Annotated in this window: 100 protein-coding genes and 2 tRNA genes (2 of these 102 cut by a window edge); 41 read left to right on the top strand and 61 right to left on the bottom strand. The window is 62.4% G+C overall.

The window, feature by feature from the left end; genetic code table 11:
- The 4 genes from gyrA to mtnA form a co-directional block, all read right to left on the bottom strand.
- On the bottom strand, positions 1–1,171 hold the start of the coding sequence (gyrA, locus tag J2T57_RS09555; protein WP_253477215.1) for a DNA gyrase subunit A. It extends 1,412 nt beyond the left edge of the window; only the first 1,171 of its 2,583 coding nucleotides appear in the window; the start codon lies at positions 1,169–1,171; the stop codon falls past the left edge of the window.
- Between the two features lie 163 nt (positions 1,172–1,334).
- Positions 1,335–1,817 carry a peptidylprolyl isomerase gene (locus tag J2T57_RS09550; protein WP_253477833.1) on the bottom strand — a complete coding sequence of 161 codons (483 nt, stop codon included), beginning with the start codon at positions 1,815–1,817 and terminating at the stop codon, positions 1,335–1,337.
- A gap of 89 nt (positions 1,818–1,906) precedes the next feature.
- Complete coding sequence (locus J2T57_RS09545) at positions 1,907–2,254, bottom strand: DUF3301 domain-containing protein (RefSeq protein ID WP_253477212.1); 348 nt, start codon at positions 2,252–2,254, stop codon at positions 1,907–1,909.
- 31 nt (positions 2,255–2,285) lie between these two features.
- Positions 2,286–3,305, bottom strand: a complete 1,020-nt coding sequence (mtnA, locus tag J2T57_RS09540) for an S-methyl-5-thioribose-1-phosphate isomerase (protein WP_253477208.1) — start codon at positions 3,303–3,305, stop codon at positions 2,286–2,288.
- Positions 3,306–3,347: 42 nt separating this feature from the next.
- On the opposite strand from mtnA, the gene J2T57_RS09535 reads away from it, so the two are divergent.
- The 6 genes from J2T57_RS09535 (at position 3,348) to J2T57_RS09510 (ending at position 8,653) form a co-directional block, all read left to right on the top strand.
- Entirely contained in the window at positions 3,348–4,667 is a 1,320-nt protein-coding gene (locus J2T57_RS09535) for a TRZ/ATZ family hydrolase (RefSeq protein WP_253477205.1), read from the top strand.
- A gap of 81 nt (positions 4,668–4,748) precedes the next feature.
- Entirely contained in the window at positions 4,749–5,480 is a 732-nt protein-coding gene (gene ubiG / locus J2T57_RS09530; RefSeq protein WP_253477831.1) for a bifunctional 2-polyprenyl-6-hydroxyphenol methylase/3-demethylubiquinol 3-O-methyltransferase UbiG, read from the top strand.
- Complete coding sequence (locus tag J2T57_RS09525; RefSeq protein WP_253477202.1) at positions 5,473–6,204, top strand: HAD-IA family hydrolase; 732 nt, start codon at positions 5,473–5,475, stop codon at positions 6,202–6,204. The genes ubiG and J2T57_RS09525 overlap by 8 nt, the downstream gene beginning before the upstream one ends.
- A gap of 81 nt (positions 6,205–6,285) precedes the next feature.
- Positions 6,286–7,131: a squalene/phytoene synthase family protein gene (locus tag J2T57_RS09520; RefSeq protein WP_253477200.1), complete on the top strand. Its 846-nt coding sequence runs from the start codon at positions 6,286–6,288 to the stop codon at positions 7,129–7,131.
- 32 nt (positions 7,132–7,163) lie between these two features.
- Positions 7,164–7,955: an SDR family NAD(P)-dependent oxidoreductase gene (locus J2T57_RS09515; protein WP_253477197.1), complete on the top strand. Its 792-nt coding sequence runs from the start codon at positions 7,164–7,166 to the stop codon at positions 7,953–7,955.
- A gap of 254 nt (positions 7,956–8,209) precedes the next feature.
- Positions 8,210–8,653 carry a hypothetical protein gene (locus tag J2T57_RS09510; protein ID WP_253477195.1) on the top strand — a complete coding sequence of 148 codons (444 nt, stop codon included), beginning with the start codon at positions 8,210–8,212 and terminating at the stop codon, positions 8,651–8,653.
- 10 nt (positions 8,654–8,663) lie between these two features.
- Here J2T57_RS09510 and rluB read toward each other — a convergent pair whose 3' ends face one another.
- From rluB to J2T57_RS09485, 5 genes are all read right to left on the bottom strand, one after another.
- Positions 8,664–9,479 carry a 23S rRNA pseudouridine(2605) synthase RluB gene (gene rluB / locus J2T57_RS09505; RefSeq protein ID WP_253477192.1) on the bottom strand — a complete coding sequence of 272 codons (816 nt, stop codon included), beginning with the start codon at positions 9,477–9,479 and terminating at the stop codon, positions 8,664–8,666.
- The gene (scpB, locus tag J2T57_RS09500; protein ID WP_253477189.1) at positions 9,476–10,099 is read right to left on the bottom strand and encodes an SMC-Scp complex subunit ScpB; all 624 of its coding nucleotides are present in this window, start codon (positions 10,097–10,099) and stop codon (positions 9,476–9,478) included. The genes rluB and scpB overlap by 4 nt, the downstream gene beginning before the upstream one ends.
- A 36-nt stretch (positions 10,100–10,135) precedes the next feature.
- A complete protein-coding gene (locus tag J2T57_RS09495) occupies positions 10,136–10,945 on the bottom strand; it encodes a segregation and condensation protein A (RefSeq protein ID WP_253477186.1) in 810 nt (269 codons plus the stop codon).
- 19 nt (positions 10,946–10,964) lie between these two features.
- A complete protein-coding gene (locus tag J2T57_RS09490; protein WP_253477182.1) occupies positions 10,965–12,182 on the bottom strand; it encodes a tryptophan--tRNA ligase in 1,218 nt (405 codons plus the stop codon).
- Positions 12,183–12,277: 95 nt separating this feature from the next.
- Positions 12,278–12,904 carry an L-threonylcarbamoyladenylate synthase gene (locus J2T57_RS09485; protein ID WP_253477179.1) on the bottom strand — a complete coding sequence of 209 codons (627 nt, stop codon included), beginning with the start codon at positions 12,902–12,904 and terminating at the stop codon, positions 12,278–12,280.
- A 206-nt stretch (positions 12,905–13,110) separates the two neighbouring features.
- Between J2T57_RS09485 and J2T57_RS09480 the strand changes: the two genes are divergently transcribed.
- A complete protein-coding gene (locus J2T57_RS09480; RefSeq protein ID WP_253477176.1) occupies positions 13,111–13,389 on the top strand; it encodes a BolA family protein in 279 nt (92 codons plus the stop codon).
- Here the strand turns inward: J2T57_RS09480 and ligA are convergent.
- A complete protein-coding gene (gene ligA / locus J2T57_RS09475; protein ID WP_253477173.1) occupies positions 13,386–15,416 on the bottom strand; it encodes an NAD-dependent DNA ligase LigA in 2,031 nt (676 codons plus the stop codon). The genes J2T57_RS09480 and ligA overlap by 4 nt on opposite strands.
- Before the next feature lie 368 nt (positions 15,417–15,784).
- Between ligA and J2T57_RS09470 the strand changes: the two genes are divergently transcribed.
- Genes J2T57_RS09470 through J2T57_RS09460 form a run of 3 tightly spaced genes read left to right on the top strand, consistent with a single transcriptional unit; the run spans position 15,785 to position 20,448 of the window.
- Complete coding sequence (locus tag J2T57_RS09470; protein WP_253477171.1) at positions 15,785–17,740, top strand: serine protein kinase; 1,956 nt, start codon at positions 15,785–15,787, stop codon at positions 17,738–17,740.
- A gap of 58 nt (positions 17,741–17,798) precedes the next feature.
- Positions 17,799–18,974 carry a DUF444 family protein gene (locus J2T57_RS09465; protein ID WP_253477168.1) on the top strand — a complete coding sequence of 392 codons (1,176 nt, stop codon included), beginning with the start codon at positions 17,799–17,801 and terminating at the stop codon, positions 18,972–18,974.
- Positions 18,975–18,990: 16 nt separating this feature from the next.
- A complete protein-coding gene (locus J2T57_RS09460; RefSeq protein WP_253477165.1) occupies positions 18,991–20,448 on the top strand; it encodes a SpoVR family protein in 1,458 nt (485 codons plus the stop codon).
- A gap of 77 nt (positions 20,449–20,525) precedes the next feature.
- On the opposite strand, the gene J2T57_RS09455 is transcribed toward J2T57_RS09460, so the two are convergent.
- The 4 genes from J2T57_RS09455 to smc all read right to left on the bottom strand — a co-directional run bounded on the left by J2T57_RS09455 (position 20,526) and on the right by smc (position 28,346).
- A complete protein-coding gene (locus J2T57_RS09455) occupies positions 20,526–23,051 on the bottom strand; it encodes a hypothetical protein (RefSeq protein ID WP_253477162.1) in 2,526 nt (841 codons plus the stop codon).
- Positions 23,052–23,158: 107 nt separating this feature from the next.
- Positions 23,159–23,704 carry a SufE family protein gene (locus J2T57_RS09450; protein ID WP_253477159.1) on the bottom strand — a complete coding sequence of 182 codons (546 nt, stop codon included), beginning with the start codon at positions 23,702–23,704 and terminating at the stop codon, positions 23,159–23,161.
- Positions 23,705–23,773: 69 nt separating this feature from the next.
- Positions 23,774–24,808, bottom strand: a complete 1,035-nt coding sequence (zipA, locus tag J2T57_RS09445) for a cell division protein ZipA (protein WP_253477158.1) — start codon at positions 24,806–24,808, stop codon at positions 23,774–23,776.
- Between the two features lie 19 nt (positions 24,809–24,827).
- Positions 24,828–28,346, bottom strand: a complete 3,519-nt coding sequence (smc, locus tag J2T57_RS09440; protein ID WP_253477155.1) for a chromosome segregation protein SMC — start codon at positions 28,344–28,346, stop codon at positions 24,828–24,830.
- Positions 28,347–28,480: 134 nt separating this feature from the next.
- Between smc and queF the strand changes: the two genes are divergently transcribed.
- Both queF and J2T57_RS09430 read left to right on the top strand, forming a co-directional pair.
- Positions 28,481–28,870 carry a preQ(1) synthase gene (gene queF / locus J2T57_RS09435; protein ID WP_253477152.1) on the top strand — a complete coding sequence of 130 codons (390 nt, stop codon included), beginning with the start codon at positions 28,481–28,483 and terminating at the stop codon, positions 28,868–28,870.
- Positions 28,871–29,172: 302 nt separating this feature from the next.
- On the top strand, positions 29,173–29,571 hold the full coding sequence (locus J2T57_RS09430) for a hypothetical protein (protein ID WP_253477149.1): 399 nt from the start codon (positions 29,173–29,175) through the stop codon (positions 29,569–29,571).
- Here J2T57_RS09430 and J2T57_RS09425 read toward each other — a convergent pair.
- Entirely contained in the window at positions 29,568–30,740 is a 1,173-nt protein-coding gene (locus J2T57_RS09425) for a pyridoxal phosphate-dependent aminotransferase (protein WP_253477147.1), read from the bottom strand. The genes J2T57_RS09430 and J2T57_RS09425 overlap by 4 nt on opposite strands.
- Positions 30,741–30,871: 131 nt before the next feature.
- On the opposite strand from J2T57_RS09425, the gene gluQRS reads away from it, so the two are divergent.
- The 6 genes from gluQRS (at position 30,872) to J2T57_RS09395 (ending at position 38,868) form a co-directional block, all read left to right on the top strand.
- Entirely contained in the window at positions 30,872–31,798 is a 927-nt protein-coding gene (gluQRS, locus tag J2T57_RS09420) for a tRNA glutamyl-Q(34) synthetase GluQRS (protein WP_253477144.1), read from the top strand.
- A 77-nt stretch (positions 31,799–31,875) separates the two neighbouring features.
- Positions 31,876–32,076, top strand: coding sequence for a hypothetical protein (locus J2T57_RS09415; RefSeq protein ID WP_253477141.1), 201 nt, complete (start codon positions 31,876–31,878; stop codon positions 32,074–32,076).
- Positions 32,066–35,017: a sensor histidine kinase gene (locus tag J2T57_RS09410; RefSeq protein WP_253477138.1), complete on the top strand. Its 2,952-nt coding sequence runs from the start codon at positions 32,066–32,068 to the stop codon at positions 35,015–35,017. The genes J2T57_RS09415 and J2T57_RS09410 overlap by 11 nt, the downstream gene beginning before the upstream one ends.
- A 4-nt stretch (positions 35,018–35,021) precedes the next feature.
- Positions 35,022–36,377, top strand: a complete 1,356-nt coding sequence (locus J2T57_RS09405) for a sigma-54-dependent transcriptional regulator (protein ID WP_253477135.1) — start codon at positions 35,022–35,024, stop codon at positions 36,375–36,377.
- Between the two features lie 286 nt (positions 36,378–36,663).
- A complete protein-coding gene (acs, locus tag J2T57_RS09400; RefSeq protein WP_253477132.1) occupies positions 36,664–38,604 on the top strand; it encodes an acetate--CoA ligase in 1,941 nt (646 codons plus the stop codon).
- A gap of 87 nt (positions 38,605–38,691) precedes the next feature.
- Positions 38,692–38,868, top strand: coding sequence for a hypothetical protein (locus tag J2T57_RS09395; RefSeq protein WP_253477129.1), 177 nt, complete (start codon positions 38,692–38,694; stop codon positions 38,866–38,868).
- Positions 38,869–38,901: 33 nt separating this feature from the next.
- On the opposite strand, the gene J2T57_RS09390 is transcribed toward J2T57_RS09395, so the two are convergent.
- From J2T57_RS09390 to J2T57_RS09380, 3 genes are all read right to left on the bottom strand, one after another.
- A complete protein-coding gene (locus J2T57_RS09390; protein WP_253477127.1) occupies positions 38,902–39,486 on the bottom strand; it encodes a tetratricopeptide repeat protein in 585 nt (194 codons plus the stop codon).
- Complete coding sequence (locus J2T57_RS09385; RefSeq protein ID WP_253477124.1) at positions 39,476–39,712, bottom strand: hypothetical protein; 237 nt, start codon at positions 39,710–39,712, stop codon at positions 39,476–39,478. Before J2T57_RS09385 ends, J2T57_RS09390 begins: the two co-directional genes overlap by 11 nt.
- An 86-nt stretch (positions 39,713–39,798) precedes the next feature.
- Positions 39,799–41,856, bottom strand: coding sequence for a sodium:solute symporter family protein (locus J2T57_RS09380; RefSeq protein WP_253477121.1), 2,058 nt, complete (start codon positions 41,854–41,856; stop codon positions 39,799–39,801).
- A 315-nt stretch (positions 41,857–42,171) separates the two neighbouring features.
- Between J2T57_RS09380 and J2T57_RS09375 the strand changes: the two genes are divergently transcribed.
- The 5 genes from J2T57_RS09375 to J2T57_RS09355 all read left to right on the top strand — a co-directional run bounded on the left by J2T57_RS09375 (position 42,172) and on the right by J2T57_RS09355 (position 49,599).
- Positions 42,172–44,031, top strand: coding sequence for a putative nucleotidyltransferase substrate binding domain-containing protein (locus tag J2T57_RS09375; protein ID WP_253477119.1), 1,860 nt, complete (start codon positions 42,172–42,174; stop codon positions 44,029–44,031).
- 90 nt (positions 44,032–44,121) lie between these two features.
- Positions 44,122–44,490, top strand: coding sequence for a response regulator transcription factor (locus tag J2T57_RS09370; protein WP_253477115.1), 369 nt, complete (start codon positions 44,122–44,124; stop codon positions 44,488–44,490).
- Between the two features lie 6 nt (positions 44,491–44,496).
- A complete protein-coding gene (locus J2T57_RS09365; RefSeq protein ID WP_253477112.1) occupies positions 44,497–46,623 on the top strand; it encodes a 3'-5' exonuclease in 2,127 nt (708 codons plus the stop codon).
- Between the two features lie 17 nt (positions 46,624–46,640).
- The gene (locus tag J2T57_RS09360) at positions 46,641–46,862 is read left to right on the top strand and encodes a DUF4407 domain-containing protein (RefSeq protein ID WP_253477109.1); all 222 of its coding nucleotides are present in this window, start codon (positions 46,641–46,643) and stop codon (positions 46,860–46,862) included.
- Positions 46,852–49,599: a sensor histidine kinase gene (locus J2T57_RS09355; RefSeq protein ID WP_253477106.1), complete on the top strand. Its 2,748-nt coding sequence runs from the start codon at positions 46,852–46,854 to the stop codon at positions 49,597–49,599. The genes J2T57_RS09360 and J2T57_RS09355 overlap by 11 nt, the downstream gene beginning before the upstream one ends.
- Before the next feature lie 6 nt (positions 49,600–49,605).
- On the opposite strand, the gene J2T57_RS09350 is transcribed toward J2T57_RS09355, so the two are convergent.
- Complete coding sequence (locus J2T57_RS09350; protein WP_253477103.1) at positions 49,606–50,298, bottom strand: haloacid dehalogenase type II; 693 nt, start codon at positions 50,296–50,298, stop codon at positions 49,606–49,608.
- A 33-nt stretch (positions 50,299–50,331) separates the two neighbouring features.
- Between J2T57_RS09350 and J2T57_RS09345 the strand changes: the two genes are divergently transcribed.
- Positions 50,332–51,306, top strand: coding sequence for a hydrolase (locus tag J2T57_RS09345; protein WP_253477100.1), 975 nt, complete (start codon positions 50,332–50,334; stop codon positions 51,304–51,306).
- 70 nt (positions 51,307–51,376) lie between these two features.
- Here the strand turns inward: J2T57_RS09345 and J2T57_RS09340 are convergent, their stop codons facing one another.
- From J2T57_RS09340 to J2T57_RS09185, 32 genes are all read right to left on the bottom strand, one after another.
- A complete protein-coding gene (locus J2T57_RS09340; protein ID WP_253477097.1) occupies positions 51,377–51,589 on the bottom strand; it encodes a cold-shock protein in 213 nt (70 codons plus the stop codon).
- Between the two features lie 183 nt (positions 51,590–51,772).
- Complete coding sequence (pnp, locus tag J2T57_RS09335; RefSeq protein WP_253477094.1) at positions 51,773–53,872, bottom strand: polyribonucleotide nucleotidyltransferase; 2,100 nt, start codon at positions 53,870–53,872, stop codon at positions 51,773–51,775.
- Between the two features lie 41 nt (positions 53,873–53,913).
- Complete coding sequence (gene rpsO / locus J2T57_RS09330) at positions 53,914–54,183, bottom strand: 30S ribosomal protein S15 (protein ID WP_253477091.1); 270 nt, start codon at positions 54,181–54,183, stop codon at positions 53,914–53,916.
- A gap of 139 nt (positions 54,184–54,322) precedes the next feature.
- Positions 54,323–55,195, bottom strand: coding sequence for a tRNA pseudouridine(55) synthase TruB (gene truB, locus J2T57_RS09325; protein WP_253477087.1), 873 nt, complete (start codon positions 55,193–55,195; stop codon positions 54,323–54,325).
- 48 nt (positions 55,196–55,243) lie between these two features.
- Positions 55,244–55,627 (bottom strand): 30S ribosome-binding factor RbfA, encoded by a 384-nt coding sequence (gene rbfA, locus J2T57_RS09320; protein ID WP_366519085.1) that lies wholly within the window; start codon positions 55,625–55,627, stop codon positions 55,244–55,246.
- Positions 55,624–58,290: a translation initiation factor IF-2 gene (gene infB / locus J2T57_RS09315; RefSeq protein ID WP_253477081.1), complete on the bottom strand. Its 2,667-nt coding sequence runs from the start codon at positions 58,288–58,290 to the stop codon at positions 55,624–55,626. The genes rbfA and infB overlap by 4 nt, the downstream gene beginning before the upstream one ends.
- Before the next feature lie 81 nt (positions 58,291–58,371).
- A complete protein-coding gene (nusA, locus tag J2T57_RS09310) occupies positions 58,372–59,871 on the bottom strand; it encodes a transcription termination factor NusA (protein WP_253477078.1) in 1,500 nt (499 codons plus the stop codon).
- 44 nt (positions 59,872–59,915) lie between these two features.
- The gene (gene rimP, locus J2T57_RS09305) at positions 59,916–60,371 is read right to left on the bottom strand and encodes a ribosome maturation factor RimP (protein WP_253477076.1); all 456 of its coding nucleotides are present in this window, start codon (positions 60,369–60,371) and stop codon (positions 59,916–59,918) included.
- Positions 60,372–60,557: 186 nt separating this feature from the next.
- Positions 60,558–60,634: transfer RNA gene (locus J2T57_RS09300), tRNA-Met, on the bottom strand.
- Positions 60,635–60,692: 58 nt separating this feature from the next.
- Positions 60,693–61,025, bottom strand: a complete 333-nt coding sequence (locus J2T57_RS09295; RefSeq protein WP_253477073.1) for a DUF2818 family protein — start codon at positions 61,023–61,025, stop codon at positions 60,693–60,695.
- A gap of 6 nt (positions 61,026–61,031) precedes the next feature.
- Positions 61,032–62,480 carry an NADH-quinone oxidoreductase subunit NuoN gene (gene nuoN, locus J2T57_RS09290; RefSeq protein ID WP_253477070.1) on the bottom strand — a complete coding sequence of 483 codons (1,449 nt, stop codon included), beginning with the start codon at positions 62,478–62,480 and terminating at the stop codon, positions 61,032–61,034.
- Between the two features lie 59 nt (positions 62,481–62,539).
- Positions 62,540–64,057 (bottom strand): NADH-quinone oxidoreductase subunit M, encoded by a 1,518-nt coding sequence (locus tag J2T57_RS09285; RefSeq protein WP_253477068.1) that lies wholly within the window; start codon positions 64,055–64,057, stop codon positions 62,540–62,542.
- A 79-nt stretch (positions 64,058–64,136) separates the two neighbouring features.
- Complete coding sequence (gene nuoL, locus J2T57_RS09280; RefSeq protein ID WP_253477065.1) at positions 64,137–66,131, bottom strand: NADH-quinone oxidoreductase subunit L; 1,995 nt, start codon at positions 66,129–66,131, stop codon at positions 64,137–64,139.
- Between the two features lie 5 nt (positions 66,132–66,136).
- The gene (gene nuoK, locus J2T57_RS09275) at positions 66,137–66,442 is read right to left on the bottom strand and encodes an NADH-quinone oxidoreductase subunit NuoK (protein ID WP_253477062.1); all 306 of its coding nucleotides are present in this window, start codon (positions 66,440–66,442) and stop codon (positions 66,137–66,139) included.
- A gap of 27 nt (positions 66,443–66,469) precedes the next feature.
- Positions 66,470–67,081, bottom strand: coding sequence for an NADH-quinone oxidoreductase subunit J (locus J2T57_RS09270; protein ID WP_253477829.1), 612 nt, complete (start codon positions 67,079–67,081; stop codon positions 66,470–66,472).
- Positions 67,082–67,123: 42 nt separating this feature from the next.
- A complete protein-coding gene (nuoI, locus tag J2T57_RS09265) occupies positions 67,124–67,603 on the bottom strand; it encodes an NADH-quinone oxidoreductase subunit NuoI (RefSeq protein ID WP_436262688.1) in 480 nt (159 codons plus the stop codon).
- 23 nt (positions 67,604–67,626) lie between these two features.
- A complete protein-coding gene (nuoH, locus tag J2T57_RS09260) occupies positions 67,627–68,649 on the bottom strand; it encodes an NADH-quinone oxidoreductase subunit NuoH (RefSeq protein ID WP_253477056.1) in 1,023 nt (340 codons plus the stop codon).
- A gap of 102 nt (positions 68,650–68,751) precedes the next feature.
- A complete protein-coding gene (nuoG, locus tag J2T57_RS09255) occupies positions 68,752–71,154 on the bottom strand; it encodes an NADH-quinone oxidoreductase subunit NuoG (protein WP_253477053.1) in 2,403 nt (800 codons plus the stop codon).
- Positions 71,151–72,443 (bottom strand): NADH-quinone oxidoreductase subunit NuoF, encoded by a 1,293-nt coding sequence (gene nuoF, locus J2T57_RS09250; protein ID WP_253477050.1) that lies wholly within the window; start codon positions 72,441–72,443, stop codon positions 71,151–71,153. The genes nuoG and nuoF overlap by 4 nt, the downstream gene beginning before the upstream one ends.
- 2 nt (positions 72,444–72,445) lie before the next feature.
- On the bottom strand, positions 72,446–72,949 hold the full coding sequence (locus J2T57_RS09245; protein ID WP_253477047.1) for an NADH-quinone oxidoreductase subunit NuoE family protein: 504 nt from the start codon (positions 72,947–72,949) through the stop codon (positions 72,446–72,448).
- A complete protein-coding gene (locus tag J2T57_RS09240) occupies positions 72,946–74,199 on the bottom strand; it encodes an NADH-quinone oxidoreductase subunit D (RefSeq protein ID WP_253477044.1) in 1,254 nt (417 codons plus the stop codon). The genes J2T57_RS09245 and J2T57_RS09240 overlap by 4 nt, the downstream gene beginning before the upstream one ends.
- A complete protein-coding gene (locus tag J2T57_RS09235) occupies positions 74,192–74,926 on the bottom strand; it encodes an NADH-quinone oxidoreductase subunit C (protein ID WP_253477041.1) in 735 nt (244 codons plus the stop codon). Before J2T57_RS09235 ends, J2T57_RS09240 begins: the two co-directional genes overlap by 8 nt.
- A gap of 21 nt (positions 74,927–74,947) precedes the next feature.
- Positions 74,948–75,424 carry a NuoB/complex I 20 kDa subunit family protein gene (locus J2T57_RS09230; RefSeq protein WP_253477039.1) on the bottom strand — a complete coding sequence of 159 codons (477 nt, stop codon included), beginning with the start codon at positions 75,422–75,424 and terminating at the stop codon, positions 74,948–74,950.
- Complete coding sequence (locus J2T57_RS09225) at positions 75,415–75,771, bottom strand: NADH-quinone oxidoreductase subunit A (RefSeq protein WP_253477037.1); 357 nt, start codon at positions 75,769–75,771, stop codon at positions 75,415–75,417. Before J2T57_RS09225 ends, J2T57_RS09230 begins: the two co-directional genes overlap by 10 nt.
- A 155-nt stretch (positions 75,772–75,926) precedes the next feature.
- A tRNA-Leu gene (locus J2T57_RS09220) sits at positions 75,927–76,011 on the bottom strand.
- 82 nt (positions 76,012–76,093) lie between these two features.
- Complete coding sequence (secG, locus tag J2T57_RS09215; protein ID WP_436262687.1) at positions 76,094–76,456, bottom strand: preprotein translocase subunit SecG; 363 nt, start codon at positions 76,454–76,456, stop codon at positions 76,094–76,096.
- A 21-nt stretch (positions 76,457–76,477) separates the two neighbouring features.
- Positions 76,478–77,242 (bottom strand): triose-phosphate isomerase, encoded by a 765-nt coding sequence (gene tpiA / locus J2T57_RS09210; RefSeq protein WP_253477035.1) that lies wholly within the window; start codon positions 77,240–77,242, stop codon positions 76,478–76,480.
- A 135-nt stretch (positions 77,243–77,377) separates the two neighbouring features.
- Entirely contained in the window at positions 77,378–78,715 is a 1,338-nt protein-coding gene (gene glmM / locus J2T57_RS09205; protein ID WP_253477033.1) for a phosphoglucosamine mutase, read from the bottom strand.
- A 34-nt stretch (positions 78,716–78,749) separates the two neighbouring features.
- Positions 78,750–79,541 carry a dihydropteroate synthase gene (gene folP / locus J2T57_RS09200; RefSeq protein WP_253477031.1) on the bottom strand — a complete coding sequence of 264 codons (792 nt, stop codon included), beginning with the start codon at positions 79,539–79,541 and terminating at the stop codon, positions 78,750–78,752.
- Between the two features lie 102 nt (positions 79,542–79,643).
- Positions 79,644–81,581, bottom strand: a complete 1,938-nt coding sequence (ftsH, locus tag J2T57_RS09195; protein ID WP_253477029.1) for an ATP-dependent zinc metalloprotease FtsH — start codon at positions 81,579–81,581, stop codon at positions 79,644–79,646.
- A 90-nt stretch (positions 81,582–81,671) separates the two neighbouring features.
- Entirely contained in the window at positions 81,672–82,292 is a 621-nt protein-coding gene (gene rlmE / locus J2T57_RS09190; RefSeq protein ID WP_253477027.1) for a 23S rRNA (uridine(2552)-2'-O)-methyltransferase RlmE, read from the bottom strand.
- Positions 82,282–82,581: a hypothetical protein gene (locus J2T57_RS09185; protein WP_253477025.1), complete on the bottom strand. Its 300-nt coding sequence runs from the start codon at positions 82,579–82,581 to the stop codon at positions 82,282–82,284. Before J2T57_RS09185 ends, rlmE begins: the two co-directional genes overlap by 11 nt.
- On the opposite strand from J2T57_RS09185, the gene yhbY reads away from it, so the two are divergent.
- Positions 82,580–82,882, top strand: coding sequence for a ribosome assembly RNA-binding protein YhbY (yhbY, locus tag J2T57_RS09180; protein ID WP_253477021.1), 303 nt, complete (start codon positions 82,580–82,582; stop codon positions 82,880–82,882). The genes J2T57_RS09185 and yhbY overlap by 2 nt on opposite strands.
- A gap of 21 nt (positions 82,883–82,903) precedes the next feature.
- On the opposite strand, the gene greA is transcribed toward yhbY, so the two are convergent.
- The 5 genes from greA to relA all read right to left on the bottom strand — a co-directional run bounded on the left by greA (position 82,904) and on the right by relA (position 91,232).
- The gene (gene greA, locus J2T57_RS09175; RefSeq protein WP_253477018.1) at positions 82,904–83,380 is read right to left on the bottom strand and encodes a transcription elongation factor GreA; all 477 of its coding nucleotides are present in this window, start codon (positions 83,378–83,380) and stop codon (positions 82,904–82,906) included.
- Positions 83,377–86,598 carry a carbamoyl-phosphate synthase large subunit gene (gene carB, locus J2T57_RS09170; protein WP_253477014.1) on the bottom strand — a complete coding sequence of 1,074 codons (3,222 nt, stop codon included), beginning with the start codon at positions 86,596–86,598 and terminating at the stop codon, positions 83,377–83,379. The genes greA and carB overlap by 4 nt, the downstream gene beginning before the upstream one ends.
- A gap of 39 nt (positions 86,599–86,637) precedes the next feature.
- A complete protein-coding gene (carA, locus tag J2T57_RS09165) occupies positions 86,638–87,780 on the bottom strand; it encodes a glutamine-hydrolyzing carbamoyl-phosphate synthase small subunit (protein WP_253477011.1) in 1,143 nt (380 codons plus the stop codon).
- Between the two features lie 130 nt (positions 87,781–87,910).
- Entirely contained in the window at positions 87,911–88,948 is a 1,038-nt protein-coding gene (locus J2T57_RS09160; protein ID WP_253477008.1) for a GGDEF domain-containing protein, read from the bottom strand.
- Between the two features lie 67 nt (positions 88,949–89,015).
- Entirely contained in the window at positions 89,016–91,232 is a 2,217-nt protein-coding gene (gene relA / locus J2T57_RS09155) for a GTP diphosphokinase (protein ID WP_253477005.1), read from the bottom strand.
- A 177-nt stretch (positions 91,233–91,409) separates the two neighbouring features.
- On the opposite strand from relA, the gene lexA reads away from it, so the two are divergent.
- From lexA to J2T57_RS09140, 3 genes are all read left to right on the top strand, one after another.
- The gene (gene lexA / locus J2T57_RS09150; protein WP_253477002.1) at positions 91,410–92,036 is read left to right on the top strand and encodes a transcriptional repressor LexA; all 627 of its coding nucleotides are present in this window, start codon (positions 91,410–91,412) and stop codon (positions 92,034–92,036) included.
- A gap of 95 nt (positions 92,037–92,131) precedes the next feature.
- Positions 92,132–92,974, top strand: a complete 843-nt coding sequence (gene imuA, locus J2T57_RS09145; protein WP_253476999.1) for a translesion DNA synthesis-associated protein ImuA — start codon at positions 92,132–92,134, stop codon at positions 92,972–92,974.
- Positions 92,975–93,062: 88 nt separating this feature from the next.
- Entirely contained in the window at positions 93,063–94,490 is a 1,428-nt protein-coding gene (locus J2T57_RS09140; protein WP_253476997.1) for a Y-family DNA polymerase, read from the top strand.
- Here J2T57_RS09140 and J2T57_RS09135 read toward each other — a convergent pair.
- Complete coding sequence (locus tag J2T57_RS09135) at positions 94,487–96,196, bottom strand: BCCT family transporter (RefSeq protein WP_253476994.1); 1,710 nt, start codon at positions 96,194–96,196, stop codon at positions 94,487–94,489. The two genes, J2T57_RS09140 and J2T57_RS09135, sit on opposite strands and share 4 nt — an antisense overlap.
- Positions 96,197–96,318: 122 nt before the next feature.
- Between J2T57_RS09135 and J2T57_RS09130 the strand changes: the two genes are divergently transcribed.
- Positions 96,319–99,405, top strand: coding sequence for an error-prone DNA polymerase (locus J2T57_RS09130; RefSeq protein ID WP_253476991.1), 3,087 nt, complete (start codon positions 96,319–96,321; stop codon positions 99,403–99,405).
- A gap of 22 nt (positions 99,406–99,427) precedes the next feature.
- Here the strand turns inward: J2T57_RS09130 and J2T57_RS09125 are convergent, their stop codons facing one another.
- Positions 99,428–99,817, bottom strand: a complete 390-nt coding sequence (locus J2T57_RS09125) for an RNA-binding S4 domain-containing protein (protein ID WP_253476989.1) — start codon at positions 99,815–99,817, stop codon at positions 99,428–99,430.
- A 3-nt stretch (positions 99,818–99,820) separates the two neighbouring features.
- Positions 99,821–100,312 carry a ribonuclease E activity regulator RraA gene (rraA, locus tag J2T57_RS09120; protein WP_253476986.1) on the bottom strand — a complete coding sequence of 164 codons (492 nt, stop codon included), beginning with the start codon at positions 100,310–100,312 and terminating at the stop codon, positions 99,821–99,823.
- A 293-nt stretch (positions 100,313–100,605) separates the two neighbouring features.
- Between rraA and J2T57_RS09115 the strand changes: the two genes are divergently transcribed.
- Genes J2T57_RS09115 through J2T57_RS09095 form a run of 5 tightly spaced genes read left to right on the top strand, consistent with a single transcriptional unit; the run spans position 100,606 to position 104,590 of the window.
- A complete protein-coding gene (locus tag J2T57_RS09115) occupies positions 100,606–101,649 on the top strand; it encodes a phosphoribulokinase (RefSeq protein WP_253476983.1) in 1,044 nt (347 codons plus the stop codon).
- Positions 101,650–101,652: 3 nt separating this feature from the next.
- A complete protein-coding gene (locus tag J2T57_RS09110) occupies positions 101,653–101,892 on the top strand; it encodes a hypothetical protein (protein ID WP_253476980.1) in 240 nt (79 codons plus the stop codon).
- A 14-nt stretch (positions 101,893–101,906) separates the two neighbouring features.
- Positions 101,907–102,995 (top strand): sensor domain-containing diguanylate cyclase, encoded by a 1,089-nt coding sequence (locus J2T57_RS09105; protein ID WP_253476977.1) that lies wholly within the window; start codon positions 101,907–101,909, stop codon positions 102,993–102,995.
- A gap of 12 nt (positions 102,996–103,007) precedes the next feature.
- Complete coding sequence (locus J2T57_RS09100; protein ID WP_253476975.1) at positions 103,008–104,144, top strand: RuBisCO large subunit C-terminal-like domain-containing protein; 1,137 nt, start codon at positions 103,008–103,010, stop codon at positions 104,142–104,144.
- The gene (locus tag J2T57_RS09095; protein ID WP_253476972.1) at positions 104,144–104,590 is read left to right on the top strand and encodes a cupin domain-containing protein; all 447 of its coding nucleotides are present in this window, start codon (positions 104,144–104,146) and stop codon (positions 104,588–104,590) included. The genes J2T57_RS09100 and J2T57_RS09095 overlap by 1 nt, the downstream gene beginning before the upstream one ends.
- A gap of 13 nt (positions 104,591–104,603) precedes the next feature.
- Here J2T57_RS09095 and J2T57_RS09090 read toward each other — a convergent pair whose 3' ends face one another.
- Positions 104,604–105,173 (bottom strand): thioredoxin family protein, encoded by a 570-nt coding sequence (locus J2T57_RS09090; RefSeq protein WP_253476969.1) that lies wholly within the window; start codon positions 105,171–105,173, stop codon positions 104,604–104,606.
- A gap of 64 nt (positions 105,174–105,237) precedes the next feature.
- On the bottom strand, positions 105,238–106,263 hold the full coding sequence (dctP, locus tag J2T57_RS09085; RefSeq protein WP_253476966.1) for a TRAP transporter substrate-binding protein DctP: 1,026 nt from the start codon (positions 106,261–106,263) through the stop codon (positions 105,238–105,240).
- A 301-nt stretch (positions 106,264–106,564) separates the two neighbouring features.
- Here dctP and J2T57_RS09080 point away from each other — a divergent pair, with 301 nt between their 5' ends.
- From J2T57_RS09080 to J2T57_RS09050, 7 genes are all read left to right on the top strand, one after another.
- Positions 106,565–107,248, top strand: coding sequence for a TRAP transporter small permease (locus tag J2T57_RS09080; RefSeq protein ID WP_253476959.1), 684 nt, complete (start codon positions 106,565–106,567; stop codon positions 107,246–107,248).
- A gap of 26 nt (positions 107,249–107,274) precedes the next feature.
- Positions 107,275–108,561, top strand: a complete 1,287-nt coding sequence (locus J2T57_RS09075; protein ID WP_253476956.1) for a TRAP transporter large permease — start codon at positions 107,275–107,277, stop codon at positions 108,559–108,561.
- 132 nt (positions 108,562–108,693) lie between these two features.
- Positions 108,694–110,100 (top strand): sigma-54 dependent transcriptional regulator, encoded by a 1,407-nt coding sequence (locus J2T57_RS09070; RefSeq protein ID WP_253476952.1) that lies wholly within the window; start codon positions 108,694–108,696, stop codon positions 110,098–110,100.
- Between the two features lie 93 nt (positions 110,101–110,193).
- A complete protein-coding gene (locus J2T57_RS09065) occupies positions 110,194–111,840 on the top strand; it encodes an electron transfer flavoprotein-ubiquinone oxidoreductase (protein ID WP_253476949.1) in 1,647 nt (548 codons plus the stop codon).
- A gap of 142 nt (positions 111,841–111,982) precedes the next feature.
- Complete coding sequence (locus tag J2T57_RS09060) at positions 111,983–113,668, top strand: AMP-binding protein (protein WP_253476946.1); 1,686 nt, start codon at positions 111,983–111,985, stop codon at positions 113,666–113,668.
- A 70-nt stretch (positions 113,669–113,738) separates the two neighbouring features.
- On the top strand, positions 113,739–114,539 hold the full coding sequence (locus tag J2T57_RS09055) for an ABC transporter ATP-binding protein (RefSeq protein ID WP_253476944.1): 801 nt from the start codon (positions 113,739–113,741) through the stop codon (positions 114,537–114,539).
- Positions 114,529–115,343 carry the 5' portion of an AMP-dependent synthetase/ligase gene (locus J2T57_RS09050; protein WP_253476941.1) on the top strand. The gene runs 1,156 nt beyond the window's last position, so only the first 815 of its 1,971 coding nucleotides appear in the window; its start codon is at positions 114,529–114,531; its stop codon lies off the right edge, out of view. The genes J2T57_RS09055 and J2T57_RS09050 overlap by 11 nt, the downstream gene beginning before the upstream one ends.

Below are 115,343 nucleotides of genomic sequence, written 5' to 3'. Positions count from 1 at the left end.
CAATGTTGGCCAGCGCAACAGCCAGCCCTTCCAGCACGTGGGCCCGTTCACGAGCCTTGCGCAGGTCATAGATGGTGCGACGGGTGACCACCTCACGGCGATGCCGCAGGAAGGCCTCCAGAATTTCCTTGATATTCAGCAGTCGTGGCTGGCCACCTTCCAGCGCCACCATGTTGATGCCGAACACCGTCTGCATCTGGGTCTGCTGGAACAGGTTGTTCAACACCACTTCGGCAACTTCGCCGCGACGCAGCTCGATGACCATGCGCATGCCATCCTTGTCGGACTCATCGCGCAGTTCGGTGATGCCCTCGAGGCGTTTCTCCTTGACCAGCTCCGCGATCTTCTCCAGCAAACGGGCCTTGTTCACCTGATAGGGCAATTCGGTGACGATGATCGACTGCTTGCCGTTGCGCTCGTCTTCCTCGATATGGGTGCGCGACCGCATGACCAGGCGGCCCCGGCCAGTGCGGTAGGCCTCGTGCACACCCAGCGTGCCGTTGATGATGCCGGCGGTGGGAAGATCGGGGCCGGGGATGTATTCGATCAGATCGTCAACAGTCAGGTCTTCGTCGTCGATCAACGCCAGGCAGGCATTGATGACTTCATTCAGATTGTGTGGCGGGATGTTGGTGGCCATGCCCACGGCGATACCTGATCCGCCGTTCACCAGCAGGTTCGGCAGCCGGGTCGGCATGACCGTGGGCTCACGCTCGGAGCCATCGTAATTGTCGATGAAATCGACGGTTTCCTTGTCGATATCCGCGAGCAACTCGTGGGCAATGCGCGCCATGCGCACTTCGGTGTAACGCATGGCGGCCGGGGCGTCGCCGTCCACGGAACCGAAGTTGCCCTGACCGTCCACCAGCATGTAGCGCATGGCAAAGGGCTGGGCCATCCGCACGATGGTGTCGTAGACGGCGGAATCGCCATGGGGGTGATACTTACCGATGACGTCACCGACAACACGTGCCGATTTCTTGTAGGCACGGTTCCAGTCATTACCGAGCTCGCGCATGGCGAAGAGCACACGACGATGGACCGGCTTGAGCCCGTCTCGTACGTCCGGCAAGGCCCTGCCCACGATCACGCTCATGGCGTAGTCGAGGTAGGACTTCTTCATCTCGTCTTCGAGATTGACGGGAAGTATTTCTTTCGCGACGTTGGCCATCGACGCTCTCTAGCTCATGCTGCTCGGGAACGACCTACCACGGACCATCAGCCGCCACCTCTTGAGTGTCGGCCGACGACCCGCATTGCAGGCCCTGGAAACGGGCAGGATCATAGCACAGCGGGGGCACGTATCGCAGCGCCCGGCACCCCGCCACACAGGCTTACTTGCGGTAGGCCTTGTGCACCACGATGGGTTCGGTAGGCACGTCGCGATGCATGCCGTGGCTGCCCGTTGGCTGCGCGGCAATGCGGTCAATCACATCCATGCCCTCGCTGACCCGGGCGAAGACGGCGTAGCCGAAATCCCGCTCGCCGTGGTCCAGAAAGGCATTGTCAGCCAGGTTGATGAAGAACTGCGACGTGGCGCTGTCCACCTGTTGCGTCCTGGCCATGGACAACATGCCGCGCTCGTTCTTCAGGCCATTGTCGGCCTCGTTCTTGATGGGGTCACGGGTTTGCTGCTGCTGCATGTCGGCATCGAAGCCGCCGCCCTGGATCACGAAACCGGGGATGACACGATGGAAGATGGTTCCGTCGAAGAAGCCGTCATCCACGTAGCGGAGGAAATTCTCCACCGTGATGGGGGCCTCGTCAGGGAAAAACTCGAGGGTGATGTCTCCGTGACTGGTTTCCATGACAACCATGGTTGCGTCTCCTGTGTTGTCGGCCTGGGCGGCGCCGGTCAACAGACCGACGGCAATCAGGGCATGCATGAAGGGCTTGATCAGTCTGTTCATGGCAATCGTTCTCCGTCCATCTCGTCGCCGCGCGACTCGTCGGCCCAGGGCTCAAGCTCCAGCTGGGTGATACGACCACCGTGGATCGTCACCGTGCCCGTATAACGCCGGTCGCCTCGGCTGGCAAACTCGAACTTGTAGTGCGTCGCCAGACGCAAGCGCCCATCCGCCCCCCGCAACAGCTTCCAGCGGTCGCGGACAACGCTGTCGTCAAGAAACTGGACTTCCGCCTGTCGGCAGGCACGCCGCGCCGCGGATCGCGCCTGCTCGAGCCGCGCGAGCCCCTTATACCAGAGCGCTACGGCAGCGACCACGGGCAGCAGCAACCAGAAACCGGCACTCATCGCAATCCCATTAGCGTCGCCAGGCTGCGCATCAGGGCTGTCCGCCGAACAACTTGGCCATGGTCGCGGTCGAGGGCTTTTCCACGACACCCCGCTCGGTAACCAGCACATCCACCAGTTCCGCGGGCGTGACATCGAAGACCGGGTTCCAGGCGTCGGCGCCCTGCGCCGCAAGGCGTTTGCCGCCGATGGCCAGCAACTCCTCGGGATCCCGGTGCTCGACGGGAATTTCGTCGCCGCAGGCAAGCGCCATGTCCACCGTGGATGACGGCGCGACCACCATGAAACGGACGCCATGATGGCGCGCGGCGATGGCGAGTCCGTAGGTGCCGATCTTGTTGGCCACGTCGCCGTTGGCAGTGATCCGGTCTGCGCCGACGATGACCCAGGAAATTGCCCCGTCACGCATGAGCAGAGGCGCAGCACTGTCTGCCAGCAGCGTCACCGGAATGCCGTCCCGCAACAGCTCCCAGGCGGTCAGCCGGGAACCCTGCATCCACGGGCGCGTCTCGTCCGCATAGACTCGAGCGACAAGGCCACCGGACCAGGCACTGCGAATGACTCCCAGAGCCGTTCCGTAACCGCCGGTGGCCAGCGAGCCGGTGTTGCAGTGCGTCAGCACCCCGCTGCCGGCATCGATGTAGGCCGCGCCCAGTTCACCCATCCGCTGATTGGCGGCCAGGTCCTCCTCGGCAATGGCATTCGCTTCCGCCTCGACCCGGCCGGCGTCCACATCGCCGAGTGCGGCGATCCGGTCCAGCGCCCAGGCCAGGTTGACGGCCGTGGGCCGGGCGGCACGCAATTGCGCCAGCAGGCGCTCACGCTGCCCGCTGTCACCGCCCGCTTCACGCCAGGCCAGCGCGGCACCATAGGCACCAGCAATACCGATGGCCGGCGCTCCTCGCACCACCATCTGGGCAATCGCCTCGGCGACTTTCGCCGCCGAGGTGCAGCAAATCTCCGAGACCTCCTCAGGCAGTCGACGCTGGTCAAGCAGGATCAGGCTGTCACCGGCCCAGCGAAAGGGACGGATGGAATCATGGTCAGGCATGGTTGTCTCCCCAGGCGGTATACTGCTCGCCGGAGGTGAACCATGGAACAGATCGACACGCTGATCAATGCGCGATGGGTGATACCCGTGGAACCGGAGGGCACGGCCCTGGATCGGCACGCGGTTGCCATCGATCGCGGCCGCATCGTCGACATCCTGCCCTGGGAGGCGGCAGCACAGCGTTTCCAACCCGAGACCTTGCTCGAGCGACGCTCTCATGCGGTTCTGCCCGGCCTGATCAACGCCCATACCCACGCGGCCATGAATCTGTTGCGGGGTCTTGCTGATGACCTGCCCTTGATGACCTGGCTGCAGGAGCACATCTGGCCTGCGGAACAACAGCATGTAGGACCGGAGTTCATTCAGGACGGCGTAGAGGCGGCCTGCGCGGAACTGATCGCCGGCGGTGTCACCACCTTCAACGACATGTACTTTTTCCCGGAAGTAGCGGCACGCGTCACCAGCCAGGCGGGCCTGCGTTATTCCGCGGGCATGATCGTCATCGACTTCCCCAGCGCCTATGCACAGGACGCCGATGAGTATCTGCGTAAGGGCCTCGCCATGCGGGATGCCTGGCGGGCTGATCCATTGGTCACCACCGTGTTCGCCCCCCACGCGCCCTACACCGTGGCCGATGACAAACTGAAGCATATCGCGGTGCTGGCCGAAGAACTGGAAGCGCGGGTGCACATGCACATCCACGAGACCGCGTTCGAAGTTCAGCAGAGCCTCGAGCAGACCGGCAAGCGACCCCTGTCCCGACTGGCCGAGGCCGGGCTGGTCACACCATCCCTGATGGCCGTGCACATGACTCAGCTGGACGACGACGAAATTGCACTCATGGCCGACAGCAACGCCAGCGTGGTGCACTGCCCGGAGTCGAACCTCAAGCTGGCCAGTGGCTTCTGCCCCGTGCAGCGGCTGCTGGATGCGGGCGTCAACGTGGCGCTGGGCACTGATGGCGCCGCCAGCAACAACGATCTCGACATGTTCGGCGAGATGCGCACGGCGGCCCTCCTGGCCAAGGGCGTCACCGGCGACGCCGCAGCTCTGCCCGCCGAGCGCGTGCTGGCCATGGCCACCATCAACGGCGCCCGTGCGCTGGGTATGGATCGGGATACGGGGTCACTCCTACCCGGGAAGTTCGCCGACCTGATCGCAGTGGACCTCTCGTCACTGGAAACCCGGCCCGTGTACCATCCCATTTCCCAGCTTGTTTATGCCGCAGGGCGCCACCATGTCACGGATACCTGGGTGGCCGGCCGTCGCCTCTACGCCGAAGGCGCATTGACGACACTTAATCGTGACGAAATTCTCGAAAAACTGGGCCGTTGGCAGGATAGGCTAATGACAAATGCGTGACGAATGAACAAACAGCGCATACACTAGAAGAATATTCGGGAAATCCATGGCTTCCCGGACATTGTGATGAGAAAGGGTGAGATGAACGCCACTGCCGCCAACGTCGATCCGTCGGAAATCGCGAAGTTCGAGGCTTCGGCCAGCCGTTGGTGGGACAAGTCCAGCGAGTTCCGCCCGCTGCACGAAATTAATCCGTTGCGCCTGGAGTTCATTAGCCGGCATGTCGACCTGTCCGGAGCGCGGATACTCGACGTTGGCTGCGGCGGCGGCATCCTGAGCGAAAGCATGGCTCTGGCCGGAGCCACAGTCACTGGCATCGACCTGGGTAAATCGGCTCTCAAGGTGGCACGGCTCCATGCGCTTGAGACCGGTGTGGAGATCGAGTACCTGCAGCAGGCCGCCGAGGACCTCGCAACCGAACGCAGCGGCGCCTACGACGTGATCACCTGCATGGAAATGCTTGAGCATGTGCCGGACCCAGCGTCCATCGTTGAAGCCTGTGCCCGCCTTGTTCGTCCTGGCGGCCGAATCATTTTCTCCACCATCAGTCGATCGCCAAAAGCCTATCTGCAGGCCATTATCGGGGCCGAATACGTCCTTGGCCTGCTGCCCAGGGGAACCCACGACTACAACCACTTTATCCGGCCTTCCGAACTCTGCGCCTGGAGTCGTCGACAGGATCTGCGGGTGATCAGCCTTGAAGGCATGACCTATAATCCTCTGAGCCGGCAGTATCGCTTGACCGGCGATATCAGTGTGAATTACCTCGCATGCATGGAGCGACCGGACGAGGGTGGACGACAAGATGGCTAGCGTGCTCGCCCAGAGCACCCACGAGGCCCATCAACCGGGTCGATCTTCAAGTTTGCGTGCCGTGCTGTTCGACCTGGACGGTACGCTGCTCGACACCGCTCCCGACCTCATTGAATGCGCGCAGGTTCTGCTGGAGGAGCACGACCTTCCCCGCCAGCATGAGGGACACTTCGGCCCGGTGGTCTCCCACGGCAGCGCCGCCATCCTCTCCAGAGTGTTCAACATCGCGCCTGACGATCCGGCCATGGAACCGTTGCGGCAGCGCTTTCTGGCCTTGTATCGAGAACATGTAAGCAGCCGAACCCGTCCGTTCCCGGGAATGCTCGAGGTCCTCGATGACCTGGAAGCCCGGGGCATGATCTGGGGCGTGGTCACCAACAAGCCGGCCTGGCTCACGAATCCGCTGATGCGCGACCTGGGTCTTGCCGAGCGCAGTCGCTGCATCGTTTGCGGCGACACGCTCGCGCAGCGCAAACCGCATCCAGCGCCGGTGCTGCACGCCTGCGAACTGATTGGCGTCGAGCCAGCCGAAACTGTGTTCATCGGCGACGCCCTGCGCGACGTCGATGCCGGTCAGCGCGCCGGCACCAAGACCCTGGGGGCGCTATTCGGCTACATCTGCGCCGAGGACAAGCCGTGGCTCTGGGGTGCCGACGCCTACCTGAACGCACCGGGCGACCTCAGCGACTGGCTTGATGCCATGGACCGCGCCGAAGGCAACTAACCCGATCAACATCACAGCCCCCGAGTTGTCCGCCGAGCCGGTCTATGCTTTGATCCCGCTGCACCCGGAACAGAGCATGTCATGGATTCACTGAATTACTGTCGGGAAAAAGGCGCGCCGGAGGGCTCCAACCGCTATTACGCCATTCGCTTCGCCGCTCCCGGCCAGGAGCGCGCCCTGATCGGGACGCACGCGCTGTATCTGGAACTCACGGCGATCCCTCTGGTGGTCAACGAACCAGGGGTGGCAGCGGCGAAACTGGACTGGTGGCGTGAGGAACTCCGGCTGGCCGTTGCCAGCACACCACGCCACCCGGTAACGAACCTGCTGCAGCCCGTGTTCGAGGCGAATCGGGCCAACTTGCAGGATGCTCTTGCCCTGGTGGATGGTGTGGCCATGGACCTGGAATACGGCACTTACCCAAGCTTTCAGGGGCTTGCGGATTACTGCCATGCCACCGGTGGTCGTCTGGCTGCGATGCTGGTCCGCATTTGCGGTGGGGAGTCGGACAAGACAGAATCCTACCGCCACGACCTGGGGATGGGGCTGCGGCTGCACGAGCTATTGCTTGCCACCCGGGATCACGGTCGACGCGGCCGCTGCTATGTGCCCGAGGATGAGTTGACCGCAGCCGGGTTGGACTCACAGGCCCTGCAGGGGGCGGCCTCAACACCCGCTTTGCGAGGGCTTTTCAAGCAACAGGGTGCACGGGCACTGGATTTCCTTGACCGCGCGGATCAGGCGATCACCGGCGAGCAGCGGGCACTGCAGCGCAGCAACGTCGCATTGACAGCACTGTACCGCGCGACGCTGGAAGAACTGGAACGCAGCAACTATCCGCTGCTGGAAGAACGCCAGGAACTGACGCCGCTGCGGCGGCTGTGGATTGCGTGGCGGGCGGCGCGACGGGCCGCACGTAGGCAGTAAACCAATAACGAATACAGGATCGAAGCATAACCATGAGTAACAAGGGCATTGAGCATCTGGGGGCGGAATACATCCTGCCCGACACGCTACAGGCGGAAAGCCTGCAGGATCGCGTCATTCTCGTTACCGGCGCCGCTGCCGGATTGGGGCGCGCGGCCGCCCAGGCACTGGCGGGTGCCGGCGCCACCACCGTACTGCTGGACAAGAGCCTGAAGGGCCTCGAATCACTCTACGATGCGATCACCGCGGCCGGCCATCCCGAACCCATCCTCCATCCCATCAATTTCGAGGGTGTGGGGGCAGCTGAATACCTGGAGCTGGCCACCGCGATCGACCGGGAATTCAAGCGTCTGGACGGCGTGCTGCACAACGCGGCAGCCATGGGCGAGTTAAGCCCCATCCATCAGTATGACCCTGACATCTGGGCCCGGACCCTGCATGTGAACATCAATGCACCATTCCTGCTCAACCAGGTCTGTCTGCCCTTGATGCAGCGCTCGGAGAACGCCCGCATGGTGTTCACCAGCGACGCCGTCGGCCGCCGTGGCAAATCATTCTGGGGCGCCTATGGCGTGTCCAAGGCTGCCATCGAAAACATGATGGAAATCCTTGCCGGAGAACTCGGGCCCAACAGCCGCGTGCGGGTCATGAGTCTGGACCCTGGCCGCGCCGACACCGCCCTGCGCCGCCGCGCCTACCCGGCGGAAGACCCGGGTACCGCACCGGACCCGCAGACATTGGGACCGGTCTATGTGCACCTGTTCGGCTCCGGGGGACATGCATTGCACGGCCGCCGAGTCACGCGTCCGGAACAGGGTGGCTGATATCCATTCATACCGAATGGCGCGCAAGGTGTTCCAGAAATGAACATCTTGCGTCCTTCAGGCGCAACGGCCAATATTGCCGATGTGTCGACCTGTTCCTCAGGCTGGCCCATGGGGACGGCCTGTTTTCGTGACAGGCGTCACATAGTCAGTGAACTGAACGGGTAGAGTGTCGAGAGCGGGAGTACAAGTGCGCGCTCCCACGTTCGGAAGAGCGAACACCACTTTTACAGTCAGCTTCAGGAAAAAACGCCATGGCCAGTTCCCTGAGTCTTGCCAACGTTATCGATTCCGATTTCCGGCTGGCAGCGCTGGAAACGAATACCCCGGAACGGGTCTTCGAGGTTTTCAAGCGCCTGACCCTCACCACCGGCCGCGCGGTTTACGGCTGGTCACCGGATGATGGACTGTACCGTCTCGGCACGGAGCGGATCTTCATTCCCCAGACCCGCAGCATCGGTGATGCGCTCGGCTACATTTCCGCCAGCCGGCATTATGGCATCTACCTGTTGCAGGACATCACCCAGACCCTGGAGAAGCCGAGCATCCTCCGCGCCTTCGAGCGCATTACGGAAAAAGACGACAATGTCCGCCGGCTGGTCATTCTGCTGGGCGAGACGGTTACCGTGCCGGAGCACCTTGCACCGCAGGTTGCCATGATCCGTCATTCCGTGCCGCAGCACGCTGCAAACGGCTAGTGTCATCTGCCTAGCGGCGCCGATTGCGGGCTTTCCCGGAACCCGAGCGGCGCGGCTTTGGCGATGTTTGCACCTCGACTTCGGGTTCCAGATCCACGGCGCGACACAAGACCTCGACCGCTGAGCGGTCGAGGAATCGCCATTCGCCTCTTTGCAGATCCTCAGGCAGCCGGATCGGTCCATAACGAACCCGTATCAGGCGGCTGACCGTCACCCCCTGGGATTCCCAAAGACGCCGCACTTCGCGGCGACGGCCCTCTTTCAGAATCACGTGGAACCACTGGTTACCACCGGTGCCACCCCGTGCCTCGATGGATTCGAAGTGGGCAGTACCGTCCTCAAGTTCGACCCCCGCCTGCAAACGCGACAGCATCGCCGGCGTCACCTCGCCGAAGATGCGCACGGCATACTCGCGCTCCATCTCATAGCGTGGATGCATGAGCCGATTTGCAAGTTCACCGTCATTGGTCAGCAACAAGAGCCCCAGGGTGTTGATATCGAGCCTACCGATACTGATCCAGCGTCCGTTATTGAGCCTGGGCAGAGACTTGAACACCGTTGCCCGGCCTTCCGGGTCATGACGCGTGGTCAGCTCTCCAACCGGCTTGTGATAGATGAGCACGCGGCGCGACGGGCCCAGTAACTTCTGCGCGGGTATCAGCCGACCATCGACCTTGATTTTCTCCTCACCGGTCACGCGGTCGCCGAGCTTCGCCGGTTCGCCGTTGACGAGCACCCGGCCCGCACGAATGCGCTCTTCCAGCTCACGGCGTGAACCGAGCCCCGCCCGGGCCAGCACTTTCTGCAGTTTCTCGTCGGTGGTCATTGCCGCTGATCCCCCGTGGAGACCCGCTCTTCCGGATCGTCCTCGACCACCTCCTCGGGAAAACGCAGGTCCAGTTCCGGATGGATCTCGTCGAGGTCGCGCAATTCCATCAGAGAGGGCAATTGATCCAGGCTCTTGAGGTTGAAGTAGTCGAGAAACTGCCGCGTGCTGCCGTACATGGCCGGACGACCGGGGACGTCACGATGACCGACGATACGCACCCAGCCACGCTCCTGCAGGGTTCGCATGATGGAGGTACTGACACTCACGCCGCGAATCTCCTCAATCTCACCACGGGTCACGGGCTGCCGATAGGCGATGATGGCAAGCGTCTCCAGCAGGGCACGGGAATAGCGACCTGGCCGCTCCTCCCAGAGTCGCGAAACCCAGGGAGCATACGCCGAGTGCACCTGGATCCGCCAACCGCTGGCCACTTCCACCAGGGTGATCCCGCGGCCGTCATAATCGCGCTCCAGTTCCGTGAGCGCTGCTCGCAGTGCGCCCTTGTCGGGTACCGTCTCACCGGAGAACAGGCTCTGCATATGCTCCAGCGAGACCGGCGCATCGGCGGCCAGCAGGGCGGCCTCCAGTATGCACTTCAGCGGCGGTTGGCTTGCCATGGATTCAGGCACTCCTCGGGACGGGCGCGCCGCGGATCAGGCCCGCGCACGCACGTAAATCACGCCAAAGGGCTCGGCCTGCACCAGTTCGATGAGGCTTGCCTTGATCAGCTCCAGGATGGCGAGAAAGCTCACGACCACGCCGGCGCGCCCCTCCTCCGCATTGAGCAGATCGCGAAAGTCCGTGAAGTTTTCACTGTCCAGCCGCTCCAGCGTTCGGGTCATGCGCTCCCGCACAGAGAGAGACTCCCGCTGGACGTGATGATGAGTGAACATCTCGGCCCGGGCCATGACGTCCGCCAGAGCCGATAGCAGCTCATGCATGCTGATCTCCGGCGGTCGCCGCTCGGGTGCAGCATCCGGTGCCGGCGCCCCGGCCGGGTAAAGATCGCGGTGAACCCGCGGGAGTTCATCGAGATTCTCCGCGGCACGCTTGTAGCGCTCGTACTCCTGCAGCCGGCGCACCAGCTCGGCCCGGGGGTCAGCCTCATCGTCTTCGGCATGAACCGGCACCGGCAACAGCATGCGGGACTTGATCTCCGCCAGCATCGCAGCCATGACCAGATACTCGGCGGCCAACTCCAGGCGCAGATCCTTCATCAGGTCGACATACTCCATGTACTGCGCAGTAATGGCAGCAATGGGAATATCCAGAATGTCCAGATTCTGTCGACGAATCAGGTAAAGCAGCAGATCCAGCGGGCCCTCGAAAGTCTCGAGGAATACCTCCAGGGCATCCGGTGGGATGTACAGATCGTGGGGCATTTCGGCGAGTTGCTCGCCCCGCACCACGGCACGAAGCTGATCCGGGCGGTCCGCCAGCAATTCCGTCGCCGTCTGCTCCATCACGCCCTCATCCGTCGCATCAACCGTAGTCCAGGCCCATCACGCGGCGGACTTCAACCAGCGTGTCACGGGCCGTGTCACGGGCCACCTCCGCCCCCTCGGCGGCAATGGTTCGCACCAGCTCGGGGTCATCCTCGAACTCGCGGGCACGCTGCCGGATCGGTGCCAGCTCCGCCTGCACTGCCTCGATCACCGGCTTCTTGCAGTCCAGGCAACCGATGCCAGCGGATCGACAACCGCTCTGCACCCATTCCTGGGTCGCTGCATCCGAATAGGTCTTGTGGAATTCCCAGACCGGACACTTCTCCGGATTCCCGGGATCCGTGCGCCGCACCCGCGCCGGATCGGTAGGCATGGTGCGTATCTTGCGGTCCACCTCGTCGGGTTCTTCACGCAGGGAAATCGCGTTCCCGTAGGACTTGGACATCTTGCGTCCATCCAGCCCGGGCATGCGTGGCGAGGGTGTCAACAGCGCTCGGGGCTCCGGTAGCACAATGATGCCTGAACCATCCAGATAGCCTTCCAGACGCTCCCGGTCGGCCAGCGTGATGTTCTGCTGACCGGAAACCAGCGCCTTGGCCACCTCCAGGGACTCAGTGTCGCCCTGCTCCTGGTATTTCTTGCGCAAGCCCAGGTACATCTTGTTGTTCTTCTTGCCCATTTTGCGGGCCGCGTCGAGGGCCTTGTCCTCGAAACCCGGCTCCTGTCCGAACTGGTGGTTGAAACGACGGGCGATCTCCCGCGTCAGCTCGACGTGGGCAACCTGATCCTCGCCCACGGGTACATCGGTTGCCCGATAAATGAGGATGTCGGCCGACTGCAACAACGGATAGCCCAGGAAACCGTAGGTAGCGAGATCCTTCTCCCGAAGATTCTCCTGCTGGTCCTTGTAGGTGGGCACCCGTTCCAGCCAGCCCAATGGCGTGATCATCGACAACAGCAGATGCAGCTCGGCATGTTCCGGAACCCGCGACTGGATGAAGATTCGCGCAAGGCTCGGGTTCACGCCGCAGGCAAGCCAGTCGATCAGCAACTGCCAGACGTTGTCGGAGATCACCTCCCGCTCGTCATAGTGGGTCGTCAGGGCATGCCAGTCGGCGACGAAAAAGAAGCATTCATGCTCCTGCTGGAGCCGAATCCAGTTCTTCAGAACACCGTGGTAATGGCCGAGGTGCAATCGCCCGGTGGGTCGCATGCCTGATAGCACACGGCCGCGGCGTGAGCCGATGGAACTCAAGTCTGCCTCCTCAAGAATCGCGATGGGTTCCAACCAGGCCGGAGGTGCCGGACAGGTTGCGAACCGGCGATGATACCGCAGTCCAATCTGCCGGCCTACGTTTCGAACACGCTGGCGTCACCCTTGCCGCGGCGCAGAACCTCGGGAACGCCGTCATAGAGATCCACAACAGTGGAAGGCTCCATGCCGCAAGGTCCGGCATCGATGATGAGGTCGACCTGCTTGCCGATGGCTTCGCGAATGTCCTGGGGATCGGTGTAGGGCATGTCGTCCTGCTCCGGCAACAGCAGACTGGTGCTCATCAGCGGCTCGCCCAGCGCCTCCAGCAGGGCACGCGCCACCGGGTGATCCGGAACCCGGATGCCGATGGTCTTGCGCTTCGGGTGCTGAAGCCGACGGGGTACCTCTCCGGTGGCCCGAAGCACGAAAGTGTAGGGCCCGGGGGTGAAGGCTTTCAGCAAGCGATAGGCGGTGTTCTCGATGCGGGCATAGGTGCCGATTTCCGACAGATCGCGGCAGGCCAGGGTGAAGTTGTGCTTGTTCCCCAACCGCCGAATCAGGCGAATGCGCTCCAGAGCCTGCTTTTCACCCATGGCGCAACCCAGGGCGTAGGTGGAGTCGGTGGGATAGACCACCACCCCACCCTCGCGGATGATCTTGACCGCTTGCTGAATGAGCCGCGGCTGGGGCGTTTCAGGGTGGATTTCGAAGTACTGACTCATGCGGGATGGACCTGTTGCCTGTATCCGGGTGATCGTCCTGCGGCTGGCGCCGGGTCGCCGCGCTCTGTGATACCCTCGCGGGCAGGTCGGCGAGCCGTGACTCAACAGCCGAGCCTCGCAGTCTGACACAACACCCCGGCCGGGGACTACGCGGTGCAGGCCCGTGCGCCCGTCACCGCGACGGCATCCAACACATAGGTAGCGCAATGACCGTAGAGCGTATACGCATGATCGAGGCGCGCATTCGCAGCGCGCTTCCCGTAGAACACCTGGATATCGAGGATGAGAGTCATCTGCATGCCGGCCACCCTGGCGCCAAAGACGGACGTGGCCACTTTCGCGTGACGGTCATCAGTGAGAGCTTCGGTGACTGCTCTCCCCTGCAACGCCACCGCCTGGTCTACGACGCCGTCGGTGGCCTGATGCAGACCGATATCCACGCCCTCAGCATTCAGGCCATGACCCCGGCGGAGTACAAGAGCTAGCCCAACAGCTCCAGCAACCCGGCCTCGTCGAGTATCTTGATGCCCAGCGTCTGCGCCTTGTCCAGCTTGGAGCCGGCGGCTTCGCCTGCCACGACATAGTCGGTCTTTTTCGAGACGCTGCCGGTGACCCGACCACCCTTTGCCTCGATGCGCTCCCTGGCGTCGTCGCGGGTCATCTCCGCCAGGGTGCCGGTGAGGACGAACGTCTGCCCTTCCAGCGGGCGGCTGTCAGCGTCGGCAACAACAGGGATGGGCTCCCATGCAACACCAGCCTCCTGCAGGGCCTTGATGACTTCGCGGTTATGGGGCTCATCGAAAAAGTGGGCAATGGCCTGGGCCACAACCGGACCCACATCGGGCACCGCGACCAGTGCGTCTTCCGAGGCGTCCATGATGGGCTGCAAATCGCCCAGGGCGGTGGCCAGACGCTGTGCGGTGACCTCCCCCACATGCTGAATGCCAAGACCATAGAGAAAGCGCGGCAGCGTGGTCTTTCGGGACTTGTCGATAGCGGCGATCAGGTTATCGGCAGACTTGTCCCCCATGCGGTCGAGCCCCGCCAGGGTGGCATGCTCGAGGCGGTAGAGATCCGCGGGGGTCTGGACCAGGTCACGACTGACCAACTGCTCGACGATCTTGTCACCCAGTCCGTCGATATCCATGGCCCGCCTTGAAGCGAAGTGCAGGATGGCGCCCATGCGCTGCGCCGAACAAACCAGTCCACCCATGCAGCGGTAGTCGACTTCATCGTCCAGGCGCATCACTTCGGAACCGCACACCGGGCAGGTCTCCGGCATCTGCCACTCGGCGGCGCCCTCAGGCCGCGCCTCGAGATTCACGCCGAGAATCTCCGGAATCACGTCACCGGCACGACGAAGCATCACCGTATCGCCCTCGCGAACGTCCTTGCGACGCAACTCGTCAAGGTTGTGCAGGGTCGCCCGGCTCACGGTCACGCCGCCCACCTCTACCGGTTCCAGGTCCGCCACGGGGGTGATGACACCAGTCCGCCCCACCGACGGCAGAATCCGGCGCAGGCGTGTGGTCGCCTCCTGGGCCGGCAGTTTGTAGGCGATCGCCCAGCGTGGGGCGCGAGCGGTGAATCCAAGTGCCTCGCGGTCCGCCAAGCTGTCCACCTTGAACACGACACCATCGATGTCGTAGTCCAGGGCGTCCCTGCGCTCAAGCAACTCGCGATAATAGGCGAAGCAGGCTTCCAGACCCTGCAGCTTGCGAACCTGATCGTTGACGCGAAAACCCCAGGCCCGCAACGCCTCAAGAACGGCGTAATGGCTTTCCGCGTCGACGCCTTCGTCACCGGCAACGCCGAACGTGAAGAAGGTCAGCGGCCGCGCCGCGGTGATCCGGGAGTCAAGCTGTCGCAAGCTGCCTGCAGCAGCATTCCGCGGGTTGGCGAATGGTTTCTCACCATCCGCCAGGCGGCGTTCATTCAACTGCTGGAAATCCCGGCGCCGGATGACCACCTCGCCGCGCACTTCCACCAGACGCGGAACATCCTCTCCCAGCAGTCGCAGCGGAACGCTGCGCACCGTGCGCACATTCTCCGTGATGTCCTCACCAGTGCGGCCGTCGCCCCGCGTCCCGGCCCGGGCCAGCAAACCATTTTCGTAACGAATGCTGAGCGACAGACCATCGAGTTTTGGCTCACCCACGTAGAGCGGCTCACGACCTTCCAGGCGTTCGCGGATGCGGCGGTCGAAATCGATCAGGTCCTGCTCTTCGAAGGCGTTGTCCAGTGACAGCATGGGCACGCGATGCTCGACAGGACCGAATGCTGTATGCGGCGCCGCGCCGACCCGCTGCGTGGGCGAATCCGCGGTGCGCAGATCCGGCCAGTCTGCCTCGATACGCTGCAGTTCCTGCATCAACCGGTCGTAGTCGGCATCGGCGATCAGCGGATCGTCCAGCACATGGTAACGGTGGTTATGGTGCTCGATCTCACGGCGCAGTTGCTCCGCCCTGTGGCGCGCGGCCGTCTGGTCGGCTGGTTTTTCCGGGCTGCTCATGGAGTTGTATGTCGGCTGAGAGAAAGGCCGCATTTTAGCAACAGTGAACGGTCACGGACACGCTGAAGAGACGTCGCCACGGATACTGTGTTCTGACTCGCGAACTGTGAAACCAGAGGGCGACAAAGCGCCGTGAATGTGTTCATACTCAATGGAGACAAAGATTAATTCTCAAGGTGAGCAAGGCACGGTAAGCGTGCCGGATTTGGAACTTTGCACAGGCGGTGTCAATCCAACAGGATGGATTTGGTCTTCGTGGCCAGCGCCCCCGGGGCGAATCAGGAATAGGTCGTCCTTGAAGTCCCGAGGTCGATGGTCGCTCGATTGGCGGATTCACTGCATTCGCAGCTTGGCCGAGAGGGACCGGTATGGTGGATAAGACTGAACGTGGAGCCAGTGGCAAGCAGAGTGCGTTTGTCGACTCGCTCGTGAGTTACACCAAAGAACACAAAGCCCGTCACTGGGAGGGCACCTTCGATCAATTTCTTCGGGATATTTTTCCCTCCAACGCCGACAGGCTCGGCAGAAGCAGCCATCAGTACATCTGGGACATGATTCGCTGGCACGGCGCCAGGGAGTCCGAAGAAGGTCAGGATCTCACTCACTATCGCTTGTTTTCCAATGAACTCTTCGGCATGGACGAACCGCTGGAGCGGGTCGCCAACTACTTCAAGGCGGCCAGCGAAGGCTCGGAAGTCGGCCGCCGACTCCTGCTATTGCTGGGCCCGCCTTCAGGCGGCAAATCCAGCCTGGTGACCCTGCTGAAGCGCGGGCTCGAGGAGTACAGCCTGACCGATGACGGCGCCATGTACGCCATCAAGGGCAGCCCCATCCACGAGAACCCCCTGCTCCTCATTCCTCACAGCAAACGGGGGGAGTTTCGCGACACCTACGGCGTGAATATCGAGGGGGAGTTGAGCCCCTACGCGCGGACAGTGCTTGAGGAAGAGTACGAGGGAGACTTCACCCGCGTACCCATCGAACGGATTTTCATCACCGAGGCCGGCCGGATCGGTGTCGGGACCTACGCGCCCCATGACCCCACCACGGCGGATATCGCTGACCTGGTTGGCTCGGTGGATCTCGCCAAAGTCGCCGAGTTCGGCGATGAGGGCAATCCCCGCGCCTGGTCGTGGTCCGGCGCCGTCTATGCGGCCAGTCGCGGCATGCTGGAGATGATCGAGATCCTCAAGGTGAAGCGGGAGTTCCTCTACCTGCTCCTCACCCTGACCCAGGAAAAGAACGTCAAGGTGTCGCGCTTCCCGCTGATCTCCATGGACGAGACCATCGTTGCCCACACCAACCTCGCGGAGTTCCGCAAGTTCCTGCAGGAAAAGGAGAACGAAGCGCTGCTGGACCGCATGGTCATCATCCAGGTGCCCTACACGCTGCGCTATCCGGACGAGGCCCGCATCTACCACAAGCTCACCTCGTCCACGCCCAGCTTCCAGCAGGTACATCTTGATCCCCATGCGCTCAAGGTGGCCGCGGTCTTCGCCGTGCTTACTCGGCTGAAGCCGTCAGAGCGGCCCGATCTCGACCTCAGCAAGAAGGTGCGCATCCACGCCGGGGAGGACGTGGAAGGTGTCTCCGTTGCCGAAGTGGACAAGATTCGGGACGAGAACCCCGACGAAGGCATGGAGGGCGTCTCCCCCCGCTTCGTGGTCAATGCCCTGGCCGGCGCCATCAGCCGCAGCGAACAGCATAGCCTCACCGCCGTCGAGGTACTGCTGGCGCTGAAGGACACCATCGAGTCCGATGCGCGCATGGATGCGAAGCAGAAGAAGGGCTGGATCGATCTGCTGGTCACCGTGCGCAAGGATTTCTACAACCGCTGGGTGAAGGAGGACGTGCACAAGGCCTTGTTCGTCTCTTTCGAGCAGGAGGCACAGGACCTGCTCGACAAGTACCTCGATGAGGTCGAGGCCGTACTCGACAACCGCAAGGTCACCGACCCCATCACCGGTGAGGAGCGCGACGCTGATGAACGCTTCCTGCGCGGCGTCGAGGAGAAGATCAAGGTCTCCGATAGTGGCAAGCACTCCTTCCGCCAGGAAGTGGTACGCAAGGCCATGGGGGCCTACAAGCGCGGCGAGAAGTTCAGCCTGACCAGTCACAGCCGGCTCGAAGAGGCCATCGAACAGTATCTCTTCGAGGAACGCCGCGACGTGCTGCGGCTGGTCACGTCCAGCGCGCGGCCGGATGACGATGCCAGGGAGCGGATCTCGACGGTGGCGGAGCGACTGATCAGCGATTATGGCTATGACAAGCACAGTGCCCAGGAGGCACTGAATTACGTGACCACTCTGCTCTCCCAGGAATAGAACCGGGACGCCCCGCCGCTCCATTAGGAGCAGCGGGGCGCGCAGCTGCGGAGGACGCATGACCAATGACCCGCCCCGCATCTCCACCATGGCCATCCAGCACCGCTGGTATGACCTCTTCTCCCGCGGCGCCCGGGACTGGTTACGCCACAACGCCAAGGTTCGTGATTCGGTCCGCGAGCAACTGCCGGACCTGATCGCCGGCGCCGATATCCTGAGCCGCCCTTCCGAGCGCAGCGTACAGGTACCGGTGCGCTTTCTGGAGCACTACCGCTTCCGGCTGCGCGATCGCCACCAGGAGGACGGTGTTGGCCAGGGTGCAGGCCAGCCCGGTGACGTCTACCGCCGTGGCGGGCAACCCGGCGGACAGGGAGAACAAGGCGGTGAGGGGGGTAGCGGCCAGGGGGAGTACAGCTTTGTACTCGAACTCAAGGTCGATGACATCGTCGACTGGCTATGGGAAGAGCTGCAACTTCCAGACCTCAAACCCAAGGCCACCGACTCGCTGACCGACGACGCCGTCACGCCCGAGGGCTGGGACCGTCGTGGGCCCAGGGCGAGGCTTGACCGGCGACGCACGGTAAAGGAAGCGATCAAGCGGCGCATCACCCAGACGGATGGCCCATCGTTCACCGATGATGATCTGCGTTTTCGCCAGCTGGCGCGACGGCGCAAACCGGCAACCAACGCGGTGGTGGCCTTCGTGCTGGATGTCTCCGCCAGCATGGACCCCGCCCGGCGCAAGCTCGCCAAGGCATTTTTCTTCTGGGCCAGCCAGGGCCTGCGACGCCAGTACGGCGATCTGGAGACCGTTTTCATTGCCCATACCAACGAGGCCTGGGAATTCAGCGAGGAAGACTTTTTCCAGGTATCGGCTACCGGCGGTACGGTGGCCTCCCGTGGCTTCCGTCTGGTCAGCGAGATATTCGACGATCGCTACAACGCAGCCCAGTACAACCAATACGTGTTCTATGCCTCTGACGGAGACAACTTCGCCGATGACCGCCAGTCGGCGGAGGCGTTATTGAGCAAGCTCGCCGCCGAGGTGAATTTCTTTGGTTTCGTCGAAACCCCCCAGAACCGGTTCGAGTCGGCCCGCTCGGAAATGGGCCGCCTGGTGAAGTCGCTGGAGGCACGCGATCTTCCCCTGGCCAGCTATTCGGTGCATGGGGACAACGACATCTGGGAAGCCATCCGTACCTTTTTCCAACGTCAGGCCGGGGAAGCCGCCTGACAGGGAGCGTGCCGACGTGCATGATCACGACCATGGCCACGGACCGGGCGACAAGCATCATGGCGCTTGCCCCGGCGACCCGCTAGGCAACGAGCAACTGCAGGATTATGTGCCGCGACTGGAGGCGATGGCGCGGGACTACGGGCTCAGCTTCTACCCGGTGGATTTCGAACTGGTGCCCAATCAGTTCATGATGGAGGTAGCGGTCTACGGTTTGCCGGTGCGGATGCCTCATTGGTCCTTCGGCGTACGCTACATCTACCAGTACGTGCAACACCGCATGGGCGGCTCCAAGATCTTCGAGGTGGTCTTCCCCGGTGACCCGAACCGTGCCTATCTGGTCAACGACAACGGGCTCTCCGAGAACACCCTGGTCACCGCCCATGTGCTGGGACACGCCGACTTCTCCCGAAACAATAGCCTGTTTGACCGCATGCAGCGCGAAGTCGGCTACCACATCGTGGAGCAGACGGCGGATCGCGCCCATCGCATCCAGGAAGCCATCGAACAGCATGGTGAGCGCCGAGTGGAGGCGGTACTCGATGCCGCCCTGTCACTGGAACAGCACATCGACACCAACAAGCCCTTGCACCGGAGCCGATATAAACAGGCGCCAGCCCCCACGGACAAGCCTGTGCCGAACCCCCAGAGCTTTGATGCGCGGTTTCATCGTCTGCCCGGTGAAGAGCCGGCAGGCCCGGCGCGGTCGCAGCAGGCGCGCATGCGCATTCCGCCAGCACCGGAGTACGACCTGCTCTGGTTCATCGCCCATTACGCACCGGACATGGCGGACTGGGAGCGGGATATTTTCCTGGCGGTGCGGGAAGAGTCCTACTATTTCTATCCCGTTTTTGCCTGTCAGATCATGAACGAGGGCTGGGCGAGCTACTGGCATGCGCGACTCCTGCGCGAGGCGGACTTCCTGCCCGGCCGGGTTTACCTGGACGCCATCAAGACCCATTCAGACGTGGTGCGCCCCTACGCCGGCGAGCAATCCGTTGCACTGCAGGTGAACCCCTACCATCTCGGCTTTCGGATGTGGGAGCGCATCGTCGACGACCTGGGGCTGGATGCGGCCATGCGGATTCGCAGCGAAGAGGATGACTTCGGCTTTTTGCGCAATTACCTGGACCAGGACCTGGCCACCGAACTGCAGTTGTTCAACTACGCACGCCGTCCTGGTGCGTCCGGCGAGGAGCGCTTCATCGTCAAGGATAGGGACCTGGCTGATATCCGCGAGAATATCCTGAGCCCCAAGTTCAACTACGGGGCTCCGCGAATCTATGTGGAATCAGTGGGTCTCGACGCCAGTCTGTCACTGGGCCACGACCATGCCAGCGATGGTCGTGGCCTGGATCTCAACCGGGCCCGGAAAGTCCTCGAGTATATCCATCGGGTATGGCGACGGCCTGTTCGCCTTGCCACCGTTGATCATGCCGGCGAGGAGCGGCAGGTGGAACTGGAAGAGAACTAAGGAGACACTGATCTATTCGCGCGTTCGTGCGAATAGATCAGTGTCTCCCTTAAGACCATCGCCCGAAGGGGTCTTCATTATTGGGCGAGTAATCCACCGGTTTCGTCAAAGGCTGCCAATCTGTTGCGTAGATTATTGCCTGTACCGCCGCCTGCTGACTCAAACTCCCCCACCGCATAAATCACGCCGTCAACAATGGAGAGCGCCTGCACTACGTCATCGGCCCCGGGATTCCAATCGGTCAGGTTGCCACCAATGCCAAAAGCCGCCAGGCCGTTGCGTGTGATTGTGCCTGTACCACCGCCTGCGGAGGTAAAGCGTCCACCCGCATAAATCACGCCGCCCGCCGTGGCAAGTGTGTTCACTATGTTACCGACCCCGGGATTCCAATCCGTCAGGTTACCCGCGGTATTATCAAAAGCCGCCAGATTATTGCGTGTGCTACCGTTGACCGAGGCAAAGCGGCCTCCGACGTAAATTACCTCGTCCGCAATGGCAAGCGTCGATACTGTGACACTGGTGCCTCCGATGGTTCCCGGGGCCCAGGCGGTCAGGTCGCCATCAGGATCAATGGCCGCCAGGAGACTACGTGTTTCGCCGTTTACCTCAGTAAACCTCCCACCCGCGTAAATCACGCCGTCCGCCATGGCAAGTGTGCGCACTGCGCGATCGGCCCCCGGATTCCAATCCGTTACATTGCCTGCAGTATCAAAAGCCGCCAGGCGGTTGCGTGTGATTGTGCCTGTACCGCCGCCTGCTGAAGTAAAATTCCCTCCGGCATAGACTATGCCGTCGGCGATGGCGAGTGTATTCACCGTGTTCTCGGCTCCGGGGTTCCATCCGGTCAGCTCGCCGGCACTATCGAACGCCGCCAGGCGATTCCGTGTCTGGCCGTTTATCTCCGTAAAGCTTCCGCCCGCGTAAATCAGGCCGTCTGCCATGGCGAGCGTGAACACCGAGCTAAAAGCCTCTACATCGGGATGCCAATCCGTTAGATTGCCTGCGGCATCAAAAGCCGCGAGATTGTTTCGGGTCTTGTTGCCTGCCGAGATGAATTCCCCACCCGCATAGATCACGCCGTTCGCGATGGAAAGTGTGCGAACTATGTCACTGACCCCGGGATTCCATCCTGTCAGATTGCCGTCGGTATCAAAGGCCGCCAGGTGGCGACGTGTTTCTCCGCCTGCAGAGCGAAATTGCCCGCCGGCGTAGATCACCCCGTCTTCAATGGCAATCGCAAACACCGGTTGCAGGCTACCGCTGTCGCCAGGATTCCATGTGAGCAAAGTACCTGCGGTATCAAAGGCGGCCAGACGGCTGCGCGACGTTTCGCCGGTACCACCGCCGGCTGAAAAAAAGGTTCCTCCCGCGTAAATTACATTGTCTACAATGGCAAGTGTGTATACTCCCGAACTGACGCCAGGATCCCAGTTCGTGAGTTGCCCTTCAGTATCGAAGGCCGCCAGGCGATTACGCGTATCGCCGTCGACCTCAGTAAAGAACCCTCCTGCATAAATAACGCCGTCTGCCGTCGCGAGCGCCAATACCGTGTTATCGGCTCCGGGGCTCCAGGATGTCCGGTTGCCTGCAGTATCAAAGGCCGCCAGGCGATCACGTGCCGCGCCGCCTACCTCAGTGAAATCACCGCCCGCGTAAAGCACTCCGTCGGCAACGGCAAGGGCGCGCACCGTGCCGTTGGGTTGTTGTGCCCAGTCCATCAGGTCGCCTGCGTGATCAAGGGTCGCGAGGTGGTCACGTGTTTCGCCGCCCACCGACGAAAAGTCCCCGCCTGCATAAATCACATCATCTGCAATGGTTAGCGCATGTACCGTGTCATCGGCCCCGGGGTTCCACGACGTCAAACGTCCTGCATGATCAACATGAGCCAGCCGCAAACGCTCTTCATTGCCCACCTCGGTGAAGGCGCCGCCGATATACCAGCCGCCATTACTATCCGTAACCGTCGCGTAGACCGTGCCATTTACTTCGGGAAAAGCCAGGGCATGGGGGGAATCAAGTTTTGCAGGGAAGCCTACCCCTGAGCCCGTCACCAAGTTGGCCTGATCGAAAGAGCCGCCTACATAACGTGTGCCATCTGCACCAAAAGCCTGTGTACGAACAGCGTTTACTCGAAAAATATCATTATTCAGCCCCGCAACTTTTGCCGAAAAACTGCTCCAGTCCTGCAGCTCATCATTCACCTTCAAAGCGACATACACAGGCTCGCCTTCAACAAGATCATCCAGCAGTACTGGGGCGGAAACATTTGTCAGTAGTTCGGCGCCATAGACGCTGTAGTTGCCCAGCTCTGTTTCGATATCACGGGTAATGTACAGGTCGTAGGCTTCTCCCTCCGAGCCCGTCCAGGTGATTTCAGCCTGGGTTGGGCCCTTTACATCGATTGCAAGTGCTTCGCCGGAATGCGACTGGGTTAACCAGGGCGAAACGCTGGGCCCGTTACTGCCGTCACCGTCAACCCCACCATCACCATCACCACCACCACCGCCGCCGCCGCCGCCACCACCACCTACACAGGCAGCGAGTATCAGTGTCAGCAAGGCAAAGCTGGCGACACGGGCGCATGTCACGGTCAGTGGGCGCATGTAGCCTCCTGGGCGATAGTTGTCGTCAATAAAACGACATTAGAGCCCAATTCGGCTGTGATGCGGATAGTGCAAATGCACTACGTCGAAGGGCTGCACTCAGCCGACTAAAATGACTCTGGCCGGACGGAAACGTGCCGGCCGATCGGCAAGCCCCTGAAGGCGTTCGACTGCTGGACCATCCCTAATGGCGTCCGACCCCGGGCGGCAACAGGAGCACCCTCCCGCCACAACTGGTCAAGCGCATAACCCCGGATGCGCTCGGCCAGGGCATACACACCCACCAGGCGATGCGCCGTCAGGCGCTCGGACAACCCCGAACGCGCAAGAAAATCCGGCGGCGTCGCAACAATCACCTCGCCGGAAAAACCCGAATAGACCCGAAGCAACAGGGCCAGTAGGCCGGCATCCATGGGGCAGTCGCTCGCGCCGCTGAAATGCATCGCCGCGGCAGTCCCCTCCGCCCTTAGCCAGGTGGAGGATACGCATGTGTTCACCCGGTAACGGGCACAACGATGAGCAGCGGGAAAGCGGGGTAGCGACCGGGCCTGGTCAATGATGTACCGATACCGGTCCGGCCAGCTATCCAGGCCGGCCAGAGTCTCGACGACTGCCTGCTGTGCGAAACGTGGATGCTCTTCGATGGACTGCATATCCGGGTCTCCCTGTCACCGCAGAGACCAGATTAATAAGAATTAATCCTATTTGCAAACAGTTATCATTTAGTGCACTTTGCCACGCTTGGCAGCCAGGTGTGCCCGACGTCGGTATTCACGCAGTTCCTCGCGCAGGTGTTCTACTGCCTGCTGCGTCAGATCGCAGCGCCGACCATCCAGCACATGGCCATCGAGCTCGTCCGCAATGCGTCGCGCCGTCTCCAGCATCTCCTCGAAGGCGGACAGGCCGTCGAAGGGCGCCGGCAGCTGCAGGAACATGGCCAGCCCGGGGGTTTCCAGGGAATCGATTCGCTGCGGATCAAAAACACCCGGCTTGACCATGCTGGCCATGCCGAACAGCGGCGTCCGGCGTCGGTCACCACCGGGGTAACGGTGGAAGATCTGCTGCTCGCCGAAGGTCAGGCCTACCTTGCGGGCCGTCTCCATGACTGCGGGCCCGGTAAAGCAATAGCCCTCCCCCGCCGTGACATGCAGAACGACGATCTTCTCTCCGGCATCCTGGTAGATGACCTCGTCGTCCTCGTCCAGGGTCTCTTCCGCAATGAAGTCCCTCTGCATGGGTTGGCGAGGCGCTGGGCGCGGAATAACCGAGTCGCGCTGCGCAACCCTGGGCTCGGGCGGGTCAGGTTCGGGCATGACCTCGGCGGGCCGAGGCTGCTCGGGCGCCTGTGCCCATTCCGGCAGGTCCGGCTCTGCAGGCAGCGGCTCGGACTCGACGGGTGCCGCGCGGTGGCGGACCCGCGGCGGCGACAGGATGCCGTCCGCCCGCGCCTTGTCGGCATCCCACTCTTCCGCCGGGCTTCGTTTGCGCTCACGGCGGGCCACAGGTGCCGGCTCGTCATCCAGTGGCGAGACCGACAGCGCGTCCAGGTCGTCATCGGGATCGTCAATCACCAGATCGTCCAGGTCCCGCAGGGCATCGTCGACGTCGCGATCAGATCGGCGGTCACGGCGGCCACCCCGACGCCGGGCGACTCTGGCGCCCTTGGCGTTCCGCCCTTCTTGCCAGCGGTAGAATCCGTACAGGCCGCCAATGATCAGCAGACCGAGAACCAGCAGTATCCAGCGCAAAGTGTCCATGCTCTAACCTATTGGTGCATCAGGCCACCGCCATGTCGGCGGCTTCATCGACGTCAACGGCCACCAGCCGCGAGACACCAGCCTCGTGCATGGTGACCCCCATGAGATGGCCGGCAATTTCCATGGTCGTCTTGTTGTGGGTGATGAAGATGAACTGTACCCGGTTGGACATTTCCTTCACCAGTTGACTGAAACGCCCGACATTGGCTTCGTCAAGCGGGGCGTCGACTTCATCCAGCATACAGAACGGTGCCGGGTTTAGCTCGAAGATGGCAAAGATCAGGGCTACCGCCGTCAATGCCTTCTCGCCACCCGACAGCAGGTGGATGTTGCTGATCCGCTTGCCCGGGGGGCGCGCCATGATGGTCACACCGGTTTCCAGCAGATCGTCATCGGTGAGTTCCAGGTACGCCTCACCACCGCCAAACAGCCGCGGATACATGTTTTTGAGGCCGGCGTTGACACGCTCGAAGGTATCCTTGAAGCGGGTGCGGGTCTCGCGATCGATTTTCCGGATCGCCGACTCCAGGGTTTCCAGCGCCTGGGTCAGATCTTCCTGCTGCTGGTCCAGGTAAGACTTGCGCTCGGCTAGCTGGTCATGCTCCTCGATGGCGGCGAGGTTGATGGAGCCGAGCCGGTTGATGGATTGCTCCACGGCAGACAGGCGCTCCAGCCAACGCGCCTCCTCGGCACCCGGAGGGAGGTTTTCCTGCAGGGTTTCCAGGTCGAAGCCCAGCTCCAGCAGCTGTTCAGCCTGAGTCTGGCGCCGGACCTTGTGCTCCTGTTCGTGTAATCGGGCGGCTTCCAGGGCTTCGCGAATCCGCTCTGCCGCCTGCTCGCTCTCGATTCGGCTGGCATCCTGCCGGCGTAACTGCTCGTCAATGGCGGCAAGCCCTTCCCGGGCCAGGTTCAGTTCACGCTCCACCTCGACGCGTTGGGCAAGCAGGGTTTCCCGCTGTCCGTTGAGCGCCCGCTCGGGATCGGACTCTGCGTCGAACGCCTGCTCAAGTTCGCGCTCGCGCTCCTTGAGACGCTGGTGCTGTTCCTCCAGCCGCTGCAGGTGTTCGGCGATGGAATGCCGCGCGGTACGGGCATTCTCGAGACGCAGGGAGAGATCATGCCGCTGCTCACGGCAGCCGCGCATCCGCTCCCGCGCCCCAATGACTGCGGCCTGGGCCTGCTCCCGCTCGGCCTGCAGTGAATCACGCTGCTCGTCCAGCGCCTCGCCGCGATCCAGTGCTTCCTGCAGATTGCGCCGGGCGGCGCGCAACCGGGCAGCGGCGTCCTCGTCCTGCTCCGCAAGGCGCTCCAGTTCTTCGGTGAGCCCGTCACGGCGTTCCGCAACCTCGGCGAGTCGCTGCCGCCGACTCTCAAGCCGCGACTCCACCTGGACCAGCTCACCGGCGACACTGTCGCGCTCCTCGCGCAGTTCAGCCTGGCGCTCGGCAGCTTCACTGCGTTGTTCGCTCACGCCGCGCTGGCGCTCCACCAGATCAGCCAGTTCGACCTCGGCATCAGTCACAGCCTGACGCAATTCCTGCATGGCACGCTCCCGCGCCAGCACCCCGTCATCGGAGGCATCAGTGGAGCCGAGGCTCAACCAACGCTGCCCAAACCAGCGTCCGTCCGCCAGCAGGACGGATTCGTGGGCAGCCAGCCTTGGGCGGGCGGCGAGCGCCTGGTCAAGGTTGTCAGCGCAATAGACCCCTCCGAGCAGATCATCCATGGGCCAGGGTGCGGTGACCTTGTCGAGCAGACGGGGCAGGCCAACATCCCCGGCAACCGCCTGTTGAACATCCATTCCAGGCTGCAATAGCAGCAAGCGACCACCCGGCGGCGACTGACCGGCACTGGCCAGGCGTTGACTATCACCATCCAGTAACAGCGCCTGCAGGCGCTCACCGAGCACAAGCTCCACGGCCTGCTCCCAGCCCTGGATGACTTGCAAGCGGCTGGCCAGGCGTTGATCCGCAGCCAGTCCCTGGTCGGCAATCCACGCCGCCCGCGCCTGGTCGTCCTCGCCGAGCGCGCTCTGCTGCAGGGTTTCAAGGGAAGCCAGCCGCGCCTGCTTGCGTTGCAGCTCGCCGCGCAGCTCATGCAGTGTTTCACCAAGTTCGTCTTCCTGCTCACCAAGGCCTGCAAGGCGCTGATCAGCCTGTTCGAGTGCCTCGTTCGTATTCTCGCGGCGCTCCAGCAGAACTTCGTGTTGTTCGCCGAGCTGTTGCAGCGCCTCCTCCACGCTGTCCGTCTGCAGGCCTTCCAGCTCCTGGCGCAGTCGCTGGCGGCGCCTTTGCAGGTCGTGCTGGCTCTGCTCCAGCCCCTCGATCCGGGTACGCTCCACTTGTGCTGACTGCAGGCTTTCCGCGGATTGGCCGTTGAACGTATCCCAGCGCTGTTGCCAGTCGTCGAGACGCTCCTGCGCCTCGACCATGGCATCAGACGCCTCTTCTTCCAGGGCTTCGGCTTCCTCGATGCGGGGCTGCAACTCCTCAAGGCGCTGCTCGAGGATGGTAAGTTTTTCGCGATCCTGCTCCAGCGTGGCGGTGACCTCCGCGAGGCTGCGGGCATTGGCGGCGGTATCTTCCTCGTGGCGATTGCGGAGCTCACGTTGGTGGGCGATCTGCTGCTCGATGCGCGCGAGATCACTGCCGAGCCCGTAGTAGCGACCCTGTATCGCGTTCATGGCCTCGCCACGCTCGCGCTGCTGCTCGCGGGCCTCCACCAGCCCCCGCTCCGCCGCCCGCTGGCCCGCGATGCAGGACTCAAGCTCCGTCTCATGCTCGGCAATCTGCTGCCGGCAATCCCGCAACTGACCGTCCAACGCTGTCAGGCGCAAGGCCAGCAGTTCTGCGCGGAGCTGGCGCTCCTCCTTTTTCAGCGCCTTGTAGCGCTCGGCGGTCTGCGCCTGCCGCTTGAGCTTCTCGAGCTGCGAACCCACCTCATCGCGCAGATCGTTGAGCCGTTCCATGTTGTCGCGGGTGTCTCGAATGCGCCGCGATGTCTCCTTGCGCCGTTCCTTGTAGAGCGAGATGCCCGCCGCCTCTTCCAGATAGACCCGCAGATCCTCGGGGCGGGCCTCGATGATCCGGGAGATCATGCCCTGCTCGATAATTGCGTAGCTGCGCGGCCCGAGCCCAGTACCCAGGAACACATCGGTAATGTCCCGGCGGCGGCAACGGGTGCCGTTCAGAATGTACTGGGACTGGCCTTCACGGTTGACCTGGCGTTTCACCGAGATCTCTGCATAACCGGCATACTGCCCGCCCAGCGTTCCGTCGGTATTGTCAAAAACCAGCTCGATGGCGGCGTGACTGACAGGCTTGCGACTGTTGGATCCATTGAAGATGACATCCGTCATGGATTCGCCGCGGAGATACTTGGCGGAGCTCTCGCCCATCACCCAGCGCACCGCGTCGATGACGTTTGACTTGCCACAGCCGTTCGGCCCGACAATCCCCACCAGGTTGCCCGGCAGGTTGACCGTGGTCGGATCGACGAAGGACTTGAAACCGGCCAGCTTGATCTTCTTCAACCGCATCAGACTGTGCCCACCGCCAGTACCCCGGCATGCATCCGCATTGCCATGCCGCCCGAGGATCGATGGTGACCCGCAAGCCGCATGCCCGTAAACTCCCCGCGCATTATCCCTGTCCGTGGAGGTCAACAAAAGACATGACGACACAGCCGTCGAAACAGCTGGATACCTTTCCCAACCCGGCGCCGGAGCGTGATTACACGATACGCATGCGGATACCGGAATTCACCTGTCTCTGCCCCAAGACAGGTCAGCCCGATTTCGCCACGTTCCATCTGGAGTACGTGCCCGACCAGGCCTGTGTGGAACTGAAGTCGCTCAAGCTCTACATGTGGTCGTTCCGCGACGAGGGGCACTTCCACGAGAAGGTCACCAACGACATACTCCAGGATCTGTTGAAGGCGACCAATCCACGATTCATGCGCCTGACCGGTGTCTTCAACGTACGCGGCGGCATCGACACCAGTATAATCGCGGAATACCGCGATCCAGCGTGGACGCCCCCCACCCCCGTTCAACTCCCCTGAACGGAACCTGCATATCAGTATCCGATGCTGTGCCCTGGGGTGGGCTGTGGACCAGATCAGATGTTGGGTGTACGGGAAGGCTGAGAAAAACGCGAGCGTCTGACGCGCACGGTCCGAAGGGACCGTCAGCGACAGGGATGTCGCTGTCGAGCCCCCATGGATGGTTCACGGCGTGTCTCTACGGGCCGTGCGCGTCAGACGCTCGCGTTCCTCCTCAGGATGTATTACTTCCGTCATGGATTTGTGGCATTGTGCTGGATGGAGTCAGCACACGCCCGCCTCGTTGTGGGCAGGAGTCGATCATGGACGGAACCACCGATACCCGCCTGCCGGACTCGGTATGGCAGCAGGAAATACGCCTGGTCAGGGATACCGGCGAAACCCTGATCGGCACGGGAGAGTCGCTATTTGCCGGCGGTTTTGCAGTGCTTCTGGATCGCCCCCTCTACACCGGCGAAGAGATCACCCTCGAGACGGTGCTTCCCAACCACGCCGAACATCGCCTGGAACCGTTGGTCATGCGCTGCCGCGTGGTCTACCTGGTGGAGTTGACCCACCCTGCCAATCGCCTTCGTGCGGGACTTTCCCCGGTCAGTATCAGCCAGCGCAATCGCCGCCTGCTGATGCAGTTCGCCCGGGAGCAGATCCGCCGCCGGCGCAGCGAACAGGAAGCCGAACAGCGGCGCGAAGTTGTAAGCTAACTTCGCGCCCGCTCCAGCCATTCGGCCATGCGGGAGACGCCGAGCCGCAGGCGGTCGATATCGCTGGTATATGCGAATCGCACATAGTCCCGCGGCGCATTGTCTCCAAAATCCACACCCGGCGTGACCGCAACGCCCGCTTCCTCCAGAAGCCCCCTGCACAGCGTCTGAGAGTCCATCCCCGTGGCTGTGCAGTCCGCGTAAATGTAAAACGCGCCATCCGGTCGCGCCGGTATCCGGAAACCAAGCGACTCCAATGCCGGTAGCAGGTAGTCGCGGCGCTCCGCGAAGGCCTGTCGCCTCGCCTCGAATACCTTGTGGGCCTGGGGCGTGAAGCAGGCGAGGGCCGCATACTGGGCCGGTGTAGAGGCGGCGATATAGAGGTTCTGTGCCAGACGCAGGGCCGCCCCTTCATAGCCTGGCGGCACGACGAGCCAACCCAGACGCCAACCCGTCATACCGAAGTACTTGGAGAAGCTGTTGACGATGAAGACATCGTCGCGCACTGCCAGCGCGCTGCGCAGATCCCGCTCGTAGCTCAGCCCGTGATAGATCTCATCGACAATCAGCGCCGCATCGCGGTCGGCCAGCCAGTCACGCAGTTCCGCTATGCGCGACTCGTCGATGATGGTGCCGGTGGGGTTCGACGGCGAACCGACCATTGCGGCCACACAATCATCTGTCCAGTGGGCTGCGAAATCCTGCACTTCCGGCTGAAAGCCGCTGCCGGCGAAAACCGGCACGGCAACCGGCACGCCATCGAGGTGTAGTACAAAGTGGCGATTACAGGGGTAGCCTGGGTCCGGGAGCAGAACCTTCTGCCCGGCATTGACCAGCAGCGCCAGGGCCAATAGCAATGCGCCGGAACCGCCGGGCGTCACCAGAATCCGGGCGGGGTCCAGGGCGATCCTGCTGTTTTCCCGATAATGCCGGGCGATGGCCTGGCGCAGTTCCGGCAAACCAGCGGAGGGCGTGTAACCCGTCAGGCCACGACTCAGACATCCCATGGCTGCCCGAATCACCGGCTCCGCCGTAGTGAAGTCCGGCTCGCCGATCTCCATGTGCACGATATCGCGGCCTTCCCCCTCAAGCTCACGCGCACGGGTCAGGAGTTCCACCACATGGAAGGGACGAATGGAGTCGGTGCGATTGGCGCGCGGCAGTGACATGGTGCGGCTCCCAGGGTTCATCCAGCCGCAAACATTAGCAAGCCAAGTGGCATCCGCGCCACGCGGGAGCGCACTGGTAGACTGTGGCAACGTTTCGTGTCCTCGACCGTGAAGAGCCCCGGAATACCAAGATGCCGGAACAGTTGCCACCCACCTCCTACTGCGGACGCTTCGCACCGAGCCCGACCGGCCCCCTGCACTTCGGCTCACTTGTTGCCGCATTGGCCAGCTTTCTGGAGGCACGCCGGCAGGGTGGGCGTTGGCTGCTTCGGATCGACGACATCGACCCGCCCCGGGAGCAACCCGGCGCCGCTGATGACATCCAGCGCACGCTGGAGGCCTTCGGGCTGCAGTGGGATGGGCCGGTGCTCTACCAGAGTCGGCGGCGGGAACTCCATGAACAGGCGCTCACCGTCTTGGCAGACCGGGGCATGGCGTTCGATTGCGGCTGCACCCGCCGGGATATCGCCGAGCGTGCCCGGCAAGGGCCGAACGGTCTGATCTATCCGGGCACTTGCCGCAACGGCCTGCCGCCAGGACGCGAGCCCCGTGCACTGCGTGTGCCAGTTGATGACGTCTTGATCAGCTTCGAGGATGCACTCCAGGGACCGCAACGTTGCGAGTTGGCCCAGGCCATTGGAGACTTCATCGTGCGCCGGGCCGACGGCTGCATCGCCTATCATCTGGCCGCCGCCGTGGACGATGGCGACGCCGTGATCAGCCACGTGGTCCGCGGTGCAGACCTGCTCTGGTGCACCCCACCCCAGCTTTATCTCATGCAACTGCTCGGACTGCGGCCACCGCACTACATGCACCTGCCGGTGGCAGTGAACGCCGAGGGCCAGAAGCTCAGCAAACAGAGCCATGCTGCACCACTGGACGCCAGGCACGCTTCTCGCAGCCTGCATGCGGCTCTGGTTTTCCTGCGGCAGCAGCCACCAGCCGAGTTGATAGCGGCAACCCCATCCACCCTGCTCGGCTGGGCGCTGGAACACTGGAACCCTGATGCGCTTCGCGGAGTGCAACAACTCCCCGCGATTGACTCCATTACCGATTGAGAAAGCGGTCGCCCAAGCCGGGGACATGTGCTACCTTCGGTAACATAAATAGAAAGTCGGTGATGGGAGGAGTCACCATGCCGCAAAGCCAGGATCCGGGCCCCGGTTCCCATAGCGTGCTGATTTTCCTGCTTGGCCTGTTCCTGCTGACCTCGCCATTCACCGCCTGGTGGATGACCGCCGGGGCACCCTGGTATTTCGTGTTCCTTTGCTGGTTCGTGCTGATTCTGCTGTCAGCAGGGCTGGCACGGCGACTGATGAAGCACCATGACACTTGATCTGGCGCCACTTTTTGTAAGCGCACTGCTGTATCTGCTGCTGCTGTTCGTGATCGCTCATGCCACGGAGCAGCGCTGGCTGCCCGTGCGGCTCACCCGACACCCTGCCGTCTACGTGCTTTCCCTGGGCGTGTACGCGACAACCTGGAGCTATTACGGCAGCGTCGGGTTTGCCAAGGACCAGGGGCTGCTCTATCTCACCATCTATCTCGGGGTGACCCTGGCTTTCGTGCTGGCGCCGGTGCTGCTGATGCCGATACTGCGGCTGACACGCACCTACCAGCTCACCTCCGTCGCGGACTTGTTCGCCTTCCGGTTTAACTCCCAGGCGTCGGGTGTGCTTGTTACCGTCCTGATGATCGCGGGGGTGCTTCCATACATTGCCCTGCAGATCCGCGCGGTGACCGAATCCACCGTGGTCCTCACCGAGCACGGCAGCGCGCCGCAGGTGCTCGCATTCTGGTTCGTGCTGCTGGTAACCATCTTTACCATCATCTTCGGCGCACGCCATGCATCACCGCGGGAGAAGCACGAAGGGCTGGTCACCGCCATCGCCTTCGAGTCTCTGATGAAGCTGCTGGCCCTGTTCATTGTTGCCGTGGTGGCGGTGTGGCAGGCCTTCGGCGGCCTCCGGGGTATGCACGACTGGCTGGAGGATAACCCGGAAGTCGTGACCGCCCTCTACCAGCCGGCGCTAGAGGGCCCGTGGGCCAGTCTGCTGATCCTCGCCTTTGCGGCGGGCTTTCTGCTGCCCAGGCAGTTTCAGATGATCTTCACCGAGAACATGAAGCCCCGCCACCTGTTGACGGCAAGCTGGGCCTTCCCCCTGTTCCTGCTGGCGCTGACACTGCTGATTCCGCCGATACTCTGGGCCGGCATGGTGCTGCAACCGAACACCTCGCCGGACTACTACGTGCTCGGCCTGTCGTTGCTCAGCGGCTCCCCCAGCCTGGCGGTACTCGCCTACCTGGGTGGCATTTCCGCCGCCAGTGCCATGATCGTGGTAACCACACTGGCCATCTCCTCGATGGTGCTGAACCACCTGGTGCTGCCACTGGCAGGGTTGCAGCCCCATCGCGACCTGTATGGCGCGCTGCGCTGGCTGCGTCGCGTCATCATTGCAGTGATCATCACTGCCGGCTATGGCTTCTACCTGATCATGGAACCCACTGGTGGCCTGGTCGGCTGGGGACTGATCTCCTTTCTAGCCATCGTCCAGTTGCTACCGGGCGTGATTGCAGTGCTGTTCTGGTCCCGCGCCACCGCCGGCGGCTTCATCGCAGGTTTGCTCGGTGGCATGATGGTCTGGGCCTTCGCCGTGCTGCTGCCGCCGCTCTCCGGCAGCGACGCCATGACCTGGATGGGCCTGAGCCCGTCGGATGCCGCAGGCACACCAGAGGTCTACCAGACAGCAACCTTCTGGTCCCTCAGTCTGAACACCTTCCTGCTGGTTCTGATTTCCCTGCTCAGCCGACCGGACCCGCAGGAACGCGAAGCCGCTGCCGCCTGCCGGGAACTCGCTCCGCTGCTGCCGGCGGGCGACCTGCGTGCCCGTTCACCACAGCAATTCGTGGAGCAGCTCTCCAGCGTCATGGGGTCCCGGGCCGCACTGGCGGAGGTTCGCAAGGCCACCCGGGATCTCGGCATGGACTGGGACGAAAACCGACCCAACCATCTCTACGGCCTGCGCTCCCAGATCCAGCGCAACATCTCCGGCATGATGGGGCCGGTGCTGGCGCGGATGATCGTGGACGAACGACTGCGGGTGGACAACGAAAGCCATACCGCCCTCACCCAAAATGTGCGGCTCATCGAGGAACGCCTTGAGACCTCACGGACGCGCCTCCGCGGTCTTGCTGCGGAACTGGACCGATTACGGCGTTATCACCGGCAGATCATCGAGGATCTACCACTCGGCGTGTGTGCCGTGGCCCAGGGTGGGCGGCTGGTACGATGGAATCCGGCAATCGTGCGTCTGACGGGAATCCCGGTGACGGCGGTACTGGGCCGTCGATTGGAGGAGTTGCCCGCGCCCTGGGGACCGCTGCTGAACGCTTTCCTGGCCGCGGAGACGGACAACTGGCACAAGCAGAGTCTGGAGTCCGAGGGCCGGCAGCGCTGGTACAGCCTGCACAAGGCCCGCGTCGAGGAGCCCGGTGGCCGGCAGCGTAACGACAAGAGCGGGGAAACCGTGCTGCTGCTGGAAGACCTCACCGACGTGCAGCGCCTGGAGCGGGAACTGGCTCATAGCGAACGGCTGGCGTCCATCGGCCGGCTGGCTGCGGGCGTTGCCCATGAAATCGGCAATCCGGTGACCGGCATCACCTGCCTGGCCCAGGAACTGCGAGACCAGACCGACCCGGATGAAGTCCAGGCCTACGCCGACGACATCCTGACCCAGGCCCAGCGCATCAACAACATCGTGCAGTCCCTGGTCCGCTACGCCCACGGCGGAGAACGCCAGATTCGCCAGGAAACCGCGGTGGACCTGCACGATACGGTGGCCGAGGCCATGCGGCTCACCATGCTGAGCCGGAGGGCCCGACATCTGCGATTCGAGAATCTGGTCCCGGTGAGTCACCAGGTGCTGGGAGAGCCCCAGCAATTGCTGCAGGTCTTCGTCAACCTACTCACCAATGGAGCAGATGCCTGCGATGAGAATGGCCGGATCCAGGTGCGCTCCAGCGCCACCATGGACTGGCTGGACGTGGAGGTGATCGACAACGGCAGCGGCATCCCGAACGAGGCCATGGACCGGATACTGGAACCTTTCTATACCACCAAGCCGCCGGGCCAGGGAACCGGGCTGGGGCTACCGCTGGTTTACAACATCGTCCGGGACTGCGGCGGAGACCTGCGTATTGCGAGTGACCTACAGGGCACCACAGTGCATGTCCGCCTCCGGCGGGCAGCCTTGCCCATTGCTGTTGGGGAGACGTAACGACATGGCGAGCGTACTGATCATCGAGGACGAGGACATCATCCGCAACGCCCTGACGCGACTGCTGGAGCGCCACGATTACTCCGTGGCCTCGGCTCCCTCAGTCGAGGAGGCGGGCGACGCCCATGACCTGACAAGCTTTGACGTCATCATCGCGGACCTGCGCCTGCCCGGCGCGTCCGGCATGGAGGTCATGCGCCTCGCTCCCGGCGTGGCCACCATCATCATGACCAGTTACGCCAGCGTACGCTCCGCCGTTGAGGCAATGAAGTGCGGCGCACTGGACTATATCGCCAAACCCTTCGACAACGACGAGTTGCTGCTGGCGGTGCGCCGCGCCGTCAAGGAGGGCCGCCTCGAGCGACAGAACGCGGCGCTCAAGGCAGATTTGAGCCGTGACTACCCGGTGGCCGGGATCATCGGTGACTGCGTCCCCATGAAACGCGTCTTCGAGCGCATCGCCAAGGTTGCTCCCACCGATACCAGCGTGCTGATACTGGGAGAATCCGGAACCGGCAAGGAACTGGTCGCCCGGGCCCTGCACGAGCGGAGCCGGCGGGCAGACGGACCAATGATTGCGGTGAACTGCGCGGCCATCCCGGATTCACTGATCGAGGCCGAACTGTTCGGTCACGAGAAGGGCGCGTTTACCGGCGCGGTTGGCATGCGACAGGGCCTGGTGGAAGCGGCCCATGGCGGCACCCTGTTCCTCGACGAAATAGGAGAGCTGCCACTCCCGGCCCAGGCGCGTCTGCTGCGGGTGCTGCAGGAAGGCGAGATTCGCCGTGTCGGTGCATCCGTATCGCGGCGCGTTGATGTGCGCTTGATTGCCGCTACCCATCGTGACCTGGGTCAGTTGGTGGCCGATGGTGCGTTCCGTGACGATCTCTACTTCCGGATCAACGTCATGGAGATCTGCCTGCCGGCGCTTCGGGAGCGCGGCGATGACATCGTGGATCTTGCCCGCTACCTGCTGGAGCGCACCTATAAGCGGCTGAAAAGCCCACCACTGCGCTTCAGCCAGGAAACAGTCCGTTGCCTGACCCGCTACCCCTGGCCGGGCAACGTGCGGGAGCTGGAGAATGCCATCGAGCGTGCGGTGATCCTGGCCGACAGTGCCGTGATCACGCCGGAACTCATGGCCCTGCCGGACCGCCAGGACCAGCCCCGGGAGCCAGGCCGACGCACCGCACCGGATCTCTCGCTGGAGGATTATTTCCGCCAGTTCGTGCTCGAACATCAGGACTCCGCGACGGAGACCGAGTTGGCCAGACGCCTCGGCATCAGCCGCAAGGCATTGTGGGAGAAGCGGCAGCGGCTCGGCATACCGCGCCCGAGACAACGCTCGGTGGACGCCTGAGGCGCTGTGTACGGACCGGGGTCACGTTTGTTACGATCCGGGACAAGTTGTTACGAAATGAAACATTTATCGTTGTCGGCGACAGGAGTTGCAAGAAAAATCTCTCTTTAAGTCATTTGCTTGCAGCACATTCGCCTGGCGAGGTTCTTGCACTTGCTCCGGCTTTTGCGGGCGCCTGCTACGCTTTCACGGGATGATTCAACGAGGCGCTGAATACTGATACACGGAACAAGGCGCAAGCGGCGTCGCGCCGCCCAAGCCGGACCAATAATAGGAGGAGACAGTCATGTCGAACGCGAAGATCTACCCTGTACCGGCGGAAACCGCCAAGAACGCCAACATTACGCGCGAGCAGTACCAGGAAATGTACCGCCGCTCCCTGGATGATGCCGACAACTTCTGGGCAGAGCAGGCGGACGAGCGCCTTCACTGGTTCAAGAAGTGGGATACGGTCAACGGCTCGGATCTCAACAAGGGCGTCATCAAATGGTTTGAGGGCGGCAAGATCAACGCGGCCTACAACTGCCTCGACCGCCATCTTGAAAAGCGCGGTTCCCAGACTGCCATCATCTGGGAGAAAGACGACCCCAAGGCTGACGCCGAACATATTACCTATCGAGATTTGCACGAGCGCGTCTCCCGTTTTGCCAACGCGCTGAAAGCCCGCGGTGTGAAGAAAGGTGACCGGGTCTGCATTTACCTGCCGATGATTCCCGAGGCGGCGGTGGCCATGCTGGCCTGCGCCCGCATCGGCGCGGTCCATTCAGTGGTGTTCGGTGGCTTCTCGCCACAGGCCCTGCAGGACCGGGTGCTGGATTCCGACTGTCATGTGGTGGTGACCGCTGACGAAAGCGTCCGAGGCGGCCGTAACTTCCCCCTCAAGGCCAATGCCGACCAGGCCCTGCAGAAGTGTCCGGACGTGAACACGGTGTTCGTGGTGAAGCGCACCGGTGGCAAGGTCGATTGGCAGGAAGGTCGCGACGTCTGGTATCACGAAGCCGTGAAAGATGCGTCCGCCGACTGTCCCGCCGAGGAGACCGACGCCGAGGATCCGTTGTTCATCCTCTACACCTCGGGTTCCACCGGCAAACCCAAGGGCGTGATGCACACCACGGGCGGGTACCTGCTCGGCGCCAGCATGACCCACGAGTACGTCTTCGACTACAAGGACGGCGAGGTCTACTGGTGCACCGCGGATGTGGGATGGGTCACCGGCCACACCTACATCGTCTATGGTCCACTGGCCAATGGCGCCATCACGCTGATGTTCGAGGGTGTGCCGACATTCCCGGATGCCGGGCGTTTCTGGGACGTTGTCGACAAGCATGACGTGGCCATCTTCTATACGGCTCCGACAGCCATCCGGGCGCTGATGGGCCAGGGGAACGATTTCGTGACCCGCAGCAGCCGCAAGTCCCTGCGCCTGCTCGGCACCGTCGGTGAGCCCATCAACCCGGAAGCCTGGGAGTGGTACAACAACGTGGTGGGCGACAAGCGCTGCCCCATCGTGGACACCTGGTGGCAAACCGAAACCGGCTCGATCCTGATCACGCCGCTGCCCGGTGCCACCGATCTCAAGCCCGGCTCCGCCACCCTGCCCTTCTTCGGGGTTGAACCGCAGCTGGTGGACAACGACGGAAACCTGCTGGACGGCGCGGTCGCCGGCAACCTATGCCTGGCCCGTTCCTGGCCCTCCATGATGCGGACCGTCTACGGCGACCATCAACGGTTCATCGAGACCTACCTGTCCACCTACAAGGGCAAGTACTTCACCGGGGACGGCGCTCGTCGCGACGAAGACGGCTACTACTGGATCACCGGTCGCGTGGATGACGTGCTCAATGTCTCCGGGCACCGTATGGGGACCGCCGAAATCGAAAGCGCCCTGGTGCTGCATGCAGCAGTGGCCGAGGCGGCGGTGGTAGGCTTCCCCCACGACGTGAAGGGTCAGGGCATCTACGCCTATGTCACCCTGATGTCGGGGAAAGAACCCACCGACGAATTGAAGAAGGAACTCAACGACCTGATTCGGAAGGAAATCGGCGCCATCGCCAAGCCGGACTTCATCCAGTGGGCACCCGGCCTGCCGAAAACCCGCTCTGGCAAGATCATGCGTCGCATTCTGCGCAAGGTTGCCTGCAACGAGTTGGACAGTCTGGGTGACACCAGCACGCTGGCGGATCCCTCGGTGGTGGACGATCTCATCGAAGATCGTGCGAACCGCTGATTCTGTCAGGTACTGAGCCACACGGGGCGGCCTGCCCCGTGTGGCCATCCAATACCAAGAGGCACCAGCCACGGCGGAATCCAGCGGATGTTCGATATCATCTTCGTCCTGGTCACCGGTTTCATCGCCTACCACGGCATTACCTACCGAACGCCCGACGGCGACAAGGACACGGTACGCCTCTACATGGGCTGCATTGCCCTGGTCTTTTGCCTCTGGGTGCTTTTCAACGATGTGCTCGGCCTGCCGCTGCGCGGCGGCTAGGGACCGTTCCTACCCGCCAGCGAACGCCTGCTCTCAGAGCCTGTAGGGACGCTGCTCACCATCGCGTTCCGGATCAGACAGACGGCGTTGATCCTCCGGCAGCGTGAATTGATAACGCAGATAGGCTGCGCGGTCAGCGATGGTTGGCGGCGGGTCGGGTTGCAGCCGGAAGAAACGGGTCAGCCAGCCAGGCCCCTCGGTGACTGATGGATCAAGCGCCATGGCGAACTCGTAGTCCGTCAGCGCCTGCCGATGCTCACCCATCCGATCGCGGAGAATGCCGCGATTGGCATACGTACCCGCAAACTCCGGGTCCATGTCGATGGCAGCGTCGAAGTAGCCCTCGGCCCGCTCATAATCACCCGCCATCATGGTTGCGTTGGCGAGGCCGCGCATGGCGGCGACATGCTCCGGGTTCTGCTCCAGGGCCCGGTTGTACTCGCGAATGGCACGCTCGTAGTTTTGCTGCTCGAAGGCCTGATTGGCGGCATGATAGGCCATATCCCCCGGCCCGCCGCCGCGCTGCAACATGCCATCCCAGATGGACCAGGCCACCCACGCCAGGGTCAGGCTGACTGCAATCACCATCAGGATTCGATATGTGCGGTTAGCCTCCATGGGGCACCCCCACCGTACTGGCATTGAATAGAAACGAGAAAACCAGCACCACGAAGAATGCGATAAAGCCCGCTCTCTGCTTCTGCCCCGCGATCTCCCGCGACTCCAGATCCCGGGCCAGCTTGCGCTCCAGCCGACGGCAGGACAGCACCCAGATGATCTTGCGTGTCGGCAGAAACAGCAATGCCGCAAGGATCAGTACATAAGCGTAAAACGGTATGGTCATTGATCTGAAGAATGCCAAGCCGAAGTCCGGGAGGGCAAGCCCCTCCCGGACTGTTTTGTTAGCCACCCCAGAGGATGGCGTCAGCCTCAGGTCGACGCTCTGCTGTCGGTCTTGAGCGCATCAATATCCTCGACCAGGACCTCGACCTCCCGATCCGGCACAGTCGACATGTGCAGCTTGTAGGCCAGGAACCACATCATGAAGACGCCCAGCGCCCACCACAGCAGCTGCCAGGTCCAGATCGAGGGCAGACCGAAGAACATCCAGGTGGCCGGATCATTCGGGTTGCCAAAGATCCAGTTGCCGATCACCGCACCCGGGCCGATGCCGAAGAAGAACCAGGTCAGCGCCAGGATCCAGCCGATGGGGATCAGGTGCCGCTTGGCTTCAGGAACACTCGCATGCTCACGCAGGAAGTTGTGGATCTGCATGCGATGCTCGGTCTCGGCCTTGTTCTGGGTGACCGCCGATACTGCAATGGCAATACCCAGGTTGAAGAGGATGCCCCAACCAGCCGAGTGAATCGTCAGCGGCCAGCGGCCCCAGGCCTCGATGCCCAGCAGATTAATGCCCACGTTCTCGGTCAGGCTCACTGCAATCAGCCCGGCGATCAGACCGAGGACGACCCCCTGGCGGGTCAGCCAGGGCCAGAAGCAGATGGCAATCAACGCCGGCCACATCTGGAAGCCATAAGCCACCGCCAGGCCACCCAGCAACACCAATGCATCCGTCGCAACGGTTGCCGTTGTCAATGCGGCCCCGGTGATGAATAACACCCCCAGCCGCCCGGCAAACTTCTGCACCTTGTGATCGGCATTGGGCATGATGTAGCGCTTGAGTATGTCGCGTGTGAGCATACCCCCGGCCGTGGACATGTAGGCTGCGCCGGTGGACTGCATGGCCGCCAGCGCACACACAGCCAATAGGCCCACCAGCCAGGGCGCCGCTTCACCCAGCAGGGCGATCAGCTGCGGTACCAGAGCCCCGTCACCACCGGCGTCCCGCAGGGCAATCCAGGTATCCGGTGATTCACCGCGCTGGATTGCATCAAGCCCCGCCTGCACCCGCTCGTCCACCTCTGCCCAGGTCAGCTCCGGATTCTGCGTGGCGATGATGCCGCGCTGCAGAACAGGGTTGGTGACGATTTCCGGGTTATCCTGGGCAAACTCGGGATCACCGCCCAGCAGATGGCCACCAACGCCCTGGAAAGCCGTGAACGTGAACAGGATCAGGCCGATGCCGAAGGACGACGCCCAGACCTGCTGCGGAGCGAACGGCTTCGGATTGTGGTTGGAGAACGACCACATGGTGAACGCCGGCGAGGACTGGATACCCATCAGCGCGAACATGTAGGTGAGAATCATGATGCCGGTCCATGGCCCGCCTTGCGCCGATGGCCCTGCACTCACCCACTGAATCACGCCAGGCACTGCGATATAACCGCTGTAGCCGTCCGGTGTGCGGTTGGTATCGGTCAGGGTGAAGGCCGCCAGGCCGTCGGTGAAGACACCCCAGCCCCCCACGTTGTACATGGCCACGCAACCGATGATGACGATGCCGCCTGCAAGCAGGATGCATTGCGCCGCATCCACGTAGGCCACGGCCCTCAGGCCCCCGGATGCCACGTACAGGAGCACCACGGCGGAAAGCATCCACATGCCGACCTCGACACCGAGCCAACCGTCAGTGAGCACGTTGAAGAGGAAGCCCGATGCCCGGAGCTGAATCCCCACGTAGGGTATGGAGAAAATCAGCGCCACCAGCACAACGAGGATTCGAATCGCTTCCGAATTGAAGTAGTGGCTGAACATTTCGCCGGGTGTCACATAGCCCCAGCGCTTGCCGATCATCCACTGTCGCTTCAGGAATAGCAGCCCGGTGAAGGGGATGGTGATGGCGTAGAAGGACGCGTAGGCGTATTGCAGGCCTTCCGCGTAAATCGAGCCTGGATGACCGACGAAGGTCCACCCCGAGAACGATGTGGCCGTAGCCGCGAGGATAAACACCCACATGGAGATGCTGCGCCCCGCAACGAAGTAATCGCTCGCCGTCTTTGCAGCTAGTGCACTCTTGACACCCCAGAATATGCAGTAGCCCCAATAGAGGGCGACGAAGATGAAGAGCCATATGGCTTTCGCTTCCATCGCTACTCCCCCGTTTTATCATCGTTATTGTGACCCGCAGGCGGGCCACGCCATACAAGGCAATCATTTCCTTGCGATTTTTGTGCCCCCTAGCCGTTACCGCCAGGCACGGGACACGAGATGGCTTCAGCGGCAAGGCAGAGTCCGCCGCTCAGCGGTTAGACGTTACAAGTCGTAACGCAAGGCGTTTCGAACGGTAATGTATGGGTCAAAATGTCGCATACCATGACGGGCGGCTTGGCATCCCATCACACTGAACGATAATGGCGGGACACCCTTGGAAAGCCAGTCGTCACAGGGGCCGGCATGCCAACCATGAGTTCAGAAGAAGAAGCGCTGGAACAATTGGCCAGATGCCCCGTGTTCCGCGATCTCGACCGGCAGGCGCTGTTGCAGTTGCTTGTGTCGGGGCGCATCGAATGTCTGGCGAATGCAACCGTGGTCGATCTGGCGCGACCGGATCAATGTCTGCGCATTCTCTACGCCGGCGCGGTGGAGCTGCGGGGCGAAGGACAGCGGCGAGAGCGTGGAGGTCCCGGTTTGATGCTGGGCCTGGATGCTTATCTGGACCAACCCCCATCCCACAAAGATGCAGAAATCCTGCGCGAGGCGCGGGTGCTGACCATCCCGTTTGACGAACTCCGCCGGCTGGAGGAGACCCAGCCATCTCTGTCGGGTTTGTTCGACGGCATCATCACCGAGCGAATACGCAACCGCAACGAAGAAGACAATGCACCGCCGCGGGGCGTGATGGCACAACCGGTGTCACGCGTCATGACCTCACCACTGGTCTGCTCTACGGCGACGCAGACATTGCGGCAGGCTTTCGAGACCATGCGCAGCCGCAAGATCGGCAGCCTGGGCGTCACCAATGGCAGCGGCGGCCTGGAAGGGGTGGCAACGCTCGCAAGCCTCACGGAGGCAGCACTGTCCGATGACAGCAATGCCGATGCGCCGTTGACGCGGGCTTGCCGGGGAGTCGCCATCGTGGCGCCGGACACACCCCTGTGGGAGGCGGAGCGCCTACAGAAGCGCAAGGGGATGAAATACCTGGTGGTCATGGACGGCGAACGTCCGTTGGGCATGGTATCCCAGACCAATATCCTCAGTGCATTGCTGTCGCAACAGGACTTCAGCCACAACTGGATCGAACAGGCCGGAAGCCTGTGTCGGCTGGCCGAGCTTCGCCGCGAGGCGGGCAATGTGGCCAGGGACGCCTGGGAGCGTAACCGGGACGCCAACCGCGCCGTGCGCCTGTTGAGCGACTTCCATCTGGCGATCCAGCGGCGTTGTGTGGAACTCACACTGGAGCAACTGCGGGAAGATGGTCCCGGGGAGCCGCCACGCGGCTATGCGCTGATCATCATGGGGTCCGGGGGACGCCGCGAAATGCTGCTCAATCCGGACCAGGACAACGGGATCATCATTGACGATCGCGACGGCCCGCTGTCGGAACCGGAATCAGACTGGTTCAAGCGGTTCTGTCACGCCGTCAACGAGAACCTCGCCACTGCGGGCTATATCCTTTGCCCGGGCAATATCATGGCCCGCAACCCGGACTACCATCACACCCTCGGTGAATGGCAGACCGTGTTGCAACGCATCTGTGAGCGGCCGAACCAGACCCATGGACGCTGGGCGAATATCTTCTTCGATTTCTCCCTGCTGCACGGCGATACACACCTTTGCGAAAAGCTGTGGCAGCATTCGCTGGACACCCTGGCGAAGGAGTCGCGCCTGCTTCGCTTCATGGCGGCGGACGATGCCGAGGGTCGGCCGGCACTAGGTTGGTTCAATCGGCTGGTCACTGCGGATGACGAACGTCGCAAGGGCCGTGTCGATGTCAAGCGCAATGGCTTGAGGCTGATCTGCGATGCCGCGAGAATCTTTGCGCTGGGTGCCGGCCTCTCGGAAACCGGTACCATCGAACGTCTGCGCGCGCTGGTCCGACAGGGTACCCTGTCACCAGATTTCGCGGACTCGGTGACGGCGGCCCATGAGCAGTTCATGGATCTCCTGTTCAGCCACCAACTCGAGCAGGTGGAACAAGGCATCGAGCCGGATAAACTCATCGATCCTTCCCGGCTCAACGCGCTCAGTCGCGAGAGCCTGCGCATGGCCATGCACGCGGTCAAACGCTTTCAGGATCGACTGCAGGGGCAGTACAGCCCTTGAGGAGACGCTGAATCATTCAGCGCTTCCCCGAGACAGCGGGTAATCGAAAACCCCGCGATGACAACAGAAATATCGGAGAGAGTACACATCATGTCCAAGCGCATTCTCATCGCCGACGATGAGCCCAATATCGTGCTGTCACTGGAATTCCTCATGAAGCGCTGCGGCTACGAAGTGCTCACGGCGGACAACGGCGATGCAGCCCTGGATCTGGTGGAGTCGGAGAAACCTGACCTGGTGCTGCTCGACGTGATGATGCCAAAGAAGGATGGCTACCAGGTCTGTCAGTCCATCCGCGAGCGCACGGAACTCGATCATGTGCGCATCATCATGCTCACGGCACGGGGTCGGGACGTGGAGCGAGAGAAAGGTATCTCGCTGGGTGCGGACGACTATGTGACCAAACCGTTTTCCACCCAGGAGGTGGTGAACAAGGTCCAGCAATTGCTGGGTGAATGACGCGTCATGCCGTCGATCCGCGCCCGCATGTGGATCGTCTTCGCCGCCCTGGCAACATTGATCGGTGCGGTTGCGCTGGTCGCCGGCTGGGCCGCCTGGCCGGCGTTTGATAATCCTGGGCTGCAACTGCGTTTCCTGCTGATGACCGCCACCGCGGCCACGGTTGCGATACTCGCCCTGACCGGGCTATTCATTCTGCTCGATATCGGCGTGCTGCGCCCCGTCGCCACCTTGTCGAGAGGCGCGGAGATCATCCGTCGCAGCAATACCGCCCACGAACTGGAGACGCCCGCTTTTCACCTACTGGACCAACTGCCACCAAGGGTCGCCGCCCTGGGCGCGGAGCTCTACCAGACCCGCCGTGAGGTCGCAAAGGCCATCGCCGCCGGAACGTCCGGACTGGAAGAGGAGAAACGTCAGCTTGAAGCCGTGCTGCGCGAAATCACGGATGGCGTGATCGTCTGTGATCATGAGGGTCGCATCCTGCTCTATAATCCCGCAGCGCAACAGATCCTGCACGACAACGAGGCTCTTGGCCTGGGCCGCTCGCTCTACCAGCTCTGGGCACGGGCTCCGGTGGAGCAGGCCCTGCAGCTACTCCAGCGCCGCTGCGCCGAGTCCCACAAGCCAGAACCTGACGATGACAGAAGGGACGGCCATCAGGAGACCTTCGTCTGCGCCACCCTGAGTGACGGCCTGCTGCTGCATTGCCATATGAGCCTGCTCGGCGCCGACTCGCCGCTGCGGGCCTCCTTCGTGGTGACCTTCGAAGACGTCACCACCAAGGTACTGGCCCTGAGCGAGCGGGAGGCCGCTATCCGTGAGGCTGTGGAGGCACTCCGCGCGCCGCTGGCCAATCTGCGGGCCGCCGCGGAGAACATTGCCCGGGAGCCGGAGATGGCAACCAGCGATCGCGAGCGATTCCAGGACATGATTGCTCGTGAAAGCCGGGAACTTTCACAGCGCTTTGACTGGATGGTCAACGCAAGCCAGCAGTTTATCGCCACGCCCTGGACCATGGGCGATGTCCACTCCGCCGATCTGCTTGCCAGCGTGCGCCTGCGCCCGGAGGCCGTGCTACCCGTGCTGCAGGATCGTGGCATGCCACTGTGGCTCCATGCGGAGAGCCACGGCATCAGCCTGGTGCTGGCGCATCTGCTGTCCCGCCTGCGCATCGACCACGGCGTAGAGGCGGCAGGGGTGGAGGCGCTGCTGGGCGATCGGCGGGTTTATCTGGACATCAGTTGGCGAGGCGATCCGGTGCGCACGGACACCCTGGATCAATGGATGGGCGAACAGGTCGTCGGGCTCATGGGGGAGATGACTGTCCGCTCGATCATGGACCGGCACGACTCCACGCTGTGGAGTCAACGCCATCCGGAACGCGAGGGTTACAGCCTGCTGCGCGTGCCGTTGCCCGCATCCCGGCGACAGTGGGAGAACCCCCTGGGGAAACTGCCAGCACGCCCGGAGTTCTACGACTTCAGCCTCACCGCGACCGCCAACGACCCGGGCGAGCAGGCCAATCGGCGCCTGCGGGAGCTCTCGTTCGTGGTGTTCGACACCGAGACCACCGGGCTCAATCCCTCGCAGGATGACCGGATCATCTCTCTGGCAGGTGTCCGTGTGGCAGGTGGGCGCGTATTGCGGGGGGAGGTTTTCGATCAGTTGGTGAATCCCGGCCGACCCATCCCGCGTGCGTCGATACGCTTTCACGGCATTCACGACGACATGGTGGCCGGTGCCCCGGGCATCGACCAGATCCTCCCGCAATTTCACACCTTTGTCGGCGATGCCATTCTGGTTGCCCATAACGCGGCGTTCGACATGAAATTCCTGCAACTGCGGGAAACCGCATCAGGCATCCGGTTCACTGGACCAGTGCTCGACACGCTGCTGCTGTCGGTCTTTCTGCATGATCACACGCCGGAGCATACGCTTGAGGCCATTGCCTGGCGGCTCGGTGTGGAGGTCAGCGGCCGGCATACGGCCCTGGGGGATGCCCTGGTCACCGCAGAGATTTTCGCGCGCATGCTGCCGTTGCTTGAAGACGCCGGGGCGGGCACGCTGGGCGAAGCACTGGAGGCGTCGCGGCGTATGGTGGACATCCGCCGCCGGCAGGCCACTTTCTAGGGGGAGGGAGCCGTCGCATGCAACGTCGTAACGAACGCCTCGTGGCCCTGTTCCTGGTTGGTGCCGTACTGTTGAACTACCCCTTGCTATCGCTGTTCGCAACCGACGGCATGGTATTCGGGCTACCGGTGCTGGTGGTTTATCTGTTCGTCATCTGGGCGGTGATCATTTTCTGCACCTGGCTGGTGCTGCGCCCGAAGAAGGATGACCGCGACCGGGGGCAGCGCAATGCTCCCTGAGTGGGTCATTCTGCTCACCCCCTTTGTTTACCTGGGGCTGCTGTTCGCCATCGCCTATTTCGCCGATCAGCGCGCCAATACCACGCGCTCACTGGTCAACAACCCCTATATCTACACCTTGTCGATTGCCGTGTACTGCACGGCCTGGACCTTTTACGGTAGCGTCGGCCGCGCCGCCCAGGATGGCGTGAGCTTTCTGACCATCTATCTTGGCCCAACGCTGATGGCGGTGTTGTGGTGGGTGGTACTGCGCAAGATGGTGCGCATCAGCAAGATCCATCGCATCACCTCCATCGCCGATTTCATCGGCTCACGCTATGGCAAGAGCATGCTGCTGGCGGGGCTCGCAACCTTTATTGCCGTCGTCGGCATCACGCCCTACATCGCCCTGCAGTTGAAGGCGGTGTCAGCAAGCTTCGAGGTACTTCTGCAGTTCCCCAACGAGGTGGACAGCGCAATCGAAGGCGGTCTCTGGCGGGACAAGGCACTGTATGTTGCCGCCGTACTGGCGCTGTTCGCCATTCTGTTTGGCACACGACACATCGACGCCACGGAGCGCCTGGAGGGCATGGTGGTGGCGGTTGCGTTCGAGTCACTGGTGAAGCTGCTGGCCTTCCTGGCTGTGGGTTTCTTCGTGACGTTCATGGTGTTCAACGGACCGGCGGATATCGTCCAACAGGTTGCAGCACAGCCTGCTCTGGAATCGCTGCTGGAATTCTCCACCATTTCCGGCGGCTATGGGACCTGGATGGCCCTGACGATCCTGTCCATGGCGGCGATCCTGTTCCTGCCACGTCAGTTCCAGGTCACCGTGGTGGAGAATGTCAACGAGGATCACCTACGCACGGCAGCCTGGATGTTTCCCCTGTATCTGCTGCTGATCAACCTGTTCGTGATTCCCATCGCCCTGGCGGGCCTGCTCTACTTCGGTGACACCCCGGTCAACCCCGATAACTATGTACTTGCCCTGCCCCTGGCGGAAGGCCGGGAACTGCTCGCCATGTTCGTCTACATCGGCGGCTTTTCCGCGGCCACCGGCATGGTGATCGTGGCCACCATCGCCCTTGCCATCATGGTCAGCAACGATCTGGTGGTCCCGGCGTTGCTGCGCTTCCGTCACATGGCCTGGATCGAGCGCATCGGCATGCGCCCGCTGATCATCTACATGCGCCGTGCGATCATCGTCGGCCTGCTGATGCTCGGTTACGGTTATTTCCGGCTGATCGCCGAATCCTATGCGCTGGTCAGCATCGGGCTCATCTCCTTCGTCGCCGTCGCCCAGTTCGCACCGCCGATTCTGCTTGGGATCTACTGGAAGGGTGCCAGCCGCGCGGGCGCGCTGGCCGGGCTTGCCGGGGGCTTTATCGTCTGGCTCTATACGCTGTTCCTGCCGTCCCTGGGCGAGCCCGAGTTCGTCTACACACTGGTCAACGCCCCGGCGGGCACATTGGCCAGCCTGGTCAACCCCCATGCCTTGCTTGGCCTGGGTGGCATGGACCCGATTGCGCACTCACTGTTCTGGAGCATGCTGATCAACCTCGGCGCCCTGATTCTGGTGTCGCTGTTCACGCGGCAGTCAGATATCGAGCGTATTCAGGCCACCTTGTTCGTGGAGGTGTTCGAGCGCTCGGAGCGGGATACCCGATTCTGGCAGGGCACCGCCACCGTGGGCGACCTGGAGGCTTTGCTATCCCGCTTCATAGGCCCGCGCCAGGCAGCCAGCGCTATTGCCGCCTACGGCGAACGCCAGGGCGAACCGCTGACCGCCGAAGAGCAGGCTCCGGCGGACCTGGTCAACTCTGCCGAGCGCCTGCTCTCCGGAAATATCGGCTCGGCCTCGGCCCGGGTAATGATCTCGTCCATCGTCAAGGGCGAGGCCTTGAGCTTCGAAGGTGTCATGGAAATCCTCGACGCCACCTCCCAGGCAATTGAATACAGTCGCCAACTGGAGCAGAAATCTCGGGAGTTGGAGCAGGCTACCAGTGAATTGCGGGCCGCTAACGAGCGCCTGAAGGAACTGGACCGCCTCAAGGATGACTTCGTCTCCATGGTCAGTCATGAGCTGCGCACGCCATTGACGTCGATTCGCGCCTTCGCTGAGATCCTGCTCAGTGAACCGGAGATGGCGGAAACCCAGCGGCAGGAATTCCTCGATGTGGTGGTCAAGGAAACTGAACGGCTGACCCGATTGATCAACCAGGTGCTGGATCTGTCGAAAATCGAAAGTGGCTGGGGCGACTGGCAGCTCCATGATCTCGATCTGCGGGACATGGTGGAAGACGCAGTGAATGCGACGTCCCAGCTCTTCTCAGAGCAAGGTGTGCGGCTCGATCTTGCGCTACCGGAGCAACCCTGCGTCATCAAGGGAGACAGCGACCGGTTGATCCAGCTCATCATCAATCTGTTATCCAACGCCGTTAAATTCACCGACCCGGAACGCGGACCGGTCAGCCTGTCGGTGACACAACAGGGAAGCTGGCTGCGCCTGCAGATCACCGATGCCGGCCCGGGCATACCGCCGGAGGAGCACCAGCGCATCTTCGAGAAATTCCACCAGATCAGTAACCAGCAGGCGGGCAAGCCGAAAGGCAGCGGCCTGGGTCTCGCCATCTGCAAGCGCATTACGGATCTGCACTGGGGCCGTATCGGCGTGGAGAGCGTCGACGGCGAGGGGGCGAGCTTTATCGTCCACCTGCCCGAGGCCGGCGGCGAGCATTGTGATTTCTCGCCCCGATAGGCGGTATCAGCCTCTTCCCAGCAATCCGGGCACGGGCTCCAGCGACTGCAGTTCCACGTCGGGCTCGCCAGGCAGACACTCCCGGGGTGCCGCAAAGCGATTGATCCAGGCTACATGAAAGCCGAAGGTCGCGGCACCGGCGACGTCCCAGCCGTTGGAAGAATGGAACAGGACTTGCCGTGCCGAGAGACCCAGGCGATCCAGCGCCAGGCGGTAGCTGCGTGGATCAGGCTTGAAGACACCGACGGACTCGATGCTGAGTACCGCGTCCAGATGGTCGCCCAGACCAGCGCTGTCCACGGCGGCAGCCAGCATATCGGGGGATCCGTTGGAAAGTATCGCTGTCCGCAGGCCGGCCTCGCGCAGTGCAGCGAGTACCGCAGGCACCTCCGGGTAGCAGTCCAGCGAACCATAGGCCGACAGCAAATCACGGCGCAGGGAGGCGTCCGGCAGCTGGTGCACCGATAGCGCGTGGTCCAGAGCCTGTTCGGTGATGGTCTGGAAATCCGCATGACGCTGCATCAGACTGCGCAGCCAGGTGTATTCAAGCTGCTTGCGGCGCCACAGCGCGGAGACAGCGTCGGCCTCCGCGCCGATCCTGTGCCGATGCCGGGCAACAGCGGAATGGACATCGAAAAGCGTACCGTAGGCGTCGAATACGCAAGCCTTGACGGTGTTGAACTGATCCGGATCCGGCATGGTCGGTCTCCTCCAGGGAACTTCGGGCAGTATATGATAGACATCAACTCCAGGGAGGTGTCCCCCTTCGAGGCGCCCGGCTGGCTTTGCAATGCTCATGGCCAGACCATGTGGCAGGTGCTGTTTCGCCGCCCGCCCGCTGTCGCGATCACTGTGCGCCCCCTCACCCTGCGCGACGGCGACGAACTCCGGCTGGCCTGGGGGCCTGAGCGGGCGGGACCCGTCGTGGTGATCCTGCACGGCCTGGGTGGCTGCGCCCGGTCCCCCTATGTACTGGGACTGATTCAGGCGCTGGCGGATCGGGGCATGCAGGGCGTGGTGATGCAGTTTCGCGGCGCCGGTGATGTACCCAACCGCCTTCCCCGCTTTTTTCACGCCGGTGAGTGGTTGGATCTGGAAGAGACCATCAAGCACATTCACCAGCTGCACCCGGCACGACCGCTTGCCGTAACCGGATTTTCCATGGGCGGCATCGTGACCCTGAACTGGTTGGCTGCAATGGGCGAAAAGGCCGGGGCGCAGGCCGCCGTGGTAGTGTCCACGCCGCTGGACCTGGCGGCCTGTGCCGAACACCTTAACAAGGGGTTTGCACGGGTCTACCAGTGGGAGATTGTTCGCAATCTCAAGGGCATGGTTCGACGCAAGCACCAGTCCCTCTCCATGCCCGCTGCAGTTGCGACACTCGATAGCGTCCGCACGCTCTGGCAGTTCGACGACCGGCTGACGGCGCCAATTCACGGCTTCAACGGCGCGACGGACTATTACGCCAGGTGTTCACCGATCCAGCGTCTGAGAGACATTCGACGGCCCACCTGGATCATCCACGCGGCGGACGACCCGTTCATCCCGGTCACCACCCTGCCACGTTGCTGGCCATCCATGGTTCGCCTGCAACTCAGCCCCAGGGGCGGGCATGTAGGTTTCGTGCAGGGTACGCCGATGCGGCCCAGCTACTGGCTTGATAACGCGATTGCGGACTGTGTGGAAACGGCATTGCGGTGGGTCTAGATTAAGCGCTGCCGCGGTTACGAGAGGAGCAGAGGCTCCCGCGCCAGAGACTTGACGCGGGAGCCGGGGATCAGGCGACGCTGACTACATCGTTCGCCTGCAGGCCCTTCTGGCCTTCAACCACGTCGAATTCAACGCGCTGACCATCTTCCAGGGAGCGGAAACCATCACCCCGGATGGCACGGAAGTGGACAAAGACGTCATCGCCGCTTTCACGCGCGATGAAACCGAATCCCTTCGCCGCGTCAAACCACTTGACCGTACCCTGCTCTCGATCTGCCATGATGTAACAAACCTCTCGACACTAAAGACAATGGCGACTGTCGTCGCATGTGAACTCCGCGAGCCGCCGGCGCGGCCCCCGGAGTGCCCTGATCCTACGATGCGGTCTGTATGGAAGCAATACGAAAAAGCCCTCTGGATGCGGGATCCAGAGGGCCTTGAGATCAGGGTCGAACGGCGGTGATCAGGCGTTTTCGCCCTGCTCCTCCACCGCCTTCATGCTCAGTCGCACACGGCCCTGGCGATCCACTTCCAGCACCTTGACGCGGATCATGTCGCCCTCGGACAGCTTGTCCGCCACGTTGCTGACCCGCTCGTTGGAGATCTGGGAGATGTGCACCAGGCCGTCCTTGCCGGGCAGGATGGTGACGAAAGCGCCGAAGTCCATGATCTTGGCCACTCGACCCTCGTAGATACGGCCAACCTCGATATCCGAGGTCAACTCTTCCACCCGGCGGCGCGCCTCTTCGCCTGCGGCCTTGTCCACCGAGGCAATCGTGACGATACCGTCATCCTTGATATCGATGGTGGCGCCGGTCTCTTCGGTCAGGGCGCGAATCGTGGCGCCACCCTTGCCGATGACGTCGCGGATGCGATCCGGATCGATGCGCATGGTGATCATGCGAGGCGCATACTCGGACATGTCCGAGCGGGACTGGCTGATCACCTTGTTCATCTCTTCAAGAATATGAAGACGACCGGTGCCTGCCTGTTCCAGCGCCTGGGCCATGATCTCCCGGGTGATGCCCTTGATCTTGATGTCCATCTGCAGGGCGGTCACGCCAGTGGCCGTACCCGCAACCTTGAAATCCATATCGCCCAGGTGATCCTCGTCACCAAGGATATCCGTCAGCACGGCGAAGTCGTCACCTTCCTTGATGAGACCCATCGCGATGCCGGAGACTGGCGCGCTGATGGGCACACCCGCGTCCATCAGCGCAAGACTGGTGCCGCAGACACTGGCCATGGAACTCGAACCGTTGGACTCTGTGATCTCCGAGACCACCCGGATCACGTAGGGGCAGTCTTCCGGCTTCGGCATCACCGCCTGCACACCGCGGCGGGCAAGCTTACCGTGGCCGATCTCACGCCGCTTCGGGCCAGCCATGAACCCGGTCTCTCCCACGCAATAGGGCGGGAAGTTGTAGTGCAGCATGAAGGGCTCTTTGCGCTCGCCCTCGATGGCGTCGATGATCTGCGCGTCGCGACCCGTACCCAGCGTAGTCACCACGACAGCCTGGGTCTCACCACGGGTGAAGATCGCCGAGCCATGGGTCCGCGGCAGTGTGCCGACCTCGATGTCGATGGAGCGAACCGTGCGGGTATCCCGGCCATCAATGCGCTTCTCACCGGCGAGGATGCGGCCGCGAACAATGCGCTTTTCCAGGCTCTTGAATGCGCCGACGATATCGGCCTTGGTACGGCCTTCGGCTTCGTCGTCAACCAGCTGCTCAACCGCCTCGTCACGCAGCGCGTTGACCTGCTCGTTCCGTGCCTGCTTCTCGGCAATGCCGTAGGCAGCCTCGAGGCGCTGGCGGAACCCGGTATCGATCTTTTCGGCGAGTTCCAGATCCTTGGGTGGCGACTGCCAGTTCCAGCGCGGCTTGCCGGCCTCAGCCGCCAGTTCGCGAATGGCACTGATTGCTGCCTGCATCTGCTCGTGACCAAACAGGACTGCGTCGAGCATGACCTGTTCCGGCAGCTCCCTGGCCTCGGATTCCACCATCAGCACGGCGTCCGCCGTACCGGCGACCACGAGATCAAGCTGGCTGTCCTGCAGCGTACTGGCCGACGGGTTCAGCAGGAACTGACCATCCTTGTAGCCTACCCTTGCCGCGCCAATCGGGCCGTCGAAAGGAATACCGGAGACGGCTAGCGCCGCCGATGTCCCGATCAGCGCAGGGATATCCGGATCAACTTCCGGATTCAGGGAGATCACCGTGGCGATCACCTGGGTTTCGTTGTAGAAGCCTTCCGGGAAGAGCGGGCGGATGGGGCGGTCGATCAGGCGGGACGTGAGGGTTTCCTTTTCCGTGGGGCGTCCCTCGCGCTTGAAGAAGCCACCGGGAATCTTGCCCGCCGCGTATGTCCGTTCCTGATAGTTGACGGTCAGCGGCAGGAAGTCCCGCTGGGTCGCGCTGTCCGGCTTGCTGACAGCAGTGACCAGCACCACCGTGTCGGACATGTTGACTAGTACCGCGCCCGTCGCCTGGCGCGCAATGGCGCCGGTCTCCAGCGTGACGGTATGTTCACCGTACTGAAAGGATTTGGTTACCGGCTTCACGTGTAACACCTATTCTGTTGAGTCAAGAAAGAGCAGGCGCGTTACTTGCGCAGGCCGAGACGTTCGATAAGGGTCTGGTAGCGCGTCTGGTCCTTGCGCTTCACGTAGTCGAGCAACTTGCGGCGCTGGTTGACCAGGCGCAGCAGACCACGACGGGAGTGATGATCCTGCTTGTGCTCGGAAAAGTGCTGCGTCAGATGCGTAATGCGGTTGGTCAGCAACGCAATCTGTACTTCCGGAGAACCGGTATCACCTTCAGACCGTTGAAAGTCCTTGACGATGCGGCCTTTCTCATCAGGGTTGAGAGACATTCAGATAACTCCTGGTATTCCGATCGACTTTACGAGGCCCGACATTGTATCCGCGCCTCCACGCACGAACAAGCTAAAGGCGCTTGCTCGCAAGGTTTTTTGGTCATGACAACAGTCCGCAGACTTGTATCGAAGGACGTCACGTTGCCAACAACCGCTTGGGCGCAACCCGGCCGTCGTCGAGTACCGCGCCCATCCCGAGAAACTGCGTTGGTCCGAAGACCCTGACCATACCGCCAGCCGGCGCCTTCGGCACCCAGACCGGCTGGCCTTGTTGCAGGTAATGCGCGGCATCCTCGGGCAGATGCACCGCAGGCCAGTCCACCAATGCCGCTTCCGGCGGAAGCAGCAGTTCGTCAAGCGCATCCGGACCGTTCTCGGCCCGCGCTCGCAGTTCTTCGAAAGTGACCATGGGCAGCCCGGTAAACGGGCCGAGGCCGGTCCGCCGCAAAGCGGTGACATGGGCACCACAGCCAAGCGCGGCACCAATATCCTCGACGAGCGTGCGCACGTAGGTCCCTTTGCTACACACCACCTCGAGTCCCAGCTCGTCCTCGTTCAGCAAGGTCAGAACCAGGCTGTGAATCGACACGGCACGGGGCTTGCGCTCGACTTCCTCACCCCGTCGCGCCAGCGTATACAAGCGCCTGCCCTCATGCTTCAGCGCCGAATACATGGGCGGAATCTGCATGATGTCGCCACGAAAGCCGGGCAATGCAGCCTCGACCATCGCGACATCCAGGCCGGGTGGCAACGCCCGCTGCTCACGTATCGCCCCTTCGGCGTCGCCGGTATCCGTGGTGACACCAAGGCGGCAACGAACGGAATAGGTCTTGTCGGCATCCAGCAGGAACCCGGATACCTTGGTTGCCTCGCCAAAACAGATCGGCAACAACCCGGTTGCCAACGGATCAAGACTGCCGGTGTGGCCAGCCTTCTTCGCGTTGTACAAGCGCTTGACCCGCTGCAGGGAGCGATTCGACGTCTCCCCTGACGGCTTGTCGAACAGCAAGATGCCGTCGACCCGTCGCCGTTGTATCTTGCCGCCCGTCTTCACGCGTCAGGACCGGTCTTCACCCTGCTCGTCCTCACGCCGAATGACATCGTCGATCAGTTGAGTCAGATGCGCCCCGCGATCAAACGACGGGTCGTGCAGGAAATGCAGTTGCGGCGTGGAGCGGAGCACCATGCGCTTGCTGAGCAATCGCCGGAGGTATGCCGCCGCACCATTGAGGATGTCGACAGCCTGCCGGCTTTCATCGGCATCGGCGCCGAGCACGGTCATGTAGACCTTGGCGTGCCCCATGTCCCGGCTCACTTCCACACCGGACACAGTCACCGAACCGACGCGCGGATCCCGCACTTCATCGCGAATCAGCGTGGCCAGCTCCCGTTGCATCTGGTCGCCGACCCGCCTTGAACGTGGTGTCTGTCGCCCCGTCACAGCTCCCGCGCGACCTCGTATCGCTCATAACACTCGATCTGATCGCCGACCTTCACGTCGTTGTAGTTCTTGACGCCAATACCGCACTCGGTACCGGAGCGAACCTCGTTGACGTCATCCTTGAAGCGGCGCAGCGACTCAAGCTCACCCTCGTAGATCACGACGTTGTCACGCAACACGCGGATCGGATTGCTGCGCTTGACCACGCCCTCTTCCACAAGGCAACCGGCAATGGCGCCGAGCTTCGAGGATTTGAACACGTCACGCACATTGGCGAGGCCGATGATCTCTTCCCGAATCTCTGGCGAGAGCATGCCACTGATGGCCTGCTTCACCTGGTCGATGGCTTCGTAGATGATGCTGTAGTAACGCACATCAATCTCGGCTTCCTGGATCAGCCGGCGGGCCGCGGCGTCGGCACGCACGTTGAAGCCGATGACAATCGCGCTGGAGGCCAGAGCGAGGTTGATATCGGACTCGTTGATACCGCCGACCCCGGCCTGGATCACATTGACCGTCACATGCTCGTTGCTGAGTTCAGCCAGGGACTGGGTCAAGGCCTCTGCGGAACCCTGCACATCCGCCTTCAGCATGATATTGACCTGATTGACCTCGTCGGACTGCATCTGATTGAAGATGTCTTCCATCTTCGCAGCCTTCTGCTGGGCGAGCCGCTTGTCGCGCTGGCGCTCCTTGCGCTGCTCCGCCACTTCGCGGGCCTTGCGCTCGTCGCGCACGACCATCACGTCGTCACCGGCATTGGGTAGTCCGGAAAGGCCCAGCACCACAACAGGGATCGAGGGGCCGGCACGCTCAACGGTGTTGCCGGTTTCATCCAGCATGGCACGCACGCGACCGTACTCGACACCGGACAGAATCACGTCGCCGCGACGCAATTCGCCGTTCTGAACCAGTACCGTAGCCAACGGCCCGCGCCCCTTGTCCAGGCTGGACTCCACCACGACGCCCGTCGCGGAGCAATCAGCCACGGCGGTGAGTTCCAGCAGCTCGGATTGCAGCAGGATGGCTTCCAGCAGATCGTCGATGCCTTCACCGGTCTTGGCGGATACGTGTACGAACTGCACATCACCGCCCCAGTCCTCGGGGATGACCTCGTGGGTCGTCAGCTCCTGCTTGACGCGATCCGGATCGGCTTCCGGCTTGTCAATCTTGTTGACAGCCACTACCAGCGGCACGCCAGCGGCACGCGCATGGCGAATCGCCTCTTCGGTCTGCGGCATGACGCCGTCATCAGCGGCGACCACCAGCACCACGACATCGGTAATCTTGGCGCCACGCGCACGCATGGCCGTAAAGGCCTGGTGCCCCGGGGTATCAAGGAACGTGACCGTGCCCCGCTGGGTTTCCACATGATAGGCACCGATATGCTGGGTGATGCCTCCAGCCTCTCCGGCAGTGACCTTCGCCTTGCGTATGTAATCAAGCAGCGAGGTCTTGCCGTGGTCAACGTGACCCATGATGGTCACCACCGGTGCCCGGGCAACCCGCTCGCCTTCCGGTTCGGCCATGCTTGCCACCACTTCCTCTTCAAGCGCGTTGGCACTCACCACCCGCGGTTTGTGGCCGAGTTCTTCCACCAGCAGCGCTGCAGTTTCCTGATCAATGGCCTGGTTGATGGTGGCCATGACACCCTGCTTCATCATCTCCTTGATCAGCACAGCCGCCTTGATACTCATCCGCGAGGCAAGCTCGCCAACGGTAATGCTCTCGTGGATCTGAACCTCACGAACCACAGGGGCGGTGGGCTTCTCGAATCCATGCTGCAGGCTGCTGCCGGCACCAGTGGCCTTGCCGTCCTTGCGCTTGCGCTTGCCACCTCGCCCGGCAGCCACACGCAATTCGTCGCGACCACCGTCACGACCCTTGCGGGCACGACTGCCACGGCGACGACCGGCCTCTTCCTCTTCGTCCTTGCGGGACTTGCCCTTGAGCTTTTCCTTGGCCTTGCGCTTGGCATTTTCCGCTTCCGCTTCCAGCGTGGCCGGATCAACAACCGGCGGCGCTTCAGCGGGGGCAGGTTCATCGGCCTTGGCTGCGTCGGCGGCCTCGACCGGCTGAGCGTCCCCTTCCGCAGCGACCTCAGCTACGGGCTCCGGCACCGATTCGGTCTCGGAGACCGGCGCATCGCCGGCAACGTCCGGCTCGGGGGCTGCTTCGGATGCCGCCGGCTCGACTTCCTGGGTCAAAGCCTCCTCGGGCACCTGCTCGACGACCTTGGCCGCGTCCTGGGCAGCCACTTCCGCAGCCAGACGCTCTTCCTCGGCGCGCTGAGCAGCCTCCTGCTCTTCTCGCTCGGCCTCGACAACGCTGCGCTTGATGTAGGTACGTTTCTTCCGCACCTCCACGCTGACCGTCCGCGCCGGCGCAGCGCCACGACCACGAGGGCCACCCGCGGACGGCAACTTGATTTCACTGCGACTCTTGCGGCGCAGGGTGATCTTGCGCGGCTCCACCGCACCGGCATCTTCACCGCCTCGCCCGTGTGCCTTGCGCAAATGGGCGAGCAGGGTTGCCTTGTCCTCGTCCGACAGGACTGCCTCCGCATCGCGGATGTCGACCCCCGCTTCGCCCAATTGCGCGAGCAGACGATCGACCGGCGTTCCCACCGCTTCTGCAAACTGTTTTACCGTGACTTCAGACATTCACCTCTCCCCATTCCTGACCGTAGTGGCGCCGCCATTCACGAGGCGGCAAAGCCGGGTGGTTACACCCGGCGCCGTTCGTCAGGATTCCTGCTGCTCGGCGAACCAGGGCTCGCGAGCCTTCATGATCAGAGCGGCCGCGCGCTCGGGGTCGATCCCGGAAGCCTCGACCACGTCATCCACGGCCTGCTCAGCCAGATCTTCCATGGATACGATTCCGGCAGCGGCCAGCGTCTGGGCAAGCGACGGATCCATGCCCTCCATGGCCAGCAGATCCTCTGCCGGACTACCACCACCAATCTGCTCTTCGCTGGCAATCATCTGTGTCAGGAGGGCATCCCGCGCACGAGCACGCAGCTCCTCGACCATATCCTCGTCGAACTCATCGATTTCCAGCATTTCCGAGACGGGCACGTAGGCCACTTCCTCAAGGCTGCTGAACCCTTCCTGCACCAGAATGCCCGCGACCTCTTCATCGACCCCCAGAGTGCTCATGAAGCTGTCGATGATCTTCTGGGCTTCCGCCTGGCTCTTGGCCTCAGCATCTGCGGCAGTCATCACGTTCAGCTCCCAACCACTGAGTTCACTGGCGAGGCGGACGTTCTGCCCTCCCCGGCCAATGGCCTGGGATAACTGATCCTCCACCACAGCCACGTCCATGCTGTGGGAATCCTCATCCACCACGATGGATTGGACCTCCGCAGGAGCCATGGCGTTGACCACGAATTGCGCCGGATTCTCGTTCCAGAGGATGATGTCGATGCGCTCTCCGGAGAGTTCGTTGGAAACGGCCTGCACCCGTGAGCCACGCATACCGACGCACGCCCCGACGGGATCGATGCGCGGGTCATTGGAGCGCACCGCGATTTTCGCCCGCAAACCCGGGTCGCGCGCCGCGCCGAGGATATCGATCAGCTCCTGGCCGACTTCCGGCACTTCGAGCTTGAACAGCTCGATCAGAAACTCCGGCGCAGTGCGGGATACGATCAACTGTGGCCCGCGCGCATCGGAACGAACTTCCCTGAGGTAACCGCGAATGCGGTCGCCGGTACGATACGCTTCCCGCGGGATGACGAACTCACGGGGAATCAGCGCCTCGGCATTGCCGCCGAGATCCATGATGATATTGCCGCGATCGACCTTCTTGACCGTACCGGTCACCAGTTCGCCGACACGATCCTGATAGGCGTCCACCACCATGGCACGCTCGGCTTCCCGCACCTTCTGGAAGATCACCTGGCGGGCCGTCTGCGCGCCAATTCTGCCGAATTCGACGGACTCCATGGGCTCTTCGATGTACTCGCCCACCTGGATGTCCGGCTGCTGCTTGCGCGCATCGCCGAGATAGATCTCCTGCTCGGGCAACTCCATCTCGGCATCATCTTCAAGCACCAGCCAGCGGCGGAAGGTTTCATGCTCCCCGCTGCGGCGATCGAGGGCGATACGCACGTCGATCTCGCCGCTGTGGCGCTTTTTCGTGGCCGAGGCCAGTGCAGCCTCAATGGCCTCGACGATGACTTCGCGATCCACGCCCTTTTCATTGGCGATGGCATCAACGACCAGCAGAACCTCTTTGCTCATGTTTCCAGCTCCAGTCCAGGCATCGAGCGCCCGCGACAGTCAATTCAAACGTCCGCCACCACATTGGCGCGGTCGATCAGGTCGGCGGGAATGGTGTAGAGCAGGCCGTTTTCCTCGACCATGACGTTACCGCCCTCGGCACCCCGCAGCGTTCCACGAAAACTTCTGCGCCCCTCCCAGAGGCGCTGCAACCGTATTTTCACCTCGACACCGGCGAAACGTTGAAACTGCTCCGGTGTGAACAGCGGCCGATCCATCCCCGGGGAAGAAACCTCCAGCCGGTAGTGCCCGGGCACCGGGTCTTCCACATCCAGCAGGCCACTGATCTGGTGGCTCACCAAGGCACAGTCGTCGACGGTAATCCCAGCCTCGGCATCGATGTAGACCCGCATCAGCCCCTCTCCCTTGGCAGGCTTGTACTGCACGCCGAGCAACTCGTAGCCCATGGACGTCACCACGGGCTCGAAGAGTTCGCGGAGCCGATCACCGACAGCGTCCATCCACACTCCAGAAACAAAAAATGGGCCAAAGGCCCATGAGTCTTGCAACGTCAATCACCAAGTGTAGCCGAGAGTTTCGGACGCCTTCCAGCCACCGACAGCGCTTACGCGACCTGCCACAGAAGGCGCTGGGCCTCACCCCAGCTACAAAAAAAGGCCGCGAACGGCCTTTTTTTCTTTAGACGTTGGTAGCGGGGGCAGGATTTGAACCTGCGACCTTCGGGTTATGAGCCCGACGAGCTACCAGACTGCTCCACCCCGCAATCGCCGGGCGAATGGTAGCTACCTACGGCACCGATTGCAAGGGGATTACCCGCCCGTTCAGGCCGCGCGGCGGCGACGCTTTCGCAAGTGTCTACGCAAATCATGATGGTAGATGAATCCGGGCAGCGCAAAAACAAGGAACAGACAGATCACCACCACGTAGAACTCCCAGTCCTGGGACTCTACCTGACCCGTGGAGCGGTACTCCAGGCCGACGGCAATCACACCCACCACACAGAACATCACGAACCATTCCAGCAGCCGGATCCATTCCCGCTTGCCTTGCGGAGGCGGCCGCAGGATGAACAAAACACGATCTGTGAGCCAGGGCAGGTTCGCCCCGGCCAGAGCCACCAGCAACAGAAACAGGAAGGCCGCTGTCGTATTCATTGCGCCTCAGAGAAACGCCGCCATACAGATTGCCACCAGCGTTCCGGGGAAAATGCCCAGCCACAGGACGGCAAGACCATTGATCGCCAACACCGCCTGGAAGCCACCAGAGCCCTCCGGTCGCGGCCCTTCCCCCTCGGGTTTGTCGAAGTAACAGTAACGCACCAGCCGGAGGTAGTAGAAGGCGCCCACCACGGCACCGATGACCGCGAGTATGGCCAGCCAGACGAAACCGGCTTCGACCACGGACTTCAGCACCATCCATTTGGCATAGAAACCGACGGTTCCGGGAATGCCCGTCAGCGAGATCATCAACAGCAACATGACCAGGGCGAACAGCGGCGAGCGCTCGTTCAATCCCTTGAAATCAGTGATCTGGTCCGCCTCGAAGCCCTTGCGCGCCAGCAGCATGATTACACCGAACGCGGCAGCAACGGTGAGCGCATAGGTCACCGCGTAGAAGGTGGCGGCCCCGTAGCCTTCGGGCGTGCCGGCAACAAAGCCCATGAGGATGAAGCCGACATGGTTGAAGGTGGAATAGGCGAGCATGCGCTTGGTGTTGGTCTGCACCAGGGCGATGGTGTTGCCGAGGACAAGAGACAGCACAGCGAGGATGACGACCATATGCTGCCAGCTGTCCAGCAATGGCAGCAGCCCCTCGCCGATCAGCCGCAGGAACAGCCCCACCGCCGCCACCTTGGACGCTGTGGCAATGACCAATGTCACGGGTGTGGGCGCACCGTGATAGACATCCGGCACCCACATGTGGAATGGCACTGCGCCGAACTTGAAGGCCACACCCACCAGCATGAACACCAGCCCGAAAAGGAACAGCAGGCGATTCTCGTCCATGTCACCGGCAAGTTCGGTGATGATGGCAAGATCCAGGGTGCCGGTCACGCCATAGAGCATGGACATGCCATAGAGCAGCATGCCCGAAGCCAGGGCACCCAGCACGAAGTACTTCATGGCCGCTTCCGAGGCGGTGGGGGAATCCCGATCGATGGCCACCAGGGCATAGAGGCACAGGGACATCAGCTCGACGCCCAGGTACAGGGTCAGCAGGTTACCCGCCGAGACGGTGACCATCATGCCCAGCACGCAGAACAGGCCGAGCATGTAGTACTCGCCCTTGAGCAGCCCACGGTCCCGCATGTAGTCGCGGGAATAGGCAAAGGCCAGGAACGTCAGCAGAAGGATAGCCGATTTCAGTACCGCGGCAAGGGAGTCAGCCACATAGCTGCCGTTGAACGTGGTGGCATCGATGCCCCACTGGGTGGTCCAGGTGATGACAATGCCGGCCAGCAGAGTGAACTGCGTCAGCAGAAATGCCGGCCCGTGGTCACGATCCTTGCTGAACAGATCCACGACGAGCACGACGCACGCCATGCTGAGCAACCAGATTTCCGGCAGTGCGAGTAGCAGATCCGGCTTCTCGAACACGACATTAGTCATACAGATTCCTCTGAGCACTCCGCGCCGCGCGACACCGCGCAGCGGCTTTCAATTCCTGATCAATTGACGCCATTCTCGACCACGATCTCGAGCAGCTGCGCCAGTGACGGCTCCATGATCGTAATCAGCGGCCCCGGGTACAGGCCGAGCCAGAGCACGGCAACGGCGAGCATCCCCAGCACCAGCTTTTCGCGGCCGTCGATATCCCGCAGCGCCGAGACCTTTTCGTTTGCAACCTCGCCATAGACGACGCGCTTGATCATCCAAAGGCTGTAAGCCGCGCCCAGGATCAACGTCATCCCGGCGAGGAAGGCGTACCAGAAGTTCGCCTGGAAGGCGGCGAGTATCACCATGAATTCGCCGACGAAGCCCGATGTGCCCGGCAGACCCGCGTTGGCCATGGCGAAAAGCACGAACAGCCCGGCAAACACCGGCATGCGGTGGGCGACCCCGCCGTAATCCCTGATCATGCGGGTATGCATGCGGTCGTACAGCACTCCGACACAGAGGAACATCGCGGCGGAAATGAAGCCATGGGAAATCATCTGCACCATGCCGCCGCCAAGGGCCAGCAATGCACCGCTACCGCCGGTGCGCACGACGATGTCGAATATGATGAAGAAACCAAGAGTCACGAAACCCATATGGGCGATGGAGGAATACGCCACCAGTTTTTTCATGTCCTCCTGCATCATCGCCACCAGACCGATATAGACCACGGCCACCAGCGACAGGGCGATCATCAGCCAGTCGAGTTCCAGGCTTGCCTCCGGCACCACCGGCAGGCTGAAGCGCAGGAAGCCATAGCCGCCGATCTTCAACATGATGGCCGCCAGGATGACCGAACCGCCGGTGGGGGCCTGGACGTGGGCATCAGGCAGCCAGGTATGCACGGGCCACATGGGAACCTTGATCGCGAAGGCCAGCAGGAAGGCGATGAACAACCAGATCTGCGTGCCCAGGGAGAGGTTGAGCCCATACATGTCCAGAATGGCGAAGCTGCCTGCCTGGAACTGCAGGTAGATCAACGCCACCAGCATCAGTACCGAGCCGACGAAGGTATAGAGGAAGAACTTGATGGTGGCGTAGATGCGCTCCTTGCCGCCCCAGATCCCGATAATCAGGAACATCGGCACCAGCACCGCCTCCCAGAACACGTAGAAGAGAATCGCATCAAGGGCGCTGAATACGCCCACCACGATCCCTTCCATGATCAGGAAACAGGCCAGGTAAAGGCTCGGCTTGTAGGCAATGCGGTCCCAGCCGGCAATCACCACCAGGAGCGTCGAGAAGGTCGTCAGCACGATCAGCGGCATGGAGATACCGTCGACGCCCAGGTGGTAGTTCACCCCCAACGCCTCGACCCAGGGGCGCAGTTCCACGAACTGCATGGCCGCCGTGCCGCGCTCGAAACCCGTGATCAGCAGCAGGCTGAATAGAAAGGCAAGGACACTGACAACCAGCGCCAACGTACGACCCTGAGAGGCGCGCTGATCGCCCAATAGCGCTACCGCCACACCGCCGAGGATCGGCAGCCAGATCAGCAGGCTCAACAATGGCCAGGAGGATTCCAACATCCGTTAATTCCTTACCAGCAATTCAAGGTGTCCGGGCCGGAGCGCAACGGCGCCCGACGGGTAACGCGGACCATACGCATCAAAAGGCGCCAAACACGAACCAGGTCAGCAATACCAGCAGACCAATGATCATCACGAAGGCATAGTGGTACAGATAACCGGTCTGGGTACGGCGCAGCACTGCGGCGAAGCGGCCGATGCCATTGGCCGTTCCGTTCACCAGCACGCCGTCGATCAGACCTGCGTCGGTCACCTTCCAGAAAAACCGCCCCATGCCGCGCCCGGCACCCGCAAACACGTTCAGGTGCAGCTCATCAAACCAGTACTTGTTCTCGAGCACCTTGTAGGGCAACGGGAAACGCTGCCTGATTCGCGCAGGCAATTCCGGATTGACGATGTAGCAGTACCAGGCCACGAGGAAGCCGGCCGCTGCCAGATAGAGCGGTGCCGATACGAAACCATGCGCGACCAGCGCCCAGGCGCTGCCGTAACTGGCCGCCACGGATGCCAACACGTCGTTGCCGGGCGCAACCACGATGGCATCTCCGAACCAGTCGCCCAGCATCATGGGCATCACCGTAAACAGCCCGATCAGCACCGACGGTACGGCCAACAGCAACAGCGGCACCGTGACCACCCGGGGGCTTTCATGCAAATGCTCCCGGGTGTGCTGATCCATGCGCTCCTTGCCATGGAAGACCAGGAACAGCAGTCGGAAACTGTACAGCGCGGTGACGAACACCCCGAGCAAGACGCAGACATAGGCAAACCCGGCACCTGCGCGATCGGCTTCGGCGACGGCGAGAATGATGCCGTCCTTGGAAAAGTAGCCGGAGAATGCCGGAAAGCCGATCAGGGCCAGGGTGCCCAGGAGCATGGTCCAGTAGGTCACGGGCATGTACTTCTTGAGCCCGCCCATTTCGCGCATGTCCTGCTTGTGATGCATGGCGATGATGACGGAACCCGCACCCAGGAACAGCAACGCCTTGAAGAAGGCATGGGTCATGAGGTGGTAGACGCCTGCGGCATAGGCCGACGCACCCAGCGCCACCACCATGTAGCCAAGCTGGGACAGGGTTGAATAGGCGATCACCCGCTTGATGTCGTTCTGCACGATACCGATGAGCCCGAGGAACAGCGCTGTCACCGCGCCGATGACCAGAATGAAGCTCAAGGCCACTTCAGAGAGTTCAAACAGCGGCGACATGCGGGCAACGAGAAAGATACCAGCGGTGACCATGGTCGCCGCATGGATCAGTGCCGAAATGGGCGTCGGGCCTTCCATGGAATCCGGCAGCCAGACGTGCAGCGGCACCTGGGCCGATTTCCCCATGGCTCCAATGAACAGCAGGATGCAGGCCACAGTGGCCACCTGCCACTCGAGCCCGCCGAAGATCTGCATGGTCTGGTTCGGATTAGCCTCCGCCGCCGCAAACACCTCGGCATAGTTCAGGCTGCCGAAGTAGAGCAATACGGCAGCAATACCAAGCAGGAAGCCGAAATCACCAACCCGGTTGACCAGGAACGCCTTCAGGTTGGCGAAAACCGCAGTGGGGCGATTGAGCCAGAACCCGATCAGCAGGTAAGAAACCAGGCCGACGGCCTCCCAGGCAAAAAACAGCTGCAGGAAGTTGTTCGCCATGACCAGCATGAGCATGGAGAACGTGAACAGCGCGATATAGCTGAAAAACCGCTGATAGGCGTTGGTGCCGGCAAGACTGTCGGAGGGCCAGTTGTGCTCCTCGTCAGCCATGTAGCCGATGGTGTAGATGTGCACCATCAGCGAGACGAAGGTCACCACCACCATCATCATGGCAGTGAGCCGGTCAACCAGGAACCCGACCTCGAAATGAATGCCGTCCGTGAGCATCCAGGTATAGACCGTGCCATCAAAGGGCTGGATGCTTCCCGTGCTCAGCCCGAACAGGACGTAAACCGACAGCAGGCAGGACAGGCCCACACCGGCAATCGTCACCGAGTGGGCGCCGGAACGGCCCAGCTGAGCGCCAAAGAAGCCGGCGAGGATTGCCCCCAGCAAGGGCGCGAGAACGATGATGAGATAGACCGTCTCCATGTGCATCAGCCCTTCATGCTGTCCAGGTCACCCACGTTGATGGACTCCCGATTGCGGAACAGGACCACCAGGATGGCGAGCCCGATGGCGGATTCGGCCGCCGCCACCGTCAGAATGAAGAACACGAACACCTGCCCGGCGAGGTCCCCCATGAAGGTGGAGAAGGCAATGAAATTGAAATTCACCGCCAGCAATATCAGCTCGATGGACATGAGCAAGACGATGGCATTCTTCCGGTTGAGGAAGATGCCCGCCATGCCGAGCGCAAACAGTATGGCGCCCAGTACCAGATAGTCCGAAAGTTCGATCATGTCGTGTCCTGTTCCGGTGCCCGATCGCTACTCTTTTTCCGGCTTCCGCCGCCCGGGTATGTCAACCAGGCGCACGCGATCCTCACGCTTCACCCGTACCTGCTTGGCGGGATCCTGATGGCGGGTCCCCTCCCGCCGTCGCAGCGTCAACATGACTGCGGCAATGATCGCCACCAGCAGAATGACGGCGGCCAGCTCGAACTGCAGCACGTAAACCGTATAGAGCACGCTGCCCAGCAGCGGCGTGTTGGCCGCCCCCTCGGGGATCGGCATGGTCGCCTCCGGCATGGAGGCCGGGGCAAATGCACCGGAGCCGATCACCAGCAGCATTTGCAGCACCATGACACCCGCCACGGGAATGCCGATATACAGGTGCTTGATAAAACCCTCACGCAACTTGGCAATGTTGATGTCCAGCATCATGACGACGAACAGGAACAGCACCATCACGGCGCCCACGTAGACCAGTACGAGGACAATGCCGAGGAACTCCGCGCCGGCCATGATCCAGAGCACGGCGCTGTTGAAGAACGCCAGCACCAGGAAAAGGGCCGCATGCACGGGGTTTCGCACGGCAATCACCATGGTCGCCGAGAACAGCAACACCGCCGCAAACACGTAAAAAACCAGCTGTTCAATCACCAAACACGCCCCTGTCTCCGCGTCGTCGTTGGTACCGTGCTATCGGTACGGCGCATCCATGGCACGATCCTTTGCCAGCTGCGCCTCATATCGATCACCGATGGCCAGCAGTTCCTGCTTGGTCTTGATGTTCTCGCCCCGGGCTTCCATGTGGTACTCGTGAATCCGCGTTTCGACGATGGAGTCCACCGGACAGGATTCCTCGCAGAAGCCACAGTAGATGCACTTGAACAGGTCGATGTCATAACGGGTCGTGCGCCGTTGGCCGTCTTCCCTCGGCTCCGACTCGATAGTGATGGCCAGCGCCGGGCATACCGCCTCGCACAATTTGCAGGCGATGCAGCGCTCTTCGCCGTTCGGGTATCGGCGCAACGCATGCAGCCCGCGAAAGCGCGGCGACTGCGGAGCCTTTTCCTCCGGATACTGAATCGTGACCTTGCGCTTGAAGAGATTGCGCCCCGTCAGCTTCAGCCCCTTGAAAAGCTCCACCAGAAAGAATGTCCGAATGAAATCATTCATTGCCGAACTCATGGCGCCACCTATCAGTTGAACCACGGCGGCAGGCCAGCGAGGATCAGCAACGCGACCACCACCAGCCAGACCACTGTCACCGGTATCAGCACCTTCCAGCCCAGCCGCATGATCTGGTCATAGCGGTAGCGCGGAAAAGTCGCTCTGAAAGCGAGGTACAGATACAGGAATAGGAAAATCTTGAGCACGAACCAGACGATGCCCGGCACCCAGTCGAACAGGGGGCCCAGCAGCGGCATGCCATGGAAGGGGGAATACCAGCCACCCAGGAACATGATCACCGCAAGCCCGGAGATCAGGATCATGTTGGCGTACTCCGCCAGGAAGAATACGGCGAAGGCAACGCCGGAGTACTCGACGTGGAAGCCTGCGACGATCTCCGACTCCCCTTCGGCGACATCGAAGGGTGCGCGATTGGTCTCGGCAACGCCGGAGATCCAGTAGACGACGAACAAGGGCAGGAGCGGCAGCCAGAACCAGTGGAACAGGCCGCCCGCCTGGGCCTGCACGATACCGCTCATGTTGAGCGTGCCTGCCGCCATGAGCACGCCGACCAGGGCAAAGCCCATGGCGATCTCGTAGGACACGATCTGTGCCGCCGAGCGCATCGCGCCGAGCATGGAATACTTCGAGTTGGCAGCCCAGCCGGCGATGATGACCCCATAAACACCCAGGGAGGTCATGGCCAGCACGTAAAGCAGACCTGCGTTGATGTCAGACAGCACCAGGCCTTCGCTGAAGGGAATCACCGCCCAGGCAGCAAGGGCCGGCATCAGGGACAGCAGCGGTGCGACCAGAAACAGGAAGCGGTTCGCATTTGCCGGCAGGATGACTTCCTTGAACAGCAGCTTGAAGACATCCGCAAATGGCTGCAGGAGGCCCATGGGGCCGACGCGGTTGGGGCCATTACGCGACTGAATGGCACCAATGACCCTGCGCTCGGCATAGGTCAGATAAGCCACTGACAGGATCACTGGAACGACGATCGCGATGATCTTCGTCAGCGTCCAGATCAATTCCGTAAGTACCGCCATTGCTGTCGTAATCCCCAGTTACCTGTCACACGCCGAAGCCCGTCCATCAGTGCTTCCGGCGAGCGGGTTCAATCCATGCCCGTCTACGAGGACCGGCGCCCGTTATACGCGAGCGAGCGTCACCGGTCCAACCGCAGCGCCAAGCCCAGCCGCCGCGGCTGCACCGCGGCTGACCCAGACCACGCCGTTTGCAAGCGTGTCATCAACGCGCACAACCATGGTGTTTACCGACGCACCTTGTTGCACCTGCAGCGAGTCTCCATCGGAGACACCAAGTTCTTCCGCCACGGAAGCAGCCACACGGACCTGGCCAGCAGTCTCGGCCTGCACCGTCTGTTGCAGTGCGGCCGCACGACGGACCAGCGGATCCCCCGAGTAAAGGCCCGCCGTGCCGACCCGCATCAGCGCTGCGGCAGATGATGTCTCTTGCTGCGGCGCAACCCAGGCCTGCTCCATACGTACTTCGGGCTCTCCGCAGCGGCGCCGGGCTTCCTCGGCAACCTCATCCGGCGCGTTGTAATCAAAGCCATCGAGCTTGAGCAGGTTGCCCAACACTCGCAATACTTTCCAGGCGGGCCGGGCTTCACCCACAGGCATGGCGACACCCGGGAAAGACTGCCAACGGCCTTCCGCGGAAACATAAGAGCCGGAGCTCTCTCCAAATAGCCCGATGGGCAGCAGGACATCTGCGTACTCGCGCATGCTGTCGGTGACATAGCCTGTCATGGCGACAACGGTATGCGCCTGATTCATGGCCTCCAGGGCCGCGGCACCATCCCAGCAATCATGCTCGGGTTCCAGACCCAGCAGGAGATAGCCGCGCCGCGGCTGCTCCAGCATTGCCCGGGCGTCGAGCCCGACCTGCTCCGATGCCGCACCACCGACCTCCCGGTGGGGTACTGCACCGAGCAGCCAGGCGCCAGCCTGGTTCGCCCCTTCGGTCAGCACGCAGATACGCGCAGCCGCCAGTTCCACGATCAAATGGGCGAGCTGCCGAATGGCACCGCCCCCTGGATGCGACTCAACCAGGGGACCGAGCATCAGAGCCGCGTTCCCGGCCTCGGCGAGCATTGTGGCGAGCTCGCGATGGCGCTGCTCCAGGACCACGTCTCCGATAAGGTCATGGAGACCTTTCGGTGGCTCGGTTCCCTTGGACTCCAGCAGCGCCTTGGCCACTAGCGCCAGCTCGGACACCATCTCCTCCGGCGATACCTGGTGCTGACCTGCAACGCTGTAGTTGAGGTCGAGCTGGCGCGGATACAGCACATGAACGCGAGCACCGGCGAGTGCCGCCTTGCGCAGTCGATGATTGACGATGGGATGGTCATGGCGCGGATTGCTGCCCACCAGCAGCACGGCATCCAGCCGATCGATATCCGCCAGTGGAACGCCCATCCCTGGAAATGTAGCGCGGTCGGCCTGATCGGAAAAATCCCCGGTCTGCAGCCGGGCATCCACGTTGTGGCTTCCCATTCCCCGCATCAAACGGCCCAGGAGATACATTTCCTCGCTGGTGGCGGACGGTGACAGCAGGGCTCCCAGTTGTTCGGCGCCGTGCTCTTCCGCAACGGCACGCAGGCGGCTGGATGCCTCTTCCAGAGCCGTCTCCCAATCGACCGAATGCCACTGACCATCGCGCTTGATCATGGGCGAGGTCAGGCGATCCTCTGCGTAAAGCCCCTGATAGGCAAAGCGGTCACGATCCGAGATCCAGCACTCGTTGACCGACTCGTTTTCCCGTGGCACAACGCGCTTGATCTGCCCGTTCAAGTGGTGAATCTGCAGATTGGAGCCGACACAGTCATGGGGCGAGACGGCCGGATGGCTGAGCATCTCCCATGCACGGGCGGTAAAGCGGTAGGGCTTGGAGGTGAGCGCACCCACCGGGCAGAGATCGATGATGTTGCCGGACATCTCCGAATTGACGCCATGGCCCACCAGGGTGGAGATTTCCATATGCTCGCCGCGCCCCATGCCTCCGAGCTCCGGCTGCCCCGCCACCTCGTCGAGAAACCGCACGCAGCGGGTGCAGTGGATGCAGCGCGTCATCTCCGTGGAAATAAGCGGGCCGAGGTTTTCATCCTTGACCACGCGCTTGCGCTCGGAGAAGCGGGACACACCACGGCCGTAGCCCATGGCCAGATCCTGGAGTTCGCACTCACCGCCCTGGTCACAGATGGGGCAATCCAGCGGGTGGTTGATGAGCAGGAATTCCATGACCCCTTTCTGCGCCTTCAGCGCCCGTTCGGAGCGTGTACGCACCTTCATGCCCTCGGCCACAGGCGTTGCGCACGCGGGCAAGGGCTTCGGCGCTTTCTCTACATCCACCAGGCACATACGGCAGTTGGCGGCAATCGACAGCTTGCGGTGATAACAGAACCGCGGCACATGGATATCAGCCTGATCCGTCGCCTCGATGAGCATGGCACCCTTGCGGGCGCGCATCTCAACACCGTCGACTTCAAGCGTTACGAAATCCTGATCGTTCTCGACCTTGGCATTCATGCGGCTGCTCCGGCCTCGGCGTCCACCAGGGAACGCTTGTGCTCGATGTAATACTCGAATTCGTGGCGATAGTGCTTGAGGAACGCCTGCACCGGCCAAGCCGCCGCTTCACCAAAGGCGCAGATCGTGTGTCCGGCGATCTGCCCGGCGGCGGCCTCCAGCAGCTCGAGGTCTTCCGGGCGCCCCTGCCCGCGCACGATGCGCTTGATGACGCGATGCATCCAGCCGGTGCCCTCTCGACACGGCGTACATTGACCACAGGATTCCGCGTAATAGAACTGGCTGATGCGCAGGATCGCCTTGACCATGTCGGTGGTCTCGTCCATGACGATCACGCCGCCGGAGCCCAATGCGGAACCGGCCTTGGCCAGGCTGTCGTAGTCCATGTCCAGTTCCATCATGGTGTCGGCGGGAACCACGGGCATGGACGAACCGCCCGGAATGACGGCCTTGAGCTTGCGACTGCCACGTACGCCACCGGCCATCTGCAACAAATCGCGGAACGGAGTGCCCAGCGGGATCTCGAAGTTACCGGGCTTCTCGACGTGGCCCGAAACGCAGAAGATCTTGGTGCCACCGTTGTTGGGTTTGCCAAGCTCGGCAAACCATTCGGCACCGTTGCGCATGATCACGGGAACAGAGGCCAGTGTCTCGGTGTTGTTGATGGTGGTGGGCCGGCCGTAGAGACCGAATTGCGCCGGGAACGGTGGCTTGTAACGTGGTTGCCCCTTTTTCCCTTCCAGCGATTCCATCAGGGCGGATTCCTCGCCACAGATGTAGGCGCCTGCGCCGATATGCCCATAGAGGTCGAAGTCAACGCCGGATCCGAGGATGTTCTTGCCCAGCAAACCGGCCTCGTAGGCTTCCTTCAGAGCCTGCTCGAAGCGCTCGAACGGCTCATGATGAAACTCGCCACGCAGGTAGTTGTAGCCCACGGTGACACCCATGGAATAGGCGGCGATCGCCATACCCTCCACCAGGGCGTGGGGATTGAAACGCAGTATGTCGCGATCCTTGCAGGTACCAGGCTCCGACTCATCGGAATTGCAGAGCAGGTATTTCTGCCCCGGGGCATTGCGCGGCATGAAACTCCACTTCACGCCGGCAGGAAAACCGGCGCCACCACGCCCCCGCAGATTGGCTTTCTTGACGGTCTCGATGATGTCCTCTGGCGGTATTTTCTCCTCGAGAATCTTCCGCCATGAGGAATATCCACCGATCTTGAGGTAGTTCTCGTACGTCCACGGCTCGTCGAACTGCAGCGTCTGATAGCAAACCTCGTTGACCATGCTTACTCCAGCTTGTCCAGGATCTCATCCACCTTCTCGGGGCTGAGATGGGTGTGGTAGTGGCCATCCACCACCATCATGGGGCCGCCCACACAGGCGGCCAGGCACTCTTCCTCTATCTTGAGAGTGATACGGCCATCCGGCGTGGTCTCACCGAGCCTGATACCGAGCTTCTTTTCACAATGGGCCACGATGCTATCGGAGCCCATGAGATAGCAGGAGATGTTGGTACAGATATTCACCTTGTGCCGGCCAACCGGCCTCAGGTCGAACATCGTGTAAAAGGTGGCCACCTCGTAGACGGCCACCCGCGGCATGCCGATATAATCGGCCACGGCGTCCATCAGGGGCTCGGTGAGATACCCGCCGTTGGCATCCTGTGCGGCGTGCAGGGCCGGGATCACTGCGGATCGCTTGCCCTCTTCCGGAAATTTTGCCAGCCAGTGGTCGATATCCCGGCGGACATCCGCAGAAAGCAGGTTGTCAGCCTGTACGTCTGTTGTCATCGGTCGATCTCCCCGAAGACGATGTCCTGTGTTCCGATAATGGCCACCACGTCGGCCAGCATATGGCCCCGGCTCATTTCGTCCATGGCGGCCAGATGAGCGAAGCCCGGCGCCCGGACCTTCAGGCGATAGGGCTTGTTGGCACCATCGGACACGATATAGCAACCGAATTCGCCCTTCGGCGCCTCCACCGCCGCGTAGGCCTCGCCGCGGGGCACCGTGTAGCCTTCGGTAAACAGCTTGAAGTGATGGATCAGCGACTCCATGTCGTCCTTCATTTCTTCCCGGCTCGGGGGGGCGATCTTGTGATCGTCCACCATGACCGGGCCCGGATTTCTGCGCAGCCAGTCCACGCACTGACGGATAATCCGGTTCGACTGGCGCATCTCCTCGATACGGACCAGATAGCGGTCATAGCAATCGCCGTTGGTACCCACCGGAATCTCGAAGTCGAGCTGGTCATAGACCTCATAGGGCTGCGTGCGGCGCAGGTCCCACTCCACCCCGGAGCCACGCAGCATGGGGCCGGTAAAGCCGAGTTCCATGGCCCGCTCGGCAGTGACTTCGCCGATCCCCACCAGGCGCTGTTTCCAGATGCGGTTATCGGTGAGCAATGTTTCATACTCATCCACACAGGTCGGGAATCGCTCGGTAAACTCTTCAATGAAATCAAGCAGCGAGCCCTGGCGCGCCGCGTTGAGACGCTTCAGATCCGCCTCGCTGCGAAACTTCGACGCATCGTACTGCGGCATACGCTGCGGCAAGTCCCGATACACGCCGCCAGGCCGGTAATAAGTGGCGTGCATACGCGCACCGGAGACGGCCTCATAGCAATCCATCAGGTCTTCCCGCTCACGGAAGCAGTACAGGAACACCGTCATGGCACCCACATCCAGCCCGTGGGCGCCCAGCCACATCAGGTGATTCAGGATCCGGGTGATTTCGTCGAACATCACACGGATGTACTGTGCCCGGGGTGGCGGCGTAATCCCCAGCAGCTTTTCGATGGCGAGCACATAGCCGTGCTCACTGCACATCATGGACACGTAATCGAGACGATCCATGTAGCCGATGCTCTGGTTGTAGGGCTTACTCTCGGCGAGCTTTTCGGTGGCCCGGTGCAGAAGGCCGATATGTGGGTCGGCCCGGCGGATGACCTCGCCTTCCATTTCCAGCACCAGGCGCAGAACACCGTGGGCCGCAGGGTGCTGCGGGCCGAAATTCATCGTGTAGGAACGGATGTCAGCCATTGTCGGCACCCTCCCGAGGATTGTGATCCGCGTATCGGCTGTCATCCCGAACCACGCGCGGCACCAGCACCCGTGGCTGTATGGAGACAGGCTCGTAGACAACGCGCCCCTTCTCCTCGTTATAGCGGACCTCTACATTGCCGATCAGGGGGAAGTCCTTGCGGAATGGGTGTCCGACGAAACCGTAATCGGTCAGCAAGCGGCGCAGATCCGGGTGCCCGTCGAAAACGATCCCGTACAGATCGAACGCTTCACGCTCGAACCAATTGGCCCCTGCCCAGATGCTCACCACGGAATCGACAACCGGAAAGTTGTCATCCTCGCAATAGGTGCGAACCCGGAGACGCTCATTCGAGGACATGGACAGCAGGTGGTACACCACGGCGAAGCGCCGCCCGGTGTTCGTCTTGATCTCGTCGACACCATAGATGCCGGTCAGGCCGAGCCGGGCAAAACTGTTGCCCCGCACGCCCCGGGAAAAGCCGCTACCGGAGGCCTGCTCGGTAATCCACTCCCCCTCGCCATAGGCGGCATAGTCAACACCGCATAGATCCGTGAGTTGCTCAAACCGGCAATCGGGGTTGTCACTCAGCTCCTTGAGAACATCGTAGAGCTGGTCGGGCGCAACCTCGATTGCGGCCATGTCGACCCCCGTTTCCGCACCGGTGAGCCGATCGCCAAATCGGGCCCGGAGCCCCTCCAGCAGTTGCTCCTGCTTCTCAGACATGCGTCTGCCTCTGCCTCTGCGTCAGCGCGCGATGGTATTGGTCCGGTGAATCTTGTTCTGCAGCTGCACGATTCCATACAACAGCGCCTCCGCCGTGGGCGGACAGCCAGGCACGTAGATGTCGACTGGAACGATGCGATCACAGCCGCGAACAACCGAATAGGAATAGTGGTAGTAGCCGCCGCCGTTGGCGCAAGACCCCATGGAGATAACCCACTTCGGGTCCGACATCTGGTCGTAGACCTTGCGCAGGGCCGGGGCCATCTTGTTGCACAGGGTTCCAGCGACGATCATCACGTCGGATTGGCGGGGACTGGGTCGGAAAATGATACCGAAGCGGTCCATGTCGTAGCGGGCAGCCCCGGCGTGCATCATCTCTACCGCACAACAGGCCAGGCCAAAGGTCATTGGCCAGAGAGAACCCGTTCGCGCCCAATTGATGAGCTTGTCGGCGGACGTGGTGACGAAGCCCTTCTCGAGTACGCCCTCTACTCCCATTCCAGAGCCCCCTTCTTCCATTCATAGAGAAAGCCGATCAGGAGAATTGCGATGAAAACGGCCATGGATGCAAAGCCGAACAGACCGATTTCGTCGAGCACAATTGCCCACGGGAAAAGGAACGCTATTTCAAGATCGAAGATGATGAACAGGATGGCAACGAGATAGTACCGGACGTCGAACTTCATTCGACTGTCTTCGAATGCCTCGAAACCACATTCGTAGGGGGACAGCTTCTCGTCGTTGGGTCGACTTGGCCCGAGAATGAACCCGGCAGCGAGGAGCACAGCGCCCATGCCCAGCCCGACGATGACAAACAGGAGGATCGGCAGATAATTCTCAACCATGGGCGTCACTCCGTCGATCGGGCGGCCGAAAGGCACCCATACACGGCGACGCAGTGTAGAGCAGTCACCGCCTCGGTGTCAACCTAAACCCATTAAAAATTCTTTAAAATACAGTGACTTACCGGAAAGAAACTACCGGCGCCGGTAAGGCGAGATGGTGCGGATGGCCGGACTCGAACCGGCACGGCTTTCGCCACTGCCCCCTCAAGACAGCGTGTCTACCAGTTCCACCACATCCGCATCTTGCTTGAACTGGACGGTCCCTCGCCGAAACCTCGGGAATTCTACCAATCCCGACGCACCGCAGCAAACCGGAAAGCGATTATTCGTCCGGCGGCGGGGGTGCGTCCTCGATCACTTCATCGGTATCTTCATCCGGCGCTCCGGGCGCTCCCTCTTCCACCTCTGACGCTGGCTCATCGCCAATCAGGTCAGCCACACTCCCCGGGGTGGACTGCCGGGCCGCGATCATCGCCAGGGTCAGGCTGGTGAGGAAGAAACCGATCGCCAGGGCCGTGGTGATGCGCACCAGAAAGGACGACGAGCCCTGGGCCCCGAATACGGTGGCCGATGCGCCACTGCCAAAGGCGGCACCCGCGTCGGCCCCCTTGCCGTGCTGGAGCAACACCAGAACCACCAAGGTAATGGCGATCAGCACGTGGATGACCAGGATAATCTGTCCCATCAGGCTCTCTCTCTGTTCGGTTCATTCGCGGCGCAAAGCCGCTTGCTCGCAAATGGCGAGAAAATCGTCAGCTACCAGGGAGGCGCCACCGATCAGTCCGCCGTCGATATCCGGCATGGCAAGAAGCTCACCGGCATTGCCGGGCTTCACGCTGCCACCGTAAAGTATTCTGGCGCGCCGACCAATCTCCGCACCCAGGCGGTGCAACCGCTCCCGGAGCAAGGCATGCACGGCCTGGGCCTGCTCTGGCGTTGCGGTCCGTCCGGTACCGATTGCCCACACCGGCTCGTAGGCAAACACCACTTGACCCAGCTGCGCCTCTGGCACGGCGGACAGGACAGCGTCGAGTTGCCGAAGCACCACGTCTTCGGTTTCCGATGCTTCCCGCTCCGCAAGGGTTTCCCCCACACAGACGATGGGCCGCAAATCTTCCTGCAGCGCCGCCAACGCCCGTTTGGCCACCAGGGCATCGGTTTCACCGAATAGCTGACGACGCTCCGAATGCCCCACCAGCGCGTAACGACAGCCAAACTCCCGCAGCATCGGAGCGGAAATCTCGCCCGTGAAAGCGCCCTCACGCGCGGTTGCCACATTCTGCGCACCCAGCACAACGGCGCTGTCGGCAACCTCTTCGGACACCCGGGGAATCAGGACATAGGGCGGTAGCAGCACCACCTCTATGGCATCGAGCTCCGCCGTACCTCGGACTACCGCCTGGGATAGCGCCCGCGCCATGGCTCTGGAGCCATGCATTTTCCAGTTCCCGGCGACCAACGGCTGACGCATGAACATCCCTCACGTCGGCAAACAGGCCGGAATCTTAACGTCGCGGCATGACCAATTCAAACGCCGTGTTGACGCTTTCCAGGACCAGCCACAACGGAGGGCGAGGATAACCGGGCAGATAACCAGACCGGCGACTCAGGCCAGTGCGCGCTTCACCGCATCCGCAAGCGTCTGCGCATGCTGTCTGACCGAGGCCGCATCACGTCCCTCAACCATCACCCGGATTACCGGTTCCGTGCCCGACGGCCGCAGCAACACCCGCCCCTGATCACCAAGCGCCGACTCCGTGAGCCTCACGGCGTCAGCAATGGTCGCGTTGTCGTCGATAGCCCGCACACGCCCCACTGGCACATTAATCATGTGCTGCGGATACTTGGTCATTCCGCCCCTGGCCTCTGCCAGCGAGACGTTCTCCCTGTGGAGCACCTCCAGCACCTGCAAGGCCGAGATGATGCCATCCCCGGTGGTCGTACGATCAAGACAGAGAATGTGGCCTGAAGACTCGCCACCGAGAATGCCGGACTCGCGCTTCAATTGTTCCAGTACGTAGCGGTCACCCACCTTGGCACGGATAAAATCGACACCCAGCTCACGCAATGCCAGCTCGAGCCCCAGGTTGCTCATCAATGTGCCCACCACCGGGCCACGCAGCGCGCCCTCACGCTGGCGCCCGCGGGCAATAATGAACAGAAGCTCATCACCGTCGAGGATCTCACCGTTCTCGTCCACCATGACCAGTCGATCACCATCGCCATCAAACGCGATACCGGCGTGGGCGCCGTGCTCGATCACCGCCTTCTGCAGGCCTTGTGGACTGGTGGAGCCACAATCGACATTGATGTTGAGACCATCGGGTCGGTTGCCGATAACCACAACTTCGGCACCCAGTTCGCGGAAGACTTCCGGGCCCACGTGATAGGTCGCGCCGTTCGCGCAGTCCAACACCAGGCGCATGCCGTCAAGACGCAACTGCCGCTCGACGCTGCTCTTGCAGAACTCGATATAGCGGCCGGGCGCATCCTCCAACCGTGCGACCTTGCCCAGGGCGCTGGAATTCACCGTGGTCAGGCTCTCCTGTAACAGTGCCTCTATGCGCTCCTCGGTGGCATCATCGAGCTTCTCGCCATCGGCGGAAAAGAACTTGATGCCGTTATCCTCATGGGGGTTATGGGACGCGCTGATCACGATCCCGGCCCCGGCACGCAGAGTGCTGGTCAGGTAGGCGATCGCCGGGGTCGGCATGGGACCAAGCAACCGGATATCGACCCCGGCAGCAGATAAACCGGCCTCCAGCGCCGACTCGAACATGTAACCGGAGATGCGGGTGTCCTTGCCGATCAGGACGAGATCACGATCCTGTTGCGCCAGCACACGACCAACCGCCCAACCAAGCTTGAGCACGAAATCCGGTGTAATCGGATACTCTCCGACCCGCCCCCGTATACCGTCGGTTCCAAAGTACTGCCGCCCCATTTTCACGTCCTGTCAATCGTTGGGAGACGCCGGTCTAGACCGCCAGGGATTCGGCTTCCAGCGTCGCTTGAACAATAGCGATGGCCTCGCGCGTCGGCCCGACATCGTGCACCCGAATTATACGAGCACCTTCGCGGGCCGCGAGCACGGCTGCAGCAATACTGCCGTATAGCCGCTCATCAACATCGCGGTCCAGCACACGTCCCAGCATGGACTTGCGGGACAGACCAACCAGAACCGGCAGCCCCATGCCGACAAAACGGCCAAGCTCCCTCAGAAGCCGGTAGTTGTGGGCGAGGCTCTTGCCGAAACCGAAACCGGGGTCGAGGATCAACCGCTGCCGTGTCATGCCAGCACCCGCGCAAGCCGCGACCCGCTCACCAAGGAATGCCATGACTTCGCCCACCACATCCTCGTAATGAGGGTTGTCCTGCATGGTGCGTGGCTGCCCCTGCATGTGCATCAGGCACACTGGCAATCCCGTGGCCACGGCAGCGTGCAGTGCTCCCTCGCCCCGTAATGCCAGCACGTCATTGATCATTCCAGCGCCGCATGCGGCGGCCTCGGTCATGACCTCGGGCTTGCTGGTATCGACGGATACGGGAACGTCAAAGGCGCTCACCAGGCGCTCAAGCACTGGCATGACCCGGTCGAGTTCCTGCTGGACCGAGACGCTGTCGGAGCCCGGCCGCGTGGATTCTCCGCCGATGTCGATGAGGTCGGCTCCCTCCGCGATCATGCGCTCGGCCTGCACAAGGGCATCGTCCAGGCTGAAGTAGGCACCGGCATCGGAGAAAGAGTCAGGGGTGACGTTGAGCACACCCATGATACGGGGACGGTCCAGGGACAGGACTTTCCCCCCGCAATCAAGAACCGCGGGCGCCGACACGGAGGTCGAGCGCCCGCCATTTACGTGCGGCATGGTGTGCTAGTGCTCGCCGGCAGGATCACCCAACTTGCCGCCACCGGACGCACGATCATCGCGCTCATCGTCCGTGGAGGTCGGCGCGTTGGGCGTACTGCGGCCGCCGCCATCGCCACGATCCTGCTCATGGGCAGGCGGCCCCGCAGGGCGACCAGCCATGATCTCATCGATCTGCTTGCGATCGATGGTCTCGTACTGCATGAGCGCGTCGGACATGGCATGCAGGGTTTCCATGTTCGCTGCGAGAATCTCCCGGGCATGCTTGTAGTTGGTGTCGATGATCGCACGCACCTCTTCGTCGATGGCATGCGCGGTCTCGTCGGACACCGCCTTTACCTTGCTCATCTGCTGGCCGAGGAACGGCTGATCGTCATCGTCGCTGTAGGCAAGCGGCCCCATCCGATCGGAAAGCCCCCATTTCGTGACCATATCCCGGGCGTAGGCCGTCGCGACCTTGATGTCGTTCTGGGCGCCGGTGGTGACCGAATCCTTGCCGAAAATCAGCTCCTCTGCCAGACGGCCACCAAAGGCGACGGCGATCTTGCTATTGAGCTGCTCCTTGGAGTACCCAAGCGGGTCATGCTCCGGCAGGAACATGGTCACCCCGAGAGCGCGGCCCCGCGGGATAATGGTGACCTTGTGCACCGGATCGTGCTTGGGCGTCAGCAAGCCCACGATTGCGTGGCCGGCCTCGTGATAGGCAGTAAGACGCTTCTGCTCTTCGTCCATGACCATGGAGCGGCGTTCCGCACCCATCATGATCTTGTCCTTGGCCCGCTCGAAGTCGTCCATATCGACCTCGCGCTTGTTGCCACGGGCGGCAAACAGCGCAGCCTCGTTCACCAGGTTAGCCAGATCGGCACCGGAGAAGCCGGGGGTGCCGCGGGCCAGCGTTGCCGGGTTGATACCCCGGGCCAGCGGCAGCTTGGTCATGTGAACCTTGAGAATCTGCTCACGACCGCGGACATCGGGCAGCGGCACAACGACCTGCCGGTCGAAACGGCCGGGACGCAACAGGGCCGGGTCGAGGACATCGGGCCGGTTGGTGGCCGCGATCACGATGATGCCCTCGTTACCCTCGAAGCCATCCATCTCCACCAGAAGCTGGTTGAGCGTCTGCTCACGTTCATCGTGCCCGCCACCAAGGCCGGCACCACGCTGCCGACCCACGGCATCGATTTCATCAATAAAGATGATGCACGGTGCATGCTTCTTGGCCTGGGCGAACATGTCCCGCACGCGGGAGGCGCCCACGCCAACAAACATTTCCACGAAGTCGGAACCGGAGATGCTGAAGAACGGCACCTTGGCTTCGCCTGCAATGGCCTTGGCCAGCAGGGTCTTGCCCGTACCGGGAGACCCCACCATCAGCACCCCACGGGGAATCTTTCCGCCGAGACGCTGAAACTTGGAAGGATCACGAAGGAAGTCGACCAATTCACCAACCTCTTCCTTGGCCTCTTCCACGCCAGCCACATCGGCAAAGGTGACCTTGACCTGTTCCTCGGTCATCATCTTTGCCTTGCTCTTGCCGAACGACATGGCCCCGCGACCACCGCCGCCGCCCTGCATCTGGCGCATGAAGTAGATCCAGACAGCGATCAGCAGCAGGAATGGCGTCCAGGAGATCAGGATCTGCCAGAACATGCTGCGGCCTTCCGGCTCCTGGGCATCGATGGCCACGCTGTTATCCAGCAGGGAACCGATCAGCGCGCGGTTGTCCGTTTCCGGGCTCAAAGTACGGAAGGACTCGCCACCCGTGGTGACACCCTTGATGTCCTGGCCCTGTATGGTCACTTCCCGAATGCCGCCGCGCTCAACCTGCGCGAGGAAATCCGAATACGTCACCTTGTTGGCCGTCGTCGTCCGCTCCTGGAAGCTACTGAAGACGGACATCAGGACAACAGCGATAATCACCCAGAGGATGAGATTCTTTGCCATATCGTTCAAGGCGATAAACCTCGGTCGTTGGCTCCCGACGACAGGCCGGAAGACTGGTGCCTAATGCACCGTGCAGTGTGCGTAACCGTACTACACCTGCTTTTGACGGGCCAGCAGATACATCTCCCGGCTGCGACCCCTAGAAGAAGCGGGCTTGCGTGTCAGGACCTTCCGGTAGCCCTGTCGGACCAGGCGCAGGTATTCATCGAAACCCTCGCCCTGAAATATCTTGACCAGAAAATCGCCGCCAGGTTTCAGATGACTGTCGGCAAAGTCCAGCGCCAGTTCGGCAAGGTGCATCGCCCGAGGCTGATCCACCGCCTTGACACCTGATATGTTGGGGGCCATATCCGAAAGTACAAGGTCCACCGGCTGCCCTCCCAGAACCTGGTCGAGAGCGGCGAGGGCCGCGTCTTCTGTGAAGTCCGCCTGAATCACGCGGGCATCTTCCACCTGATCCATGGCCAGTATATCCAGGGCCACCACCAGACCTCCGGCACCCACCTCCCGGGCGGCGACCTGGGTCCAGCCACCCGGAGCAGCCCCCAGGTCAACGACACGCATGCCGGGCTTCAGCAGGCGGTCCTTACGCTGGATCTCCAGCAGCTTGAACGCAGCCCTGGAGCGATACCCCTGCTTCTGTGCCTCGCGCACGTAGGCATCGTTAAAATGCTCGTGCAGCCAACGCCCACTGCTCTTGCTACGCGCCATCGAAGTCTTCCCGCTTCTGCTGCAGGCCACGCTCTGCTGCCCGAAGCGCGCGGCGGATCCGCCAGACTAGCCACAGGGCGCCGGAGCAACTCCCCAACAGGAGGACGGACAACGCCGCCATGTGATCGAGTCCGGCAATGCTCACTGCGAACCAGAGACAGACCAGCAACAGCAGAATCACCGCCAGATCGAGCTTGACGCCGGGGAACAGGATCTGCTGCGCAGGCGGACGGTCACGTGCTACACTCCGCGCCGTTTCCTGCTCCGGACGACACTCGTTATTCGCCATGCGTCAACTCACCGATGAACAGAAGTTGCACCTGCGCCGACTCGGCCACGCGCTCAAGCCGGTGGTACTGATGGGCAATGCCGGGCTGACTGATAATGTCATGGCGGAAATAGACCAGGCGCTGGACGACCATGAACTGATCAAGGTCAAGGTCGTCGCCGATGACCGCGAGCAGCGTCGGGCGCACATCGAGACGATCTGCCTCAAGGCCGACGCAAGCCTGGTGCAGGCCGTGGGCAAGATCGCCCTGCTGTTCCGGCGCTCCCGGATCGAGAAGAAGCGACGCCTCGCCCTCCCCTGAATAACCCGCGACGCTGCGCGCCTACTCGTAGCGCACCCCCACAATCTCGTATTCCCGGGTGCCGCCGGGCGCTTCGACGGTGACGATGTCTCCCTCTTCCTTCCCCACCATGGCGCGAGCCAGGGGTGACTGCACCGAAATCAGACCCGCCTTGATGTCGGCTTCATCCTCTCCCACGATGCGGTAGCTGTACTCGTCGCCGGAATTCTCATCCACCAGATCCACCGTGGCGCCGAATACCACCTTGCCACCGGCATTCAGCTGGGTCACATCGATAACCTGGGCGTTGGCCAGCTTGCTCTCGATATCCTGAATGCGGCCCTCGACAAAACTCTGCTGCTCACGCGCCGCGTGATACTCGGCATTCTCTTTCAAATCGCCATGGGCCCGGGCCTCGGCGATGGCCTCGGTAATGCGCGGCCGCTCCTTGTACTTCAGTCGGTTCAGTTCTTCGCGCAGCTTTTCCGCGCCGCGTACGGTCAGGGGCACTTTGCTCATGCCGTCGCCTCCTTGTGCAATGTCTGCAGACGGTTGACTTCCGTCGCATCCGGGTGCGCCAGTGCCATGACCGTGGCCCGCGCACCAGCAATGGTGGTCGTATAACTCACCTTGTTGTGGAGCGCCTCGCGGCGGATCGAGTAGGAATCCGCAATGGCCTGGCGCCCTTCCGTCGTGTTGATGATGAGCTGTATCTCACCGTTCTTGATGGCGTCGACAATGTGCGGACGCCCTTCACGAACCTTGTTGATGGTGTCGCAGTCGATTCCCGCTGCCGCCAGCACTTCCGCGGTACCCCGGGTCGCCACCAGGGAAAACCCGGCATCCATCAGACCCCGGCCCACCTCGACCACACCCGCCTTGTCGGCGTCGCGCACACTGACAAAAACCTTGCCGGTTCGCGGCAGATCAACACCGGCTGCCAGCTGGGACTTGGCATAGGCCTCGCCAAAGTCATGCCCGATGCCCATGACCTCGCCGGTGGATTTCATCTCCGGCCCGAGAATCGGGTCGACCCCCGGGAACTTGATGAAGGGGAACACGGCTTCCTTCACCGAATAGAAACGGGGAATCACCTCTTCGGTAACGCCCTGCTCCACGAGGCTCTGGCCCACCATGCAACGTGCCGCGACCTTGGCAAGCTGTATCCCCACCGCCTTCGAGACGAAGGGGACGGTGCGCGATGCTCGCGGGTTGACCTCCAGAATATAGATGTCGTCGCCCTTGATCGCGAACTGCGTGTTCATCAGCCCGACCACATTCAGCGCCCGGGCCAACTCGCGCACCTGCTCGCGCATGCGATCCTGGAGGGCCGGCGACAGGCTGTAGGGGGGTAGCGAGCAGGCGGAATCCCCGGAATGCACGCCGGCCTGCTCGATATGCTCCATGATGCCGCCGATCAGCACATGCTCGCCGTCGCAGATGGCGTCGATATCCACCTCCACGGCGTCGTCCAGAAACCGATCGAGGAGAACGGGGCTGTTGTGGGAGACCTTCACCGCCTCATTCATGTATTGCTCGAGCTCGTCTTCGCCGTAGACGATCTCCATGGCCCGGCCACCGAGCACGTAGGACGGCCGCACCACCAGCGGATAACCGATTTCCGCCGCCAGGCGATAGGCCTCGTGGGCGGTCCGGGCAAGGCGGTTGGGCGGCTGCTGGATGCCGAGCCGTTGTATCAGCTGCTGAAACCGCTCCCGGTCCTCGGCCAGGTCGATGGAATCCGGCGTCGTACCGATAATGGGTGCGCCGGCGGCCTCGAGATCCCGGGCCAGCTTGAGGGGCGTCTGTCCACCGTACTGTACGATGACGCCTTCGGGCTGCTCGGTGTGAATGATCTCCAGCACGTCTTCCAGCGTCAGCGGCTCGAAGAACAGGCGATCGGACGTGTCGTAATCGGTGGAGACGGTTTCCGGGTTGCAGTTGACCATGATGGTCTCATAGCCGTCGTCACGCATGGCGAAGGCGGCATGGACGCAGCAGTAGTCGAACTCGATACCCTGGCCGATACGGTTCGGCCCGCCACCCAGCACCATGATCTTGCGCCGGTCGGACGGTGCCGCCTCGCACTCCTCGTCGTAGCAGGAATACATGTAGGCCGTGGTGGCGGCAAACTCGGCTGCACAGGAATCCACCCGCTTGTAAACGGGCCGCACGCCGAGCTCGTGTCGACGCCCACGAACCTGCGCCTCGGTGGCACCAACGAGTCGGGCCAACCGCGCATCGGAGAATCCACGCCGCTTGAGACTGAACAGTGTATGGGTGTCCATGCCCTGCAGGCCGATCTGCCGAACGCGGGATTCCCATTGCACCAGATCCTCGATCTGCGTCAGAAACCACGGATCGATGGCGGTCAGCTCGAACACCTGTTCCGCGGTCAAGCCGGCCCTGAAGGCATCCGCCACGTGAAGGATACGCTCCGGGCGGGGCCGCAGCAGGGCCTCGCGGAGCTGGCTCTGAACGTCCTCGGCCTGGGGATCAAAGCGCGGATCCAGGCCTTCCAGCCCGGTTTCCATGCTGCGCAGGGCCTTCTGGAATGATTCCTGGAAGGTTCGGCCGATGGCCATGGCCTCGCCCACGGATTTCATCTGCGTGGTCAGCGTCGCCTCGGCCCGGGGAAACTTCTCGAAGGTAAAGCGTGGAATCTTGGTGACCACGTAGTCGATGGTGGGCTCGAAAGACGCCGGCGTCGCGCCCCCGGTAATCTCGTTGCGCAGCTCGTCCAGCGTGTAGCCCACGGCCAGCTTGGCGGCAACCTTGGCAATGGGGAAGCCGGTGGCCTTGGAGGCCAGCGCCGAGGAGCGCGACACCCGCGGATTCATCTCGATGACCACCATGCGGCCGTCTTCGGGGTTGATGGCGAACTGCACATTGGAGCCACCGGTCTCCACACCGATTTCACGCAGCACCGCCAGGGAGGCGTTGCGCATGATCTGGTATTCCTTGTCGGTCAGGGTCTGGGCCGGCGCGACGGTGATGGAGTCGCCGGTGTGCACACCCATCGGATCCAGGTTCTCAATCGAGCAGATGATGATGCAGTTATCCGCCTTGTCGCGGACAACCTCCATCTCGTATTCCTTCCAGCCCAGCACCGACTCCTCGATCAGCAGCTCGTTGGTCGGAGAAAGGTCCAGTCCGCGCTCGCAAATCTCGACGAATTCATCGCGGTTATAGGCAATGCCACCACCGGAACCACCCAGCGTGAACGACGGCCGAATGATGGTGGGAAAACCGATGCGTGACTGCACGTCCAGCGCCTGCTCCATGGAATGGGCAATCTCGGCGTGGGCTGTCTCCAGACCGATCCTGGCCATGGCCTGACGGAACAGGTCGCGGTCCTCGGCCTTGTCGATGGCCTCCTTCGAGGCGCCGATCATCTGCACGCCGAAGCGCTCGAGGACGCCGTGGCGGTCCAGATCCAGGGCGCAGTTCAGCGCCGTCTGCCCGCCCATGGTGGGCAGCACGGCGTCCGGGCGCTCTTTCTCGATGATGCGGGCGACCACCTGCCAGGTGATGGGCTCGATGTAGATGGCATCCGCGGTTTCCGGGTCAGTCATGATGGTAGCGGGGTTGGAATTCACCAGGATGACCCGGTACCCCTCCTCGCGCAGGGCCTTGCAGGCCTGCACCCCGGAATAGTCGAACTCGCAGGCCTGGCCGATGATGATGGGGCCGGCACCGATGATCAGTATGCTTTTGAGGTCTTCACGCTTGGGCATGGTATCTCGCTTGTTCCTCGACCGTTCCGGGCTTGCGGATCAGGCGCGGTGTTCGCGCATCAGTTCGACGAAGTGGGCAAACAGGGGGCGCACATCGTGGGGGCCGGGACTGGCTTCCGGGTGCCCCTGAAAGCCGAAGGCCGGCCGATCCGTGCGATGAATCCCCTGCAGGCTGTCATCGAACAGGGAGCGATGCGTGGTGCGCAGTGTCGACGGCAAGGACTGCTCGTCAACGGCGAAGCCATGATTCTGGCTGGAAATCATCACCCGGCCGGTTTCCACATCCAGCACCGGGTGGTTGGCGCCGTGATGGCCGAATTTCATCTTGATGGTGCGTGCGCCGCTGGCCAGCCCGAGGAGTTGATGCCCCAGACAGATACCGAAGCTCGGCACCCCACTATCGACAATCTCGGCGATCGCCTTGATGGCGTAATCGCAGGGCTCCGGATCACCCGGGCCGTTGGAGAAGAAAACACCGCTCGGCTGCATGGCGAGCACCTGCTGCGCCGGTGTGCGGGCCGGCACCACGGTGACCCGGCAGCCGTGATCCACCAGCATGCGCAGGATGTTCTGCTTGATGCCGAAGTCGTAGGCGACCACGTGCCAGGGCAGATCTGAATCCGCCTTCTCGCTGCCGTCGCTCAGCCCGTCATCCAGCTGCCAGCCGCCACGGCGCCAGTCGTACTGCTTCTGGGTCGAGACATGCTGCGCCAGATCCATGCCCTTGAGGCCGGGGAATCCACGGGCCTGCTCAATGGCCGCGGCCTCATCCACCGTGCCGGCCATGATGCAACCACTCTGGGCACCTTTCTCGCGCAGCAGGCGCGTCAGTCGGCGGGTGTCGATGCCGGCAATGGCGACCACACCCTGCTCGGCCAACCAGGCATCCAGGGTCTGGGTATTACGCCAGTTGCTTGCCCGCAGCGGCAGATCGCGAATGATGAGGCCGGCGAGCTGCGCACCATCGGATTCGTTATCCAGCGGTGTCGTTCCCGTGTTGCCCACGTGGGGGTAGGTCAGCGTGACCAGCTGACGACTGTAGGAAGGATCCGTACAGATCTCCTGATAGCCGGTCATCGCGGTGTTGAAGACAACCTCGCCGACAGCCGCTCCCTCAACGCCGATGGCCTCGCCCCGAAACACGCTGCCGTCGGCCAGCGCCAATATTGCCGGTGTGTTCAACAGCCCCTCCCGTCAGACACGCGCAAAAACGGGAGGGCTCGATCGATGCCCTCCCGCGACTGAAATCTCACTTGATTGCGGATAGTTTACTTGATTGGCCGGAAACCTGTCCACGACACGGGAGGCCGGTTCAGGAATCGTCCTCTGGCAGCGGGTGGCGCAGCATGACCAGGCGCGAGCCGCCGGTCTCGCAGACATGCGCCAGGCTCATTACAGCCTGCTCCAGCAACGCCGCTGCGGGCTCGCCACGCTGATATTCCGCGCCACCCTGACACAATCGCAGGCGGCACTCGGCGGCACCATCCCACTGCCCGACCAGCCGCTCGAACGCCTGTTGCAGGGCTTCACCCCGCAACCGCAGCCCCCGCTCCTGGCAGCGGGGCAGAATGACGGCAAAGGTGTCCTCTTCCAGGGCAAAGGCGTGGTCCATGCGCCGCAGCAGCCCCGGCAGCATGATCCCCCAGGTAGCGAGCAAGCGCTCGCGATCGGCGCTGTCCAGACCATCCACATCGTCCTGAAAACGCATCAGCAACAGGCTCAGGCAATCACCGTAGCGGCTCGCGCGCTCCAGTTCCGCAGTCAGTGTGGTATGAAAATGGCCGGTGGTGAACAGCCCGGTAACCGGATCGGTAAAGGACGCAGGCAGGGTCGCCGGATCAGGGACCTGACCCGCACCGGAAAGACCGGCTGGGGTGACCTGCAGGCGGGCGTAACCGATCAGCCCGCCCAGCATGGCAAGTGCGGATTCCGGCACATCGACATGATGCCGATGTGGCAGCATCAGGTGGATGGCTCCCAGGCTGCGCTCCTCGGCGTGCAGGGGAATCAGCAGTAGCGCGGGGCCGATCTGCAGGTCGGGATCAAGCTCGACCAGCGTTACCACCTGTGGTGACTCGCCAGGTTGATAGTCAGGGGGAATATCGCCAAGACGGTAGACGACGTCGTGGGGATAACCGCTACGCCGGGCACCGTGCCAGACCATGAGCGCACCAACGCCACTGGTGAGTTCCATCAGCGCACGCAGCACGAGACGATCCCAGGCAGGCTCATCCAGACGAAGGGCCTGCTCGGCAATGCGTCTCGCCAGCTGCAGAACCTCGTTACCACGCCCCCCTTCGCCTTGCTCCATGGCAGGGTGTTTATACACATCATGCTCCAAGGCAGTCATCAGGCGCTCCCGGGCCGACCACAGGAGACTTATAGTCAATAGGGAGGCAACTTGCCAAGAGCGCCTTTCAGGGACGGCGGCGACAGACATCCACCACATTGCGCAAGCCAGCGATGCGATCCATCAGGCGACTCATCTGCGTGACATCGCCGATTTCCACGGTCAACGTCATGCGGGCCCGGTGATCATCACGCCCGGTGGAAGTATTCACCCCGAGAACGTTGATCTTTTCATTGGTGAGTATGGCAGTGATATCGCGTAACAGGCCCTGGCGATCGTAGGCGTCGATCTGGATATCCACCGGATATTTCTGCTCCGCCCGGCCACGCCAGCTTACCTCTATGAGGCGTTCGCTTTCGATTTCCATCAATTCGCGGATGGTCGGACAATCACGACGATGAATGGTCACGCCCTGGCCGCGGGTAATGAAACCGATGATGGCATCACCCGGCGCGGGCTTGCAGCAGCCGGCCATGCGGGTGAGCAGATTGCCTACACCGTAGATGCTGACATCGTCGCCACCGCCGCCTTCGAGACTGGACTCCCGGGGCACCAGCGCAGGCTCGGTGCGCTTGGGCAGCACGTGCTCTCCCAGCAGCCCGGCCACCTGGCCCGCGGTCACATCCCCGCGACCGATGGCGGCGAGGAAGTCGTCCACCTTGGGGAAGCGCGTCTTTTGCGCCAGCTTCTCCAGGTTGACGTCCTGCAGGCCGAGCCGGTGCAACTCCCGTTCGAGCTCCTGCCTGCCAGCGGTGACGTTCTTGTCGAAATCCAGCTGTTTGAACCAGCTGCGCACCCGCCCCCGGGCACGGGATGTCCGCAAATACCCGCGCGCGGGGTTGAGCCAGTCGCGGCTCGGCGCACCGGATTTGGACGTCAGTATTTCCACCTGATCGCCGTTCCGAAGTTCGTAGTTCAGGGGCACGATGCGACCGTTGATCTTGCCGCCACGACAGCGATGACCGATATCGCTGTGGATGTGATAGGCGAAATCCAGGGGCGTGGCCCCCCGCGGCAGGTCGATCACGTCACCACGGGGGCTGATGACGTAGACCCGGTCCTCGAACACTTCGGCCTTGAAGCGATCGATGAAGTCCTCGGCGCCGTTCTCCTCCCGTCCCCATTCAAGCAATTGCCGCAGCCAGGCGATGCGTTGCTCGAAACGCTCGTCACTGCCGCCGGGGCGGCCTTCCTTGTAGCGCCAGTGCGCGGCCACCCCAAGCTCGGCCTGCTCGTGCATCTCGTGGGTGCGGATCTGCACTTCCAGCGTCTTGCCCTCGGGGCCGATAACGGCGGTATGCAAGGACTGGTAATTGTTTTCCTTGGGCGTGGCGATGTAGTCGTCGAACTCCCTGGGCACGTGTTTCCAGAGGCTGTGCACCACACCCAGGGTGGCATAACAGGCGGCCACGTCGTGCACCAGCACCCGTACCGCACGTATGTCGAAGAGCTCGTGGAAATCGAGCCCCTTGCGCTGCATTTTTTTCCAGATGCTGAAGATGTGCTTGGGTCTGCCCCCCACATCCGCCTCGATGCCGGCAGTGGTCAAGGCCTTGTCCAGGTCATCGATGACCTGGCGGATGTAACGCTCCCGGTCCTGCCGCTTCTCACGCAGCAGTTTGGCAACACGCTTGTAGGTCACCGGCTCCAGGTAACGGAAGCAGAGATCCTCCATTTCCCACTTGACCTGCCAGATCCCCAGACGGTTGGCCAGCGGTGCGTAGATATCGCTGGTCTCACGGGCGATTTCGTACTGCACGGATTCAGGACGATTACGCAGGGTGCGCAGGTCGTGCAGGCGCTCGGCAAGCTTGATGAACACCACGCGGATGTCCTCCGCCATGGCAAGCAGCATCTTGCGCAGTGCTTCGGTGCGGGTGCCCTCGTCCTGGGACGCCTCTACCTGACCACGCAGCTCGCGGACAACATCCATCCGCTCGACACCCTCGACCAGGGCCACGGCATCAGGATCACACTCGGTGCGAATGGCCAGCCAGTGATCACCGGCCAACTCGGGCAGATCATGCAGCATACCCGCGGCAATGGTATGCGCGTCGAGCTTGAGGCCGGCCAGGATGGTGGCCACGGACAGGGCATGCTCGAAATAGCTCTCGCCGGAGGGCCGGCACGCGGTGCCACAGGCTGACTGAACCACTTGCCACGTCGAGGCGAGCAGCCTGCCCTCTTCACCATTGGCGGAGAGGCCGACATTATCCAGCCAGAGGTCAAGACTGACCTCGCCGCGAGCGAACAGATCGCTCAGATCATCGGTAACACTCACCATTCCTGGGAGACCCTCCTCTCCGGGAAGGGGCGCATTGTACGCAAGGCCGGGGGCCCGCGCTAACCTATTCGTTCACACCCCGGCAACTCCCGTCAGTCACCCATCCATTCCTTACAACTGTATACTTGACCACCACTTTCAACTGCTGTAAATCTATACAGCACAACCGGAGGCACCATGCGCGAGATCACCCCCAGACAATTGGAAATCCTGCAGTTCATCAGGGCTTTCATTACTGATCATGGCTTCCCGCCTACTCGCGCGGATATCAATCGCGGCCTGGGCTTCCGTTCACCCAATGCGGCGGAAAGCCATCTTCGCGCACTGGAACGCAAGGGCGCCATTGAACTGCTGGCCGGGTCATCCCGCGGCATCCGTCTGCTACAGCCGGATGACGACCTGCCCGAAGAAGACACCGGCCTACCCATTATCGGTCAGGTTGCAGCCGGTAGCCCGGTACTCGCGGAAGAGCATATCCAGGGGCGATGCCGGGTCGATGAGGCCTTGTTCACGCCCCGGGCGGACTACCTGCTTGCTGTACGGGGCATGAGCATGAAGGACGCCGGCATCATGGATGGCGATCTGCTGGCCGTCCATAGCACCCGGGAAGCGCGTAACGGACAAGTCGTGGTGGCCAGGCTGCAGGACGAAGTCACCGTCAAGCGGTTCCGCAAGGACGGCCATACGATCTGGCTGCTGCCGGAGAACCCCGATTTCCAACCAATAGAAGTCAATCTGCGGAAGGAGCCGCTGGTTATCGAAGGGCTGGGTGTTGGTCTGATTCGCAACGGCATGCCGCTCTAGGGAGACACTGATATATCCCTAGGCAACGCTGCGACACACGGCGCACAGCTCCCCGGCCGGATGCCGGACATGCGATCACGATAAAGAGGCGCGTCATGAACGATGCATTGCATGAACTGCTCCAGCAACCGGGTATCTGGCGTAGCGCCGATGCCAGGCCACTGACCCACAGCATTCCCAGCGGTTTCGCCGAGCTGGATGCAGTGCTGCCAGGCGGTGGCTGGCAGGATCAGGCCATGACGGAAATCCTGCATGACGACAAGGGGCTGGGGGAGCTGCGATTGCTGATGCCGGCACTGGCCCGTCTCAGCCGCTCCGGTCGCTGGATCGCCATGATCGCACCACCCCATATCCCCTATGCACCGGCCCTGGCCGCCCAGGGTATGGATCTCTCCCGCGTGCTGCTGGTGCACCCGCGCCGGGGTGATGATGCCCTCTGGGCTGTAGAGCAGGCGCTGCGTTCCGGCACCTGCGCCGCTGTGCTGGTCTGGCCGCAGCATCTGGCGGAGCGGCAGATCCGGCGGCTGCAACTCGCCGCGGAAGCCGGTGCCACCTGGGGCATCCTGTTCCGGCCTGCGGCCGCTGCAGAACAGGCCTCGCCGGCAGCCATCCGTTTACATCTTGAAGGGCGCGCGGAGGGCACGCAGCTGCATGTGCTCAAGGCGCGGGGCAGTCATGGCGGGCAGCGCCTGCAACTTGATCTCGACAAACCCCGGACACGGGTTCTGCCCGTGGCGGCCGAGCATGCGCAAACCACGGCCTATCCCGCCACAATGGAACACGATGGTCATCCTGTGAGCCTGCAGCCGCTGCAAAGCGGCAAGCAGCCCGACAATCCATCCGAGCGCCCCCAGCTACCACTACCTCTGGGCGACAACCCGCGGCCGCGCAATCGCCTGCGGCTGGTTAGGCCAGGACGGCATCTGCATACCTCCTGACCGTCGCCGTTGTTGTTGTGAAAACAGCCATGCACGGCCCCGTGCATGGCTGCTCTAGCCCGGACGACAACTATGCCGACTCGATGCCATGCTCTGGCTTGCACTCCATTTTCCACAGTTTGCACTGGATGTTCTGAATCGCGGACGCACTGACGACGCTGCCTGCGTGGTGATAGCCCGGCAGCGTGTTATCCAGAGCAATGCCGCCGCCCAGGCGGCCGGTGTAAGCGAAGGGATGGGCCAGCAGGCAGCCATCGCGCTATTGCCCCATTTGCAGCTGTTGATGGCGGATACCGACGCCGAGCGCCAGGCCCTGGAGCAATTGGCCGCCTGGAGTCTGCAATTCACCGCGCAGGTCAGCCTGCAACCCCCCAATGGCCTGCTCCTGGAGATTGGCGGAAGTTTGCGACTATTCGGCGGATTGCCACGATTGCGACAACGCATCACCGGAGAATTGATCGAGCTTGGCTACCAGGCCTGCAATGGAATTGCGCCCACGGCAAACGGCGCCTGGCTGCTTGCAAAAGCCAGAGATGGTCGGCCGGTGATCGATCGGGCTACCTTGCGACAGCGCATCGGGGTCCTGCCCTGGGGGTTGCTTCCCCTGACCATCGATCAACAGCAGGCGCTGCAGGGTCTCGGCCTGCAGACCCTGGAGGACTGCCTTGCCCTGCCCCGGGGCGGGCTGGGTCGCCGGCTGGGCAAATCACTGCTACTCGAGCTTGAGCGCGCCCTGGGGGAGCGCCCGGAGCCGCGCCCCATGTTCCAGCCCCCACAACGTTACGAGGGGCGCCTGGAACTACCCGCCGAAGCCCACGACAACACCGCCATCCTGTTTGCGCTGCAGCGCTTGCTGCGGGAGCTTTGCGGTCAGCTGCGGGGCATGGAGTGTGGCGTACAGACAATCTCACTGCGCCTGGAACATGCCCGGGCAGGCGTCACCACACTGCAGATCGGCTTTCTTCAACAGACCCGGGATGTACAACGCCTGCTGCGCGTCTGTCGCGAGAGGCTTGAGCGGCAGGCGCTGCCTGCCCCGGTCACGGCACTGGAACTCGTCACCACGGACATCCGACCCTTGCCGCCGGAAGCCATGGATCTGCTGGTGGAACAGGATACCCGCCCGACAGGCGATTGGCGGCAACTCGCCGAGCGGCTCAGTGCCAGGCTCGGAGAGCGGACGGTGACCGGTCTGGGTACCAGGGCCGATCACCGTCCGGAAAAGGCCTGGAGCACCCCGACCGCCGGCGAACAGGTACAACAGTACGCCGACCCCTATCGACCGCTATGGCTGCTGCGGACACCCGAGCTACTGGAACAGCATCGGGGGAGGCCCTGCTGGAACGGGCCCCTGACGCTGAGAGTCGGCCCCGAGCGCCTGGAAAGCGGTTGGTGGGACGGCCAGGACATCACCCGTGACTATTACACGGCCCTCGCCCCCAACGGCTCCCTGCTCTGGATCTACCGCGAGCGGCGGGCACCCGGCGGCTGGTTCCTGCACGGCTTCTTTGCCTAGGGAGAGTTGACCTTTTCAGGCTCACCGCCCTCTTCCAACGCCGGCTGCTCCACGGTGGCTTCCAGTTCCACCTCCCGGGGCACTGCGCGTCCCGCATCATCGGTCCCGACCCAGGGCTCATGCAGCGCCTCACTGCGCCGCCCGCGCCGGGAGGCGAAACGTTCCCCGTTCAATGCCCGCAACAGGCCGGCGATCATCACCATGACGACTACGGAGAATGGCAGAGCCGCCATGATGACCGCGGACTGCAGGGTCTCCAGCCCGCCGGCAATGAGCAGCACCCCCGTCAGGGAGGCGAGCACCACACCCCAGAGTATGCGATGCGCCGTGGGCGGGTTGGCATCGCCCCCTGCCAGTATCGTATTGATCACCAGGGTCCCTGCGTTGGCGGAAGTAATGAGATAGGTGGCAATCAGCACTACCAGCGCACCGGAGGCCACCAACGACAGCGCACCCAGGTCCATGGCCAGCACCGTCACGAACAGGGCAACCGCCTCGTCGTGCTCCACCGCTTCGACGATGCCGCCATCACCGAACAGTTCGTGGTGCAAGGCCGTGCCACCCATGAGCCCGATCCACACCATGGTGATGACCGTGGGCACAAGGAGCACGCCCATGACGAATTCCCGGAACGTGCGCCCCCGGGACACCCGCGCAATGAACATGCCGACGAATGGCGACCAGGCCAGCCACCATCCCCAGAAGAACACCGTCCACTCCGCCTGCCAGTCGCTGCCGCGGGTCACGTTGGTGTGGAAGGTCAAACCCAGCAGATTCTGCAGATAGTCACCGGCAGACTCGATGGTCAGTCCGATCAGATACTGCGTCGGTCCGAACACGAGCAGGAACAGCACCACCAGAATACTGAGCCAGACATTGAACTCGGAGAGCACGCGCACGCCGCGCTGTACACCGGAGACCACCGACGCGGTGGCAACCCCCATGATGCCCGCCGTCACGACGAGCTGTAGTGCCACTGAAGACTCCAGTCCGAATACCGCCCCCAGGCCAGCGTTCATCTGCTGCACGCCCAGGCCCAGGGTGGTGGCGATACCGAATACCGTGCCGAAAACGGCGAGGGTGTCCGCCAGATCCCCCCAGCCACCGCGAATCCGCTCCCCCAGGAAAGGAAAAAGCGCCGAGCGAATGGTGAGCGGCAGGTCATGGCGGAAGGCGAAATAGCCGAGCACCAGCGCCACGAATGCGAAAATCGCCCAACCATTGAGCCCCCAGTGGAAATAGGTGAGGCGCATGGCCACCGTTGCCGCTTCAGCACTCATGCCCTCTTCGACGAACGGGTTGCCCTGGAACTGCAGGATGGGCTGGGCCACCGCCCAGAACAGGATGCCCACACCGGTGCCCGCGGCAAACAGCATGGAGATCCAGGAGAAATAGGTGAACTCCGGCTGCTCATCATCCCGCCCCAGGCGCACATTCTTGTAACGCCCCACTCCCAGCCAGACCATGAAGAACAGCAGGAAAGCCACCAACAGCACGTAATACCATTCGAGAAACGGATTCAGTGTCTGTCGCGCCGCACCGAGCGCACGCGCCGTGTACTCGGTGTAGAAGGCGCCGGCAATCAGTGCGGCTGCCATGACCACCACGGCGATCATCGTCACCCGGACATTCATGCCCTTCAGCGGTCCGGACTCCGCCTGGTTGTAGAGCGATGGAATCGATCGATCAGGTGTCGTTTGCGCCATGGTCTGACTCTTCGTTGTTGTCGGTGGTGAGTGAATCGGGCGCTGGCGGGGAGCCAAAAACCATGGACTGAATAACTGTATTTTTATACAGTACTCTGCCATGGTCTTTGACTATCCGACCCATGCCCTACGCCGAACTGCACTGCCTGAGCAACTTCACCTTCCTGCGCGGCGCATCCCATCCGGAAGAACTGGTGGAGCAGGCCGTCGCCCTGGGTTACCAGGCCCTTGCCATCACCGACGAGTGTTCGGTGGCCGGCGTGGTCCGTGCCCACAATGCCGCCCGGGATAAACCGTTGCAATTGATCATCGGCGCGGAGTTTCGCCTGCGTGATGCCCCCACACTGGTACTGCTGGCGCCTGATCGGACGGCTTATGCGCAGCTGTGCGCCCTGATCAGTCTGGCCCGGAACAGTGCTCCCAAGGGTGAATACCGGCTTGACCGGGCAGACCTGGTTGGCCGGGTCTCCGATTGCCTGGCATTGCTGATTCCAGCCGCCGATCTGCAACAGGAAGAAGCCACCTGGTTCGCCGAGAACTTTGCAGGGCGGGGCTGGCTGGCTGTGGAATTGCACTGCGGCCCCGATGACGCCGGACGCCTGCAACACCTGCGGGCAGTTGCCGCCGCTGTCGGTCTGCCCCTGGTGGCAACGGGGGATGTGCACATGCATCGCCGCGGCCGTCGCGCGCTGCAGGACACACTCACCGCCATCCGGCTGAGCCGGCCGGTAAGCGCCCTGGGGCGGGACGCCCTGGCCAACGGCGAGCGACATCTACGCCCGCTGCAGGTGCTGGAACGCCTCTACCCCCGGACCTTGCTCGCGGAAACCTGCCGCATCGCAGAGCGTTGCCAGTTCTCGCTGGGCGAGCTGCGCTATGAGTATCCGGACGAACTGGTGCCCGCCGGCCATACTGCCGCCGAGCACCTGCGGAGGTTGACGCTGACCGGTGCCCGCCGCCACTGGCGCAGTGGCATCCCGGATGCCGTTCAGCAGCAGATCGACCGTGAACTCGCACTGATCGCCGAGCTGCGTTACGAGCCCTATTTTCTCACCGTGCATGATGTGGTGGCCTGGGCCCGGCAACAGGGCATTCTCTGCCAGGGCCGCGGTTCCGCGGCCAACTCCGCCGTATGCTTTGCCCTCGGCATCACCGCGGTCAACCCCGCCAGCAGCCAGTTGCTGTTCGAGCGCTTCATCTCCCGGGCCCGGGACGAGCCCCCGGATATCGACGTGGATTTCGAGCACGAGCGGCGCGAGGAGGTGATCCAGTACATCTACCGCAAGTACGGCCGTCACCGCGCCGCACTGGCTGCCACCGTGATCAGCTACCGCCCGCGCAGCGCCGTTCGGGACGTGGGCAAGGCCCTGGGCCTGGATCCTACCCAACTCGACCAGCTGGCAGACAACATGCACTGGTGGGATGGCCGGCAGATCGCCCCGGAGCAGATCCGGGAAGCCGGCTTCGACCCGGACAACCCCGTCATCCATCGACTGCTGGTCCTGACCGGGGAACTGCTGGGTTTCCCCCGTCATCTCTCACAGCATGTGGGTGGATTCGTGATCTCCCGCGGCCCATTGTCGGAACTGGTGCCCACGGAAAACGCGGCAATGCCCGGCCGCTGCGTGATCCAGTGGGACAAGGACGACCTGGAATCCCTGGGCCTGCTCAAGGTGGATGTGCTGGCATTGGGCATGCTCTCGGCCATTCGACGGGCATTCGACCTGCTCCGTCACCACCATGACCGGGTGCTCAGCATGGCAACCGTACCCACCGAAGACCCGGCCATCTATCACATGCTGCAGCAAGCGGATTCCATGGGTGTGTTCCAGGTGGAGTCCCGCGCCCAGATGGCCATGCTGCCCCGCATGAAGCCGCGAACCTATTACGACCTGGTCATCGAGGTGGCCATCGTCCGCCCCGGGCCGATCCAGGGGGACATGGTGCATCCCTACCTGCGCCGCCGCGATGGCCTGGAGCCGATCACCTACCCCAGCGAAGAGGTGCGTCGTGTTCTCGAGCGCACCCTGGGCGTACCGATCTTCCAGGAGCAGGTGATGAAGCTGGCGGAGGTGGCCGCCGGATTCAGCCCGGAAGAGGCTGACCAGTTACGTCGATCCATGGCAGCCTGGCGACGCCGCGGCGGGCTTGGCCACTTCGAGGAGCGCTTGCGCAACGGCATGCGGGAGCGCGGCTACCCGGACGCCTTCGCCCAGCAGATATTCAATCAGATCAAGGGCTTTGGCGAGTACGGCTTTCCCGAGTCCCATTCCGCCAGTTTCGCACTGCTGGTCTATGTGTCGGCCTGGCTCAAGTGCCACTACCCGGCAGCGTTTACCTGCGCCCTGCTGAACAGTCAGCCCATGGGCTTCTACGCCCCGGCGCAGTTGATCCGGGACGCCCGTGAGCACGGCGTTGAGGTGCGTGCAGTGGATGTTGCCACCAGCAACTGGGATTGCACCCTGGAAGGCACGACATCCGCCGCTGAAGCGACACCCTGCCGGGTGCCACTGCGACTGGGGCTGCGACTCGTGAACGGGCTGGCGGCGGAAGCCGCGGCCCGAATCGTCTTCGCCCGCCGTATCGCACCCTTCCGCAGTGTAGCGGACCTGGCCGAGCGCACCGCACTCGACCGCAAGGCCCTGGGGGCGCTGTCCCGCGCCGGTGCGCTGGCCTCGCTGGCGGGCAATCGCCGGCAGGCCTGGTGGCAGGTGCTGGCGGTGGACCAGCACGCACCACTGCTGCAGCGTAGCGGCGATGCGGACGGCACAGCCGCCCTGGGGCGGCCTGCCCTGGGTGAAACCGTGGTTGCCGACTACGCCAGCCTCGGGCTCAGCCTGGAAGCCCATCCGCTGGAACTGCTCCGGGAAGCGTTGCGACGGCGGCGCTACCAGAGCGCGGCGTCACTGCGCACCCTGCCCCATGGCAGCCTCGTCCGGGCTGCCGGGCTGGTCATCAACCGCCAGCGGCCGGGGTCCGCAGCGGGTGTGACCTTCGTCACCCTGGAAGACGAAACCGGCCATATCAACCTGGTGGTCTGGCGGAAGACAGGCGACGCCCAGCGCAAGACGCTGTTGACGTCACAATTGCTGGGCGTTGTAGGGCATTGGGAACGACGGGGCGCGGTGTGCCACCTGGTGGCGGGGCGACTCGAAGACCTGAGCGCGCTGCTTGGCGGACTGCAAACACGCTCGAGAGACTTCCACTGATCGCCCCGCAACGGCTGGCTGCTTATTCGCCACGCTTGAATCGTGTCAGCTCACGGCGGTCATGCTTCTCCGGGCGCTGACGCGGTTGCGGGAACGCGGCTGACTGGGCCCGCAACTGCAGGCGCAGGGCCTCCCGCTTCTCCTGGCTTTCGGCAGTCTCCGAATAGAGGGTTTCCGCCACCCTGGCCGGGCCACGCTGCTCCGAAAGGTCGCGCACTTCCACGACGAATGTGTAGGCATCCTTGCGAATCTGCAACTCGTCACCCACCCGTACGCCCCGCGCCGGCTTGGCGCGCCCGCCGTTAACCTCGACCTTGCCGCCGGTCACGGCATCCGTCGCCAGACGACGCGTCTTGAAAAAACGCGCGGCCCAGAGCCATTTATCGAGGCGTACGGATTCCTGCCCACCCAAGGTTCAGGCCTCCACTGGCTGCAACGCCTCGGCGGATACAATCACGCCATCCTCGTCGGCGTAAAGCCACTGGCCAGCGGAGAATGTCACACCGCTGAACGTGACCGGGACATCCCGTTCACCGACGCCCTTCTTCACGCTGCGCTGCGGATGCGTGTTGAGTGCCTTGACGCCCACGGCAATGTCCCGTAACTCAGCCGCGTCACGAACGCAGCCGTAGACCAGAACGCCGGCCCAGTTGTTGCGCAACGCCAGATCCGCCATCTGGTCGCCAAGCAGTGCGCAGCGCATGGACCCGCCGCCATCCACCACCAGCACACGGCCCTGGCCCGGCTCTTCCAGGGCAGCACGAACCAGAGAGTTGTCCTCGAAAACCTTGACGGTGGCAATCTGGCCGTGCCATTCACGCTTGCCGCCGTAATCCTGGAACAACGGGCTCAGCGCGATGACCTGATCGCCATGGGCATCGCAGAGATCAGTAGTGCGCAGGCTCATGAAGCAACTCCTTCCCGGGAAAGCCCCGATTGTCGCTCAAGGCGCGATGGGCTGTCATCCTCGACCTCTAGGGAAGCGGTGAAGTATTCACGCTGCCGCGCTCGAGTCCGGTTTTCGTTCGTGGCTTGCGACAACGCGGCGGCGTGAATACCTCAGCGCTTCCCTAGCCGGCGACGATTGACAGGGCGGCGGCGGCGGTCACAATGAGCGCATCAGCCAGAGAACGCCTGACTGTCTCCCCCGGGGAAGCAGCGGCCTCTCCGGCCGGTGCATGTGTGGAGGAGCTCCCAGCCATGAATGAATCCATCGGCGGCTACCTGGCCGGCCGGGTCGACCTGCGTGAGCAGCTGCAGCACGCGGAGCGGCCGATCATGCTGGCCGTGGCCGGAGACAGCGGCTCCGGGAAGACCACCTATACCCATGGCATACGGCGACTGATCGGCAATGATATGGTGACCTCCATCGCGCTGGACGGCTACCACCTGGAAGATCGCGCCCAGCGCCGCATCAGCGGCCGACTGCCGCTGGACCCCTCCGCCAACAATCTGGAACTCATGCACCAGCATCTCTCAGCGCTGCGCCGCGGCGAGGCCGTGGAGATCCCTATCTACAACCACAGCACTGGCTGCTTCGATTCTCCGCAAATTGTCCGCCCGGCCCCTGTAGTGGTCGTGGAAGGACTGCACGCCCTCTATGATCAGAACCTGCCGCTGTTCGATTTCACTCTGTTCGTGGACTCGGATCGCGATGTGAAATGGCGCTGGAAATTCGAGCGTGACGTCTACTTCCGCGGCCACAACCCAAGCGAACTGGAAAACGAGATCCAGCGCCGGGATGACGCCTATAAACAGTGGATCGACTTTCAGAAAACCAGCGCCGATGTCGTCATCAAGATTCATGACAGTCATCTCTCGGCGCTGGCCCATCAGCACTTCGACGGCAGCCTGCCGGAGAACTGCTACCACATGGAAATCATCGTCAGCCCAACGGATCTGCCGCTGCCGGCCCTCAACCTGCCGGTGAACCTGAACGGGCTGACGCAGCTCGATGCGCAGCCATTCATGCTGGCCAGCGTTCCCAGCTCGTACTGGGGGCGGAAGGTCAACGTCATCCACGTGGATGGCATCATGCCCAGTGAAGCCATGCAGCGTCTCGAGGACGAGATCATGGAACTCACCGGCATCAGTGCAGAAGTCGAGCGCCGTTCGCTCATCGAGGCGAGTCAGAATTCCACCATGCGCTTCACCCAGTCCCTGGTTGCCTGGCCATTTCTCGGCCGAATCTGGTCATTGCTGGCCGAAAGCCACCCGGATGGCAACGAGGAGTTCGACATCTGAGCCATGGTGCAGCGATCGCGGACGCTCATCGCGGTTCTCCTGGCCGCCGCCGTGGTGGGGCTCTACATTGTCGCCTTGTACTACGCCGCTACCTGGCTCGCGCCGCGAATGCCGGATTGGGGCAAAGCAGTGGTCGCGATCATTGGTGCGCTATTGTTTATGATGTCACCGTTCACCGCGATCAGGGTCTACAACCGTGCGGTTGGCGGAGAGAAACGCGATTCGGACAACCAGGATTCGTGAGGACAGTGCACTAGATGTCGCAACATGGCGTGAATGACTGGCAACGGCTGCTCGGTGAACTGGAGGCGGCGCAGGCCCGTGCACAGGCAGCCATCCACGAACTGCGCGCGCTCGCCCAGGCCACCCGGGCCAACCAGGCCGATGGCGGCGAGCCATCGACGGCAGACATCCTCGTGCGCATCGCCACCAGTGCTGGTACCGATCGCGTCATTGAAACCCTGTGCACCGGGCTTCGCGCCCTGGCCCCAGACCACTGCGGCTCCATATTCCTGCAGCATGAGGACGGCGAACTCCCGAACGTGGTCGGCGTGTGGCAGCCCGACCGGCAATGGGTTGACAGCGTTCAGGGTCTGCACCGCCATGTCGAGGACAAACGCCCGGCACTGCTGCTGGAGGAGTTGCAGAACTGTCCCGCGGGACAGGTGATCAGCCTGCCGCTCCACGCCTTGGGGTTGGAACTGGGAGAAGTGAGAATCTGGCAACCTGACGGGCCCCTGAGCAGCCTGCCGGCGGATTGCCGCGGCGCCACCCAGGTAGCCGCGCTCGCCCTCGCCGGGCTGCGCCTGCGCATCAAGGCCCGTAGCCGCGCCATGCGCGATCCGCTGACGGGGCTGTTCAATCGTCGCTATCTGACGGACACCCTTCCCCGGGAATTCCACCGCTGCCGCCGCAACAGCAAGCCCCTGGGGCTGATCGGGATTGATCTCGATGGATTCAGTCGCTTCAACCAGCGCCATGGAACTGTCAACGGCGACCGCTTGCTCCAGGCCATGGGCGGCTTGTTGCAGGCGTCGTTTCGCGGATCGGACATCTGTTGCCGCACCGAAGGCGGACAGTTTCTGGTGGTGATGCCGGAAGCCGATCTGCAGAACACCCGCCGACGGGCGGAGGAACTGCTGCCGATAATCGCCGCCCTTACCGTACAACGGGGCCATCAGGCCGTATCCTCGCCAACCGCGTCCATCGGCGTTGCCGCCTACCCGGAACAGGCCGAAGGTGCCGATGAACTCCTGGCGGCCGTAGACAGTGCGCGACTCATGGCGGTGCAGGCAGGCGGCAATCAGGTCCGTATCGCGGAACGAATCGAGCACGCGCCCACCTGAGAAACACCAATCATGACTCATCCGATCTCCAATGAGCACACACCGGTGCAATCGACCCTCGTGGTCGAATACCGCCTTCGCTGCGTGGCCGGCGAGAGCGCCTCCGTGAAGGCCGAAGGAATTGCGCTGGAACAGACGGTGGAACTGGCGGGCGACTGCGTCAGCGATGCCATACGCGAGGAATGGGTGGGCGAAGTCCTCAGCCTGAGTGAACTCGACGAGAATCTCTGGCGCTGCCGCATCGCCTACAATCCGGCCCTGGCAGGAGAAGAACTCAGTCAGTTGCTGAACACACTGTTCGGCAACATTTCCCTGAAGAGCGGGATCTTCATCGAGAACATCGACTGGCCGGTAGCGATGCTAAAGGCGTTCGGCGGCCCAGGCCATGGGATAGAAGGGCTGCGTCGGCACTTGGACGTCCCCGGGGGGCTTCCCCTGACCTGCACGGCACTCAAGCCAGTTGGCCTGTCACCATCGGGGCTCGCGGAGCTGGCCTTTGCATTCGCCTGTGGTGGCGTGGATATCATCAAGGATGATCACGGTATCGCCAATCAGCCGGGCGCCCCTTACCGCGAGCGGCTGGCGGCCTGCCAGGCGGCCATCGAGCGCGCCAATCAGCAGACCGGGAAACGCGCCGTCTATTTTCCCAACGCCACAGCGCCGGCAAGATTGCTGGGCGAGCGGTTCGCTGCCGCGCGGGATGCCGGCTGTTTCGGTGTGCTCCTGAGCCCGTGGCTTTGCGGGATAGACAGCATCCGCTGGGCGCGGGATGAATTCGGCCTTGCGGTGATGGCCCACCCGGCGCTGACCGGCAGCTACTTCCAGTCGGATCATGGTCTTGATCCCGCCCTGGTGCTGGGCGATCTGTTTAGAATCGCCGGCGCCGATGCCTCGATCTACCCGAACGCCGGGGGTCGCTTCGGCTTCTCCGTGGACACCTGCGAGGCGATCAATCATCGGCTGCGACGGCCCCTCGGCGGTCTTCGGGCGGCTGCCCCAACGCCCGGGGGAGGCATGAACGTCCGTGATGCACCCGCCTGGATCGAGCGCTATGGCGCCGATACCATAGTGCTGATCGGTGGCAGCCTTTACGCCCAGGGCGACGTCACCGCCGCCTCAAAACGCCTACTGACCGCACTGGGACGCTAATGTCTAAGATAATCCGCGCTGACAAATACCGCTGGGATGTGCCGCTTCGGGAATACAAGACCGAAGGCACCGGTTTTCGGGATATCACCCGGCAGACCCTCATGGGCGAGGGAGCTGGAGAAGAGCGGCTGAACTTCCTCACCCGTTATTTTGAAGTGCAGCCGGGCGGTTACTCCTCACTGGAACATCATGAACACCCGCACTCGGTGGTCATCATTCGCGGCGAGGGTGAAGTGATACTGGACGACCGGATCGAACCGATCGGGCTGCACGATTGCATTTACATTTCATCCCACTGCTTGCATCAGTTTCACGCAACGGGGAATGAACCACTGGGTTTTCTGTGTGTGGTTGATCGGCAGCGGGACCGACCACAACTGCCTACGGAAGAAGAGATTCGCCAACTCGACGCCAACGAAGTATTGCGGGGCCGTTACAGGGTCTGACCTGCCTGGGCCCTCAGCCCGGTTCGTTACCGGGCTTCCACTTGATACTGCAGCCCATGCTGGGGTGCTGCTCCGTGGGCAGCTCCTGCCCCAACAGTAACGCTGCCACTGCTTCCCGCAGATCGTCTCCGGTCACGGGTGTCTGGCTTCCCGGTCTGCTGCCATCGAAACGGCCACGATAAACCAGGCAACGATCCTGATCGAAGAGAAAAAAATCCGGCGTGCAAACCGCCTGATAGGCGCTGGCCACCGTCTGGTCGGCGTCGTACAGATAGGGGAAGGGATACCCGGCCCGCGCCTTCTCGATAACCATGGCATCGAAACTGTCATCCGGGTACCGCTCGGCGTCGTTGCTGTTGATGCCGACAACGGCCAGGCCACGGGGCATGTATTCCCTGGCAAAACTGGCGAGCTGCGGAGCAATGTGTTTAACGAACGGGCAGTGGTTGCACATGAAGACGACCAGCAGCGCAGGTGCGTCGGCGAAGTCATCGCGGGCCACCACACCGCCATCGGTGCCGGCTAGACGAAAATCCGGCGCCTCGGTACCTAGCTCCAGCATTCTCGATTCCAGCGCCGCCATGGACAGCCACCTCGGTTTGGAGGATACGCCCGCCACCATCGTGTGGCGGGCGTATCAGGTCGGATCAGCTCTCGTCGTGCTCTTCCACGAGTTCAAGCAGACGTTCGAGCAGACGCTCACCCCGCTCGCCGACCATGTCCACGAAAGTGTCACGGACCGGCATACTGAGTTCGCGGAACGCGTCCCGCTCATCGCTGGTCAGCTCGATGATCTGAATATCACTGTTATCGGTGATGATATCCAGCCGTTCCTCATTGAGCTGCTGCTGCACGTCATGGATGTACTCCACCAGTTCCGCGGTGACCTCATGGACGATTTCACGTAGCTCGTCGGACAGTCCGTCGTACCAATCACGGTTGCCCATGAAGGTGGCGATGAACTCCTTGTGGTTGGCGAAGATCATGTAATCCTGAACTTCGTAGAAGCTCATCTCCTGGTGGGCGAACACCGGCTGGATATTGCCCTCGATCTGCCCCAACTGGAGACCGCTGTAAATTTCGCCGTATTCCATGGTGGTGGGATCGGCCCCGTAGGCCTGGTAGGTTTCCCGCAACAGTCGGTTATCCATGGTGCGGATGGCGACCCCGGAGAAATCATCCGGTGTGCGGATTTCGGTATTCGCCGTCCACACCTGCCAACCCTCGGGCACGATGGCCAGCGGGTGCAGATCACGATCCCGGAACGAATCCTGGAAATCCTCGCTGCGCAGGAATTCATCGGAGTTCAGGATCTGGGTGTTGGTCCATTCATCTTCGGTGAGGATGAAGTTCAGGCTGAACAGCTGGCTCTCCGGCACCGTGCCACCGAGGAAACCGGACCCGAAGGCAAGCTGTATGGCACCGCTCTGAACGGCATCGTAGATGTCCGTAAGGCCGCCGAGCTGACCATACGGGTAAAGCTGGACCGTCACCGCACCATCGGTGCGCTCGTCCATCAACTCGGCAAATCGCGCCCCGTAGGCGTACTGGACACTGTCCTCGATTTCCTCGAGGCCGAATCGCCAGGTCTGCGCCTCAATGGCCTGGGCCACACTGCTGCCCACCATCGCCGCGCCCAATGCTGCAGCGCAAATTCCGCGATGCAATCGCATGCTGCACCTCCTTAAAAGCAAAGCTCGGTTCAGATCGTGCCACACCCAGCAATGCCCCGGCGCCCTGCGACCGCCGACGCTGGCCGGCAGACGAATGTGGTTGACGAGGACATGTCCGATCCCGGCGACGCGGCAGTCTGCCGAGGCGGTGCCGCTTTCGCAGGCTTGCGGACATGAGCTGCTATGGTGGCTCCTCTTTAACCCTAACACACGGCCAAACCTTGTCCACGCGGTGGGCAAACAGAGACATGTACGTTATGGTCAAAAGGGTGGAGCGCAACCAGTCGGTGGGGATGAGGGCATGGATGAGGCGGGATCGGGCGTAGCCTCGCGCCCAGGGAGTGGTCTGATCACGCGCATCATCCGGCGCATCGACCGCGCTCTGGAAATTGCGGAGATGACCATCATCGCAGGGTCGGTCATCGCCATGGCCCTGATCATGGTGATCCACGTGCTGGGCCGCACCTTCTTCCGAATCGGCATACCTGGCGTTACCGAACTCACCGAACTCCTGATCATTCTCATCACCTTCGTCGGCGTGAGCTACGCGGTGCGGCGTGCGCGCCATATCTCCATGTCGGCGCTGTACGACCAACTCACCGGGATGGCCCGCAAGAGCCTGCTCGTGGTGATCTGCCTGGTGACCGGCGCGATGCTCTTCTTCCTGGCCTGGGAGGCCTGGGGCTACATGGAGACCATCCAGCGCCGCGGCCGTACGACGTCGGCACTTAACATCCCCCTGTGGCTCATTTACATCGTCCTGCCCATCGGCTTCTTCCTCGCCGGCATCCAGTACTGGCTTACAGCGCTGCGCAACCTGACCACCCGGGAGATGTATCGCTCGTTCACCGAAAAGGAAGCCTACGACGATGTGCCTGATGAGTTGGCTGGGCAAAGCGTTGCGCCGACGACGCCTGCCGAACCGGAGCCCGGGACCGGGGAGAACGCTGAGAGTAAGGACGACGATGCGACCCCCGGTCGCTGAATGCACTCGATGACAGGGCCCGTTTCATGCTGACCTGGCTAGTCTTGCTGATGATCGTGCTGCTGCTGATGGGCTTTCCCATGATGGTGCCCATCATCGCGGCCACGCTGTTCATGATGTTCACCGACATGACCTTCTTCGGGCCGGACCAGGGCATCAGCTGGATGATCACCGGCGTCAGCAACTGGGTGCTGGCCGCAGTGCCCATGTTCATCTTCGCCGCCGACATCATGACCAAGGGGCATACCGCGAACCGATTACTGGATCTGGTCAGCTCCTTCTGTGGCCATCTGCGGGGCGGCCTGCCCATCACCACTGCTGCAAGCTGCACCCTGTTTGGCGCCGTATCGGGCTCCACCCAGGCCACCGTGGTGGCCATGGGCGGCCCCATGCGACCGCGACTGCTGAAAAAAGGCTACAAGGACAGCTTCACCGTGGCGCTCATCATCAACGCCAGCGATATAGCGCTGCTGATTCCGCCCAGCATCGGCATGATCGTCTACGGCGTCATCGCCCGCGGCGCGTCCATCGGCGACCTGTTCATTGCCGGGATCGTGCCCGGCGTGATGATCCTCGTGATGATCTCGATCTACTGCTACATCGCCTCCCGCCTCATGGGCATCGAGCCCGAAGAGAAAGCCAGCTGGGGCCAACGCCTGCATGCGTTCAAGGGAGCGATCCTGCCACTGGGGTTCCCGATCCTGGTGGTCGGCGGCATCTACACAGGGACTTTCAGCCCGGTGGAAGCATCGGCCATGGCGGTGCTCTATGCCTTCGTGCTCGAGGTAATCATCTATCGCAAGGTGTCGCTGAAGGACATGGGCTCCATTGCCCTGTCCACCGGCATGATCACCGCCGTGGTCTTCATCCTCGTGGCTGCCGGCTATGCGTTCTCCCAGGCGCTCTCCACTGCCGGCATTCCGCAGCAGATCCTGCAACCTATTGTCGCCACCTTCGGCGACAACCCCACCGCCGCACTGGCCCTGATCGCGGTGGCCTACTTCATCGGCTGCATGTTCGTCGACCCGATCGTGGTGATCCTCATTCTCACTCCCCTGTTCGCCCCCCTGGTGCAGGCCACAGGGCTCGACCCCGTGCACGTTGGCGTCGTTGTGGTGCTCCAGGCGGCGATCGGCTCGGCAACGCCACCGTTCGGCTGCGACATCTTCACCGCCATGGCCGTATTCCGAAGGCCGTACTTCGATGTCATCAAGGGCACACCACCCTTCATCGCCATCCTGTTGCTGGCGACCGTGCTGGTGATCCTGTTCCCGCAGATCTCCCTGTGGCTGCCGTCCATGGGGGCGCAATAGGGAAGCAGGATTGTGCACAGCATCACAACCTGGCCCCACGAGAGCCGGATTTGGCCCGGTCGATGTGGACACAGGACATGATGTCGGCTTAAATGCCTCTATATGCGATGTGTAAAGAAAAGGGACACCGCAATGGATGATTCAGCCCCGGGCGTTGAGCCGTTTGTCGACGCCCAGAAGGCCATTTACTTTGGGTCTCAGTCGGATGCGGAACCCTGGCTCCAGACCATTCGGGCATCGGGCTGGACCATCACAATTGCGAAAACCGAACAGGACCTGCGTAAACAGCTTCGTCGTCATAACTTCCAGGTCGGCCTTGTCACCCTCACCAACGACGCTCGCGACATCTGGGACCGCATGGCCGATGAGCCCGGTCTGCTTGGCCTGACGGAATGGGTCGCCCTTGTGCCGTCGTCAGATGTGACCCGCCCCGAGGTCCAGCAGGCTATCGTTCGCCATTTCTACGACTTCCATACCCTGCCGGTGCAGGGCAATCGGCTCTTGATCACCATCGGCCGCGCCAACGGGATGGTCTGCCTGCAGACTGGCATCAACGGCGACACCCGGCCGCAGCGCTATCGGATGGTGGGCCGCAGCGATTGCATGCGCCGCCTCCAGAAAGTCATTCAGCGGGCTGCTGCGACCAATGCACCGGTGCTGATCACCGGCGAGAGTGGAACCGGCAAGGAACTCGCGGCCCAGGCGCTACACGAGCAGTCCATGCGCCGCCAGGGCCCGATGATCGCGGTTAACTGTGGCGCACTGACGTCAGCACTGGTGCGCTCGGAACTGTTTGGCTACGAACAGGGTGCTTTTCTCGGTGCAGAGAAACGCACGATTGGCAAGATTGAGGCGGCGAACGGCGGCACGCTGTTTCTGGATGAAGTCGGCGACCTGCCACTGGAACAGCAGGTCAACCTGCTGCGGTTTCTGCAGTCTGGCGCCATCCAACGCATCGGCGGCCACGAAAGCATCCCTGTGGATGTACGAGTAGTGGCGGCAACCCATGTGAATCTTGAAGAGGCCATTGCAGAAGGCCGCTTTCGCGAAGACCTCTACTACCGGCTGAATGTGCTGCACGTCCCGGTGCCGACGCTGCGCGAGCGCGGCCTCGATATCCTCAGCCTGGCGCACTATTTCTTCAAGCGCTTCAGGAGCGAAGGCCAGCCAAGGCTCAAGGGCTTCAGCGTGCGGGCAGAGGAATCCATGCTCCGCCACCCCTGGCCAGGCAATGTCCGCGAACTCATCAACCGTGTCAGGCGCGCTATCGTCATGGCCGACGGTCGCACCATCAGTTCGGCGGATCTTGGTATCGAAGAACGCGCAGGAGACCGACTCCCCACGCTGCAGGAAGCGCGCGAACGTGCGGAGAAGGAAGCGCTGATGCTGGTGCTGGCCTACTCCAGCGACAACCTCTCCCGTGCTGCACGTCTGCTCGACGTCTCCCGGCTCACGCTGTACCGCATGCTCGACAAGCATTGCCTGCGGGAAAGCGCCGGCTCATCGGACGTCGGCAAGGACAGACAGAGTACCGGCTGACGCCACACACACCGCCCGATCTTGCAGTCTCCATGGCCCGAGTTTACCGTTGCGTGAGCTTGGGCCATGCCGTTTTATTGACTGGAGGAACCGATGAGCACCGCCGAACGGGAAAGCATGGAATTCGATGTGCTGATAGTGGGCGGTGGCCCCGCCGGCCTGTCTGCGGCTATCCGACTCCGTCAGTTGGCCATGGAGGCCGGCAACGATGATTTCAGCGTGTGCCTGATCGAGAAAGGCTCTGAAGTCGGTGCCCACATCCTGTCCGGCGCCGTGATCGATCCTCGGGCGCTGGATGAACTGCTGCCCGATTGGCGCGATCGCGATGCGCCGCTCAAGACTCCGGCAACCCGCGACGAATTCCTGCTACTCGGCGAAAAAAGCGCCCGCCGCCTGCCCACGCCGCCACAGATGCACAACGACGGCTGCTACATCGTCAGCCTGGGTAACGTCTGTCGCTGGCTTGCCGAGCAGGCCGAGGCCGCTGGCGTGGAGATCTTCCCGGGCTTTGCCGCCGCTGAAGTCCTATACAACGACGATGGCTCGGTGAAAGGTGTGGCCACCGGTGACATGGGCATCCAGAAGGATGGCACGCCCGGCCCCAACCATGAGCCCGGCGTCGAACTGCACGCCAGACAAACCCTGTTCGGCGAGGGCTGTCGCGGTTCAGCCAGTAAGGAACTGATCGAACGTTTCCAACTCGACGAAGACGCGAGTCCCCAGACCTATGGCATCGGCATCAAGGAACTCTGGGAGGTCGCCCCGGAGAAACACGAACCCGGCAAGGTTGTTCACACCATCGGCTGGCCGATGGACAGCCGCACCTACGGCGGCGCCTTTCTCTACCATCTGGAGGACAACCAGGTCGCCGTCGGTTTCGTGGTGGGTCTCGACTACACCAACCCCTACCTGTCTCCCTTCGAGGAAATGCAGCGCTTCAAGACCCACCCGGCAATCCGCGGCACGTTCGAGGGCGGCCGGCGAATTTCCTACGGTGCCCGCGCGCTGGTTGAAGGTGGCTTTCAGTCTCTGCCCAGAGTCCACTTTCCGGGCGGCGCCCTCATCGGCGACTCGGCAGGATTCCTCAACGTCCCCCGGATCAAGGGGACCCACAACGCAATGAAGTCCGGGATGGTAGCCGCGGAATCGGTTTATGCAGCACTGACGAGCAGCGACGAGGCCGGGCAGGACATCGCCGGCTACGGGGAAGCGCTGAAAGAGTCCTGGATCTGGGATGAACTCTACCGGGTCCGCAATATCCGCCCGGCCTTTGCCCGCTGGGGACTCTGGGGTGGCCTCGCCTATGCCGCCATCGATACCTACCTGCTCCGTGGCAAGGCACCCTGGACATTCGCCAACCACGCCGACCACGAACAATTGCGGCCGAAGTCGGAGTGCACACCCATCGACTATCCCAAACCCGACGGCAAATTGAGCTTTGACCGGCTCTCCTCGGTATTCATCTCCAACACCAACCACGAGGAAGATCAGCCCAGCCATCTGACCTTGCGGGATACCTCCACGCCCATCCAGGTGAACCTGGCGCGCTACGACGCCCCCGAGCAACGCTACTGCCCCGCCGGCGTCTACGAGATCGTGGACGAGGGCAACGGCCCGCGCCTGCAGATCAATGCCCAGAACTGCGTTCACTGCAAGACCTGCGACATCAAGGACCCCACCCAGAACATCCACTGGGTCGTTCCCCAGGGCGGCGACGGCCCCAATTACCCCAACATGTGAACCTGAAACCAGCCTTCATACAGCTATTGCGTTGCAACATCAATTTAAGTTGACGCTTACGTAAACGACATTTAGATTCGGACAAACAAAAAGACGCACAGACGATGACAAACAGTCGTGCCGCAGGACCCATGGAGGAGACATGGAGAAGCTCACCCGGAGCTATGTGCACGGGGTCGGGGCGCATTCCCTGATCGGCGAGACCCTTGGTGAACGCCTGGCACAACAGGCCGCCACCAGGCCGGAAGCGATCGCCTTGATCGATCGCAACCAGGGCGTCGAACTTACCTGGCGTGGCCTGAATGCGCGCGTCGATGACCTGGGTGCAGCACTGCTTCGCCTTGGCCTGGAGCCAGGCGACCGCATTGCAATCTGGGCCCAGAACCGGGTCGAATGGACACTGACCCAACTCGCCGCGGCACGGGCCGGTCTCATCCTGGTCAATCTCAACCCCGCCGCACGGGCTGCCGAGGTGTCCGATCATCTGGCTCTGGTGGGTGCCCGGGCACTGGTCATTCAGGATGCCTTCAAGAGCAGCGATTACATTGCCATGTGCCGGGAACTGATGCCGGAACTCGACACCGCCAGGCCCGGATCGCTGCGCAGCACCGCCCTGCCGGAATTGCGCTGGGTGATCCGTCTCGGCGATGAAATAACACCGGGCATGCTGAATTTCGATGGGCTGACCGACGCGCTGGAAGCAAACGACCGCAAACGCCTCCGCCAGGTGGCCGAGGCCGTGCAGTTCGATGATCCGGTGAACATCCAGTTCAGCAATGCCACCGGTGGCAAGGCCGCAGGCGCGACCCTCACCCATCACAACATCCTCAACAACGGTTATATCGTCGGTGAAACCCTGCGTCTCGGCGAAGCGGACCGCGTGTGTCTTCCGGTGCCCTTGTTCCACTGTTTCGGCATGGTGATGGGCAATCTTGCCTGCCTTGCCCACGGCAGCACCATGGTCTATCCCGGCGAGGCCTTCGATCCGCTCGACACCCTGGAAGCCATCAGCGAGCACCGCTGCACGGCGGTCTACGGTGTTCCGGCCATGTTCAAGGCCATGCTTGAGCATGAGCGCTTCGGTGCCTTGAATCTGGATACGCTGCGTACCGGGGTGATGGCAGGCGCTCCCTGCCCCGTGGAGACCATGCGCCAGGTCATGACAGACATGAACATGGAGCAGGTGGTCATCGCCTACGGCATGACCGAAAGCTCCCCCGTGTCCTTCATGAGTGATGTGGACGACCCCGTGGAGCGACGTGTTTCCACCGTGGGCACGATACGGCCGCACACCGAGGTAAAGATCGTCGACAGCGAGGGTCGCATCGTCCCGCCCGGTGTCTCCGGCGAACTCTGCACCCGGGGCTACAACGTCATGCGCGGCTACTGGAACAACCCGGAGCTCACCGCTCAGGTCATTGACGCGCATGGCTGGCTGCATACCGGGGATCTGGCGCAGATCGACGAGGACGGCTACTGCAGGATCGTCGGCGGCATCAAGGACATGGTGATTCGCGGTGGCGAGAACATCTATCCCGCCGAAGTCGAGGAATTCCTGCTGACCCATCCCGCGGTGTCCGAGGCCGTGGTGGTCGGCGTGCCGGATGAACGCATGGGCGAAGAGCTCTGCGCCTGCCTGCGGCTTGAACCCGGCAAGACGCTGACGCCGGAAGACATTCGCGAGCACTGCAAGGGCCGCATCGCGCACTACAAGATTCCCCGGCATGTTCGCGTCTATGAGCGCTTCCCGGGCAGCACCGGGCGTGCGCTCAAGTTCATGCTGCGCGGGGAGAGCCTGGAGGCATTGGGCATCGAGGACGACAGCTGATTCAGCTGGCCTAGGGTGTGGCCCATGGCCATGCCCGCGGAACAACAAGCTAGGAGGAGGCCGAGGCGTCATGGTCGACAAGCAGAACGCCAGCCCGGAGCAGGTACTGGTCTGCGAGGATGTGAGCCGCTGGTTCGGCGGTCTTCAGGCCGTCAAGAGCATCTCCATCGGAATCCGGCAGGGCGAGATCTTCGGGCTGGTCGGCCCGAACGGATCGGGCAAGACCACGCTGGTCAACGCCATTACCGGGTTCTATCCGCCGCAGCAGGGCACGATCCGCTTTTACGGCGAGCCCATCAATCGGCTCAAACCCCACAAGGTTGCCATGCAGGGCATCGCCCGCACCTTTCAGAACGTTGCGCTCTTCAAGGGCATGAGCGTGCTGGACAACATTCTCATGGGCCGACACATCTTCATGCGGCCCAGCGCCCTCGCCTCGCTGTTCTACTGGTGGTGGGCACAGAAAGAGGAAATCGCCCATCGGGAAAAGGTCGAGGAAATCATCGACCTGCTGCAGCTGGAAAGCGTGCGCGATGAGCCGGTGGACGTGATCCCGCTGGGCATGCAGAAACGGGTGGAGCTCGCCCGGGCACTCTGCGCCGAGCCGAAATTCCTGATCCTGGACGAGCCCATGGCGGGCATGAACCAGGAGGAGAAGGAATACATGGTTCGCTTCATCCTCGATGCCCAGGAAGCCCTGGGCCTGACGGTGCTACTGATCGAGCACCACATGGACGTGGTAACGGCCATCTGCGACCGCGTCGTGGTGCTGAACAACGGCGAGAAGATCGCCGAAGGTCCTGCCCGCGAAGCCATCAACGATCCCGCCGTGGTGGCGGCTTACATCGGGAAGAAAGACGATGCAGCCTGAAAAGCAGCCAGTCACAGAGACCGATTCCGCCCAACTGCATCCCGAGTGGAAGACGGACGACCACCTCATCAACCTGCTCCGCCAGAATGCCGAAAAACATGGCGACCAGGTTGCCATGCGGGAGCGGGAACGCGGCATCTGGCAGGAGTACACCTGGCGAGACTATCTTGATCGGGTGCTGTGCTTCGCCGCCGGCCTGGCAGAACTCGGTGTCGGCCCGGAGGACAATATCCTGGTGGTGGGCGACAACCGGCCGACGCTGTATTTCGGCATGCTTGGCGCCATCATGCTGCGTGCGGTGCCTTCACCGGCCTATCCGGACACCACGCCGGAAGAAATCATGGGCCAGATGCAGCGTGAAGACATCCGCTTCGCGCTGGCCGAAGACCAGGAGCAGGTGGACAAGCTGCTGGGCATTCGCGAGGACGGCTACGCCGCACTGGAACAGATCATCTATGACGATCCCCGCGGTCTGGCCGGCAAGGAACCCGCAGGTGTCATCGCCTTTACGGCACTGGTGGAACGCGGACGGCAGCGCCTGAAAGACGAACCCGCCCTACGGGATGACCTGCTCTCCCGCGCCAGCGTGCATGACATTGCTGTCCTGCTGCATTCCTCCGGGACCACCGGTGCACCAAAGGGTATCCCGCTCAAGCATGGACATATCCTGTCGGGAGTCCGCAATGCGGCGGCAGCGGGGTATTTCGAGGAAGGCGAAGTCCACATGGCCTACCTGCCCATGGCCTGGGTGGGCGATTTCATCTTCTCCATCGGCGCAGCCCTGGTGCTGCGGTTCTCGGTAAA

It is taken from the genome of Natronocella acetinitrilica (assembly GCF_024170285.1).
In the GTDB taxonomy this organism is placed as follows: Bacteria; Pseudomonadota; Gammaproteobacteria; order Nitrococcales; family Aquisalimonadaceae; genus Natronocella; species Natronocella acetinitrilica.
The sequence above is the reverse complement of the archived record's forward strand: the minus strand, read 5'-3'. Positions and strand labels throughout refer to the sequence as shown.

Bases quoted from the DNA above. Each gene is read 5' to 3' on its own strand.
- J2T57_RS09550 (WP_253477833.1), bottom strand. From the start codon at position 1,817: ATGGTTGTCATGGAAACCAGTCACGGAGACATCACCCTCGAGTTTTTC.
- J2T57_RS09545 (WP_253477212.1), bottom strand. From the start codon at position 2,254: ATGAGTGCCGGTTTCTGGTTGCTGCTGCCCGTGGTCGCTGCCGTAGCG.
- mtnA (WP_253477208.1), bottom strand. From the start codon at position 3,305: ATGCCTGACCATGATTCCATCCGTCCCTTTCGCTGGGCCGGTGACAGC.
- J2T57_RS09535 (WP_253477205.1), top strand. From the start codon at position 3,348: ATGGAACAGATCGACACGCTGATCAATGCGCGATGGGTGATACCCGTG.
- ubiG (WP_253477831.1), top strand. From the start codon at position 4,749: ATGAACGCCACTGCCGCCAACGTCGATCCGTCGGAAATCGCGAAGTTC.
- J2T57_RS09525 (WP_253477202.1), top strand. From the start codon at position 5,473: ATGGCTAGCGTGCTCGCCCAGAGCACCCACGAGGCCCATCAACCGGGT.
- J2T57_RS09520 (WP_253477200.1), top strand. From the start codon at position 6,286: ATGGATTCACTGAATTACTGTCGGGAAAAAGGCGCGCCGGAGGGCTCC.
- J2T57_RS09515 (WP_253477197.1), top strand. From the start codon at position 7,164: ATGAGTAACAAGGGCATTGAGCATCTGGGGGCGGAATACATCCTGCCC.
- J2T57_RS09510 (WP_253477195.1), top strand. From the start codon at position 8,210: ATGGCCAGTTCCCTGAGTCTTGCCAACGTTATCGATTCCGATTTCCGG.
- rluB (WP_253477192.1), bottom strand. From the start codon at position 9,479: ATGACCACCGACGAGAAACTGCAGAAAGTGCTGGCCCGGGCGGGGCTC.
- scpB (WP_253477189.1), bottom strand. From the start codon at position 10,099: ATGGCAAGCCAACCGCCGCTGAAGTGCATACTGGAGGCCGCCCTGCTG.
- J2T57_RS09495 (WP_253477186.1), bottom strand. From the start codon at position 10,945: ATGGAGCAGACGGCGACGGAATTGCTGGCGGACCGCCCGGATCAGCTT.
- J2T57_RS09485 (WP_253477179.1), bottom strand. From the start codon at position 12,904: ATGAGTCAGTACTTCGAAATCCACCCTGAAACGCCCCAGCCGCGGCTC.
- J2T57_RS09480 (WP_253477176.1), top strand. From the start codon at position 13,111: ATGACCGTAGAGCGTATACGCATGATCGAGGCGCGCATTCGCAGCGCG.
- ligA (WP_253477173.1), bottom strand. From the start codon at position 15,416: ATGAGCAGCCCGGAAAAACCAGCCGACCAGACGGCCGCGCGCCACAGG.
- J2T57_RS09470 (WP_253477171.1), top strand. From the start codon at position 15,785: ATGGTGGATAAGACTGAACGTGGAGCCAGTGGCAAGCAGAGTGCGTTT.
- J2T57_RS09465 (WP_253477168.1), top strand. From the start codon at position 17,799: ATGACCAATGACCCGCCCCGCATCTCCACCATGGCCATCCAGCACCGC.
- J2T57_RS09455 (WP_253477162.1), bottom strand. From the start codon at position 23,051: ATGCGCCCACTGACCGTGACATGCGCCCGTGTCGCCAGCTTTGCCTTG.
- J2T57_RS09450 (WP_253477159.1), bottom strand. From the start codon at position 23,704: ATGCAGTCCATCGAAGAGCATCCACGTTTCGCACAGCAGGCAGTCGTC.
- zipA (WP_253477158.1), bottom strand. From the start codon at position 24,808: ATGGACACTTTGCGCTGGATACTGCTGGTTCTCGGTCTGCTGATCATT.
- smc (WP_253477155.1), bottom strand. From the start codon at position 28,346: ATGCGGTTGAAGAAGATCAAGCTGGCCGGTTTCAAGTCCTTCGTCGAT.
- queF (WP_253477152.1), top strand. From the start codon at position 28,481: ATGACGACACAGCCGTCGAAACAGCTGGATACCTTTCCCAACCCGGCG.
- J2T57_RS09430 (WP_253477149.1), top strand. From the start codon at position 29,173: ATGGACGGAACCACCGATACCCGCCTGCCGGACTCGGTATGGCAGCAG.
- J2T57_RS09425 (WP_253477147.1), bottom strand. From the start codon at position 30,740: ATGTCACTGCCGCGCGCCAATCGCACCGACTCCATTCGTCCCTTCCAT.
- gluQRS (WP_253477144.1), top strand. From the start codon at position 30,872: ATGCCGGAACAGTTGCCACCCACCTCCTACTGCGGACGCTTCGCACCG.
- J2T57_RS09415 (WP_253477141.1), top strand. From the start codon at position 31,876: ATGCCGCAAAGCCAGGATCCGGGCCCCGGTTCCCATAGCGTGCTGATT.
- J2T57_RS09410 (WP_253477138.1), top strand. From the start codon at position 32,066: ATGACACTTGATCTGGCGCCACTTTTTGTAAGCGCACTGCTGTATCTG.
- J2T57_RS09405 (WP_253477135.1), top strand. From the start codon at position 35,022: ATGGCGAGCGTACTGATCATCGAGGACGAGGACATCATCCGCAACGCC.
- acs (WP_253477132.1), top strand. From the start codon at position 36,664: ATGTCGAACGCGAAGATCTACCCTGTACCGGCGGAAACCGCCAAGAAC.
- J2T57_RS09395 (WP_253477129.1), top strand. From the start codon at position 38,692: ATGTTCGATATCATCTTCGTCCTGGTCACCGGTTTCATCGCCTACCAC.
- J2T57_RS09390 (WP_253477127.1), bottom strand. From the start codon at position 39,486: ATGGAGGCTAACCGCACATATCGAATCCTGATGGTGATTGCAGTCAGC.
- J2T57_RS09385 (WP_253477124.1), bottom strand. From the start codon at position 39,712: ATGACCATACCGTTTTACGCTTATGTACTGATCCTTGCGGCATTGCTG.
- J2T57_RS09380 (WP_253477121.1), bottom strand. From the start codon at position 41,856: ATGGAAGCGAAAGCCATATGGCTCTTCATCTTCGTCGCCCTCTATTGG.
- J2T57_RS09375 (WP_253477119.1), top strand. From the start codon at position 42,172: ATGAGTTCAGAAGAAGAAGCGCTGGAACAATTGGCCAGATGCCCCGTG.
- J2T57_RS09370 (WP_253477115.1), top strand. From the start codon at position 44,122: ATGTCCAAGCGCATTCTCATCGCCGACGATGAGCCCAATATCGTGCTG.
- J2T57_RS09365 (WP_253477112.1), top strand. From the start codon at position 44,497: ATGCCGTCGATCCGCGCCCGCATGTGGATCGTCTTCGCCGCCCTGGCA.
- J2T57_RS09360 (WP_253477109.1), top strand. From the start codon at position 46,641: ATGCAACGTCGTAACGAACGCCTCGTGGCCCTGTTCCTGGTTGGTGCC.
- J2T57_RS09355 (WP_253477106.1), top strand. From the start codon at position 46,852: ATGCTCCCTGAGTGGGTCATTCTGCTCACCCCCTTTGTTTACCTGGGG.
- J2T57_RS09350 (WP_253477103.1), bottom strand. From the start codon at position 50,298: ATGCCGGATCCGGATCAGTTCAACACCGTCAAGGCTTGCGTATTCGAC.
- J2T57_RS09345 (WP_253477100.1), top strand. From the start codon at position 50,332: ATGATAGACATCAACTCCAGGGAGGTGTCCCCCTTCGAGGCGCCCGGC.
- J2T57_RS09340 (WP_253477097.1), bottom strand. From the start codon at position 51,589: ATGGCAGATCGAGAGCAGGGTACGGTCAAGTGGTTTGACGCGGCGAAG.
- rpsO (WP_253477091.1), bottom strand. From the start codon at position 54,183: ATGTCTCTCAACCCTGATGAGAAAGGCCGCATCGTCAAGGACTTTCAA.
- infB (WP_253477081.1), bottom strand. From the start codon at position 58,290: ATGTCTGAAGTCACGGTAAAACAGTTTGCAGAAGCGGTGGGAACGCCG.
- nusA (WP_253477078.1), bottom strand. From the start codon at position 59,871: ATGAGCAAAGAGGTTCTGCTGGTCGTTGATGCCATCGCCAATGAAAAG.
- rimP (WP_253477076.1), bottom strand. From the start codon at position 60,371: ATGGACGCTGTCGGTGATCGGCTCCGCGAACTCTTCGAGCCCGTGGTG.
- J2T57_RS09295 (WP_253477073.1), bottom strand. From the start codon at position 61,025: ATGAATACGACAGCGGCCTTCCTGTTTCTGTTGCTGGTGGCTCTGGCC.
- nuoN (WP_253477070.1), bottom strand. From the start codon at position 62,480: ATGACTAATGTCGTGTTCGAGAAGCCGGATCTGCTACTCGCACTGCCG.
- J2T57_RS09285 (WP_253477068.1), bottom strand. From the start codon at position 64,057: ATGTTGGAATCCTCCTGGCCATTGTTGAGCCTGCTGATCTGGCTGCCG.
- nuoL (WP_253477065.1), bottom strand. From the start codon at position 66,131: ATGGAGACGGTCTATCTCATCATCGTTCTCGCGCCCTTGCTGGGGGCA.
- nuoK (WP_253477062.1), bottom strand. From the start codon at position 66,442: ATGATCGAACTTTCGGACTATCTGGTACTGGGCGCCATACTGTTTGCG.
- nuoI (WP_436262688.1), bottom strand. From the start codon at position 67,603: ATGAATGATTTCATTCGGACATTCTTTCTGGTGGAGCTTTTCAAGGGG.
- nuoH (WP_253477056.1), bottom strand. From the start codon at position 68,649: ATGGCGGTACTTACGGAATTGATCTGGACGCTGACGAAGATCATCGCG.
- nuoG (WP_253477053.1), bottom strand. From the start codon at position 71,154: ATGAATGCCAAGGTCGAGAACGATCAGGATTTCGTAACGCTTGAAGTC.
- nuoF (WP_253477050.1), bottom strand. From the start codon at position 72,443: ATGGTCAACGAGGTTTGCTATCAGACGCTGCAGTTCGACGAGCCGTGG.
- J2T57_RS09245 (WP_253477047.1), bottom strand. From the start codon at position 72,949: ATGACAACAGACGTACAGGCTGACAACCTGCTTTCTGCGGATGTCCGC.
- J2T57_RS09240 (WP_253477044.1), bottom strand. From the start codon at position 74,199: ATGGCTGACATCCGTTCCTACACGATGAATTTCGGCCCGCAGCACCCT.
- J2T57_RS09235 (WP_253477041.1), bottom strand. From the start codon at position 74,926: ATGTCTGAGAAGCAGGAGCAACTGCTGGAGGGGCTCCGGGCCCGATTT.
- J2T57_RS09230 (WP_253477039.1), bottom strand. From the start codon at position 75,424: ATGGGAGTAGAGGGCGTACTCGAGAAGGGCTTCGTCACCACGTCCGCC.
- J2T57_RS09225 (WP_253477037.1), bottom strand. From the start codon at position 75,771: ATGGTTGAGAATTATCTGCCGATCCTCCTGTTTGTCATCGTCGGGCTG.
- secG (WP_436262687.1), bottom strand. From the start codon at position 76,456: ATGGGACAGATTATCCTGGTCATCCACGTGCTGATCGCCATTACCTTG.
- tpiA (WP_253477035.1), bottom strand. From the start codon at position 77,242: ATGCGTCAGCCGTTGGTCGCCGGGAACTGGAAAATGCATGGCTCCAGA.
- glmM (WP_253477033.1), bottom strand. From the start codon at position 78,715: ATGGGGCGGCAGTACTTTGGAACCGACGGTATACGGGGGCGGGTCGGA.
- folP (WP_253477031.1), bottom strand. From the start codon at position 79,541: ATGGGTGTGCTCAACGTCACCCCTGACTCTTTCTCCGATGCCGGTGCC.
- ftsH (WP_253477029.1), bottom strand. From the start codon at position 81,581: ATGGCAAAGAATCTCATCCTCTGGGTGATTATCGCTGTTGTCCTGATG.
- rlmE (WP_253477027.1), bottom strand. From the start codon at position 82,292: ATGGCGCGTAGCAAGAGCAGTGGGCGTTGGCTGCACGAGCATTTTAAC.
- yhbY (WP_253477021.1), top strand. From the start codon at position 82,580: ATGCGTCAACTCACCGATGAACAGAAGTTGCACCTGCGCCGACTCGGC.
- J2T57_RS09185 (WP_253477025.1), bottom strand. From the start codon at position 82,581: ATGGCGAATAACGAGTGTCGTCCGGAGCAGGAAACGGCGCGGAGTGTA.
- greA (WP_253477018.1), bottom strand. From the start codon at position 83,380: ATGAGCAAAGTGCCCCTGACCGTACGCGGCGCGGAAAAGCTGCGCGAA.
- carB (WP_253477014.1), bottom strand. From the start codon at position 86,598: ATGCCCAAGCGTGAAGACCTCAAAAGCATACTGATCATCGGTGCCGGC.
- J2T57_RS09160 (WP_253477008.1), bottom strand. From the start codon at position 88,948: ATGACTGCCTTGGAGCATGATGTGTATAAACACCCTGCCATGGAGCAA.
- relA (WP_253477005.1), bottom strand. From the start codon at position 91,232: ATGGTGAGTGTTACCGATGATCTGAGCGATCTGTTCGCTCGCGGCGAG.
- lexA (WP_253477002.1), top strand. From the start codon at position 91,410: ATGCGCGAGATCACCCCCAGACAATTGGAAATCCTGCAGTTCATCAGG.
- imuA (WP_253476999.1), top strand. From the start codon at position 92,132: ATGAACGATGCATTGCATGAACTGCTCCAGCAACCGGGTATCTGGCGT.
- J2T57_RS09140 (WP_253476997.1), top strand. From the start codon at position 93,063: ATGCTCTGGCTTGCACTCCATTTTCCACAGTTTGCACTGGATGTTCTG.
- J2T57_RS09135 (WP_253476994.1), bottom strand. From the start codon at position 96,196: ATGGCGCAAACGACACCTGATCGATCGATTCCATCGCTCTACAACCAG.
- J2T57_RS09130 (WP_253476991.1), top strand. From the start codon at position 96,319: ATGCCCTACGCCGAACTGCACTGCCTGAGCAACTTCACCTTCCTGCGC.
- rraA (WP_253476986.1), bottom strand. From the start codon at position 100,312: ATGAGCCTGCGCACTACTGATCTCTGCGATGCCCATGGCGATCAGGTC.
- J2T57_RS09115 (WP_253476983.1), top strand. From the start codon at position 100,606: ATGAATGAATCCATCGGCGGCTACCTGGCCGGCCGGGTCGACCTGCGT.
- J2T57_RS09110 (WP_253476980.1), top strand. From the start codon at position 101,653: ATGGTGCAGCGATCGCGGACGCTCATCGCGGTTCTCCTGGCCGCCGCC.
- J2T57_RS09105 (WP_253476977.1), top strand. From the start codon at position 101,907: ATGTCGCAACATGGCGTGAATGACTGGCAACGGCTGCTCGGTGAACTG.
- J2T57_RS09100 (WP_253476975.1), top strand. From the start codon at position 103,008: ATGACTCATCCGATCTCCAATGAGCACACACCGGTGCAATCGACCCTC.
- J2T57_RS09095 (WP_253476972.1), top strand. From the start codon at position 104,144: ATGTCTAAGATAATCCGCGCTGACAAATACCGCTGGGATGTGCCGCTT.
- J2T57_RS09090 (WP_253476969.1), bottom strand. From the start codon at position 105,173: ATGGCGGCGCTGGAATCGAGAATGCTGGAGCTAGGTACCGAGGCGCCG.
- dctP (WP_253476966.1), bottom strand. From the start codon at position 106,263: ATGCGATTGCATCGCGGAATTTGCGCTGCAGCATTGGGCGCGGCGATG.
- J2T57_RS09080 (WP_253476959.1), top strand. From the start codon at position 106,565: ATGGATGAGGCGGGATCGGGCGTAGCCTCGCGCCCAGGGAGTGGTCTG.
- J2T57_RS09075 (WP_253476956.1), top strand. From the start codon at position 107,275: ATGCTGACCTGGCTAGTCTTGCTGATGATCGTGCTGCTGCTGATGGGC.
- J2T57_RS09070 (WP_253476952.1), top strand. From the start codon at position 108,694: ATGGATGATTCAGCCCCGGGCGTTGAGCCGTTTGTCGACGCCCAGAAG.
- J2T57_RS09065 (WP_253476949.1), top strand. From the start codon at position 110,194: ATGAGCACCGCCGAACGGGAAAGCATGGAATTCGATGTGCTGATAGTG.
- J2T57_RS09060 (WP_253476946.1), top strand. From the start codon at position 111,983: ATGGAGAAGCTCACCCGGAGCTATGTGCACGGGGTCGGGGCGCATTCC.
- J2T57_RS09055 (WP_253476944.1), top strand. From the start codon at position 113,739: ATGGTCGACAAGCAGAACGCCAGCCCGGAGCAGGTACTGGTCTGCGAG.